This is a genomic window from Qipengyuania nanhaisediminis, assembly GCF_900115585.1.
Taxonomy (GTDB): Bacteria; Pseudomonadota; Alphaproteobacteria; order Sphingomonadales; family Sphingomonadaceae; genus Qipengyuania; species Qipengyuania nanhaisediminis.
On record NZ_FOWZ01000003.1, the window covers coordinates 395,750 to 490,377 of the forward strand.

At 61.5% G+C, this 94,628-nt stretch carries 95 protein-coding genes, 3 tRNA genes, 1 other RNA gene and 2 pseudogenes (1 of these 101 cut by a window edge); 68 read left to right on the forward strand and 33 right to left on the reverse strand.

Features of this window, described 5'->3' with window-relative positions; genetic code table 11:
* The 3 genes from BM173_RS10770 to BM173_RS10780 form a co-directional block, all read left to right on the forward strand.
* A protein-coding gene (locus BM173_RS10770; RefSeq protein WP_090481313.1) for a PepSY domain-containing protein crosses the window boundary here: on the forward strand, positions 1-212 show its 3' portion. It extends 94 nt beyond the left edge of the window; only the last 212 of its 306 coding nucleotides appear in the window; the start codon falls outside the window, past its left edge; the stop codon is at positions 210-212.
* A gap of 94 nt (positions 213-306) precedes the next feature.
* A complete protein-coding gene (locus tag BM173_RS10775) occupies positions 307-984 on the forward strand; it encodes a response regulator transcription factor (protein ID WP_090481318.1) in 678 nt (225 codons plus the stop codon).
* Complete coding sequence (locus BM173_RS10780) at positions 935-2,422, forward strand: sensor histidine kinase (protein WP_177201875.1); 1,488 nt, start codon at positions 935-937, stop codon at positions 2,420-2,422. The genes BM173_RS10775 and BM173_RS10780 overlap by 50 nt, the downstream gene beginning before the upstream one ends.
* Here the strand turns inward: BM173_RS10780 and BM173_RS10785 are convergent.
* Positions 2,419-2,745, reverse strand: coding sequence for a chorismate mutase (locus BM173_RS10785; RefSeq protein ID WP_245755859.1), 327 nt, complete (start codon positions 2,743-2,745; stop codon positions 2,419-2,421). The genes BM173_RS10780 and BM173_RS10785 overlap by 4 nt on opposite strands.
* A gap of 49 nt (positions 2,746-2,794) precedes the next feature.
* On the opposite strand from BM173_RS10785, the gene BM173_RS10790 reads away from it, so the two are divergent.
* The 8 genes from BM173_RS10790 to BM173_RS10825 all read left to right on the forward strand — a co-directional run bounded on the left by BM173_RS10790 (position 2,795) and on the right by BM173_RS10825 (position 11,952).
* Entirely contained in the window at positions 2,795-3,811 is a 1,017-nt protein-coding gene (locus BM173_RS10790; protein WP_090481325.1) for a polyprenyl synthetase family protein, read from the forward strand.
* Between the two features lie 11 nt (positions 3,812-3,822).
* On the forward strand, positions 3,823-6,249 hold the full coding sequence (gene hrpB, locus BM173_RS10795; protein ID WP_090481329.1) for an ATP-dependent helicase HrpB: 2,427 nt from the start codon (positions 3,823-3,825) through the stop codon (positions 6,247-6,249).
* Positions 6,250-6,266: 17 nt separating this feature from the next.
* Complete coding sequence (locus tag BM173_RS10800) at positions 6,267-6,545, forward strand: ETC complex I subunit (protein WP_090481332.1); 279 nt, start codon at positions 6,267-6,269, stop codon at positions 6,543-6,545.
* Between the two features lie 56 nt (positions 6,546-6,601).
* Positions 6,602-6,696, forward strand: an RNA gene (ffs, locus tag BM173_RS10805) — signal recognition particle sRNA small type.
* Positions 6,697-6,746: 50 nt separating this feature from the next.
* Positions 6,747-8,570, forward strand: coding sequence for a DNA polymerase III subunit gamma/tau (locus tag BM173_RS10810; RefSeq protein WP_090481335.1), 1,824 nt, complete (start codon positions 6,747-6,749; stop codon positions 8,568-8,570).
* Positions 8,567-8,905: a YbaB/EbfC family nucleoid-associated protein gene (locus tag BM173_RS10815; RefSeq protein ID WP_090481338.1), complete on the forward strand. Its 339-nt coding sequence runs from the start codon at positions 8,567-8,569 to the stop codon at positions 8,903-8,905. Before BM173_RS10810 ends, BM173_RS10815 begins: the two co-directional genes overlap by 4 nt.
* A 132-nt stretch (positions 8,906-9,037) precedes the next feature.
* Positions 9,038-11,434, forward strand: a complete 2,397-nt coding sequence (gene lon / locus BM173_RS10820; protein ID WP_090481629.1) for an endopeptidase La — start codon at positions 9,038-9,040, stop codon at positions 11,432-11,434.
* Positions 11,435-11,679: 245 nt separating this feature from the next.
* Positions 11,680-11,952 (forward strand): HU family DNA-binding protein, encoded by a 273-nt coding sequence (locus BM173_RS10825; protein WP_090481341.1) that lies wholly within the window; start codon positions 11,680-11,682, stop codon positions 11,950-11,952.
* 115 nt (positions 11,953-12,067) lie between these two features.
* Here the strand turns inward: BM173_RS10825 and BM173_RS10830 are convergent, their stop codons facing one another.
* Both BM173_RS10830 and rlmB read right to left on the reverse strand, forming a co-directional pair.
* Positions 12,068-12,928: a hypothetical protein gene (locus BM173_RS10830; protein WP_090481344.1), complete on the reverse strand. Its 861-nt coding sequence runs from the start codon at positions 12,926-12,928 to the stop codon at positions 12,068-12,070.
* Between the two features lie 30 nt (positions 12,929-12,958).
* Complete coding sequence (rlmB, locus tag BM173_RS10835) at positions 12,959-13,750, reverse strand: 23S rRNA (guanosine(2251)-2'-O)-methyltransferase RlmB (protein WP_090481632.1); 792 nt, start codon at positions 13,748-13,750, stop codon at positions 12,959-12,961.
* 152 nt (positions 13,751-13,902) lie between these two features.
* Between rlmB and BM173_RS10840 the strand changes: the two genes are divergently transcribed.
* Positions 13,903-13,988 (forward strand) — tRNA-Tyr (locus tag BM173_RS10840).
* 213 nt (positions 13,989-14,201) lie between these two features.
* Positions 14,202-15,377 (forward strand): tyrosine-type recombinase/integrase, encoded by a 1,176-nt coding sequence (locus BM173_RS10845; protein ID WP_245755860.1) that lies wholly within the window; start codon positions 14,202-14,204, stop codon positions 15,375-15,377.
* A 343-nt stretch (positions 15,378-15,720) separates the two neighbouring features.
* Here the strand turns inward: BM173_RS10845 and BM173_RS10850 are convergent, their stop codons facing one another.
* The 3 genes from BM173_RS10850 to traA form a co-directional block, all read right to left on the reverse strand.
* On the reverse strand, positions 15,721-16,599 hold the full coding sequence (locus tag BM173_RS10850; RefSeq protein WP_143089627.1) for a hypothetical protein: 879 nt from the start codon (positions 16,597-16,599) through the stop codon (positions 15,721-15,723).
* Between the two features lie 313 nt (positions 16,600-16,912).
* On the reverse strand, positions 16,913-17,671 hold the full coding sequence (locus tag BM173_RS10855) for a DUF6118 family protein (RefSeq protein ID WP_090481352.1): 759 nt from the start codon (positions 17,669-17,671) through the stop codon (positions 16,913-16,915).
* 10 nt (positions 17,672-17,681) lie between these two features.
* The gene (gene traA / locus BM173_RS10860; RefSeq protein WP_090481354.1) at positions 17,682-20,615 is read right to left on the reverse strand and encodes a Ti-type conjugative transfer relaxase TraA; all 2,934 of its coding nucleotides are present in this window, start codon (positions 20,613-20,615) and stop codon (positions 17,682-17,684) included.
* Positions 20,616-20,788: 173 nt separating this feature from the next.
* Between traA and BM173_RS10865 the strand changes: the two genes are divergently transcribed.
* Both BM173_RS10865 and BM173_RS10870 read left to right on the forward strand, forming a co-directional pair.
* On the forward strand, positions 20,789-21,094 hold the full coding sequence (locus tag BM173_RS10865; RefSeq protein WP_090481357.1) for a conjugal transfer protein TraD: 306 nt from the start codon (positions 20,789-20,791) through the stop codon (positions 21,092-21,094).
* 22 nt (positions 21,095-21,116) lie between these two features.
* Entirely contained in the window at positions 21,117-21,362 is a 246-nt protein-coding gene (locus BM173_RS10870; RefSeq protein WP_090481635.1) for a conjugal transfer protein TraD, read from the forward strand.
* A 34-nt stretch (positions 21,363-21,396) separates the two neighbouring features.
* Here BM173_RS10870 and BM173_RS10875 read toward each other — a convergent pair whose 3' ends face one another.
* Genes BM173_RS10875 through BM173_RS10890 form a run of 4 tightly spaced genes read right to left on the reverse strand, consistent with a single transcriptional unit; the run spans position 21,397 to position 25,562 of the window.
* On the reverse strand, positions 21,397-22,971 hold the full coding sequence (locus BM173_RS10875; RefSeq protein WP_090481359.1) for a PepSY-associated TM helix domain-containing protein: 1,575 nt from the start codon (positions 22,969-22,971) through the stop codon (positions 21,397-21,399).
* A 7-nt stretch (positions 22,972-22,978) separates the two neighbouring features.
* Complete coding sequence (locus tag BM173_RS10880; RefSeq protein WP_090481361.1) at positions 22,979-23,275, reverse strand: hypothetical protein; 297 nt, start codon at positions 23,273-23,275, stop codon at positions 22,979-22,981.
* On the reverse strand, positions 23,272-23,553 hold the full coding sequence (locus BM173_RS10885; protein ID WP_090481364.1) for a hypothetical protein: 282 nt from the start codon (positions 23,551-23,553) through the stop codon (positions 23,272-23,274). The genes BM173_RS10880 and BM173_RS10885 overlap by 4 nt, the downstream gene beginning before the upstream one ends.
* A gap of 20 nt (positions 23,554-23,573) precedes the next feature.
* On the reverse strand, positions 23,574-25,562 hold the full coding sequence (locus tag BM173_RS10890) for a TonB-dependent receptor domain-containing protein (protein WP_090481367.1): 1,989 nt from the start codon (positions 25,560-25,562) through the stop codon (positions 23,574-23,576).
* Between the two features lie 97 nt (positions 25,563-25,659).
* On the opposite strand from BM173_RS10890, the gene BM173_RS14455 reads away from it, so the two are divergent.
* The 6 genes from BM173_RS14455 to BM173_RS10915 all read left to right on the forward strand — a co-directional run bounded on the left by BM173_RS14455 (position 25,660) and on the right by BM173_RS10915 (position 29,930).
* Entirely contained in the window at positions 25,660-26,091 is a 432-nt protein-coding gene (locus BM173_RS14455) for a hypothetical protein (RefSeq protein ID WP_143089628.1), read from the forward strand.
* A 366-nt stretch (positions 26,092-26,457) separates the two neighbouring features.
* On the forward strand, positions 26,458-26,664 hold the full coding sequence (locus tag BM173_RS10895; RefSeq protein ID WP_090481370.1) for a helix-turn-helix transcriptional regulator: 207 nt from the start codon (positions 26,458-26,460) through the stop codon (positions 26,662-26,664).
* Positions 26,661-26,855 carry a helix-turn-helix domain-containing protein gene (locus BM173_RS10900; protein ID WP_090481372.1) on the forward strand — a complete coding sequence of 65 codons (195 nt, stop codon included), beginning with the start codon at positions 26,661-26,663 and terminating at the stop codon, positions 26,853-26,855. Before BM173_RS10895 ends, BM173_RS10900 begins: the two co-directional genes overlap by 4 nt.
* A 302-nt stretch (positions 26,856-27,157) precedes the next feature.
* Positions 27,158-28,300: a beta-ketoacyl-ACP synthase III gene (locus BM173_RS10905; protein ID WP_218152642.1), complete on the forward strand. Its 1,143-nt coding sequence runs from the start codon at positions 27,158-27,160 to the stop codon at positions 28,298-28,300.
* Between the two features lie 41 nt (positions 28,301-28,341).
* The gene (locus BM173_RS10910; protein WP_090481375.1) at positions 28,342-29,091 is read left to right on the forward strand and encodes a phosphatidylserine decarboxylase; all 750 of its coding nucleotides are present in this window, start codon (positions 28,342-28,344) and stop codon (positions 29,089-29,091) included.
* Positions 29,092-29,177: 86 nt separating this feature from the next.
* Positions 29,178-29,930: a CDP-alcohol phosphatidyltransferase family protein gene (locus BM173_RS10915; RefSeq protein WP_090481641.1), complete on the forward strand. Its 753-nt coding sequence runs from the start codon at positions 29,178-29,180 to the stop codon at positions 29,928-29,930.
* Here the strand turns inward: BM173_RS10915 and BM173_RS10920 are convergent.
* On the reverse strand, positions 29,899-30,138 hold the full coding sequence (locus BM173_RS10920; protein WP_090481377.1) for a hypothetical protein: 240 nt from the start codon (positions 30,136-30,138) through the stop codon (positions 29,899-29,901). The two genes, BM173_RS10915 and BM173_RS10920, sit on opposite strands and share 32 nt — an antisense overlap.
* 353 nt (positions 30,139-30,491) lie before the next feature.
* Here BM173_RS10920 and rpsB point away from each other — a divergent pair, with 353 nt between their 5' ends.
* Both rpsB and tsf read left to right on the forward strand, forming a co-directional pair.
* Positions 30,492-31,241 (forward strand): 30S ribosomal protein S2, encoded by a 750-nt coding sequence (rpsB, locus tag BM173_RS10925; protein ID WP_090481644.1) that lies wholly within the window; start codon positions 30,492-30,494, stop codon positions 31,239-31,241.
* Positions 31,242-31,357: 116 nt separating this feature from the next.
* Positions 31,358-32,284: a translation elongation factor Ts gene (gene tsf / locus BM173_RS10930; RefSeq protein WP_090481380.1), complete on the forward strand. Its 927-nt coding sequence runs from the start codon at positions 31,358-31,360 to the stop codon at positions 32,282-32,284.
* A 76-nt stretch (positions 32,285-32,360) separates the two neighbouring features.
* On the opposite strand, the gene BM173_RS10935 is transcribed toward tsf, so the two are convergent.
* Complete coding sequence (locus BM173_RS10935; protein ID WP_245755861.1) at positions 32,361-33,095, reverse strand: hypothetical protein; 735 nt, start codon at positions 33,093-33,095, stop codon at positions 32,361-32,363.
* 186 nt (positions 33,096-33,281) lie between these two features.
* Between BM173_RS10935 and pyrH the strand changes: the two genes are divergently transcribed.
* The 10 genes from pyrH to rpmE all read left to right on the forward strand — a co-directional run bounded on the left by pyrH (position 33,282) and on the right by rpmE (position 42,624).
* Positions 33,282-34,007 (forward strand): UMP kinase, encoded by a 726-nt coding sequence (gene pyrH, locus BM173_RS10940; protein WP_090481386.1) that lies wholly within the window; start codon positions 33,282-33,284, stop codon positions 34,005-34,007.
* Between the two features lie 29 nt (positions 34,008-34,036).
* Positions 34,037-34,594 (forward strand): ribosome recycling factor, encoded by a 558-nt coding sequence (frr, locus tag BM173_RS10945; protein WP_090481389.1) that lies wholly within the window; start codon positions 34,037-34,039, stop codon positions 34,592-34,594.
* A 36-nt stretch (positions 34,595-34,630) separates the two neighbouring features.
* Positions 34,631-35,317: a polyprenyl diphosphate synthase gene (uppS, locus tag BM173_RS10950; RefSeq protein ID WP_090481392.1), complete on the forward strand. Its 687-nt coding sequence runs from the start codon at positions 34,631-34,633 to the stop codon at positions 35,315-35,317.
* Positions 35,307-36,005, forward strand: a complete 699-nt coding sequence (locus tag BM173_RS10955) for a phosphatidate cytidylyltransferase (protein ID WP_245755862.1) — start codon at positions 35,307-35,309, stop codon at positions 36,003-36,005. The genes uppS and BM173_RS10955 overlap by 11 nt, the downstream gene beginning before the upstream one ends.
* Positions 36,002-37,159, forward strand: coding sequence for a 1-deoxy-D-xylulose-5-phosphate reductoisomerase (gene dxr / locus BM173_RS10960; protein WP_090481397.1), 1,158 nt, complete (start codon positions 36,002-36,004; stop codon positions 37,157-37,159). Before BM173_RS10955 ends, dxr begins: the two co-directional genes overlap by 4 nt.
* Before the next feature lie 25 nt (positions 37,160-37,184).
* On the forward strand, positions 37,185-38,300 hold the full coding sequence (rseP, locus tag BM173_RS10965; protein WP_090481647.1) for an RIP metalloprotease RseP: 1,116 nt from the start codon (positions 37,185-37,187) through the stop codon (positions 38,298-38,300).
* Between the two features lie 133 nt (positions 38,301-38,433).
* Entirely contained in the window at positions 38,434-41,148 is a 2,715-nt protein-coding gene (gene bamA / locus BM173_RS10970; RefSeq protein ID WP_090481400.1) for an outer membrane protein assembly factor BamA, read from the forward strand.
* Complete coding sequence (locus BM173_RS10975; RefSeq protein WP_090481403.1) at positions 41,148-41,831, forward strand: OmpH family outer membrane protein; 684 nt, start codon at positions 41,148-41,150, stop codon at positions 41,829-41,831. The genes bamA and BM173_RS10975 overlap by 1 nt, the downstream gene beginning before the upstream one ends.
* Before the next feature lie 21 nt (positions 41,832-41,852).
* Positions 41,853-42,305 (forward strand): 3-hydroxyacyl-ACP dehydratase FabZ, encoded by a 453-nt coding sequence (gene fabZ, locus BM173_RS10980; protein ID WP_090481405.1) that lies wholly within the window; start codon positions 41,853-41,855, stop codon positions 42,303-42,305.
* A gap of 94 nt (positions 42,306-42,399) precedes the next feature.
* Positions 42,400-42,624: a 50S ribosomal protein L31 gene (gene rpmE, locus BM173_RS10985; protein ID WP_090481408.1), complete on the forward strand. Its 225-nt coding sequence runs from the start codon at positions 42,400-42,402 to the stop codon at positions 42,622-42,624.
* A gap of 60 nt (positions 42,625-42,684) precedes the next feature.
* Here the strand turns inward: rpmE and BM173_RS10990 are convergent, their stop codons facing one another.
* The 3 genes from BM173_RS10990 to BM173_RS11000 form a co-directional block, all read right to left on the reverse strand.
* Positions 42,685-43,002 (reverse strand): TraR/DksA family transcriptional regulator, encoded by a 318-nt coding sequence (locus BM173_RS10990; protein WP_090481412.1) that lies wholly within the window; start codon positions 43,000-43,002, stop codon positions 42,685-42,687.
* 64 nt (positions 43,003-43,066) lie between these two features.
* Complete coding sequence (locus tag BM173_RS10995) at positions 43,067-43,489, reverse strand: GFA family protein (protein ID WP_090481414.1); 423 nt, start codon at positions 43,487-43,489, stop codon at positions 43,067-43,069.
* Position 43,490: 1 nt separating this feature from the next.
* Positions 43,491-44,126 carry a prolyl hydroxylase family protein gene (locus tag BM173_RS11000; protein WP_090481417.1) on the reverse strand — a complete coding sequence of 212 codons (636 nt, stop codon included), beginning with the start codon at positions 44,124-44,126 and terminating at the stop codon, positions 43,491-43,493.
* Between the two features lie 196 nt (positions 44,127-44,322).
* Between BM173_RS11000 and BM173_RS11005 the strand changes: the two genes are divergently transcribed.
* From BM173_RS11005 to BM173_RS11045, 10 genes are all read left to right on the forward strand, one after another.
* Positions 44,323-44,399: transfer RNA gene (locus BM173_RS11005), tRNA-His, on the forward strand.
* 49 nt (positions 44,400-44,448) lie between these two features.
* Positions 44,449-45,516, forward strand: coding sequence for a Glu/Leu/Phe/Val family dehydrogenase (locus BM173_RS11010; RefSeq protein ID WP_090481419.1), 1,068 nt, complete (start codon positions 44,449-44,451; stop codon positions 45,514-45,516).
* Positions 45,517-45,578: 62 nt separating this feature from the next.
* On the forward strand, positions 45,579-46,310 hold the full coding sequence (ccmC, locus tag BM173_RS11015) for a heme ABC transporter permease CcmC (RefSeq protein WP_090481422.1): 732 nt from the start codon (positions 45,579-45,581) through the stop codon (positions 46,308-46,310).
* The gene (locus tag BM173_RS14605) at positions 46,303-46,458 is read left to right on the forward strand and encodes a hypothetical protein (protein WP_177201876.1); all 156 of its coding nucleotides are present in this window, start codon (positions 46,303-46,305) and stop codon (positions 46,456-46,458) included. Before ccmC ends, BM173_RS14605 begins: the two co-directional genes overlap by 8 nt.
* Positions 46,455-46,916, forward strand: a complete 462-nt coding sequence (gene ccmE / locus BM173_RS11020) for a cytochrome c maturation protein CcmE (protein WP_090481424.1) — start codon at positions 46,455-46,457, stop codon at positions 46,914-46,916. Before BM173_RS14605 ends, ccmE begins: the two co-directional genes overlap by 4 nt.
* Positions 46,913-48,868: a heme lyase CcmF/NrfE family subunit gene (locus BM173_RS11025; protein ID WP_090481427.1), complete on the forward strand. Its 1,956-nt coding sequence runs from the start codon at positions 46,913-46,915 to the stop codon at positions 48,866-48,868. The genes ccmE and BM173_RS11025 overlap by 4 nt, the downstream gene beginning before the upstream one ends.
* Complete coding sequence (locus BM173_RS11030) at positions 48,865-49,392, forward strand: DsbE family thiol:disulfide interchange protein (protein WP_090481430.1); 528 nt, start codon at positions 48,865-48,867, stop codon at positions 49,390-49,392. The genes BM173_RS11025 and BM173_RS11030 overlap by 4 nt, the downstream gene beginning before the upstream one ends.
* Positions 49,389-49,796 carry a cytochrome c-type biogenesis protein gene (locus BM173_RS11035; RefSeq protein WP_090481432.1) on the forward strand — a complete coding sequence of 136 codons (408 nt, stop codon included), beginning with the start codon at positions 49,389-49,391 and terminating at the stop codon, positions 49,794-49,796. The genes BM173_RS11030 and BM173_RS11035 overlap by 4 nt, the downstream gene beginning before the upstream one ends.
* Entirely contained in the window at positions 49,793-50,440 is a 648-nt protein-coding gene (locus BM173_RS11040) for a tetratricopeptide repeat protein (protein WP_090481435.1), read from the forward strand. Before BM173_RS11035 ends, BM173_RS11040 begins: the two co-directional genes overlap by 4 nt.
* Positions 50,441-50,556: 116 nt before the next feature.
* Complete coding sequence (locus BM173_RS11045; RefSeq protein ID WP_090481438.1) at positions 50,557-52,515, forward strand: potassium transporter Kup; 1,959 nt, start codon at positions 50,557-50,559, stop codon at positions 52,513-52,515.
* A gap of 196 nt (positions 52,516-52,711) precedes the next feature.
* On the opposite strand, the gene BM173_RS11050 is transcribed toward BM173_RS11045, so the two are convergent.
* The 5 genes from BM173_RS11050 to BM173_RS11070 are packed head-to-tail and all read right to left on the reverse strand — an operon-like array spanning position 52,712 to position 58,008.
* Positions 52,712-53,356 (reverse strand): inner membrane-spanning protein YciB, encoded by a 645-nt coding sequence (locus tag BM173_RS11050; RefSeq protein ID WP_090481441.1) that lies wholly within the window; start codon positions 53,354-53,356, stop codon positions 52,712-52,714.
* Positions 53,356-54,279 (reverse strand): signal recognition particle-docking protein FtsY, encoded by a 924-nt coding sequence (ftsY, locus tag BM173_RS11055; RefSeq protein ID WP_090481444.1) that lies wholly within the window; start codon positions 54,277-54,279, stop codon positions 53,356-53,358. The genes BM173_RS11050 and ftsY overlap by 1 nt, the downstream gene beginning before the upstream one ends.
* Positions 54,276-55,463 carry a MiaB/RimO family radical SAM methylthiotransferase gene (locus BM173_RS11060; RefSeq protein ID WP_090481448.1) on the reverse strand — a complete coding sequence of 396 codons (1,188 nt, stop codon included), beginning with the start codon at positions 55,461-55,463 and terminating at the stop codon, positions 54,276-54,278. Before BM173_RS11060 ends, ftsY begins: the two co-directional genes overlap by 4 nt.
* On the reverse strand, positions 55,460-56,269 hold the full coding sequence (dapF, locus tag BM173_RS11065) for a diaminopimelate epimerase (protein ID WP_090481650.1): 810 nt from the start codon (positions 56,267-56,269) through the stop codon (positions 55,460-55,462). Before dapF ends, BM173_RS11060 begins: the two co-directional genes overlap by 4 nt.
* A 41-nt stretch (positions 56,270-56,310) precedes the next feature.
* Positions 56,311-58,008, reverse strand: a complete 1,698-nt coding sequence (locus tag BM173_RS11070; RefSeq protein WP_245755863.1) for a putative bifunctional diguanylate cyclase/phosphodiesterase — start codon at positions 58,006-58,008, stop codon at positions 56,311-56,313.
* A 160-nt stretch (positions 58,009-58,168) separates the two neighbouring features.
* Between BM173_RS11070 and BM173_RS11075 the strand changes: the two genes are divergently transcribed.
* On the forward strand, positions 58,169-58,579 hold the full coding sequence (locus tag BM173_RS11075) for an EVE domain-containing protein (protein WP_090481453.1): 411 nt from the start codon (positions 58,169-58,171) through the stop codon (positions 58,577-58,579).
* A gap of 9 nt (positions 58,580-58,588) precedes the next feature.
* Here BM173_RS11075 and BM173_RS11080 read toward each other — a convergent pair whose 3' ends face one another.
* Positions 58,589-60,259, reverse strand: coding sequence for a thiamine pyrophosphate-binding protein (locus tag BM173_RS11080; RefSeq protein WP_090481457.1), 1,671 nt, complete (start codon positions 60,257-60,259; stop codon positions 58,589-58,591).
* A gap of 150 nt (positions 60,260-60,409) precedes the next feature.
* On the opposite strand from BM173_RS11080, the gene BM173_RS14460 reads away from it, so the two are divergent.
* The gene (locus BM173_RS14460) at positions 60,410-60,604 is read left to right on the forward strand and encodes a hypothetical protein (protein WP_143089629.1); all 195 of its coding nucleotides are present in this window, start codon (positions 60,410-60,412) and stop codon (positions 60,602-60,604) included.
* 3 nt (positions 60,605-60,607) lie between these two features.
* On the opposite strand, the gene BM173_RS11085 is transcribed toward BM173_RS14460, so the two are convergent.
* Entirely contained in the window at positions 60,608-61,951 is a 1,344-nt protein-coding gene (locus tag BM173_RS11085) for an MFS transporter (protein WP_090481460.1), read from the reverse strand.
* A gap of 112 nt (positions 61,952-62,063) precedes the next feature.
* On the opposite strand from BM173_RS11085, the gene pgsA reads away from it, so the two are divergent.
* Positions 62,064-62,657: a CDP-diacylglycerol--glycerol-3-phosphate 3-phosphatidyltransferase gene (gene pgsA / locus BM173_RS11090; protein WP_090481463.1), complete on the forward strand. Its 594-nt coding sequence runs from the start codon at positions 62,064-62,066 to the stop codon at positions 62,655-62,657.
* Here pgsA and BM173_RS11095 read toward each other — a convergent pair.
* The gene (locus tag BM173_RS11095; RefSeq protein WP_090481466.1) at positions 62,654-64,120 is read right to left on the reverse strand and encodes an oligosaccharide flippase family protein; all 1,467 of its coding nucleotides are present in this window, start codon (positions 64,118-64,120) and stop codon (positions 62,654-62,656) included. The two genes, pgsA and BM173_RS11095, sit on opposite strands and share 4 nt — an antisense overlap.
* A 195-nt stretch (positions 64,121-64,315) precedes the next feature.
* Between BM173_RS11095 and BM173_RS11100 the strand changes: the two genes are divergently transcribed.
* Entirely contained in the window at positions 64,316-64,585 is a 270-nt protein-coding gene (locus BM173_RS11100) for a hypothetical protein (protein WP_090481469.1), read from the forward strand.
* Here BM173_RS11100 and BM173_RS11105 read toward each other — a convergent pair.
* Both BM173_RS11105 and rnd read right to left on the reverse strand, forming a co-directional pair.
* Entirely contained in the window at positions 64,582-65,478 is an 897-nt protein-coding gene (locus tag BM173_RS11105; RefSeq protein ID WP_090481474.1) for a hydrogen peroxide-inducible genes activator, read from the reverse strand. The two genes, BM173_RS11100 and BM173_RS11105, sit on opposite strands and share 4 nt — an antisense overlap.
* Positions 65,475-66,677, reverse strand: a complete 1,203-nt coding sequence (gene rnd / locus BM173_RS11110) for a ribonuclease D (RefSeq protein ID WP_090481477.1) — start codon at positions 66,675-66,677, stop codon at positions 65,475-65,477. Before rnd ends, BM173_RS11105 begins: the two co-directional genes overlap by 4 nt.
* 169 nt (positions 66,678-66,846) lie before the next feature.
* On the opposite strand from rnd, the gene aspS reads away from it, so the two are divergent.
* A complete protein-coding gene (gene aspS / locus BM173_RS11115) occupies positions 66,847-68,664 on the forward strand; it encodes an aspartate--tRNA ligase (protein WP_090481480.1) in 1,818 nt (605 codons plus the stop codon).
* A gap of 57 nt (positions 68,665-68,721) precedes the next feature.
* Here the strand turns inward: aspS and BM173_RS11120 are convergent, their stop codons facing one another.
* Positions 68,722-69,153 carry a ferritin-like domain-containing protein gene (locus BM173_RS11120; protein ID WP_090481484.1) on the reverse strand — a complete coding sequence of 144 codons (432 nt, stop codon included), beginning with the start codon at positions 69,151-69,153 and terminating at the stop codon, positions 68,722-68,724.
* A 155-nt stretch (positions 69,154-69,308) separates the two neighbouring features.
* Between BM173_RS11120 and BM173_RS11125 the strand changes: the two genes are divergently transcribed.
* The 6 genes from BM173_RS11125 to BM173_RS11150 all read left to right on the forward strand — a co-directional run bounded on the left by BM173_RS11125 (position 69,309) and on the right by BM173_RS11150 (position 73,975).
* Entirely contained in the window at positions 69,309-69,545 is a 237-nt protein-coding gene (locus BM173_RS11125; protein WP_090481488.1) for an acyl carrier protein, read from the forward strand.
* Positions 69,546-69,639: 94 nt separating this feature from the next.
* Positions 69,640-70,899, forward strand: coding sequence for a beta-ketoacyl-ACP synthase II (fabF, locus tag BM173_RS11130; protein ID WP_090481491.1), 1,260 nt, complete (start codon positions 69,640-69,642; stop codon positions 70,897-70,899).
* Between the two features lie 22 nt (positions 70,900-70,921).
* A complete protein-coding gene (gene mltG / locus BM173_RS11135; protein WP_090481658.1) occupies positions 70,922-71,875 on the forward strand; it encodes an endolytic transglycosylase MltG in 954 nt (317 codons plus the stop codon).
* The gene (locus BM173_RS11140) at positions 71,872-72,390 is read left to right on the forward strand and encodes a 2'-5' RNA ligase family protein (RefSeq protein ID WP_090481494.1); all 519 of its coding nucleotides are present in this window, start codon (positions 71,872-71,874) and stop codon (positions 72,388-72,390) included. Before mltG ends, BM173_RS11140 begins: the two co-directional genes overlap by 4 nt.
* A 76-nt stretch (positions 72,391-72,466) precedes the next feature.
* A tRNA-Met gene (locus BM173_RS11145) sits at positions 72,467-72,543 on the forward strand.
* A gap of 178 nt (positions 72,544-72,721) precedes the next feature.
* Entirely contained in the window at positions 72,722-73,975 is a 1,254-nt protein-coding gene (locus tag BM173_RS11150; protein ID WP_011413769.1) for a tyrosine-type recombinase/integrase, read from the forward strand.
* Positions 73,976-73,982: 7 nt separating this feature from the next.
* On the opposite strand, the gene BM173_RS14800 is transcribed toward BM173_RS11150, so the two are convergent.
* The gene (locus tag BM173_RS14800; protein ID WP_192895895.1) at positions 73,983-74,207 is read right to left on the reverse strand and encodes a DUF5818 domain-containing protein; all 225 of its coding nucleotides are present in this window, start codon (positions 74,205-74,207) and stop codon (positions 73,983-73,985) included.
* On the reverse strand, positions 74,183-74,779 hold the full coding sequence (locus BM173_RS11160; RefSeq protein WP_011413770.1) for a lytic transglycosylase domain-containing protein: 597 nt from the start codon (positions 74,777-74,779) through the stop codon (positions 74,183-74,185). Before BM173_RS11160 ends, BM173_RS14800 begins: the two co-directional genes overlap by 25 nt.
* Before the next feature lie 144 nt (positions 74,780-74,923).
* Between BM173_RS11160 and BM173_RS11165 the strand changes: the two genes are divergently transcribed.
* From BM173_RS11165 to BM173_RS11175, 3 genes and pseudogenes are all read left to right on the forward strand, one after another.
* A complete protein-coding gene (locus tag BM173_RS11165) occupies positions 74,924-75,832 on the forward strand; it encodes a DUF7146 domain-containing protein (RefSeq protein ID WP_011413771.1) in 909 nt (302 codons plus the stop codon).
* A gap of 75 nt (positions 75,833-75,907) precedes the next feature.
* Positions 75,908-80,154: pseudogene (locus tag BM173_RS11170) on the forward strand (strawberry notch-like NTP hydrolase domain-containing protein).
* A 104-nt stretch (positions 80,155-80,258) separates the two neighbouring features.
* Positions 80,259-82,232: a ParB/RepB/Spo0J family partition protein gene (locus tag BM173_RS11175; RefSeq protein ID WP_011413774.1), complete on the forward strand. Its 1,974-nt coding sequence runs from the start codon at positions 80,259-80,261 to the stop codon at positions 82,230-82,232.
* 229 nt (positions 82,233-82,461) lie between these two features.
* Here BM173_RS11175 and BM173_RS11180 read toward each other — a convergent pair whose 3' ends face one another.
* From BM173_RS11180 to BM173_RS11195, 4 genes are read right to left on the reverse strand one after another with little or no spacing between them, the layout of a single operon-like run.
* Entirely contained in the window at positions 82,462-82,854 is a 393-nt protein-coding gene (locus BM173_RS11180; RefSeq protein ID WP_011414916.1) for a hypothetical protein, read from the reverse strand.
* A complete protein-coding gene (locus tag BM173_RS11185; RefSeq protein WP_011414915.1) occupies positions 82,851-84,182 on the reverse strand; it encodes a dihydrolipoyl dehydrogenase family protein in 1,332 nt (443 codons plus the stop codon). The genes BM173_RS11180 and BM173_RS11185 overlap by 4 nt, the downstream gene beginning before the upstream one ends.
* On the reverse strand, positions 84,175-84,387 hold the full coding sequence (locus BM173_RS14875; protein ID WP_090481496.1) for a GDCCVxC domain-containing (seleno)protein: 213 nt from the start codon (positions 84,385-84,387) through the stop codon (positions 84,175-84,177). The genes BM173_RS11185 and BM173_RS14875 overlap by 8 nt, the downstream gene beginning before the upstream one ends.
* Complete coding sequence (locus BM173_RS11195; protein WP_007163747.1) at positions 84,380-84,727, reverse strand: mercuric transporter MerT family protein; 348 nt, start codon at positions 84,725-84,727, stop codon at positions 84,380-84,382. Before BM173_RS11195 ends, BM173_RS14875 begins: the two co-directional genes overlap by 8 nt.
* Before the next feature lie 90 nt (positions 84,728-84,817).
* Between BM173_RS11195 and BM173_RS11200 the strand changes: the two genes are divergently transcribed.
* The 6 genes from BM173_RS11200 (at position 84,818) to BM173_RS11225 (ending at position 88,960) form a co-directional block, all read left to right on the forward strand.
* Positions 84,818-85,192, forward strand: coding sequence for a MerR family transcriptional regulator (locus BM173_RS11200; protein WP_245755870.1), 375 nt, complete (start codon positions 84,818-84,820; stop codon positions 85,190-85,192).
* 221 nt (positions 85,193-85,413) lie between these two features.
* Positions 85,414-86,343, forward strand: coding sequence for an ArdC family protein (locus BM173_RS11205; RefSeq protein ID WP_090481500.1), 930 nt, complete (start codon positions 85,414-85,416; stop codon positions 86,341-86,343).
* Positions 86,344-86,354: 11 nt separating this feature from the next.
* The gene (locus BM173_RS11210) at positions 86,355-86,795 is read left to right on the forward strand and encodes a hypothetical protein (RefSeq protein WP_090481503.1); all 441 of its coding nucleotides are present in this window, start codon (positions 86,355-86,357) and stop codon (positions 86,793-86,795) included.
* Between the two features lie 219 nt (positions 86,796-87,014).
* Positions 87,015-87,950: a DUF2493 domain-containing protein gene (locus tag BM173_RS11215; RefSeq protein ID WP_090481505.1), complete on the forward strand. Its 936-nt coding sequence runs from the start codon at positions 87,015-87,017 to the stop codon at positions 87,948-87,950.
* Between the two features lie 71 nt (positions 87,951-88,021).
* Positions 88,022-88,291, forward strand: coding sequence for a hypothetical protein (locus tag BM173_RS11220; RefSeq protein ID WP_090481660.1), 270 nt, complete (start codon positions 88,022-88,024; stop codon positions 88,289-88,291).
* 270 nt (positions 88,292-88,561) lie between these two features.
* Positions 88,562-88,960, forward strand: a complete 399-nt coding sequence (locus BM173_RS11225; RefSeq protein WP_090481508.1) for a single-stranded DNA-binding protein — start codon at positions 88,562-88,564, stop codon at positions 88,958-88,960.
* 66 nt (positions 88,961-89,026) lie between these two features.
* Here BM173_RS11225 and BM173_RS11230 read toward each other — a convergent pair whose 3' ends face one another.
* Positions 89,027-89,293, reverse strand: a complete 267-nt coding sequence (locus tag BM173_RS11230; RefSeq protein WP_083825588.1) for a DUF6437 family protein — start codon at positions 89,291-89,293, stop codon at positions 89,027-89,029.
* Between the two features lie 343 nt (positions 89,294-89,636).
* On the opposite strand from BM173_RS11230, the gene BM173_RS11235 reads away from it, so the two are divergent.
* From BM173_RS11235 to BM173_RS11255, 5 genes and pseudogenes are all read left to right on the forward strand, one after another.
* Positions 89,637-89,858 (forward strand): hypothetical protein, encoded by a 222-nt coding sequence (locus BM173_RS11235; RefSeq protein WP_029140018.1) that lies wholly within the window; start codon positions 89,637-89,639, stop codon positions 89,856-89,858.
* Positions 89,859-90,563: 705 nt separating this feature from the next.
* The gene (locus BM173_RS11240; RefSeq protein ID WP_090481511.1) at positions 90,564-91,556 is read left to right on the forward strand and encodes a tyrosine-type recombinase/integrase; all 993 of its coding nucleotides are present in this window, start codon (positions 90,564-90,566) and stop codon (positions 91,554-91,556) included.
* Positions 91,553-92,716: a site-specific integrase gene (locus BM173_RS11245; RefSeq protein WP_090481513.1), complete on the forward strand. Its 1,164-nt coding sequence runs from the start codon at positions 91,553-91,555 to the stop codon at positions 92,714-92,716. The genes BM173_RS11240 and BM173_RS11245 overlap by 4 nt, the downstream gene beginning before the upstream one ends.
* A gap of 353 nt (positions 92,717-93,069) precedes the next feature.
* Entirely contained in the window at positions 93,070-94,308 is a 1,239-nt protein-coding gene (locus BM173_RS11250) for a hypothetical protein (RefSeq protein ID WP_245755864.1), read from the forward strand.
* A gap of 48 nt (positions 94,309-94,356) precedes the next feature.
* Positions 94,357-94,617 (forward strand): annotated as a pseudogene (locus BM173_RS11255) (transposase); the annotation flags it as partial.
* Between the last annotated feature and the right edge of the window lie 11 nt (positions 94,618-94,628).

Below are 94,628 nucleotides of genomic sequence, written 5' to 3' on the forward strand. Positions count from 1 at the left end.
GCGAAGCGCGCAAGGAAATGCGGGCAGGCAACATCATGCGCGCCCGTGAAATCGAAAATCGCATCGTTCCCTCGATGGGCGACGCGGAATACCTCGGTTTCGACTACGACTCGACCGCGATGGCCTACCGCCTGAAGTTCATCAAGAACGGCAAGGTGAAGTTCGTCGACGTCGATGCACGCACTGGCCGCGTCCTGCGCCGCAGCCGCTGAGCGGTCCGGCACCGGGCACAAGAAACTCCGTTCATCTTGACGCGTTCATCTACATGAACGACACGCATTACGCAGATAACAAGGACGGAAATTCATGCGGATCCTGATTGTCGAGGACGAACCCACGCTCGGCCAGCAGCTCAAGAGCACTCTCGAGCAGAACGGCTATGCGGTCGATTTGTCGACCGATGGCGAAGACGGGCATTTCCTCGGTTCGACCGAAGATTATGACGCTGTCATCCTCGATCTCGGCTTGCCTGAGATCGACGGGCTGACCGTGCTCGGAATGTGGCGCAAGGAAGGGCGCAAGTTCCCTGTCCTCGTCCTCACCGCACGCGACAGCTGGTCGGACAAGGTGGCGGGCCTCGATGCCGGTGCCGACGATTACCTCGCCAAGCCGTTCCAGACCGAAGAGCTGATCGCCCGCCTTCGCGCGCTCATCCGCCGTGCGTCCGGCAATACCTCCAGCGAACTGACTGCAGGGCAAGTCCGCCTGGACACCCGTTCGGGCCGTGTCACCCTGGCTGGCGAGCCGGTCAAGCTGACCGCGCAGGAATATAAGCTGCTGAGCTACCTCATGCACCACAAGGGCAAGGTAGTCAGCCGCACCGAACTGATCGAGCACATCTACGATCAGGATTTCGACCGCGATTCCAACACGATCGAGGTCTTCGTTACGCGCATCCGCAAGAAGCTGGGTGCAGAGGTAATCACGACTATCCGTGGACTTGGGTACAGCCTCGACGACCCCGCTGACGCGCCCCGAGCCTGAGGATACTCCGGCTGGCGAGGCGCGTCGCGCGGCGGACATTCCGCCCGGTGACGCGTCTGCGCCGCCCGCCGAACCCGTGACACTGCCCGAAGGCAAGCCGCCGCAGCGCAGCCTTGCCAAGCGCATGATGGTCATCGCGGCCGTCTGGATCGGCCTGTTGCTGGTGGGCGGGGGCTTCGCGCTGGACCGCACGCTGACGCGGCTGGTGCAGAACAATTTCGACAACCAGCTGGAATACGTGCTGACCGCGCTGATCTCCTCCGCAGAGATCGACAATAATGGCGAGGTCTGGACCTATCGCTCGCTCGGCGACCAGCGCTTTCTCGAACCTTACAGCGGCGTCTATTGGCAAATCAGTGGGGATGGGCGCGAGACCTTCCCCAGCCGCAGTCTTTGGGACCGCACCCTGACGGTCGATGGTTCGCATCGCGATAACGACCCGCATTTTTACGATTCATATCAATTCGATGGCGAGCCGCTGCGGGTGGTGGAGCGCAATGTCGAACTGCCCGACAGCGATGTGGTGTGGACCTTCACCGTCGCCTCGGCGCGCGAGGAACTCGATTTCCAGATCGCCCGGATCCGTTCGATCCTGATCTGGAGCTTTGCCGCGCTTGGCCTGGGCCTGCTGATCATGGCGATCCTGCAGAGCTATTACGGCCTGTCGCCGCTTCGACGCGTGCGCGCCGCGATCCAGTCCATGCGCTCGGAAGGGGCAAACCGCATTACCGAGCCGCTGCCGCTGGAGGTCGAGCCGCTGGTGGAAGAGATCAACGGCTTGCTCGCCCATAGCGAAAAGCAGGCGGAAGAGGCGCGCATGCACGCGGGCAATCTCGCCCATGCGCTCAAGACCCCGCTGACCGTCCTCACCAATGCCGCCACCGCGCACGATCCCAAGCTGTCCGACCTCGTGTGCCGCGAAACCAAGACCATGCAGCGCCATGTCGAACACCATCTCGCGCGGGCGAGGGCTGTCGGGCGGCGGGCGAGCGGTCATGCGCGCGCCGATGTCTGGCCCAGTGCCGAAAGCGTGCTCCGCGCCGTCACACGGATCTACGAAAACACCCGCTTCGACCTCGACGGAAACAAGCTGGCCGCCGTCTCGATCGAGCGGCAGGATCTCGACGAAATCCTCGGCAACCTCATCGAGAACGCGGCCAAGTATGGCGGCGGCAGCGTCTTCGTGACCATCGATGCCGCACGCGATGAAGAGCTGTGCACCATCTGGGTCGAGGATGACGGCACCGGCATTCCCGAAAGCGAACGTGCCCGCATTTTCGACCGCGGCGCGCGCCTGGACACGGGCAAGCCCGGCACCGGTCTTGGCCTGGCAATCGTGCGGGACGTTGCGGAGATATACGGCGGCTCGGTCGAACTCGACGAAAGCGAGGACCTTGGCGGCCTGCTGGTAAGGCTCAGCCTGCCTCGGGCGGGTTAACTACCACGCGCCCTTTCATGGTGGCGAATGACCTCGTCGATGATGAAGCGCAGGAATTTCTCGCTGAATTCAGGATCGAGCTCGCTTTCCTCTGCCAGGCGGCGCAGGCGTGCGATCTGCTCTTTCTCGCGGTTCGGATCGGCCGGCGGCAGCGTCACCTTCGCCTTGTATTCCCCGACCGCCTGCGTGATGCGAAAGCGTTCCGCGAGCATGTGAACGATAGCGGCATCGATGTTGTCGATGCTCTTGCGATAGCCGGCCAGGACCTTGTCGTCCCCCGGTTGAGGTTGCACCGTTTGCGTCATCGCTTGCCAAGCTATCATCAATTGCTCTCTTGCCAAGAAAGCAAGTGCAGCGCATGGCCAAGCTGCAATGACAGCCGACGTCGTACCCCTCCCGCGCAAGGGCCCGCAGCCCTCGATCGATCCCATGCTCGCGCTCACCGCTTCGGGCATGAACCAGGTCAATCAGGTCATTCTCGACCGGATGCAGAGCGAAGTGCCGCTGATCCCTGCGCTGGCCGGACACCTTATTTCCGGCGGCGGCAAGCGGCTGCGGCCCATGCTGACGCTCGCCGGGGCGGAGCTGGTCGGGTATAGCGGGACCCGCCATTACAAGCTCGCCGCGGCAGTCGAGTTCATTCACACTGCCACGCTGCTGCATGACGATGTCGTCGATGGCAGCGATCTGAGGCGCGGCAAGGCGGCGGCCAATATCATCTATGGCAATCCCGCGACCGTGCTGGTTGGCGATTTCCTTTTCAGCCGTTCGTTCGAACTGATGACCGAGGACGGCAGCCTGAAGGTGCTGAAGATCCTGTCCGGTGCCAGTGCGATCATCGCGGAGGGGGAGGTCGACCAGCTCACCGCCCAGCGCAAGATCGACACGAGCGAGGAGCGCTACCTCCATATCATCCGCGCCAAGACCGCAGCCCTGTTTGCCGCGGCAAGCCGAATTGCCGCCGTCGTCGCCGAGTGCGGCGAGGAAGAGGAGCGGGCGCTCGACGAATACGGACGCAACCTCGGGGTTGCCTTTCAACTGGTCGACGATGCGCTCGATTACGACGCCGATGCGGCGCAAATGGGTAAGGACCAGGGCGACGATTTCCGCGAAGGCAAGATGACCCTGCCGGTCATTCTCGCCTATGCACGCGGCAACGAGGAAGAGCGCGCTTTCTGGAAATCGGCGATCGCCGGGTTCCGTTCAGGCGATGAGGACCTAGCCGAAGCGATCCGCCTGATCGGCAAGTACAACGCCGTTGCCGACACGAAGGCACGTGCACGCCACTTCGCCCAGCGCGCAATCGATGCGCTATCGATTTTCCCCGATGGCAAGGCCCGGCAGGCCATGGCGCAGGCGGCACTGTTCGCGGTCGCGCGCGGACACTAAGTGCTGGCCGGGTGCCGGATGCGCTACCAATCAATGCGGTCCTACCAGACCTGCTTGAGAGTCTGCGAGTAGGCACGGGCGCCGTCCTCATTGCTCCTCCGGGGGCAGGTAAGACGACCGCCGTCGCGCCTGCGCTGATTACCGAGGACTGGTGCACGGGCACCATCATCCTGACATCGCCGCGCCGTGTTGCCGCTCGCGCTGCTGCCGAGCGCATGGCAGAGATGCTGGACGAAAAGCCGGGCGAGACGATCGGCTACCTGACCCGCCTCGACAGCAAGCGTGGGCCGAAGACACGGGTGCTGGTCGTTACCGAAGCGATCTTCGTAAACATGCTGGTGCAGGATCCCGAACTGCAGGGCGTCTCGGCAGTCCTGTTCGACGAGGCGCATGAGCGTCATCTCGACAGTGACCTTGGCCTGGCTCTGGCTCTGGAAAGTCGCGCTGTGCTGCGCGACGACCTGCGGGTCCTTGTCATGTCGGCGACCATCGACGGCACGCGGTTCGCGGATTTGCTGGGCGTGGACACGCCGGTCATCGAAAGCGAAGGCCGCGCCCACCCATTGCACATCGAATGGCTCGGGTCTTCGCCGCAAATGCGGGTGGAGGACTCCATGACGTCGGCCATCGCCCAGGCATGTCGTGACGAAGAGGGCGATATCCTGGCGTTCCTACCCGGCGTGGGCGAGATCGAGCGCACGCGCGAGCGGGTTGAAGCGCGACTGCCCGAAGCCGTGGTCCTTCCGCTTCACGGACAGGTGCAAGGCGCGGACCAGCGCGCTGCGATTCGCCGCGATCCGCAAGGACGTCGCCGCATCGTGCTCGCCACCGCGATTGCCGAAACCTCGCTGACACTCGATGGGGTTTCGATAGTCGTCGATGCCGGGCTATCGCGCCGCGCCGAATTCGACCGTGCGGCTGGCACCACGCATCTGGTGACCCACCGCGCGAGCCAAGCGGCTGCGGCCCAGCGGGCAGGGCGCGCGGCAAGGCAAGGTCCGGGAGTTGCCTATCGTCTGTGGGAGGAGGGCGGCCATGCCGGACGCCTCGCATTCGATCCTCCCGAGATGGAGACCGCCGACCTCGCGCCGCTGGTCCTGACACTTGCGAAATGGGGCACGAACGAGCCGGCCGAGCTGCAGTGGCTCGACAGGCCCTCCGCCCCTTCGGTTGCTGCAGCGCGCACCACCTTGCAGGCGCTCGGCGCGCTTGATGGTGAAGGGCGCATTACGCCAGCCGGTGAGAAGCTGGCGCGATTGCCGATGGATCCGGCTTCTGCCGCAATGGTGCTGTTCGGGGCGGCGCATGGCGCGGCGGAACGTGCGGCCAAGCTTGTGCTATTGCTCCAAGAGAGGGCGCTGGGCGGTCGCGGAGAGGATCTGGAGGCGCGCCTGCAACGTTGGGACGGCGATCGCGGCAAGCGGGCAGAAGCGAGCCGGAAACTGGCAAAGCGTTGGGCAGCCCAAGCGAAGGATCTCGTCGATCAGGTAAGGGGTGAAGCACCATCTGGCGCCATCATGCTCGCAGCAGGGAGGCCCGAATTCATCGCCAAACGACGCGATGCAAGTGGCGAGAGCTGGGTATCCGCAGGGGGCAGGGGCTTTTCCCTGGATTCAACGTCGTCGCTGGTCCGATCGTCCTATCTCGTAATCGGCGATGCGCAGGGGCAAGCGAAGGCAGCCCGGATCACCTCGGCAATCGCGCTCGAGGAAAGCGATCTCGAGCGCTGGCTGGATGATCGGATCGAAGGAAGGTCGGTCTTGCGGTGGAGTGGGAATCGTATCGAAGCGCGGCTCGAACGGCGGCTCGGCGCGATCACGCTGGCGAGCGGTCCCGACCCTTCCCCTGACGAGCAGGCTATTGTGGACAGGTTTGTGGAAAAGGCGTTGGAGAACCCGGCAAAGCTGGTTCCGCAGGCGCTTGCTGCCCGGGCTGCCTTTGTCGGCGTCGACGCGTTTGAGCCCGAAAATTTGCGCGATACCATGGACTTATGGCTTGTGCCCTTGCTGGCCGGCCGGCGCGATCTGGACCTGCCCAAAGGCCGACTGGTCGATGGGCTTCTCAATCTCCTCGACTGGGGCGCACGCCAAAGGCTGGATAGCGAGGCGCCGCGGGAATTTACCTCGCCTGCCGGGACCACCCATCCGATCGACTACACAGGCGACGATGCGCCGAGCGTGGAAGTCCGCGTGCAGGCCCTGTTCGGCCTGGAGCGGCATCCCATGATCGGCAAGACGCCGCTTCTCCTGAAGCTCACCAGCCCTGCCGGACGCCCGATCCAGTCGACCCGCGACCTGCCGGGATTCTGGCGCGGTAGCTGGGACGATGTGCGCAAGGACATGAAGGGTCGCTATCCCAAGCATCGCTGGCCCGAGGAACCGTGGACCGAAAAGCCGAGTTTGAAGACCAAGAACGCCTTCCATAAATCGGGAGGTTGAATTATGGGGCGCCCACTATGGCTGCACGAATCTACCAACGTCCGCAAAGCGCGATGCAATCCGGTAAGGCCCGCACCGATGAGTGGGTGCTGGAATTCGAACAGTCCGAAGCGCGCAAGGCAGACCCCCTGATGGGCTGGACGGGCAGCGGCGACACGCAGGTCCAGGTGCAGCTCAAGTTCCCGAGCAAGGACGAGGCCAAGGCCTACGCCGAAAAGTACGGCATTCCCGCCCGCGTCCACGCTACGCCGCCGCACAATCTGAAGCTGCAGGCCTACGCCGATAATTTCAGGTAATCGCTCCGCCTGAAATGCGGAGTTGAATTCTGGGCAATCCGCCGCCATATGGCGCGCCGGGAGTCGGGTGGACGTTTGCGTTCGCTCACCGGGTCAGGTCCGGAAGGAAGCAGCCCAGGTGAATTGCGACGGGTCGCTCGGCTCCTTTATTTTCCCACACCCTTCATGACATTCGGCGCGTCTGCGCCTACCTAATCCTGCATGGGTGATTCACCGGACAACACTGACGGTCTTCCGTGGGAAGCCGAGGCTGAAGAAGCGGACGCGCCGAGCGCAGCCGAGCTCGAGGCTGCTGGCCAGAACTCGATGTTCGGGGACGCTCCCGAACCCGCCCCGGCTCCTGCCGAGCAGCCCCCGGTTGCCCAGGCCGAAGCAGCACCGGCTCCTGCGGTCGCTGCGCCGCAAGCTTCGCAGCCTTATCGTGTGCTCGCACGCAAGTACCGTCCGCAGACTTTTGCCGAATTGATCGGCCAGGATGCGATGGTTAGGACGCTGGCCAACGCCATAGCCCGCGACCGGCTGGCCCACGCCTTCCTGATGACCGGCGTGCGCGGGGTGGGGAAGACCTCGACTGCGCGCCTGATCGCCAAGGCCCTCAATTGCGTCGGCCCGGATGGCGAGGGTGGTCCGACGATAAGCCCCTGCGGTGTCTGCGAACCCTGCACCGCGATCGCCGAAGGTCGGCATATCGACGTGATCGAGATGGACGCCGCCAGCCATACCGGGGTGGACGACGTTCGCGAGATCATCGAGGCGGTTCGCTATGCGGCCGTATCTGCGCGCTACAAGATCTACATCATCGACGAAGTTCACATGCTGTCTCGCAATGCGTTTAACGCCTTGCTCAAGACGCTTGAAGAACCGCCGGCGCATGTGAAATTCCTCTTTGCCACGACCGAGGTGGACAAACTTCCGGTCACAGTCCTCAGCCGCACGCAGCGTTTCGACTTGCGCCGGATCCCGGTCGAATTGCTCGAATCCCACTTTGCGGAAATCTGTCGCAAGGAAGGCGTCGAGGCCGAGGACGAGGCGCTGCACATCATCGCCAACGCTGCCGAAGGCTCGGTGCGTGACGGCCTGTCCATCCTCGACCAGGCGATTGCCCATGCCGACATGGAAACCGGCGGGAAGGTTTCTGCAGAGCGCGTTCGCGACATGCTTGGCCTTGCCGATCGCGGAGCGCAGCGACGCTTGTTCGCGCACCTCCTCGAAGGCGATTCCAAGGCCGCCTTGAAGGCCGTTGACGACCAGTATGCACTGGGTGTCGAGCCTTTGTCGCTGATGCGTGCGCTTATGGATCTTACCCACCGCATCGCGCTGGCACAGGTGGCCGGGGAGGCCGACGCCCCGACCGCCGAAGAGCGCGAGCAACTGGATGACTGGGCGAAGCGGCTCGAAGTCGGTCAGGTCCATCGCCTCTGGCAATTGTTGCTCAAGGGTCATGACGAGGTGCGGCAGGCACCCGATCCACTAGTATCCGCCCGAATGGCTCTGTTGCGCGTGCTCCACGCGTCGAACCTGCCCGATCCCGGGAAGCTGGCGAAGAAGCTGGAGGAACTGGCCGAACGCGGACCGGCGCCTGCGACAACGACCGAAAATTCCTCCGCTGGGGAGGCGCCTTCCGCTTCGCTCGACTGGGAAACGCTCGTCGACAAGGTCGACAACGCCGGTCATTTGCAGGCCGCCAGCATCATGCGCCTGCAGGTACGCCCGATCCTCGTGGAGCAGGGCAGGTTGGTTTATCATCGCTCCGACAAGTTCAGCGATGCGATCGAACCGGTGCTGAAGGATGCGCTATATGCGATCAGCGGTGAACGCTGGACGCTTGAGAGCGGTGATCCGGCGAAGGCTCGCCCATCGCTGGTTGAAGTCGAGAAAGCAGAGCGCGAGGAGGCCAAGGCCAAGCTACGCGAACATCCGCTGGTGAAAGCCACATTCGCGGCATTTCCCGATGCCGAACTTATCGAAGACGGCGCCGAGCTCCCCCCGCAACGGCGCGAAATACCCTGGAGTCGAAACGCATGAAATCGATGGAAGAAATGATCGCCGCAGCCCAGAAGGCCGCCGAGACGATCCAGACGCAGATGGGCGAGGCGCAGGCCAAGCTCGACACGATCGAAGTCGAAGGTACCGCCGGTGGCGGCCTCGTGAAGGTCCGCGCCTCCGCGCGTGGCCGCATCATCGGTGTCGAGATCGACGACAGCCTGATGAAGCCGGAAGAAAAGCAGATGGTCGAAGACCTCGTGGCCGCCGCCTTCAACGACGCGCGCGACAAGGCAGATCGCAAGTCCGCTGAAGAAATGCAGAAGATCCAGGGCGGTATGGGACTTCCGCCGGGCTTCAATCTTCCCGGAATGTAAGCCGGGCGCGGCGAGCGCCGCCCAATCCCCAAGATGTTGCGCCCTCCACGTTGCGAAGCGTGGGGGGCGCACCCATATTCAGGGTCAAGGACGGTCCCACCAACCTCGCGGACCGCAAACGGACGCATGAATATGACTGAGAGTTTCCCCCTTCTTCCCCTGCGCGACATCGTCGTCTTTCCCGGCATGGTGGTTCCGCTGTTCGTGGGCCGCGACAAGTCGGTCGCGGCGCTTGAAGTGGCGATGGAAGGATCGAAGGACATCTTCCTCCTTTCGCAGCTCGATCCGGGCTGTGACGACCCCGAGGGCAGCGACCTTTACGACCTCGGTGTCGTGGCGCAGGTCCTCCAGCTGCTGAAACTGCCCGACGGCACCGTGCGCGTGCTGGTTGAAGGCCAGGAACGCGCCAAGCTGGAGGCGCTTCGTCCCGAGGGCGAGCATGTGGTGGCCGATGTTTCGATCATCGAAGAGCCGACCGCTGCGGGCAGCGAAGTCACGGCCATGATGCGCCAGGTCGTCGACCAGTTCGGCGAATACGCCAAGCTTAACAAGAAGGTCGGCGAAGACGCCGCCGAACAGCTGCGCGAAATCGACGATGCTGGCGAACTCGCCGACACGATTTCCGCCGCCATCAATGCCAAGGTGTCCGACAAGCAATCGCTGCTGATCGAACCCGATCCGCTCAAGCGGCTGGAAATGGTCATGTCCTTCATGGAAGGCGAACTGTCCGTCCTTCAGGTGGAACGCCGCATTCGTGGTCGCGTGAAGCGCCAGATGGAGAAGACCCAGCGCGAATATTACCTCAACGAACAGCTCAAGGCGATCCAGAACGAGTTGGGCGGTGACGACGAAGACGGCGGCAACGAGATTGCCGAACTGACCGAAAAGATCGGCAAGACCAAGCTGTCGAAGGAAGCCAAGGCGAAGGCCGAGGCCGAGCTAAAGAAGCTCAAGGCCATGCAGCCTATGAGCGCCGAGGCGACCGTCATTCGCAATTATCTCGACGTCCTGCTCGGCCTCCCGTGGGGCAAGAAGAGCAAGGTCAAGAAGGACATCGGCAAGGCGCAGGAGATCCTCGATGCGGATCATTATGGCCTGGAAAAGGTCAAGGACCGGATCATCGAATATCTTGCCGTTCAGGCACGCACCAACAAGCTGAAAGGCCCAATCCTGTGCCTCGTCGGCCCTCCCGGAGTCGGCAAGACCAGCCTCGGCAAGTCGATCGCGAAAGCGACCGGCCGCGAATTCGTGCGCCAGTCACTTGGCGGCGTGCGCGACGAGGCGGAAATCCGCGGTCACCGCCGGACGTACATCGGCTCCTTGCCAGGCAAGATCGTCACCAACCTCAAGAAGGCTGGCAAGAGCAATCCGCTCTTCCTGCTCGACGAGATCGACAAGCTCGGACAGGATTTCCGCGGCGATCCCGCCTCGGCCCTGCTCGAAGTGCTGGACCCCGAACAGAACAACAAGTTCCAGGACCATTACCTCGAGCTCGATCTCGACCTGTCGGACATCATGTTCGTGACCACCGCGAACAGCCTCAACCTGCCACAGCCGCTGCTCGATCGTATGGAGATCATCCGGCTGGAAGGTTACACCGAGGACGAGAAGGTCGAAATCGCATCGCGTCACCTCCTACCCAAGCAGGTTAAGGACCATGGCCTGAAGCCCGAAGAGTTCGAGCTGACCGAAGAGGCGCTCCGCGATCTCATTCGCTACTATACCCGCGAAGCTGGCGTGCGTACGCTGGAGCGGGAGCTGGCAAGGCTGGCACGCAAGAGCTTGCGCAAGATCCTCGAGGGCAAGGCGACCGAAGTCACGATCACGCCGGAAAACCTCAGCGAGTTCGCCGGCGTGCGCAAGTTCAAGCACGGCATGAGCGAAGACGAGCCCCAGGTGGGTGCCGTCACCGGTCTCGCATGGACCGAGGTGGGCGGCGAATTGCTGACCATTGAAAGCGTGACGACGCCGGGCAAGGGCGAGATCAAGACCACCGGCAAGCTGGGCGAGGTGATGAACGAAAGCGTCGCCGCGGCCTTCAGCTTCGTGAAGGCGCGGGCGCCTGCCTATGGCATCAAGCCGAGCATCTTCCAGCGCAAGAACATCCACATCCACCTTCCCGAAGGCGCCGTGCCCAAGGACGGGCCGAGTGCGGGTGTCGGCATGGTGACCTCGATCGTATCGACCCTGTCGGGCGTTCCGGTGCGTGCAGACGTGGCGATGACCGGGGAGGTGACCCTGCGCGGCCGCGTTCTGGCGATCGGTGGCCTGAAGGAAAAACTGCTCGCTGCATTGCGCGGCGGCATCAAAAAGGTGCTGATCCCGGAAGAGAACGTAAAGGATCTCGCCGAGATTCCCGGCAACGTGAAAGAGGGACTGGAGATCGTGGCGGTTAGCCACGTCGACGAGGTGCTCGAACACGCTCTCACTGCGATCCCGGCGCCGATCGAATGGACCGAGGCTGACGACCTTGCCAGCCAGCCTGTCCATCCGGGCGCCGGAGGCCCCGCGGCCCCTACGGCACACTAACAAAAGATACGTTGCACTGCAGCGAATCGTGAAGGCGCCCGGACCTCGGTTCGGGTGTCTTTCCCGTTGTGGGACACCTCCAGTCAACGGTTCGTCGCAGAAATCGAATTCGTAGCGCGAAATCGACGCTTTTTCGCGGATTTTGCCTTTGACAGCGCGCCCAAAAGCCTCTCAATTCGCTCGCCTTCGGTGACGTGATTCACCGGCATTATTTCAAAACACCAATTGAGGGGGTTTCCATCAAAATGAACAAGAACGACCTGATCAGCGCGGTTGCCGATTCGAGCGGCCTTTCGAAGAGCGACGCAGCAGGCGCCGTCGAAGGCGTTTTCGACGCGATCACCAAATCGCTCTCGAACGGTGACGAAGTCCGCCTGGTCGGCTTCGGCACGTTCTCGGTCGCCAAGCGCAAGGCATCGACCGGTCGCAACCCCCGCACCGGCGAACCGATGACGATCAAGGCTTCCAACCAGCCGAAGTTCAAGGCCGGCAAGGGTCTCAAGGACGCGGTCAACTAAGACCGCTCCGTCACTGCGCCGTACTCGTGCGGCTGGCAGTCATGGAAAAGAAAACGCCGCAGCCCGCTTGATGCGTGGCTGCGGCGTTTTTCTTTGGCCTTAAGGCCTCGCGGGCTCAGTCGAAAGCGATGAGCGCGGTCGGCGCCTGTTCGGTGCGCTGGTCGATTTCCCAGACCAGCGTCTGGCCGCGAGCGGTCTCGACGGGACCTTCGTCGGTATTGTTGGCAAGGATGCGTCCATCGGTGACAATGGTGAAGGTGCCGTTCGGCATGAGGATGTTCGGCATTTCGCCTTCTTCGCCATTCTCCTTCGCCTTGCCGAGCGTGGCTAGTCCCATCATCCCCGTCATCATGCCTTGCATGGGGTTGCCGCCGCCCTGCGACGCAAAGCCCGGCGCATCGACCCGCACCTGGTTGCCGTCACGCAGCATCATGGTGACGAACATGTTCGCCATGGGCATCTTCTCAACCATCGGGAAGGCGAAGTCGTGGGTCATGCGGCCGGATACGCTGAAGTCGACGTCGAAAATGCCATCGCCCTTGTATTCGACCGTTTCCCAACCGCGCTGCCGTGACAGCTGGTCCGCAAGCTTCTGAGCTGCTTCAGGGTCGGAAGGGTCGAACCCGCCGAGCATCTGCTTCGCCTGCTCTGCCTCGCGTTCAGCCTTGGCACGCCGTTCGCTCGCCCCTGCCTGCCATTCGGCGCGTTGCTCGTTCACTTCCGCAAGCGAGCACTCGCGCTCTTCCCAGGTTTCCTCGTCGACGCATTCCGCCTCGAACTTCTCTTCGGACTTGGCGCCCATCTCAGCGAGCTTGCTCAGAGCCAGCATCTGGATTTCGCCGTCGTAGCTGTATGCGAATGTGCCGTCCTTCATCAGCTGCATTTCGCTGGTGAAGGTACCTGGCGATAGCAGGCAGCCGCTCAATGCAAGCGAGCTGGCCGCCAGAAGAGCGGCTGTGCGAATCGGTTTAGTCATGAATTCCCCCCGGTCGAGTTCGTCGGTCCGTCAGTTGCGCGTTGCTACGGCATACAATGCCACAGCAGCTGCATTGGAAACGTTAAGGCTTTCGATTTCCGAAGAGATCGGCAGTTTGGCGAGAGCATCGCAGTGGCCTTCTATATTCTGCCGCATCCCTTCGCCTTCGGCCCCAAGCACGATCGCAACCGGCCCGGCGGGCAAGGCCTCTGCCAGGGTGGCCTCCGCATGGCCGGTCAGGCCGATGCGCCAATATCCGGCCTCGGCGATCTCATCGAGCGCACGGGCCAGGTTTACGACCCGGATCCACGGCAGTGTTTCCAGCGCGCCGGATGCGGTCTTGCCGATGACGCCGCCTTCGGGCGGGGCATGCCGATCCTGGGTTACGATCGCCGATGCGCCGAATGCCTTGGCGGAGCGCATGATGGCGCCCACGTTATGCGGATCGGTTACCTGGTCGAGCAGGACGATCGGCCGAGCGGGATCGCCGTCGAGCACTTCGTCGAGGAATTTGTCTTCCAGAGCCGCACATTCGAGAACCAGCCCCTGGTGCGGAGCATCCTTTGCGACAAGCCGGGCCAGATCCTGCCCATCGGCGAATTCCACCGGAAAGTCCGGCGGCAGTTCCCCGTCGAGCGATTCGATCCCCTCGCGGGTCGCCCACAGCTTGCGGTGCACCCGGTCCGGGTTCTTCAATGCGGCCTCGACCGCGTGGCGGCCCCACAGGCGGACGTGACCGGCACTGGCCCTGCCACTTCCTCGACCACCCTTCATGCGGCCGGCACGACCTCTCAATGCGCGTTTGCGTTCGCCCTTTGCCATCTTTTCCATCCTGTATTTCGGCTTGGGCTGCGCTCCTGCCAGTGAGGGCATTGACAGGCAAGCGTCGCTTCGCCAAAGGGGCGCCTCTCGGCAGGGGACCCCAAGGGGTTTCCGACGTTATATCTCTGAGAAGAGAACAGGCGAGCCCGTGTGGACAGGTGGCCGAGTGGTTAAAGGCAGCAGACTGTAAATCTGCCCGCGCAAGCGTACGCTGGTTCGAATCCAGCCCTGTCCACCACCGCCCTTTCTCAGAACATCCCCGAAAAGCCCTAGAAATCGCAGAAAACCAAGGTATTCTGCCTTCCGATGGCCGCCCCTGTTCGCTGTTAATTGCCTGCAACCGGCAGTGAGTGTGGGGAAGGTGTGGGGAAGGGTGTAGGCTTCCCCACACTGCGGCTCTCTCAATTGGCCTCCAGAAATGTGGGGAACGAGAATGGGCAAACTTACAGCAGTGGCGGTCAAGGCCGCTTTGGCGAATCCGGGCACCTATCAGGACGGCGACGGTCTTTTCCTGAAAGTTGGAAAAACTGGTGCGGCTTCCTGGCTCCTGCGACTCCAGCGCGATGGAAAAAGACAAGACATTGGTCTGGGCAGTGCAAAGCTGGTGACGCTGGCCGAAGCGCGTGCGAAGGGTGCTGAACTCCGCAAGGCTGTAAAGGTCGAGAAGCGCGACGTGCTGACGGAGCGGAAGGACGAGGAAGCCGCCAAGGTCACTTTCCGCGAAGCCGCTACCCAATATCATTCCGAGAACGAAGCTGGCTGGAAGAGCGATGTCTATGGTCGGCAATGGCTGGCTAGTCTGGAAAATTATGCCTTCCCAAGGCTTGGTGACATGACGACTGGCGGAATCACCGCTGCCGACATCATCTCGGTGCTCACGCCGATTTGGCAGGAAATTCCCGAAACGGCCCGTCAGGTTCGCAACCGGATTTGCGCGGTGCTGGATTACTCTCACGCCAAAGGCTGGCGTTCTACGGAGGCTCCATCGGGCAACAGTAGCCTTAAAGCGGGGCGAGGACTCCCGCGACAGGTCAAGAAACCGGCAAACCGTAAGGCTATGCCATACGTGGCGGTTCCTTCATTCTTGACCGCACTACGGCGCAAGCCATCCTATTCGCGTCTCGCGCTCGACCTCCTCATTCTGACTGGCGTGCGCTCGCAGGAAGTGCGGCTCACGAAATGGGACGAATTCGATCTGGACCAGCGACTGTGGACGATACCCGCAGAGCACATGAAGCGTAGCAGGGCGCACATCGTGCCGCTGTCAGAAGCGGCTCTGGCGGTGCTCGTGAAGGCCGATGCAATGCGGCTCGAGGGTGCCGAAGTGGTCTTCCCCGGCATGACCGGCAAGGCGATGTCCAACATGACGCTGCTGAAGGTTATGCGCGATATGCAGGAGCCTTTCCACGTCCACGGCTTTCGCTCCAGCTTTACCGATTGGGCTGCGAACGAGGGCTTCCCCAATGCGGTTGTCGAAGCTGCACTGGCGCACAAAACGCCAGATGCTGTGCAGGCCGCTTATCGCCGCACTACCTATCTCGGCACGCCTGAGAATCCGGGGGCGCGGGTGAGGCTGATGGAAGCGTGGGGCTGTTATTGTACTGGGAGGAGTTCCACGAAGACGTAGTATCGCCAGCCAATCGCGCGCCCACAAGAAGCTCGGATGACCGCTTTTGGTGAGGTCGGTTGCCGATCTCTACGACCGGGATTGGGTGGAAAGCGGCCGTTGCGAAATCATGGATTTGCTTCCGCTTCGGGGGCGTTGGCGGAATGGCTGCCTTTAGACTCACTTTTCCAATTTCGGACGAACCATTCCCTGAGTTCGTGCTTTTCGTCCTACAAGGTCAGAAACTCCGGGGATTGCCCCGATATTGAACGCGCACAATTCAACGGTCGTCGTGCTTTCGCGAAAGGGACGAACATGTGATGGCAAACGGGAGCCGCCGTGACGTGAAAGTGGGTTTTGTCGCTCAAAAACCCTCGCCTACCATCGCTTCAACCTCGGCTACTGCCGATTCCGCTTCGTCGGCCAGCTGATCAGCCAACAGCTTTTTTTCGCTGTCGGTCATTTCAGGCATTTTTACCTCTGCACCAGAGAATGCGATTGCCTGCGTGCCGGTCGCCCTCTTTTCCTCGACCATCTCGTCATCCACGAAGAGCTGTCCTACCAGTACCGTCGGTGCGCCTCCGTAGCTCTGTGCGTAGAATGTGAACGGCCCCTTTAGGCGGAAGGTCTCTGATGTCTTCATTGGCCAGCCCCTCAGCTCCATCTCGCTGTAATGCCGCTCTTGGCCCTTGGCAACGTACCCCATTCTTCCGCCCGTCCGTCCGGAGAAGCAGGACGCCATCGGCATCCCTCTGCCGTGAATATCCATGCAAGAGAGCTTCACTTCGTAGATGCCGAAGAAAGATGTTGTGCCGCGCTTCGAGGACGCGCCGTTCGTCGAGCTCCCGACATTAGGATAATCTGAGATTTCTCCTCGATCGGTCTGGCCGTCTGCTGCGCTCCCGCAGCGCACCAACTTGATCGGTTCCATGTTGGGGAAGGTCACCACTATCAAATTCTGATCGAGGGGCTTGATCACGTCATACGTTTGGCCACCATCAATAGGGTTGAAATAGTGGATCTCATCTCCTCGGATTTCATACGGTTCGCGATCCCCGTCGATTACCACCTCACCTTCCGCTGAATATTCAGCAGACGCGTATAAGCCCGCGCACCCCTCTTCGCTTTCAGCCCATCGCCCAGTCAGATAGTCCTTCGTCAACCGCGCGCCTTGCGCTTCCGCCTGAGAGCAGGCGGATGCCAGAAGAGATATAATGACAGCGCAGGAAACGTATTTCGTCATGATTCCCCCCAAAAGCCTGATTTGATTGGCGTAGTCTAGATTCCTTCGATCATAAAATAGGTAGAAGGACACGAAAGTGCCCAAACCAATCTATAGACGCCGCTGAATGACCAGCTGAGTTTGACAGCCGTGGCAGATAAACAGTTTACCAAGGCGCCATTGGGTCTTCTTGAACGGCACTGGTTTGCGACACGTAAGACATGGCGGCGATAAAGGGTTCATGCCTTCGACTTTATCGAGCGGCTTAAACGTCCGCAATCGAGTCGTTTACGGAATGTCCGGTTCTGAATTGGGAAAGGGGGAAGCGGACGTGCTAGCGCGCAATCTTGATGGTACAATTCACGGGCCGTTCCGACTCCTGCGCTTGCTCATGGCAGCGCGCAAAGACCTCACGGTTTTCGGCAAGTGTGCTCTGCGCAGCAGCCAATTCGTCCCAAGCCTCGGGGTTCTGCGACCGGATCAATTGTATTCCGGCGTCCACGATGGTCGGTTCTCCAACAGCCTTGCGGGCCATCCGTTCGGGCCAATGCCAGCTTTCCGGCATGGCCCGGGCGATGGTGCCGGGAAGGATGGACCATAGAAGGATACCGGCAACCAACCCCATGCCTGCAAAGCACCAGGTCTGACGCTTCTGCTCGTCCTCGGCTCGGACACGCCCGACAATTGCGGCGAGCCGACCGGTAGCAAGATCGAGGTCCTTGCGTCCGTGCCGGAACAGGTCGCTGGCATCGCGCAGCATGTCGAGCGAAGCGCGCGTGATCTGAACTGCAATGTCTTCCGGCGTCAGCTCGATAGCAGGCTTGCTGCCGATCATGCTCAACGTTTTCGAGACCTGTGCCAGTTGATCGGCCATCTGGCCGAGCGTTGCGGTGTAGTCCGGGATCACGATGTCGGCGCGCTCCCTGGCCATGTTCTGGACCGTATGGCGTACCATTGCCATTTCACCTTCGAGGCGGGCAAAGGCTTCCGTTGCCGGATCGGTTTCTGCAACCGTCGGCGGCGCTGCCTGCGGCGCGGGCGGTTCCTCGACTTCGAGGTCCAGTTGCACTTCTTCGATGTGTTCGTCTTCCATCTCGGTTCTCCTAAATGCCCATGTCGAAAGCGCGGGTGCGCTCGCGGGAGAGGGTTGCGGTGAGTTTGTTCGCGATGCTGCGCTCGGGCTTCGGATCGATGCCGAGTTCGCGAGTCTTGCCGCGCAGCAGGCCTTCGACCTGCAGATCGTGCTCCAGCCCCTTCGCCAGTTCGTTCTGCTTCGCGGACACGCGGGCCGCACCTGCGCGGTCACCTTGCTGTTCAAGCTGCTTGCGTGCGGCGCTCAGCCCCTGCCAGTCGCTGACAAAGCGTTCGGTTCGCAACGCCGGATCGGTGCGCACGGCAGCCTCGTGCTGCATCGCCCGCAAGGCCTCCTGGCTTCGCCCGCCAGCGGCCTCTGCGATCAGCTTAGGGTTCCGCTCCATCGCCTTGGCAAGGTCGGTGGCTGCATGGGGCCTGATCGCTTCGAGCGCCTTTCCTGCCTTCTCCAGAGCGGCCTTCTGGTGCGGGAGGACGGGCAAACCCTGGTCGTGCATCGTGCCGATATCGCCAAGCGCGCGGGCATAGCTTTCGACCGCGCGGCGCTGGTCGTTCTGCGTGTTCGTTTGTGTCGGGAACGGCTCAAGCTGGCGGGCCTGCGGACGGAAGTTGGAGAAGGCTCCCTTGAGCAAAGTCGAAGGGATGGATTTTGCCTTCTCTGGAATCTGCCTAACTATCTTCATGACCCGCTCATGGAAGCTGATCCCTCGCAGTTCGGCGAAGGCCTGTTCGGGCTTGTAGTCACCCGCCATGTCTTTTCCGCGCTCGCGGCTGAGCGTGCGAACAAGCCCTTCGACAGCGCTCAGGACAGGCTTTGACTGATCGGCAAAGTCATCGCGGCCATAATGCAGCGCCAGCCCGTCGCGATGGCGCGACATGGCGACATAGGCGGAATGGCCGTCCATCCCCGGCGTGGCGAGGACATGCACACTATCTACGGTCATGCCCTGCGCCTTGTGGATCGTGGCGGCGTAGCCATGATCGATATGGGCATAGTCTTTGGTGTCGAACGCGATGTCACGGCCATCGTCGGTGCGCACGGCCATGCTCTGCGCGCTGGCCATTGCGACCGTGCCAAGTGTCCCGTTCTTGACCCCAAGCCCACGCTCGTTGTGCAGGAAAATGATGCGGTCGCCCGATGCAAACTGGCGTTCGCCGCGTGCCGCCTTGATCGTGGCATCGGCACCTAGCGCGCCAGCCTCACGCATTTTGCCACGCGCCATCTGGTTCAGCTCGCGCACCTCGTCATTGGTGTGGGTGAGAATAATCCGGCTATCGCCAGGGCTGCCTTGCCGTTCCCGATCCCAATGCTCGATCAGCGCCGTCCGTGCATCCTCGCGCGTGTCGGCGGCATGGACCATGCCGCGTTCTTCATAGGTGCGGATTGCTTCGCCGGTTCGGCCCGTGGCGAGCTGCCTGGTCGCATCCTGCTGCCATGCGGTAAGCTGACGGCGAACCTCGCTGATCTCGACCCCGCCGTGGCGCTCGTGGATTGCCCGGAATGCCGCGCCCGCCTCGATAGCCTGAAGCTGCTGCTGGTCGCCAACTAGGACAACTTTTGCACCAGCCTGCGCGGCAGCGACAAGCACGCGCTCCATCTGGCGCGTGCCAACCATGCCCGCTTCATCGATAATAAGCACATCGCGGGCGGTGAGCTGCTCACGCCCTTTGCCCCACTGATGCTCAAGGCTGGCGATAGTGCGCGATGCGATACCGGAGCCGTTCTCCAGTCCTTCGGCGGCAATGCCCGACAGGGCCGCACCGCGCACGGTGTAGCCCGCACTTTCCCAAGCCTCGCGCGCCACACCCAGCATCGCGCTCTTGCCGGTCCCGGCATAGCCTACGACAACCGCAAGGCCCTTGTCTTTGGTGACGTGTTCGAAGGCGGTTTTCTGCTCGCCGGACAGGACCAGACCGCGCTTCGCAGCGTTGGCGAACGCGGCGTTTCGCTGGCTATCATTGACGCTGTGTTTCGTGCGCGCGGCCATCGAATCTGCGGCGCGGTGCAGGCGCTGTTCGGTCTCGATCATCACCCGCGACGTGAAGCGATCCTGCCCGCGCCCATCCTTGCCAAGGGCAATCAAATCGGGCGATGCGCGCACGGCATTGTAGGCAGCGTCAAATTGCTCCTTGCCGTCGCTGTGCCGGTGGATGAACGCAGCAAGATCACGTCGCGTAAAGGTGGCTTGCTGGTGCGTGATTGCATCCAATGCCAGCGCCGGATTGGCAATGATCCTTGTCCCATTACGCTGGGCAATCGCGCGGTGCTCCTCGATCCGCTCGGCTTCCAGCCCGCGTCCGCCAATGCGCGATGCGGCGGGGCCGATCTTGTCCTGCGGCTCCAGCGCAATACCCTGCGCCTCCAAGCTACGGTGATCGATCCGGGCATCGATGTCGCGTTCGGCCAGCGCACGGTTCACATGATCGGCCCAGCGCTCGCGCCATTGTTTGATCAGCGCGGTCTTGTTCCAGTCGCGAACCTTTGCGCCAAAGCCGTCTTTCGTGACCTCGCGCATCGTTAGCATGACATGCGCGTGCGGCTTGGCCTTGCCGTCTTCGCCGATATCCCAATGGACATTGAGGTCGGCGATCATGCCTTTCTCGACGAACTCGGCTTTCACGAACTCGCGCGCCAGCTTGATGTTGTCCTTCTTCGACAGCTCGCGTGGCAGCGCGAACTCGACTTCGCGGGCAAGCTGAGCATCCTTGCGCTTCTCGGCTGCCTCGACCGCGTTCCAAAGCGTGGCGCGGTCGGCGAAGGCTTCAGGCGCGCCCTTGGGCAGCATCACTTCGGAGTGAAGGACGCCTGCCTTGTTGGTGAAATCGTGGTCACGGTCGATCCGCTCATCGTGCAATCGCTCGCCCGCACGATAGGCAGCTGCCGCAACGGCACTGCGTCCGCTCGACCTTCCGATGACCTTTGCGCTGAAGTGAAAGATTGCCATGTCGGCAATCCAGTTACACCGCAAAGCCTGCGTCGGCACGACGTATAAGCGCGCCCTCTCATGATAAAATCCTGATCGGGACTAGGCGGTATCACACTGTCCCGGCGACCTTACTGCATTGGATTACAACCACGATTATCATGGCTCCATCACACCAACGATGGAGACAACAGATGCGCAAACCCCGCGATTTTGATTCGGAACTCAAGGCCCTCGCCGACAAGGCCAAGCAGTTGAAGGAACGCCGCGTGCGCGACCTCGGCGTGCTGGTCACGGCAACCGGAGCCGACGCGCTCGATGCCGATGTCCTGGCAGGCGCGCTGCTCGACGCTGCCGCCACCACCGACAAGGCCACCGGGGAGGGCTGGCGCAAGCGCGGCGCGGCCTTCTTTCAGGGCAAGTCACGCGACACTTCGAGCGGACCTGGCCAGCAGCCGGAAGGCACTCTCCCGCTCAATGGCGGCACGGCATCGGCTTGAGGCAGCAAAGGCGCGAACCGACATGCGCGAATGGCAGGTCAAACGCCGCGAACGAACCCGCCAACTGATCGAGCTGGGCGGCCTGGTCGCCAAGGCCGATCTGGTTGATTTGACAGACGATGATCGCGCCGCGCTCTACGGCGCGTTCCTCACCGTTGCCGCCAAGCTGCGCGGGCCGGATGGTGCGCAGGCGCTGGTGCTGTTCCGGCGCAAAGGGAAGCGGGCGTTTGAGGCTGAACAGTCCGAAGACAAACCATCCATGAGATAGAGTCGAACCAATCGCTATCGCAGCACACTTGCAGCTAGCCCGCATACCAAATGCTGTCTTCCGGTGCATTTTTGCCCCGTTGCCGGGTTCTATGCATCATTGCGATCAGTGCCAGACCTCCCATCACTGCAACCAAATCCACCAGCCATGTCACATCTCCATGGTTCCAGCCGTACCATAATGGTGTGACTACACTGGCAATCGGAATCATGAAGCAGGCAAGCGCCGCTATGCCTGAAAGAACCACGGCTCCACGTGCTGCCCCGAGCAGAAACGCTAGCACAACGGCCACAAGAAATGCCGCATAGTAGATGAGCATATGGGCTGATTGCGCCTGTGCTTCGAACGCTGGAAGAACCTTCGCCGCTGCGATTGTCAGGGAAATTCCGCTTACGCAGCCGAGCGATACGCCCACCGTCAAAGCTCCAAGAATGCGGGTGTCGCGGCGTTGTTGCACGGTTGCCCCGCCACGCTGCTTTTTGCGGCGGCTTTCGATCCACAGGATATTACCGGAGTAGAAGAGAAATGCCCCGCCTAGTCCGAGCGCAAAATACGCCCAGCGAATAGGATTGCCACCAAAATTGCCGAAATGCAGCGCAAAGAAGCTGGTAACGGTGGCGAGATAACCCTGCTGTCGTCCGGGCATATAGTCGTAGGCCATTACATCGCCGGTGTATGGGTGCATCATGGCGAAACCGAATGTGGGACCGCGCAAGCCGTAGCCATCGCGTTTCCCAAAGGCTTGAAGCTGTGCCTGGCCATCCGGCGTGGTGCTGTATGTAAGCCATCGCACAGTGAAGCCCGGATCGCTTCGCTCTAACGTGTTCACGACATCGGCGGGTGAGACGAAGGGAACATCCTCCCGCAACGGCGCGTCATGCGGCGTCTCGTTGGCTTCGAACATTGCTTCGATCTGACCGTTGTAAGCCAGCTTGTCCTGCGATCCGTAGATCGGATCGTGAAAGGCGAAAATCAGGGCTGTAAGTGCCATAATCAGATGAAATGGCAGACTGAATATGCCGAGCACATTGTGCACATCAAGCCACATCCGCTTGAGGTTCTTGCCAAGCCTCAATGCAAAAAGGTCTTTCACGAGGCTGGGTAACAATATGATCAGGCCGGAAACCAGCGCAATGGCATACAGCAGCGCGACCACGCCCATGAAGTACAGCGAGAATGGCAACCCTACATGCTGATGCAGCGTGTCGATAAACTGCGCCACCGGAGCAGGATCTTGTCGGAAAGTTTGGAGGCTGCCGTGATCTGCCATTGCAGCCGCGTAGACATGTTGCGGTGCGCCGCGACTGCGACCTTCTGGCCATACGACCCATTCCAGTCTCGCAGGGCGCTCTGGCCCTGTCTCCACATTTACCGTGTAACCCTTGGCAATATCGGGATGCGCGGCAATGGCCGTGGCGATCAGCTCTGGCGTATCTTCGAGTGAAACTGGCGCAGGCAGCTCAGACGGCGGTGTAGCCCAACGCTGTAGCGGCTCCTCGAACATGGTGATTGCGCCTGCGTAAAAGGCGATAAACAGGAACAACCCGCTGACGATGCCAACCCAGGTGTGAACACCCTTGTACATCTTGACGATATCGCTGCGTACCATCGTGCGGCTACCCGACTGACTTTGCGATTGCGAGCAATGCGAACACAACGATATTGGCCCCGCCAAGCCAGAGCCAGGCCCTGATCCCACTGCGAAACAGGAAGCAAAAGCTGGCAATGCCGCACCAGATCGGCGCAACAAGCCACATGGCAAATTGCGTCTTGCCGCTGCCCGCCATCAGTCCGTCAGGCGTCAACCATACGAACAAGCCTGTGAAGCCAAGTGCGAGGGTGAAACCCAGAATTACCCCGGCGCTAGCTTTGCCAAGCCACCCCTTCGCGGAGTAGGTGAATGCAGCACTCATTCGACATTGTCCCTGCGGTTCTGCACCCACGCAATCGCGAGCGGGGGGATGGACCATGCAAGCATTAGCAAAGTCATGGCGATGAACACCGTCGATGCCCAACCGGCGAATTGCCAAAGCAGAAGTAGCGAAGTGACGATCAGGGCAATGCCTGCCGGAATCGGCCAGCGTCCGACGAGATGGCTTTTGCGCCATTGCTGATTGGGGGAAGCAAGATAGAGCAGGCCCGCGCCGCAAAGCGCACAACTTGCTGCCAACAGGGCCAGGCCTGGGATCATTTCCCGCTTCCCCGATCAGGTCAGAATTGGACGCGAAGCGATGCTACAACTTCCCTGCCCATCGCCGGATAGCCAACATAGTCGTTCGTTGATCCGGCAATATAGGTGTAGGTGGCATGATCGTAGTAGAACTCATCGAACAGGTTGTTGACTACAAGCGAAACAGTGATCGGGTCCGCGATACGATAGCTCGTATAAGCCTTCACCGTAGTATATGCTTCCTTGTCGGGCGCGGTCGGATCGATGGAATTCGATTCCGAGGAGACGTGACGCACCTGTGTTCCCAGGCTCAGACGATCTGACAGGCCAGTATATTCTGCCTTGCCAAGCCAGGTCGTCCCGATCCGTGTCCCCAGCCCCAAATTCGCATCCGTCAGTGGCTGACCATTCAGCGTGTTGTTCGCATCCCACATGCCTACACTCAGGAACAGGTCTTGAGTGGCATAGCCTGCTTCAATTTCGTAGCCTTCGACCTTGGCGTCCCCGATATTCCGCCAGTAGCCCCAAACAGGCGTGCCGACGTATTCGATATCGACGAAGTTCTCGATATTCTGCTTGTACCATGTGCCCCGAGCGAAGAATCCGTCGCGCTCAAAGGAAACACCAAATTCCAGATTGTCGGCCTTTTCCGATTCCAGTGTGCCATCATGAACGTAGAGCGCACTGAAAAAAGCTTCGCGGATTTGCACCCCTCTGAAGGCCTGCGCGTAGGTGGCATGTAGTTCCAGACCGTCGACAATCTCGAAAGTCGCGCCGACATTGGGGCTGAAGCCTGAATCAGCAATCCTGATGCCACTGCTCACGCCGCCACTACTCTTGAAATTATAGTCGTCGTAGCGAATGCCAGCGGTCAGCTTCAGCGGTTCGATTGGCTGAAAATTCGCCTGAAGATAGGCTCCGAAGATATCGACCGACTGGCGTGTGTCGCCCCAGGCAAATGGCGGCGTGGCATTTTGCGCTGAATTCAAATCATCAACCCGGTAGTCCACGCCGTAGGTCAGGGAGAGATCGCCAAAGCTGCTTGTGTTGCGCAGGTCGAGCCCCATGCTGGAGAAATCGCCTTCGCCGTATATGATGTCCGAGGTCTGGCGTTGCACGCGAAAATCGGTGTTGTTGTAAAACGCGGTCAGACGCGTGTCGATTGCTTCGCTGGCCGGATTGTAGCGATAGTTGCCGGTCAATGTCGTGCGGCTCATCTCCTGGTCCGAGAGGATATACCGGCCAGCGAAATTGGTCAGATTGGGCCGTTCGTACGAAGTTGCTGAATCGTCGAGTTTCTCGAAGGTGAGGCTGGCCGCATGATCTCCGTCCAGCACGTTGAGCTTCGAAAAATACCGCGTGTGCTCGTAGGGTGTAGGTGAAACCCTGTCGCCATTGCCATCGTCGTAGTCATTCCGGTCGGTGTACGAAATACCGGCAATCAGACCGACATTGTCGCTCAATCGGCCATAGACCGCTCCACTTGCGCCATAGCCGTCACCGCCATTTAAGTAGCCGGTGCTTTTAGCATAGATGCCCACGTCCTGCCCCGCACTTAGCATGTCGAACGCATCCTTCAGTGTGACTGCCAAGGCACCTGTGAGGGCGCCCGGGCCATTTGTCGCCGCACCTGCGCCTGCATCCAGTTGAATCGTCTTGATGAAATCTGGCTCCACCTGAACGCGAGCCTGATGATGATATAGCTCGCCGGGGCTTTGTGCGCCGTCAATTGTCACATTCAGCATCACGTCTTCGAAGCCGCGCACGTAGATTTTCTGCGCGGTGGCCGAACCACCGCCGACCGCAACCGACGATTCGTTGGCAAAGATATCTTCCAGCGTGTTGGCCGATGTGCGCTCCAGATCCTCGGACGAAACAATGAAGTCACCCGGCTCCTTCTCTCCTGTCACGATGATCGTGTCGGCTGCATCTTCGCCGTCGATGGTCTGCGCGGCGACGGGCGCAGACAAGCCGCCTAGGGCAGCAAGGCCAAGCGCAATTGTTGAAGACTGGGTTGCAAAACGAATCATGAGAGATGGCCCCTGAAGAGTTACTGTTCCGGCGGCGCACTGACAGCATTGCAATTGCGAGTCAATCGCAATAAGGCTTGGCTAAGTGGAGGTGCTGATGATGCAGATGGATTGCGACGAATTGGCCGATGCCATTTTTGTCAAACTGTTTCGTGTGTGGAGCGCAGCCCGGGAAACCGAAACCAACCCTCTTTCGGCCACTTTCAACGTCGCAAAAACCTATGGCCTTCCTGACCATGCGGCACCGGCATGCTCCAGCCTGTTTGAGCTTGTCGAAAGCGAACTGGAGCGCCCACTTGTCCCAGAATGCTGTTGCAGTCGGAATTTTTCAAGCGATGAGAATGCGTTGCTGGGTGTGCTTGCAGCCGCGAATGCTGTGGGATCGATCCGGGCAAGCAGACAAATTCCACATGGATTATCAGGTGCCATTTGTTGGGCGGCCTTGGCGGTGAGGGATAGTTTGGGCATTCGCCCGGTCACGTTCCACGTTGGCGAAGCATGTCCATTCGCTATGGCTGAACAAGCCTGAGAATGCTTGCGAAGCTATGGATTGAGTCTCGATTTTCTGAAGGGTTGCATTCTTGGCCGACAATTACCGTTAGGGGCACTTGGCGTGATTCGCGCGAAACCCGGCAACGCTGGCAGGGAAATCCGTCGCTGCCGTCGCAAATTCGCGCGCGACAGTCACAAAATCGCATCGATCAGGAAGATTCTCAGAACCAGGGCCAACCGAGCGGTTTGTCCGTAGAGGTTTCGGACCGTCCATAGACGTCTCAAATCGTGCAAATCGTTGAAGAATTGCTCGAATTCCAACTAAACCAGGCCCTTGCGCCTTTCAGAAAAGTTCTCACTATGTTCCGTAGAGGGGCTGCCAATGTCAAAATGAGAAGGCTCAATGTCCAATACAGAACGCATCATCCGCTTGAAGACAGTGCTCGACCGCACCGGTCTTTCCCGCTCCACCATCTACCGCAAGATCGCCGAGGGCACATTCCCGTCTCAGGTAAAGATCAGCGTACATGGCGCAGGATGGCGTGAATCAGCCATCAATCGCTGGATCGCCGATCCCGCTCACTATCGTGAAGAGGAACCGGCGGAATGAGCGGCCCTCAACCTGTCGAGCCGATCTGCGTCCGGGTTAATGATGCCGCCCGCATGATTGGGGTCGGGCGCACGAAACTCTATGAGTTGATCTCCAGTGGAGAACTCGAATCCATCAAGATTGGCAAGGCAACGCGCATCACGACAGCCAGTCTGCATAGGCTGGTGAAGCGGCATCGAGCATTGAACTGACCTGGCCGCGAACTCGCAATTGGACAGTGTCAGAACGTGCCATTATGTTGCGATCAGGCGCTTTGCGAACCGCAGATTTATTCAGCTTTTTGGGCGAAACGCTGAACCGAACCACCGTTAAATGAACGAAAATGTGGGGGAGAGTGTGGGGGAGGCCTCGCGCTCAATCCAAGAACAGGATTGATATCAAAGGGTTATTTTTCCGGTTCGATTCAAGCCCTGCCACCACCGGCTCGCACCCCCCAGCAATTCATTGCGCAACTCTCTTGCGAGGCAGCTTGGCCGGGCCTAGGCACGCGGGCATGACTCAGCATATCCAGATGACCGGTCGACCCGTCATTTCCTCGACCGGATTGTTCACCCCCGCCGAAAGCATCACCAACGAAGAGCTGGTCGCCAGCTTCAACGAGTATGTGCGCCGCCACAACGAAGCAAACGCCGACGCGATCGCTTCTGGTGACATGGAGCCGTTGACCGAAAGTTCGGTCGAATTCATCGAAAAGGCCAGCGGCATCAAGGCGCGCCATGTGATGGCGAAAGAGCCGGTTCTCGATCCCGATGTGATGGCACCGCGCTGGCCTCAGCGTTCCAACGACGAATTGTCCATCCTCGCTGAAATCGGCGTCAAGGCGGCTCGCGACGCGCTCGAGCGGGCAGGGCGCAAGCCCGAGGACGTCGACGCGGTTCTTTGCGCAGCCTCGAATATGGAGCGCCCCTATCCGGCAATGGCGATCGAGATCCAGCAGGCGCTGGGCATCGACGGGTTCGGCTTCGACATGAATGTGGCTTGTTCTTCGGCGACCTTCGGCATCCAGACCGCCGCCGATTACATTCGCGCCGGGAACGCCAAGAGCGTGCTCGTGGTCAGCCCGGAAATCACCAGCGGCCACCTCAACTGGCGCGATCGCGACAGCCATTTCATCTTTGGCGACGTCGCCACGGCTGTGCTGGTCGAAGATGCCGCCATCGCTCCTGCGCAGCATTGGGATATCCTGGGCACCAAGTTGAAAACGGTGTTTTCGAACAATATTCGCAACAACTTCGGCTTCCTCAACCGCGCCTACCCCGAAGATGCGGGCGGGCCGGACAAATTGTTCGTCCAGGAAGGCCGCAAGGTCTTCAAGGAAGTCGTGCCGATGGTTGCGCAGATGATCGTCGACGAAGCAGGGCGGCTTGATATCGATCCGACAGCGCTGCGCCGCCTTTGGTTGCACCAGGCGAATACGGGAATGAATCGCCTTATTGCGCATCGGGTCCTCGGCCATGAAGCGAACGAAGACGAAAGCCCCACCGTGCTCGACACCTATGGCAATACCTCAAGTGCCGGCTCGATCATCGCCTTCCACCTTCACAGCGAAGACCTGAAAGAAGGCGACACGGGCCTGATCTGCAGCTTCGGCGCAGGCTACTCTGCCGGCACCGTTTTCGTGCGCAAGGCGGGCTAGGCGGGTTGTGAGCGGCGCGATCAGCGCCTAGGCCCACGCACATGGCAGGTGATCTACTCGACAGCCAGGGCCGCGGCGAAGCCCAATGGGGGCTGCCCGCGATCCATCCGGAGGGCCGTAAATTCGGCATCGCAGCGCTCGGCATCTCCTTGCTGTTCGCCCTCTTCGCGTGGGAGACGTTGGCATGGCCGATGGCTTTCCTGTCGCTGGGTGTATTCGCGTTTTTCCGCGATCCCGAAAGGGTCGTCCCGCAGGACCAGAATGCGATTGTCTCACCAGCGGACGGTCGCATCGTGCAGATCACCGGGGTCAACCCGCCGCGCGAACTGGTCGTCGATGACGGTCACGGCCTTCCCTGCCTAAGCGACGAGCCGACAATCCGCGTGTCCATCTTCATGTCGGTTTTCGACGTTCATATTAACCGGACGCCCATTGCAGGCATGGTCCAGCGGCTGGTCTATGTCCCCGGCCAGTTCCTGAATGCAGAGCTCGACAAGGCGAGCGACGAGAACGAGCGGCAGCACATACTGGTAGAGCGGAGCGACGGTGTCTGCGTGGGGTTCACGCAGATTGCCGGTTTGGTCGCGCGCCGCATCGTGCCCTTCGTGAAACCGGGGGACACACTGGGCGTTGGTCAAAGAGTAGGGCTCATACGGTTCGGCAGCCGCGTCGATGTTTACCTTCCCAAGGGAACGTCGTCGCGCGTCATGCTCGGGCAAAGGGTCGTCGCCGGGGAAACCGTCCTCGCCGAGATCGGTTCGCAGCGCCTGCTTGAAGGAGTGTCGCATTGAGCCTGCCCGAAGAAGCTGATCCCCATCGCCAGTATGAAGAACGCGCTCGACTGGGTCCGAAGGCCGCCGAGGACGAAAAGCCCGTAATGGGGAAGTCACGCGGACTCTCGCTGAGGGCTATGGCCCCCAACGCTATCACGGCAGCTGCGCTCTGTTCGGGGCTGACCGGGATCCGGTTCGCAATTTCCGAGCAGTGGGCGGCTGCAGCAATCGCGATCATCGTGGCAGGCCTGCTGGATGGCATGGACGGGCGTATAGCACGCGCTCTCAATGCCCAGTCACGGTTCGGCGCAGAGCTCGACAGCCTCGCGGATTCGCTCAGCTTCGGCACCGCACCGGCGATCATCATCTATCTATGGTCCTTGTCGGCAGAGCCGCGCCTGGGCTGGTTCGCAGCCCTCGCGCTCGCAATCTGTTGCGCCTTGCGGCTGGCGCGATTCAATGCCCAGATCGACATGCAGGAGCAACCACATAAATCGCTCGGTTTCCTGACAGGGGTTCCGGCCCCGATGGGGGCAGGCCTCGCCTTCCTGCCGTTTTTCATCTGGTCTGCGACCGACCTCGACATATTTCGGGCGCCGATCGTGGTCGGCCCGTGGCTCCTGGCAGTGGCGGTGCTGATGATTTCGAGCATGGCGACCCCGAGCTGGACCTCGTTGAGGCCGCGCCGGGGAATCAGATTGTGGGTCTTGGCCTTTGTCGGCCTGCTCTTCGCGGCCCTGCTCGTGGAGCCGTGGTGGACGCTCAGTGCTATTGGTGTCGGCTATCTCTTGCTGCTGCCATACACGTTGATGCGGTATTCTCGGATCAGGCGGCGCAGCGCACCGACTGGCGCGTAGCAGGGCGGGCGCGACCCGGGCGGGTAAATCCGCCGTGGGTGATTGCCGGACGCATTCCACTTTCGCAAAACTCGACTTCGGTCGGCAGCTTTAGGCGGCGCCGCAGCTGACCGAAAGCGGACCACCAGCGCAGTCCGCTATCGGCGAGCACTGCCAGCGCGGCGATTGCAGCGATGGCGAAGACGGCAGTGAGGAACAGTGCGAACATCCGATTATCTCCTCCCCGTGCCCTGTCGATAAACCTGTTGACAGACCGGGTAATTCTACGGGAAAACCCCTAATGCCCGCCGGGAGTTCCGGCGATGAGAACAATGTTCCTGTTTTGTTCTCGCCTGTCAAGCGCTTTTCGCGCCAGGATTCCCGTTTTTTGCGATGAATCGAGTCTGGCTTTCGCCGGAAAACCCCGCTAAAGGCGCGCCGTTCGCTTGAGATTCGGCCAATTCGGGCCGCTTGAAAGGGCGGGCAAATCCACATGGAAGGCGCTCATACCGGTGCCCGGCGCGGGACATACCGCACCACGGGTTCCAGCCTTCCAGAGGTACAACCGGAAAGGAAATGACCATGGCGGCTCCTACCGTCACCATGCAGCAACTGATCGAGGCCGGCGCACACTTCGGCCACCAGACCCACCGTTGGAACCCGCGCATGAAGCCGTACATCTTCGGCGCGCGCAACGGCATCCACATCATCGACCTGTCGCAGTCCGTGCCGCTTTTCGCGCGCGCTCTCGACTTCATCAACCAGACCGCACGTTCGGGCGGCAAGGTCCTGTTCGTCGGCACGAAGCGCCAGGCCCAGGACCCGATCCGCGAAGCCGCGCTTGCCGCAGGCCAGCACTACGTCAACCACCGTTGGCTGGGCGGCATGCTCACCAACTGGAAGACCATCAGCGAGCGTATCAAGTACCTCAAGACCCTCGACGAGCGTCTTGCAGGTGACAACGCCGGTTTGACCAAGAAGGAAGTCCTCGACCTGACGCGCAAGCGCGACAAGCTCGAACTTTCGCTCGGCGGCATCCGCAACATGGGCGGCATTCCGGACGTGATGTTCGTGATCGACGCCAACATGGAAGACCTGGCCATCAAGGAAGCCAACGTGCTTGGTATTCCGGTCGTCGCCGTGCTCGACACCAACGTCGATCCGAGCGGTATCGCATTCCCGATCCCGGGCAATGACGACGCTGCCCGCGCCATCAAGCTCTATTGCGATGCCGTTGGCGACGCAGCCCGTTCGGGCAAGGGCGAAGGCGTAACCGATTCTGGTGCCGATGTCGGTGCCATGGAAAATCCGCCGGAAGAAGCTGCGGCTTAACCGGTTTCGTGCGGCGGGAGCGCCATGCTTCCGTCACACAAGCGAACTATGCGCCGGGCCGCTGACCACAGCAGGCCCGGTGCCTACGCATTAAAGACACCAAGAAGGAAAATCTCATGGCTGCATTCACTGCCGCTGACGTGAAAGCCCTGCGCGAGAAGACCGGCGCGGGCATGATGGACGCCAAGAAGGCGCTCGAAGCTGCAAACGGCGACATCGAAGCCGCTGTCGACGCTCTGCGCGCCAAGGGCCTCGCCACTGCACAGAAGAAGTCGAGCCGTACGGCGGCCGAAGGCCTCGTCGGCATCGCCGTCGAAGGCACGAAGGGCGTTGCTGTCGAAGTGAACTCGGAAACGGACTTCGTTGCCAAGAACGACCAGTTCCAGGACTTCGTGCGCAAGACCACCGAAGTTGCCCTCGGCACCGACGGCGACGATGTCGAAGCGCTCAAGAACGCTGCCTACCCGACCGGCGGAACGGTTGCCGAAAAGCTGACCAACAACGTCGCGACCATCGGTGAAAACCAGCAGATCCGCCGCATGAAGACCGTTTCGGTCACCAACGGCGTAATCGTGCCCTACATGCATAACGCTGTCGCTCCCGACCTCGGCAAGATCGGCGTTCTGGTTGCTCTTGAAAGCGAAGGCGACAAGGCCAAGCTCGAAGAACTCGGCAAGAAGCTCGGCATGCACATCGCCGCCGCTTTCCCGCAGGCGCTGACCGCCGACGGCCTCGACGCAGAAGTGATCGAGCGCGAGCGTGCCATCGCCAAGGAAAAGGCTGCCGAAAGCGGCAAGCCCGAGAACGTCCAGGAAAAGATGGTCGAAGGCGCGGTCAACAAGTACGCCAAGGAAAACGCGCTCCTCAGCCAGATCTACGTGATCGACAACAAGACGCCGATCGCACAGGTCGTCGAACAGGCTGGCAAGGACGTCGGCGCCAAGGTCGAACTGGTGGACTACGTCCGCTTCCAGCTCGGCGAAGGCATCGAAAAGGAAGAAACCGACTTCGCGGCCGAAGTGGCTGCTGCTGTCGGCGGCTAAGCGCTTCCTTCCCACGGGCTAACAAGCGGCCGCCGGACCTCTCGGTTCGGCGGCCGTTTTGTTTTTGCAGAGCGGATCAGCCGAACCAGCGCCGCCTGTTTTCCGAAAGTCGCAATTTGTAGGCGGTGGCAAGGATCACCAGCAGGCCAGCTGCGATCGTCGCGTAGGCTATCGACGGTGAGGCTTGTCCCCCGGCCGAGTAAATTGCAAAGAGAGCCCACAGGAACACCAGCGCGTAGACCGGGTTTCCGCGACCTCGCCAGATCGCAAGGGAGGCGATGATCCCCCCGATCGCCACGATTGCCGCCCCGACTGCTGCTTCGGGCCAGGATGCACCCACGCCGTAAGTTTGTAGGGCGGCTGATACATTCACGATGGTGGCTGCGGTCAGCCAGGCGGCAAGAGCGCTGAGCGGAAGCATCACTATCCAGCGTTCCCCGACCGTGAATTCCCGGTCCAGCCGCACAAAGGTCCGGTAAATGACCAGCAGGCAGGAAAGCACACTTGCGATAATCAGGACGGACACAGCGTCCAGCCTGTTCAATTGGGTGTAGAGAGCCCACAGGCCGTTGCCGAAAAAGGCTGCTGCCGCATACCAACCGATTTTTCCAAGCAAGGCATTCGTCTTCTGGGACGGTAATGCCTGGTAGGCGGCGAACACGACCGAACCGAAGTACAGCGGACCCCAAATGGCGAATGCCCAGCCAGCGGGCGTGATCAAGGTGCGCTCTGCATCGGAACGGCTTCCTATCGGCTCTCCCACGCCAAGGCTGGGCAGGAACGTAGAGCCGATCTGAAGGGCAACGGCCACGATGATCGCAATTCGTTGCCAGGCGCTACGTTGCGACACGAAATTCGGTGATCGAATGGTCATCAACCGGTAACGGCAGGTCGGCGGGAGCGTTCCTTGCCAGTCTTCCGAGGCTCGCCTTTCCCTTTGCGAGTCCGGCGCTTCATGGCTAAGGACCCCCAAACCCCATAATCGAGAATATCCCGCATGACCCTCCCCAAGATGAACCGCGTCCTTCTGAAGCTTTCGGGCGAGGTGTTGATGGGGGACCAGCAGTTCGGGATCGATCCGGCCTTCGTGCTGGAGCTTGCCAAGGAAGTGAAGGCAGCCAAGGATACCGGCCTTGAGATCTGCCTCGTCATCGGCGGTGGCAATATCTTCCGCGGCATGGCAGGTGCTGCGCAGGGTATGGACCGGGCGCAGGCCGACTACATGGGCATGCTGGCGACGGTGATGAATGCACTCGCGATGCAGAGCGCGCTTGAACAGCTGGGCGTACAGACCCGCGTGCAGAGCGCGGTGCAGATGGATCAGGTCTGTGAACCGGTCATCCGGCGCCGCGCAGAGCGTCACCTCGAGAAAGGTCGTATCGTGATCTTCGCCGCCGGCGTGGGCGCACCCTATTTCACGACGGATAGTGGTGCGGCACTGCGCGCTGCAGAGATGAATTGCGACGCATTGCTCAAGGGTACGAGCGTCGATGGCATTTACGACAGCGATCCCAAGAAGAACCCCGACGCGACGCGTTACGAAACCGTGAGTTACGGCAAGGTTCTGGCAGATGATCTGAAGGTCATGGATGCCAGCGCAGTAGCGCTCTGTCGTGACAACGATATCCCGATCGTGGTCTTCTCGATCCGCGAGAAGGGCAATGTCGCCAAGGTCCTTTCGGGCAACGGCGTACAGACCGTCGTCACCGATCATACCGCATAAAAGAAACGAAGAGAGACGAGGAAGCCATCATGGCCAAATACGACAAAGCCGATATCGAACGCCGCATGCAGGGCGCTATCGACAGCCTGAAGGGCGATCTTTCGGGCCTGCGGACCGGCCGCGCGAACACGAGCCTTCTCGATCCTGTCGTGGTCGAAGTCTATGGCTCGATGATGCCGCTGAACCAGGTCGCGACCGTGTCCGCCCCCGAACCGCGCATGCTGAGCGTGCAGGTGTGGGACAAGGCGAACGTCACCGCAGTCGAGAAGGGCATTGCCAAGGCCAACCTCGGCCTCAATCCGATGATCGACGGGCAGAACGTTCGCCTGCCGATGCCCGATCTTACCGAAGAACGCCGCAAGGACCTCGCCAAGCTCGCGGGCCAGTATGCAGAACAGTCCAAGATCGCTATCCGCAACGTGCGCCGCGATGGCATGGAGGCGCTCAAGGAAGACGAGAAGAAGAAGGAAATCTCCGAGGATGAGCGCAAGCGCTCCGAGGATGAGGTCCAGAAACTGACCGACAAGTACGTCGGCGAAGCCGACCAGGCGGCCCAGGCCAAGGAAAAGGAAATCATGACGCAGTGAGGGCCGCAAGGTCCGCTGCCTCTCGGATGAGAACCTATGGCTGACAGCCACGACAAGATCGCGCGCCATGTCGCCATCATCATGGATGGCAACGGGCGTTGGGCGAAGCGCAAGCACCTACCGCGGGTCATGGGCCACCGCAAAGGCGTCGAGGCCGTGCGCGAGCTCGTGCGCAGCCTCAAGGACACCGAAATCGAGTGCCTGACGCTCTACGCCTTCAGCAGCGAGAACTGGAAGCGGCCCGAGGAAGAGGTCGACGACCTCATGAACTTGATGCGCAAGTTCATAAAGTCGGACTTGCCTGAGTTCATCGCGAATGACGTGAGGCTGAAGATTGTCGGCGACTGGCAGGCACTTGCACCCGACATCGTAGAAATGCTCGAGGATGCGCTCGACAAGACTGCGCACGGATCACGGACCTTGGCGGTCGCATTGAATTACGGGGCCCACGCGGAAATTGCCCGGGCCGCACGCAAGGCTGCCGACGCAGGCGAAATCGATGAAGAGAGCATCGCTGCCAACCTGTTCACGGCAGACTTGCCGCCTCTCGACCTGCTGATCCGCACCAGCGGAGAGGTGCGTCTCTCCAATTTTCTCTTGTGGCAGGCGGCCTATGCGGAAATGCTGTTCACGGATGTGTTATGGCCCGACTTCACTCCTGCGCACCTGATGGATGCGCTGGACCAGTTTGCGGGACGGGAGAGACGATTTGGTGGACGGTGATCCAAAGCCGAAGAAGAACGCGGACCTGCCAAAACGCCTGATTTCGGCTGCCGTGATGGTTGCCATTGCTATTGCAGCGCTGGTGGCCGGGGACCCATGGCTCGACTGGTTCATCGCTGCAGTGGTGCTCGCTACCTTCGTCGAATTCGTTCTGCTCGTCGTGAAGGCCACCACCAATGTGCCTTACCGGCTGGCTGCCATACTGGCGGGCGCGCTTTACATCGGGCTGGCCGGCTTTGTCCTTATGCGGATGCCGCCCGGCCTCGTGGTCGGCATTGTCGGGACGGTGATCGCAATCGATACCTTCGCCTACTTCTTCGGCCGCACGATCGGCGGGCCGAAGATCGCGCCTTCGATCAGCCCTTCAAAGACGTGGGCCGGGCTGCTCGGCGGCGTCGTTGGAGCAAGCCTCTGGCTGGCCCTGTTCATCTATTTCTCGGCGCGCCAGATTAGCGGGCCGACCACGATGGGCTTCGACATGAACGAGCTAGGCATGATCGCCTTGATGGGGCTTGCACTCGCGGTCGCTGCCCAGGCAGGTGATTTCCTTGAAAGCTGGCTCAAGCGCAAAGCCGGGGTGAAGGACAGCTCGCGCCTCATTCCGGGCCACGGCGGGGTTTTCGACCGGACAGACGGCATCATTCCCGTGGTGCTCATCGCCGGTTTCGTCCTCGGTTCCGCAGCATGACCAGGTCGATTTCTGTTCTCGGCGCTACCGGTTCGGTCGGCGCGTCCACCCTCGATCTCATCCGTCGCAACCGCGACGATTGGCGCGTCGTCGCTCTCACAGCTCATTCCAATGTCGAAGATCTGGCGAAGCTGGCCCGGGAATTTGGTGCGGACATCGCGGTGATTGCGCAGGATAACCTTCTCGGCGCGCTGAGAGACGCACTGGCCGGTTCGGGGATCGAGGCTGCAGCGGGAAGGGCGGCCCTGTGCGAAGCTTCGGCGCGCCCGGCGGATATCGTGATGGCGGCAATCGTCGGCTGCGCGGGATTGGGTCCCGTGATGGCGGCGATCGAGCAGGGCACCACGGTCGCCTTGGCCAATAAGGAAGCGCTCGTTTCGGCAGGCGAGGTGATGACGGCCGCGGTCGAGAAACACGGCGCTACGCTGCTTCCTGTCGACAGCGAACACAATGCCATTTTCCAGTGCCTCCAGGGCGGGAAGCTGGCGGAAGTTCGCACTATCACCCTGACGGCCAGCGGCGGTCCGCTTCGTACATGGACCAAGGCCCAGCTGGATGAAGCCACGCCCGCTCAGGCAATCGCTCACCCCAACTGGGACATGGGCGCCAAGATCAGTGTCGATAGCGCCACGATGTTCAACAAGGGCCTCGAACTGATCGAGGCGCATCACATGTTCCCCGTCGGCCTCGACAAGATCAGGATCGTCGTCCACCCGCAGAGCGTCATCCATTCTATGGTAGAATACCGCGACGGGTCGACGCTTGCGCAGCTCGGCCCGTCCGACATGCGCGTGCCGATTGCCTCGTGTCTCGCATACCCTGCGCGCATGGACACGCCGATGGATCCGCTCGACCTCGCAGCAATTGGCGAACTTACCTTCCATGCGCCCGATGAAGAGCGCTTCCCCGCGACGCGCTTGGCCAGAGAAGCTTCCCAGGCGGGCGGCGCGGCGCCTGGCACGCTTAATGCTGCAAACGAAGTTGCGGTCGCTGCATTCCTCGCAGGTAACATCCCGTTCAGCCGTATTGCGCTAATGGTGGAGCGCGTTCTTTCGGAAACAGAGCTTCCGCCTGCGCCGCAGACCCTCGAAGAGGTGCTGCGCGTCGACGAGGACGCGAGACGGCGCGCAAGCGCAATGCTGGAGACTTGCTGAGTTGGACGGTTCGATCCCTTTCTGGATGTATATCATCGGCTTCCCGCTGCTGCTGGGGCCGTTGGTGACGCTGCACGAACTCGGACACTATCTCGTGGGCCGCTGGTTCGGCGTCCACGCAGAGGCTTTTGCCGTGGGTTTCGGCAAGGAAATCGCTGGCTTTACCGACAAGCGCGGCACTCGCTGGAAACTATGCGCGCTGCCGCTTGGTGGATACGTCCAGTTCAAGGGCGACATGAACCCAGCCAGCGTGCCGGACAAGGAAGCAATCGCTAACGCTTCCGCCGAAGAACGCGAGGGCAGTTTCCATCATGCCAGCCTGTGGAAGCGCTCTCTGATCGTCTTTGCCGGGCCGGCCATGAATATCATCGTGACCTTGGCGATTTTCACGAGCTTTTTCATGATCTTCGGCAAACCGGTCTCGCCGGATCCGGCGATGGAAACGACGATCACCGCCTTCGCCGAAGACTCCGCTGCTGAGGAAGCCGGACTGGAGATCGGCGATCGTATCGTGAGGGTGGATGGCAAAGAGGTCGCCAGCTTCTTCGACTTGCGCGAAGCGATCATCATGTATCCGGGGCGTACGCTGGATATCGAGGTCATCCGTGACGGAGATGTGCGGAATTTCGACGTCGTCCCGCGCACGATCAAGGCGGAGGACCGGTTCGGCAACGTCTCGACCATCGGACAGATCGGTATCCCACCTGCCGTCACCGAACGCCAGTTCGAAGGTGTGGGGCCCGGCGAGGCGGTCAATCTGAGCTTTGTCCAGACCGGCAAGCTGGTCGACATGATGGTGACCGGGATCAAGCAGATCGTGGTCGGCGAACGTTCGGTAAAAGAGCTCGGAGGGCCGGTGACGATCGGCAAGTTTGCAGGTGAACAGCTGAGCCTCGGCGCGCTGGCATTTTTCAACCTGGCAGCGCTGATCTCGCTTAACTTGGCATTCATCAACCTCCTGCCAATCCCGGCTCTCGACGGCGGGCACCTGGCTTTTTACGCGGCGGAAGCGATCCGTCGGAAACCGCTGGGCCCCCGTAGTACGGAGGTGGCCTACCGGGCCGGTGTGGCACTTGTGCTCGCGCTGATGATTTTCGTCACCTTCATAGATATCGCCAAACTCCCGTTCTTCGGGAATTAGGCGGGGAAAGGGCCGGGTGAAGGCGCGTCTGCGGCGTCACACGGCTTGATCGCGCGGCGCGCATGGGGCAGGGGGCCTTCAGGCGCTCCGCAAGGCGTCTTTTGTACTTTTGAGGACGGGAACTCCCTTGTCGATGACTGATTTTGCGAACGCCGCGAGCGAGACGAAACCATTTGGCGCGCGGCTCGTCGCCGGACTGATGGCCGGTTCGGTGCTGGCGGGCATGCCCGCAGTAGCTCTCGCGCAGGATGCCGAAGAGGCCCAGGCAGCACAGACGGTAGAGCCGGTAGTCCAGCAGGATATCGTGCGTTCGATCGCCGTGGCCGGTGCCCAGCGCCTCGAGCCGCAGACGATTCTCTCCTACATCCGCTTGCGTCCGGGTGAGGAATACACCCAGGCAGTGGGCGACCAGGTCCTCAAGGACCTCTACGCGACCGAACTGTTCTCGAATGTCAGCGTGACCAACAATGCCGGTAACGTCGTCATCACGGTGACGGAAAACCCGGTTATCAACCGCATCATCCTGGAAGGGAACGCGCGGATCAAGAATGACAAGATCATTCCGGAAATCCGCCTCGCGCCGCGCCAGATCTTCACGCGTTCCAAGGTGCGTGCCGACGTTGCCCGCATCATCGAGCTTTACAAGCGGCAGGGCCGCTTTGCCGCCACGGTAGAGCCGCAGCTCGTCCAGCTGAGCCAGAACCGCGTGGATATCGTCTTCGAGATCGAAGAAGGTCCCAAGTCGAAGATCCGCCAAATCAACATCATCGGCAACGAGGCCTTCTCGGACAGCGATCTGCGCGGCGAGATGGTGACCAAGCAATCGCGCCTCTGGACCTTCTTCAGCTCGAACACGAGCTACGATCCGGATCGCCTGGCGTTCGACCAGCAGCAGCTGCGCACCTTCTACCTCACCCAGGGCTACGCCGACTTCCGCGTCGTTTCCGCGGTCGCAGAGCTGACACCCGACAAGGAAGATTTCATCATCACCTTCGTCGTCGAAGAAGGTGAGCGCTACAAATTCGGGGACGTCAGCGTCGAAAGCGAACTGCGCGACTTCGACAGCGAAGCCATGACGGCTCGCCTGCCCATGCAGTCCGGCGACTGGTACGATGCCGAACGGGTCGAGGACACGGTCGAGCAGATGACCGAACTGGCCGGCACCTTTGGCTATGCCTTTGCCGAAGTGGCGCCCCAGTTCACCAGGAACCCCGAAACCTTGACGATGGACGTCAACTTCGTCCTCCGCGAAGCTGACCGCACCTATGTCGAGCGTATCGACGTCAACGGCAACACGCTCACCCAGGACAAGGTGGTGCGCCGCGAGTTCCGTGTCGCAGAAGGTGACGCGTTCAACTCGCTCGCCATCCGTCGCTCCGAAGCCCGCATCAAGTCGCTCGGCTACTTCCAGGAAAACTTCGAGATCACGCAGGTCGAAGGCAGCGCGCCCGACCGTATCGTGCTTGAAGCCAACATCGAAGAACAGCCCACTGGCGAACTGCAGCTTTCCGCCGGTTTCTCGTCCATCCAGAGCTTCATTCTTTCCGGCTCGATCCGCCAGCGCAACTTCCGCGGTCGCGGCCAGACGGTCGGCCTGAGCGTCAATTACTCCCGCTTCTCGAAGTCGGCCCAGATCAGCTTCTCCGAACCTTACGTGTTCGACCGCAATATCTCGATGGGCGCGGACATCTATCACCGCGAATACGACAACGACTTCTTCGCCACCGATTTCAATCGCTACAAGCAGGCGCAGACCGGTTTCACCATGCGCGCCGGTGTTCCCCTTTCGGAATACATGTCGCTGATCGGCAGCTACACTTTCCAGTACGAAGACGTGTCGATCGGTGATGGCTTCTTCGAAGACACAGATGGCGATGGCGTCGCTGAATGTCTCCAGTCGCGCTTCATCTGTGAGGCCGTCGGCGAGCGTACGGTTTCGATTCTCGGCGCGACGCTGAATTACAACTCCCTCGATAGCCGGGTGCGCCCGACGCGAGGCGAGACGATCAGCGTGACCGGCGAATTTGCCGGCCTCGGCGGCAACGTCAAATACCTGCGGATGCGTTCGCAGATGGGCAAGTGGTTCAACCTCGGCAGCGGCCTGATCTTCTCGGTGAACGCCGAAGGTGGCTGGATTCGCGCCCTGAGCGAGAACGACACGCCGGGCTTCGACGACGTGCGCCTGACGGACCGTTTCTTCCTCGGCGAACCGCAGTTCCGCGGCTTCGATATCCGCGGTGTGGGACCTCGCGTGGTGCGTTTGCGCTACCTCGATGACGATGGCGATCCGACCACGGATCGTGTCCTCGAGACCATCGACCAGTTCCGCGAAACCAAGAATCGCGCTTTCGACGATGCTCTGGGCGGCAGGGCCTATTACCTTGCTCGTGCGGAACTCGAGATCCCGTTGGGCTCCGGTGCACGTGAAATGGGCATCCGCCCCTCGCTCTGGCTCGACGTGGGCTCGCTCTTCGCGATCGACCGTCCGCAGCTCGATGATTTCCCGAACAGCTTCCAGTCGCGCTCGGGCGGCATGCCGGTCTACTTCGGCCCGCTTTACGATGCCGACGGCAATCCGCAGCTCGACACTGACGGCAATCCTGTCTCCGGCAGCACATTCGATGCCGTGGACGCGGATGGAAACGCCAACACCCCGGTCCTCGACCCTAACGGCTTCTATCGCGAGGTCCTGTTCGGCGACAGCATCAGCCCGCGTATTACGGCGGGCATCGGTATCAACTGGAACTCGCCCTTCGGCCCGTTCAGGATCGATCTATCCCAGACGATTAAGAAGCAAGAGGGTGACGATACCAAGACCATTTCCTTCAATGTAGGAACGCAATTCTAATGAAACTGATTACCAAGTCTCTCGCAGCTGCGAGCCTCGCAACCGCTGCCATGGCGGCCACTCCGGCTGCCGCGCAGGTGAACGGCAACATCGGGATCGTCAGCGTCCCCGCTGCCGTGGCCCAGGCTACCGCACGCACGACTGCCTACCAGCAGATCTCGACGACCTATGCCTCGCAGATTACGCAGATCCAGCAGAAGCAGCAGCAGATGCAGACGCTCCTGCAGCAGTTGGACACCAACAGCGACGGCCAGCTCGACCAGGCCGAGCAGCAGGCGGCGCAGAGCGCTCCGCAGGCTCAGCAGCTCCAGACGCTGGAGAACGAAACTGCACAGCTTTCGAACCAGATCGACGGTGCGCGCATCTACGCCATCGAACAGATCCTGCTCCAGTATAACGCCGCGCTTCAGACCGTGGTTCAGCAGGATAACCTCCAGCTGATCCTTTCGCCCGATGCGGTTCAGTATTCCGCCCCGGCAGCGAATGTGACCCAGAAGGTCGTCGCAGCGCTCAACACGCGCGTGCCGTCGGTCCAGATCACCCCTCCGCAGGGTTGGCAGCCGGCGCAGCAATCGGTCGCGATTTACCAGCAGATCCAGCAGATCCTGATGGTAGCCGCAGCCCGCCAGCAGCAGGCAGCCGCTCAGCAGCAGACGCAGCAGCCGGCTGCAACCGGCCGCTAAGAACAGCATAGGGAGCGGGGAATGAGCGATACCGGTTTCGACGTCGTCGAGGTGCTGAAGCGCCTGCCGCACCGCTATCCCCTGCTGCTTGTCGACCGGGTGAAAGAACTCGTCATCGACGAGCGTATTCACGCGGTGAAAGCGGTCAGTTTCAACGAAGACTTCTTTCAGGGACACTTCCCGGGCTCGCCGATCATGCCGGGCGTCCTCCAGATCGAGGCCCTGGCCCAGGCGGCTGGCGTGCTCGCTGTCGAAAGCCTTGGGCTCGCAGGTTCGGGTAAGCTGGTATATTTCATGGCGATCGAGAATGCGAAGTTCCGCGCGCCTGTGACACCTGGCGTCCTGCTCGATCTCGAGGCCGAATTCGTGCAGAAACGCGCCCGGGTCTGCAAATTTTCAGGCAAAGCCAGTGTCGAAGGCAAGGTCACCTGCGAAGTCAGCTTCACCGCAATGATTGCCGACGCACCCGAATAGGCTTGCAAATCTCTGCGCGCGGCGCTAACCGCGCGCCTTCTCCAAACACAGCTGGACCGGTCGGAACCGCTCCGAAGCTAGAAGGACGTTTATCATGAAGGCCGAAGGTCACCCCGATTACCACATGATCACGGTCAAGATGACCGATGGCACCGAATTCCAGACGCGCTCCACCTGGGGGAGCGAAGGCGAAACGCTGACGCTGGAAATCGACCCGACGAGCCACCCGGCATGGACCGGCGGCAAGCAGCAGCTTCAGGAAGGCGGCCGCGTCGCAGCCTTCAACAAGCGCTTCGGCGGCATCAGCCTCAAGAAGTAAGCTTTCGGGTATAACCGAATTCAAAGGGCGGTCCTGCGGGGCCGCCCTTTTTCGTTTCGGTCAGGCAGCACATTCGATGCAGCGCGTGGCGATCGGGCGCGCTTGCAGGCGGGCTTCGGCGATCGGCTTGCCGCAATTGGCGCAGGTGCCATAGGTGCCGTTTTCTATCCTCAGCAGTGCATTGCGCACCTGTCCGATCTCCGCGCGCAATACGTCGTCGACCCCTTCCAGAGCCTCGTCGTCGGCAAGGTCGATCGCCTGTTCGCCGAAATCGGCATCCAGGGGGTGCCGCAGATCATCCTCGATCACCTCTGCACGGTCGAGCAGATCGGCAAGGCGCTGTTCAAGCTGTTGTTTGAGGCCGCTGTAGTCGGTCATCGCGATTTCTCCCTTCGTCTCAAGGAGAATTAGCAATGGGCGGCTTGCCCGTATTTGATACGGATCAATCTTCGTAGCGTTCGAAGCGCATCACGCCGATGTAATTGTAGTCACCACCATCGGCCGGGTGGTTCTGTCCGTCGAAGACCTCGATCTCCGGCAGATCGTAGATTGTCATGCCGTCGATGCAGGCAAGATTCAGACCGTAGTGATCGGGTTCCGATCGCAACTGGTGGAAGGGGTGGATGCCGCATTGCGAGCAAAAGCGATGCTGCGCTTGCCCGCTTCCGAAAGTGTACAGGGTGAGGGCGTCCTCGCCGGCCGTGATCGTGCAATCGGCCATCGGCACGTCGACCATGACGACGCCCTTCATCGCGCAGATCGTACAATTGCAGCGCCTGATTACCGGCGCGTTGGGCATGGTGAAGCGAAACCTCACCGTGCCGCAGTGGCAGCCGCCTTCGTGGATCTTCCCGCCTTCGATCATCCTACCAACCCCACGGCCTTTCGCGATACCATTTCGTTATGACGTATTTGACGCCGCGGCGCACTTTCATGCCGTGATGGATCGTATTCGGGTTTTCCGAGCCATCGGGACGCATATTGTTCCAGCACACCAGCTTGCCGGTTTCTGGCTGAAAATTCTTCTTGATGGCCTTGAACCGCGTTGCGCCACCGGCTTCGACATCGTTGAGGTAGACCATGAAGGTCCAGGTACGCTGGCCTGCGACGGAACAATATTTGTCCCAATCCTGTCCGTCGCGGTTGAAGTAGTCGCAGTGCGGCTTGAACTCCTGGCCCACATCATAGCGCTGGCCCTGCAGGGGTTCGCCATGGGTTGGATCGATTCCGTTCAGAGCACTGAACAACGCTTCCATCTCGCGAACGGCGGGTTCTTCCGGCTCGAGGTCGCAGGTCTCGCTGGTACGAAAGTACCGATCATCCCCCGCATCTGCGAGAGTGGAAGGACGGCGGTCCTTCTCGATAAGATCGATCAGCGTTTCGCACAGGGAAGGGCTGACGAAATTTCTCAGCTGGAACAGCTCCAGCTTGTCCGAGGGGACACGCTGCACGCCCGGCCGGGCCAACAGTGTTTCGGCAGAAGATTCGCCCGGTCCGGTCATCGGCTGGCACGATAGTCGAGGGTGCAGCGGCTGCAAGGGGTCGTAAGATAGTTGCGTGCCAGACCCTGCACACGCTTTTTTCCTTTCCCATCGGGCGCACATTGTGCAACAGGCACGCGCCGTTGCGGAAGGCGGGTTGACGCCCGCTCGCCCGCGATTATGTGCCGCCTACCCGGCTGCGTTCCGGGGGCGTGTGGCGATCGTAGCTCAGTTGGTTAGAGCGCCGGTTTGTGGTACCGGAGGTCGCGGGTTCGAACCCCGTCGATCGCCCCATTTTCTCCCCTTCGCGCAGCATGTTGAACTCCTTGCAAGGGGCATAGCGATGACAGCTTTCTGGACCGAAACGGACTTTGACGATCACGAGCTCGTGCAGCTCGTTCGCGACCGGAAGAGCGGCCTGACTGCGATTATCGCGCTTCATTCCACGCATCTGGGCCCCGGCGCCGGTGGTACGCGCTTCTGGCACTATGCAGAGCCGGAAGCGGCCATGCGCGATGCCCTGCGCCTATCACGCGGGATGAGCTACAAGAACGCCATGGCCGGCCTGCCGATGGGTGGCGGCAAGGCCGTCATCCTGGCGGATAGCGACAAGACCAAAACCCCGGAAATGCTTGCTGCCTTTGCAGACGCGGTCGACGCGCTCGGCGGCCAATATGTGACTGCCGAAGACGTGGGTATCTCCGAAGCCGACATGGCAGCGGTAGCCCAGCGCACGCAGTATGTGTCCGGCCTGCCGGTCGAGGGCGAAGACGCTGCCGGCGGCGACCCCGGCCCGTTCACCGCGCTCGGCATCTTCCTCGGCATCAAGGCTGCCGTGAAGCACAAGCTTGGCAAGGACAACATGGACGGTGTGCATGTCGCCCTTCAGGGCGTCGGCAGTGTCGGTGGAGGCGTTGCAAGGCTGCTGGCCAAGGAAGGCGCGAAGCTCACGCTTTCGGACATCAGCGAAGATCGCTGTCGAGCGCTGGCGACCGAACTCGATGCCGAATGTGTGGCAAGCGACGCGATCATGTCGGTCCCGTGCGACGTATTCAGCCCGAACGCGCTTGGCGCGATCCTCGATGACGACGGCATCGGCCGGCTCGATTGCAAGATCGTGGCGGGCGGCGCGAACAACCAGTTGAAGCGGCCGGAGCATGGTCCGCTGCTGGCGAAGCGTGGCATCCTCTATGCACCCGATTATGTCATCAACGCGGGCGGGATCATCTCCGTCACTCTCGAATACCTGTGCCGCCAGGACGAAGCGCCGTGCGACATCAACGAGGTGCGCAAGCGTATTGCCCTCATTCCCGGGCGGCTGGAAGAAATCTGGCAGGAAAGCGACAAGACCGGCGAATCGCCCGATCAGGTCGCCGACCGCTTGGCGCAGGCCCTCATCGGGCGCGGATAAGCGCGATCTTCACTTGCGGGTCAGGCCTGCGCCTGTAAAAGCGCGGGCGACGGCTTTCGATCATGCACGGCTTCGCCAATCCCAAACGGTTCCTTTCCCTTGCGCAGTGGCTGACGCCGCTGTTGCTCGTGAGTGGCCTCATCGTGACGGCAGTCGCGTTGTTCTGGGGTGTCACCTCGGTTCCTCCGGACCGGCTGATGGGAGAGACCGTCCGCATTCTCTTCATCCATGTGCCCACGGCCTGGCTTGGCATGGGCGGGTGGAGCGCGATTGCGATTTCCAGCCTCGTCTTCCTGGTATGGCGCCATCCGCTGGCCGCCATAGCAGCGCGAGCGGCAGCGGTGCCGGGTCTCGTGTTCACCATCATCTGTCTCGCGACCGGCTCTATCTGGGGGCGGCCGACCTGGGGCACGTGGTGGGTGTGGGACGGACGGTTAACCAGCATGCTTGTGCTGGCGTTCCTGTATCTCGCTTACATCGCGTTGGCCCAAGCTTCCGACCGCGAGGGCGTATCCGCGCGCATTCCGGCGATTTTCGGCCTGCTTGGCGCGGTCAACATCCCGATCATCAATCGCAGCGTCGTGTGGTGGAATTCGCTCCACCAGCCGCCCAGCATCACCATGGGCAAAAGCGCGATCGACGCTGTTTTCCTGCAGCCGCTGCTTCTGGCGGTACTCGGTTTCTCGCTGATTTTCGGCGGGGTGGTGCTTGCACGGATGCGTGCTCTCCTCGCCGATATCCAAGCCGAAGCCCGCTTGCGGCGGCGCGCGCTGGAGGCGGACTGTAATGCGTGAGGCCCTCGACCAGTGGGATTTCGTGCTCGCGGCCTATGTCGTGGCGGTCATCGGGACGCTGAGCATGATTGCCTGGAGCTGGATTGCGATGAAGCGCGCGGAAAAACGCCGCGAGAACGTGCGTTCCGCCACGAGGAAAGCGCGATGAAGGCGAAACACCAAAGGCTGATCCTCATCGTCCTCGCTCTGATCGCTCTGATCGGCGCCGGACTGTTGGCAAGCTATGCTCTGCGCAACCAGGCCAGCTACTTCTACCTGCCCGAGCAAATGGCGGCAAATCCTCCCGAGCCCGGACAGGCCGTGCGACTTGGCGGGATGGTCGAGCCCGGTTCACTCGAGAAGCAGGCCGACGGCATCACCGTCACCTTTGCCGTCACCGGTCGTGAAAATTCCCGCATTCCCGTGCGGTTTGCCGGCATCCTTCCCGACCTCTTCGTCGAAGGATCGGGCGTAGTGGCCGAAGGCCGCCTCGATGCAAGCGGTACCTTCGTCGCGGATAATCTGCTCGCCAAGCACGATGAGAATTACGTGCCGCGCGAACTGGAAGGCATGAGCGAACACCAGGCAGCCGAGATGGCCGAAGAGACCACGGTGGGCCTCGAATGATCGCAGAGCTCGGTCATGCTGCGCTATGGATGGCGGCGGCTTTGGCCGTCCTGCAACTGGTGGCAGGCGCACTCGGTATCCGTGATGGAGAACGTGAGGGCATCGCAATTCTCTCGCGCCCCGCGGCGATCCTCCAGGGGGCACTTGCGGCATTCGCCTTCGCGGCTTTGCTCTGGGTGTTTGCGATAACGGATCTTTCGGTCAAACTGGTGGCCGCAAATTCCCACTCGATGAAGCCGATGATCTTCAAGCTCTCGGGCGCATGGGGCAATCACGAAGGCTCGATGCTCCTGTGGGTGACGGTCATGGCGCTGGCTGGCGCATTGATTGCCGCGGTCGAACGACGCCTTCCGGAACGCACCATGCAGGCAACATTGGCGGCACAAGGTTTTGTCGCGCTGGGTTTCTATGCTTTCCTGTTGCTCAGCTCGAACCCGTTCGAGCGTCTGCCGATCCCTGCGGCTGAAGGGCAGGGGCTTAATCCGCTGCTCCAGGACATCGGCCTCGCCTTCCATCCGCCGACGCTCTATTTCGGCTATGTCGGGCTGTCGGTAGCTTTCAGCTTTGCCGTCGGCGCCATGCTGACCCGAGCCGTCACGCCCGATTTCGCCCGCGCCATGCGTCCCTGGGTACTCGGCGCTTGGGTGCTCCTTACGCTCGGCATTACGGCGGGTAGCTATTGGGCCTATTACGAGCTCGGCTGGGGCGGCTGGTGGTTCTGGGACCCGGTCGAGAATGCGTCCCTGATGCCCTGGCTGGCAGCGACTGCGCTCCTCCATTCCGTCAGTGTCCTTGCGAGCCGCGATGCCTTGCGGGTCTGGACCATCATGCTGGGCGTGATCGCCTTCTCCATGAGCATGCTCGGGACTTTCCTTGTGCGATCGGGCGTCCTGACCAGTGTGCACGCCTTCGCCGTCGATCCCGAACGTGGCAGCTTCATCCTCGCTCTGCTCGCCATCTATATCGGCGGAGCGCTCCTCCTCTTCGCGCTGCGTGCCAACTCTATCAGCGAGGGGGAACGCTTTAGCGTGGCCAGCCGCGAGGGGGCGCTGGTGTTCAACAATGTCATGCTGAGCGCCATTCTGGCCGTGGTCCTTCTGGGTACGCTCTATCCGTTGCTGACCGAGGCCTTCGATGTGCGCGTGTCTGTCGGCCCGCCATATTTCAATCCGGTATCGGCGATCTTCGCCCTGCCGATGCTGGCGGTGATGGCGGTGGGTCCACTGCTGCGGTGGCGGCGCGATAGCTTCGGGCGCATCTCCAAGGAGTTGGCTCTTATCGCCGCGATCATCGTCGCCGGACTGATTTTCTTCGCCCTGTTCGAAGGCGTTGCGATCCTCCCGCTCTTGGGACTGGCGCTGGCAATAGCGCTGGGCGTGGCGAGCTTCCTTCCGCTCAGGGGACGCAATCTTCGACGCCTCCCGGTCTCGGTCTGGGGGATGGTGATGGCCCACTTCGGCATAGCCGTCGCCCTCTTCGGAATGGCCAGCGAAAGTGCGTTTTCGAACGAGAAACTGGCCGCCCTGGAAGTCGGGCAGTCTACCCAGGTCGGACCTTGGGAAGTGACGCTGGATGGTATCGAACCGGTTGCCGGACCAAACTGGACCGCGATCGAAGGCCGTATGCTTGCCAGTTACAAAGGCGGTGAACCCAGCGAGATTGCGCCCCAGTCCCGCAATTTCTGGGCTCCGCCGCAACAGACCACGGAAAGCGTCCTCCTCACTCGTTGGAATGGCCAGCTTTACGCCGTGATGGGTAGCGAGGCCGATGACGGGAGGTGGCAATTGCGCCTGTGGTGGAAGCCGTTCGTGACGCTGATCTGGTACGGCGGAGTGCTGATGGCGCTGGGCGGGGTGCTCGCGATCATCGGCCGCGTCCGCCGCGATCTGAAGCGCCGCTCGATCCGCCGGAAGATCGAGGTGCGCCGCGCCGATATGGAGGAATTGCGATGAACTGGCGTGTCTGGCTTCCTCTGATGCTCTTCGCGCTATTCCTCGGCGTCGCGGCCTACCAACTGACGCAGCCGAAGGACGACGTCGTCACCAGCGGCATGATCGGGCAGGAACTGCCGTATTTCGAGCTGCCGCCTGCGCATTCCGAAAACCCCGGCGTCACCACGGCAGACCTCAGGGATGGTAAGCCGCGTCTTCTCAATATCTGGGCGAGCTGGTGCCTGCCCTGCATCGCCGAGGCCCCGCAGCTCGAAGCCTTGAAGGAACAGGGCGCCGAGATTGTCGGCATCGCGATCCGCGATGATCCCGAAGACGTGGCGCAGTTCCTTGCACGGCACGGCAATCCTTACACCCGCATCGGACGTGACGACCTTTCGGAAGTGCAGCTGGGTATCGGCTCTTCCGGCGTGCCCGAAACCTTCGTCATCGATGGCAACGGCGTAATTACCTACCAGCATATCGGCGACATTCGCGCGGACGATGTGCCCGTCCTGCTCGAGAAGCTGAGGGAAGCCGGCGCGTGAGACTGCTTGCGGCTTTCCTCTTGGCGGTAATCGCCGCTCCGGCGCTGGCGCAGGGCAGCGCGCCGCCTGCCCCATACGCCTATCGCCAACTGGACGATCCCGCGCAGGAAGCTGCGGCGCAGGAGTTGATGGAAACACTGCGCTGCCTCAAGTGCCAGAGCCAATCGATCGCGGACAGCGATGCGCCGATGGCCGGCGACATGCGTCACCAGGTCCGAATTCGCATCGCGGCAGGCGAGCAGCCGGAAGATGTCCGCGCGTGGCTCATGCAACGCTATGGCGATTACGTCAGCTATGCCCCCGTCGTGAGTGCGCGGACATGGCCGCTATTCGTTCTGCCGATAGTCTTCCTCCTGACCATTGCCGCAGTCCTTTGGCGCCGATTCGGTAAGGGCAAGGTATGACCTGGTTGCCGATCATCTTCCTCGCGCTTGTTGCTTTCGTGGCCGCCATCGCTTTCCTGCGCCTGCCGCGCAGCTTGTGGACATTGCTCGGGGCGACGCTGATTTTCGGCCTGGCGGGATATGCCATGCAGGGCTCGCCCGGTCAGGGAAGCGCGCCCAAGGCTGCCGCCGGTTCAGAGGCACAGAGTGGCGAACTCCTGGTCTCTGCCCGCCGCGAATTTTTCGGCGAGGGCCAATTGCCCAGCAGGTGGATCATGACCGGCGACGGCTTCGCGCGCCGCGGAGACTATGCGCAGGCCACCGGTCTCTATGCGAATGCGATCAGTGAAAACCCTTCCGATACAGAGGCTTGGCTGGCAACGGGCATTGCGCTGGTTGAGCACGCCGAAGGCAATCTGACGCCTGCGGCGATCAACGCATTCGAACGCGCCGCAGAGCTGCAACCGGAGAACGGCGGAGCGCGCTATTTCCTCGGCCTTTCCTGGCTTCGCGGCGGCGAACCTGCCCGGACACGCGAACTTTGGGTGGAGGCGCTGGAAGCAGCGCCCGAGGATGCCGAGTGGCGCGAAGACCTTGAGATGAGGCTCGCTCGCCTCGATGCGCTGCTCGAAATGGCAGCAAGGCCTGCCGATCCCGATCGGTAACACCTTTGTCTGAGCCATTGCGAGCATGGCGGGGCGGTGCTAAGCGCCGCGACCTTGCGAAGGACACAGACACTTCGCGGATAGGCGAATGACATTATGCGGCCGGAAACCCACCTTTGAGCACCGATAACACAGCTCCAGTCGATACGGCTGCGGTCGATGGTGCGCGTCGTGAAGGCCCCGGCCAGGCGCATGGCCACGGCCACGGTGCATCGAAGACCGCGTTGGCGGTCGGCGCTATCGGTATCGTCTTCGGCGATATCGGCACGAGCCCGCTTTACGCATTCCGCGAAACCTTCACCGGTGCCGCCAATATCGCCATCGACCGGATGCACGTCCTGGGCGTCGTCAGCCTGATTTTCTGGTCCATGCTGATCGTCGTCGCGATCCAGTATGTCACCATTCTCATGCGGGCGGACAACAAGGGGCAGGGCGGCAGCCTCGCCCTCGTTGCGCTGCTCAGCCGCCATATCGGCAAGTCGCGATGGGGCTGGCTGGTAGTCCTGCTGGGGGTATTCGCGACGTCGCTCTTCTACGGCGACTCCATGATTACCCCGGCGATTTCCGTCCTTTCCGCGGTCGAGGGCCTGACGGTGGTCGATCACCGCCTGGACCCGCTGGTCATACCGATCGCCCTTGTCCTCTTGGTCTGCCTGTTCCTGTTGCAAAGCCGCGGGACTGCGAAGGTTGGCGCACTCTTTGCGCCGGTCATGATCGTCTATTTCGTGACAATTGCCGGGCTGGGTCTCAACCAGATCTGGCAGAATCCCGACATCCTGTGGGCCTTGAACCCCTATTACGCCTTCATGTTCTTCGTCACCGACGGTGTGGTGGCATTCCTCGCGCTTGGCGCGGTCGTGCTCGCGGTGACCGGTTCCGAAGCGCTTTATTCGGACATGGGCCACTTCGGCCGCGGACCGATGCGCCTGAGCTGGTTCGGCTTCGTGATGCCGTGCCTCCTGCTGAACTATTTCGGACAGGGCGCGATGATTGCGGGGCTCCCGCCGGAGCAGGCGGCGATTGCTGCCGCAAACCCCTTCTTCCTGCTGGCGAGCGAGGAATACCGCCTTCCGCTCGTGATCCTGGCCACGATGGCGACATTCATTGCCAGCCAGGCGGTGATCTCCGGTGCGTTCTCGATTACCCACCAGGCCATGCAGCTGGGCTTCATGCCGCGCATGTCGATCCGCCACACCAGCGAGACCGAGGCAGGCCAGATCTATATCCCGGTCATCAACTGGGCGCTGATGGTGGCGGTCATCATCCTCGTCCTTACCTTCCAGAACTCGTCCAACCTCGCCAGCGCCTACGGGATTGCGGTGACGGGTGCCGTGACCATCGATACGCTGCTGATGGGCGTGCTGTTCGTCGGCGTGTGGAAATGGAAGTGGTGGTACGCTCTGCCCGTGGTGACCTTCTTCTTGATCGTCGACGGCGCCTACTTCGCGGCCAATCTCGTCAAGATCCCGGATGGCGGCTGGTTCCCGCTGGTCGTCGGTCTCGTCGCCTTCACGCTGCTCACCACCTGGTCGCGCGGACGCAAGCTGATGCGGGAGCGGATGAGCGAGACGGCCCTGCCCATCGAAATCTTTGCCAAGAGCGCCAAGAACAGTGCTACCCGCGTGCCCGGCACTGCGATCTTCATGGCCAGCCAGACGGCTGGCGTTCCTTCCGCGCTGCTGCACAACATCAAGCACAACAAGGTGCTGCACGAGCGGGTGGTGATCCTGACGGTGCTGATCGACGACACGCCCTATGTCGACGCCAGCGAACGTTGCGAGATGGTCGATCTCGGCGACGGTTTCTACCGTGCCGTCCTGCATTATGGATTCATGCAGGAAACCGACGTGCCCCAGGGCCTAAAGGAAATGGGCCGGTGCGGCGGCGAGTTCGACATGATGCACACAAGCTTCTTCCTGTCGCGCCAGACGCTCTTGCCCAGCGAGAAACCGGGCATGCCGATCTGGCGCGAGAAGATCTTCGCCTGGATGCTGAGGAATGCGGCGACCGCGATGGACTTCTTCAGGCTGCCGACCAACCGCGTGGTCGAGCTTGGCAGCCAGGTCGAGATTTGATCCAGGTGTAAGGGATCGGGGTGACAAAAGCGACACCCTGTCAACTTCCGGATTTGGCGTTACCGCATTGAATTGGAAGGGAAATTCTCGCGCCCGACTGGGTGACAGGTCGCTGCGTCGCTACTTCTGGATGGGTCGGTGATGCCATTGGGCATCCCTGCCGCAGGGCGCCCGCAGTAGGAAAGCGTTTCCCCGATCACCCGGTGGGCGGTTCGTCCTGCATGACGTCGTCGGTATCCTCGAACGAGAGACCGTGGCGCAGCAGCATGGGAATCTGCGTGAAGGTGAACAGGAAGGTCAGCGGCAGGAACACCCACAGCTTCGCCCAGAGCCAGCCCTCGAAGCTCATCGTGCGCACCAGCACCTCGTTGAGGCCCGCCAGCGCGAAGAAGAAGAAGCCCCAATTGCGCGACAGCTTGAGCCAGCCTTCGTGGGTGACGCCCTCGAAAGCGGCTTCGAGCAGGACCTGGAGCCACGCCCGGTTACGCAGCCAGCCGATGATCAGGACCACACCGAACAGCAGGTAGATCGCCGTCGGCTTGAACTGGATGAAGCGCTCGTCCTGCAGCCAGATTGTCAATGCGCCGAAACCGACGATCAGCGTCGTCGACAGGATCAGCATCGGGCTGACCTTCCCGAACTTCCACTTGCTGAAGGCGAGGGCGACGACAGCGGCGACCATGAAGGCGATCGTGCCGTATATCACTGCTGCAATCTCGCCGAAGGTCGACGTTTCGGGCGGTTCGTAGAGCTTGTAGACACCGAGGAAGACCAGCAGCGGGCCGTAATCGACTAGCGTATGCAGCCAGCCGGTCCTTTGTTTGGGTTTCGCTTCGCTCATCAGGCAATCCCCGCAATCACACGCGCCACGAGGTCGGGGTCGAAAGGGCGCAAATCGTCGATCTTCTCGCCGACCCCGATCGCGTGGATCGGCAGGCCGTATTGCTCCGCTGCCTGCACCAGCACGCCGCCTCGCGCCGTTCCGTCGAGCTTCGTCATGACAAGGCCGGTGACGCCAGCGACCTCCTTGAACACGTCGATCTGGGACAGGGCATTTTGGCCATTGGTCGCATCGAGCACCAGCACCACGTCATGCGGCGCTTCGGGATTGAGGCGGCCGAGGACTTTGCGGATCTTGGCCAATTCGTCCATCAGCTCGCGCTTGTTCTGCAGGCGACCGGCTGTGTCGACGATCAGCACGTCGGTCCCGATCTCGGTGCCTTTCTTGACCGCGTCAAACACGATCGAGGCGGGATCGCCGCCTTCCGGGCCGCGCACGATAGGGACGCCCACGCGGTCCGCCCAGGTCTGGAGCTGGCCGATGGCGGCCGCCCGGAAGGTGTCTCCGGCGGCGAGCATGACGTTGTAATCGTCCTCGACGAAAAGGTGCGCGAGCTTGGCGATGGTGGTCGTCTTGCCGCTGCCGTTCACCCCGATCACGAGCAGGACCTGCGGACGCGGGAAGGCCGTGATTTCGAGCGGCTTTGCGACCGGACGCAAGATTGCGGCGATTTCCTCGGCGACCGCTTCCTTCAGTTCCTGCGCGCTGATTTCCAGCCCGAAACGCTTGTCCCGCAGCTTCTCGCGAATGCGCGCAGCAGCGCTCGGGCCGAGGTCGGACATGATGAGCGCATCCTCGACATCGTCGAGTGTCGCATCGTCCAGCTTCGCCTTGCTGACGACTTCGGTCAGGTTTTCGGACAGGCGTTCCGACGTCTTCTTGAAGCCGCCGAACAGGCGCTCGGTCCAGCTGGGTTTGCTCATGCCAGGAGGTCGTCCTCGAATTTGGTGGGGGTGATCGTGACGATCTGCCCCGGCTCGGTACCGGCGGGCATGTCCACCCGCGCGAAGTTTTCCGCATAGCCAGTGCCGTCGCGTTCCGCGAGGACATTGAGCGGCTTATCGACGAGCGTTGCCAGCCATTCTGCACGGGTCTTCGCCACCGCCTCGCGCAATTCGGCAGCGCGCTGCTTGATCGTCGCGCGGTCCAGTTGGGGCATGCGCGCGGCAGGGGTGCCGGGGCGGGGAGAGTAGGGGAAGATGTGGCCATGCACGATGCCAAGCTGGCGAATGATCGAGAGGTTGGCCTCGTGGTGCTCCACGGTCTCGGTCGGGAAACCGGCGATGAGGTCGGCGCCCACGGCGAGCTCGGGCCGTTGTTCTCTTAGTCGGCGCACCAGGTCGACTGCGTCGGCGCGGCTGTGGCGGCGCTTCATCCGTTTCAGGATGAGATCGTGCCCATGCTGCATGGACAGGTGGAGATGCGGCATCAGGCGCTGCTCACCGGCGAACAGCTCGAACAAGTCTTCGTCGATCTCGATCCCGTCGAGCGACGACATCCTGAGGCGCGGCAGGGTGGGGAATGCGTCGAGCACGGCGCGCACCATCGCGCCCAACTGCGGCTTGCCTGGAAGGTCGTGACCCCAAGACGTGACGTCGACGCCGGTCAGCACTACCTCGGCGGCGCCCTGGTCGACGTGGAGGCCAACCTCGCGGATCACCTCGTCCACGGACATCGAACGGCTGGCACCCCGGCCCTGCGGGATGACGCAAAATGTGCAGGCGTGGTCGCAGCCGTTCTGCACGGCCACGAAGGCGCGCGTGCGCCGCTTGAGAACAGGCGGAGCTTGCGACGGGACGTTCCATGCGCGCGGGTCTAGCTTGGCGTCATTGGCGATGAGGCCATCGACCTCGGGCATGGCGGCCAGCTCGTCGCGCTCGATCTCGGCGGCGCATCCGGTGACCAGCAGGCGAGCATCGGGATTGGCGCGGCGCGCGCGGCGGATGGCCTGCCGCGTCTGTCGCACTGCCTCGCTGGTGACCGCGCAGCTGTTGACCACGACGAGGTTCTCCTCGCCCGCCAGCATGGTGCGCATCCGCTCGCTTTCGGAAATGTTGAGGCGGCAGCCGAGCGAGACGATCTGAGGCAGTTTGGTGGGCGCATTCATGCGTAGTCGTCCCATTCGAAAGAACCGCGGAAGCTTTCGCTGGCAGGGCCGGTCATGCGAATGGTTTCGCCCTCGCTCCAGGCGATCTGCAGGTCGCCTCCGGGCAGGGCAACGGTCACTTCGCTGTCGACGAGCCTTCGGCGCATGGCATGGACAGCCGTCGCGCAGGCACCCGTACCGCACGCCTTGGTCAGGCCCGCGCCGCGTTCCCATACGCGCAGCCTGATCCGGCTGCGGTCTTCGATGGTCGCGACGTTCACGTTCACTCTTTCGGGGAACAGCGGGTCATTTTCGATCTCCGGTCCCAGCCGGTCGAGCGGGACCGCATCGCAATCGTCCACGAAGAAGATCACATGCGGATTGCCGACATTCACCGCCCCGGGATTTTCCAGCATTTCCCAGCCGACGGGCATGGACAGCGTGTCCATGGGATAGGCCAGCGGGATCGCATCCCAGTCGAAGCGCGGCGCGCCCATGTCGACGCTGGCGCCGCCGTCGCGCGGCGAGGCTGACAGCATGCCGCCAGCCGTCTCGATCGTGGCGTCACTGCCATGCAGCATGGCGACAGCGCGTGTTGCGTTGCCGCACGCGCCCACTTCGCTCCCGTCATGATTGTAAATCCGCATGCGGAAATCTGCATTTTCGCTGGGCTGCAACAGGATCAGCTGGTCGCAACCGATACCGGTATGCCGGTCGGCGATACCGCGAGCGATATTCTCTTCCAGATCGGGCACGGCGTTTTCGCGTGCATCGAGCACGACGAAATCATTGCCTAGTCCATGCATCTTGATGAAGGGAATGCGCATCTTGGCGCGCATCTATGCCTTCGGGGGGCTATCGTAAAGTATCAGCCCGCGCGCTTGCCACTCTCAGCCTTGTCGTCGCGTTTCTTGCGCTCGGCCTCGAGGTCGAGGACCTCATCGCTTTCGGAGGCCAGGAGTTCCTGTGCCGACAGCCGCTCAAGCACCTTCGCTGCGGGTTCGGGGCGACCGTAGTGGTAGCCCTGGCCCTTCATGCGCCCCATGGTCTTGAGAACCTCGTGGATCGCCTCGTTCTCGATGCCTTCGGCCGTAATCGGCAGTTTCAGGCCGTCGCTCATTGCCACGATCGCATCGACCAGGGCCGTGTTGTTCTCGTCGGCGCGCAACTCGCTGATGAAGGTCCGGTCGATCTTGAGGCGGTCGAAGGGGAGGCTGCGCAGCTGCGAAAGGCTGGAATAGCCGGTCCCGAAATCGTCGAGGCTGACGTGGACGCCCTGGTTGCGCAGGGACGTGATCATCGAACGCACCATGCCGATGTTTTCATGGAGGCAGGTCTCGGTAATCTCGATATCCAGGCGGTGCGGCGGGAAGCGGTGCTTGACGAGTAGCTTCAGCACCTTCTGGGCGAACCACGGATCGCGCATCTGCACGGGCGAGATGTTGACCGACAGGGTCAGTTGGTGATCCCACTGCTTCGCGTCTTCGAAAGCCTGCGCGATCAGTTTTTCGGACAGTTCGCCGATGACGCCGATCTCTTCCGCGATCGGAATGAAAATGTCCGGTCCCACCACGCCCAGTTCCGGCGATTCCCAGCGCGCGAGCATTTCGAAACCGACCAGCTTGTCGGTCTCTAAGTCGATTTGCTGTTCGTAGTAGGGGACGAATTCGCCGTTCGCGATGCCGGCGCGAATGCCCGATTCCAGCTTATTGCGGAACCGCAGCTCGTTTTCCATCGGCGCTTCGAACCAGTAGAAGCGGTTCTTGCCCTGCTTCTTGGCGTGATACATGGCGATATCCGCCTTGTGCATCAGGTCCTGCGCGCCGCTCGATCCTTCGTCGAGCGAATCGAGGTGGATAGAGCTGGCGATGCCTATCGAAACTGTGACATCCAGAGCGATATCGTCGTGGCTTACCGAGGTAGCTACACGGTCGACCATCCGCGTCGCCAGATGCTCGATCCGGTCAGGCGCAGACGCGTGATAAGGCACCACGCACAGGAACTCGTCGCCGCCGATCCGGGCCAGCACACCGCCTGCGGGAAGGACCCGTTGGAGCCTTTCCGCGGTCGTCCGCAGGACTGCGTCGCCTGCCGCATGGCCGTTGAGATCGTTGACCTGCTTGAAATTGTCGAGGTCGACCGCAATCGCGGCCAGTGCCCGCTCGGAATTGCATTCCTGTTCGAGGAGGATCGCGAGCCGTGCCGCGAAACTGCGACGGTTGAGGCATCCGGTAAGATCGTCGATCTCGGCGAGGCGGCGGGCTTCTTCTTCGGACTGGCGACGCTCTGCCAGCTCGGCATTCAGCGCCTTGTAACGCCGCCATCCAAGCAGGATGAGCGCAATGTTGAGAATGAGGGCATTGGTAAGGACCGCATCGGGACCACCGACCGATCCGCTCCACGTCTTGATGATGTTGGGCAGGGCGACGCCGGCGGTGCCGACGAATAGGATCATCGCGGCGAAGGCGATCCCCTGCGTGACCAGGTCGTGGCGTGTCGATCCCGCGAGGTCATGCGACGCACGTTCCGGCTGATCCTGCCGCAATCCTGAGATGTTCTTGCCCAAAAGGTCCCCCGGACACACTCGTGTTTCATGCGTGCCTAAGGGACGATGTCTAAAAAGCCGTTAACCGGAACCCGCTGTCGCGGCGCGCTTTCTGGCCAAATGACGTCCTGCGCGCTAGTCCGCCGGAAAATTATCGAAGCTGACCAGGAGAAATTTGCGAATGGCCCGTTACTGGCTGATGAAATCGGAACCCTTCAAATATAGCTGGGACGACCTTGTCGCCGAGAAGGAAGGCACCTGGGACGGCGTTCGCAATCACCGCGCCAAGAACAATCTCGCTGCGATGGAAGTGGGCGACCAGGCGTTCTTCTACCACTCGCGCGAAGGGCTGGAGATCGTCGGCATTTGCGAAGTCAGCGTGGCCGGCATCACCGATCCGACCGACCCGGAAGGCAAGTGGGCCGCCGTGAAAATCGTTCCGAAGACCAAGCTGCCGAGCCCGGTTACGCTGAAGCAGATCAAGGCCGAACCCAAGCTCGAGGATTGCGAACTGGTACGCCTCTCGCGCCTGTCGGTCGCGGAAATCAAGCCCGACGAATGGTCCGTGATCTGCTCGATGGCAGGGATCTGACCCACGGGATCAGCTGCGGGCGCGCAATCCGCTGACGGTTGCGCCGCTCGCTGCCAACTGTTCGACATCGATCACGCAGTGAATGAGCCGCAGGCCTGTGCGGCCTTCCGCTGCAACCAGCGCATCCTTGAACTGCTCGGTCGTCTCTGCGCGCGCGGACCAGCCGCCATAGGCCTGCGCCAGTGCTGCAAAATCGGGATTGGCGAGGCGAGTGCCGCTGATGCGCTCTTCGCCCGGGAACTCGCGCTCCTGGTGCATGCGGATCGTGCCATAAGCCCCGTTGTCGACGATGACGACGATCAGATTGCCGCCGTGCTGGACGAGCGTGGCCATTTCCTGCCCGTTCATCATGAAATCGCCGTCGCCCGCTACGGCAACGACCGTGCGTTCGGGGAAGCGTAGCGAAGCGGCAACTGAGGCGGGCACACCATAGCCCATGGCGCCGCAGGTCGGTGCGAGCTGCGTCGGATAACCTTCATAGCGCCAGTAACGATGCCACCAGCCGGCGAAATTACCCGCGCCGTTGCAGATAATCGTGTCGGCGGGGAGCGTGTCGCGCATGAACTGGACGCACGCGCCCATATCGAGCGGGTAGTCGTTCGGCGTTGCCGTCGCCCAGGCTTCCCATTCGGCATTCGCCTGCGCCCCGGCATCGAAATCGATCGTGTCGCCATCGTCCCACAAGGCGGCGCTTTCCGCGAACTCGTCTATCTCGGCACAGATGGCGAGATCGGTGGGATAGACGCGGTGCAATTCCTCCGGGTCGGGATGGACATGGATCAGTGTGCGATCGGCATCCTCCAGCGGCGGAACGGTGTAGCCGTCGGTGGTTGCCTCGCCGAGCCGTGCGCCGACCGCGAGCACCAGGTCGGCGTTCTTCACGCGCTCGACCAGCTTGGGATTGGGGCCGTAGCCCAGCGCTCCGGCATAGACGCGGCTCGACGGGCTGATCGCGTCCTGGCGGCGGAAGGCAGTGGCGACGGGAATGCCGAGGCGTTCGGCGAAGAGCTGGAAGTGCTCGCGCGCCTTTGCGTTCCACCCGGCGCCGCCGACTATGGCGACCGGCGAAGCAGCATCGGCGATAAGCGCCATCATCGCCTGCATTGCATCGGGGCAGGGGGCCTGCGCAGGCCGCTCCACCCGTTTGCGGGGCTTCGCCGCAGTGTCGTGGCTCAGCATGTCTTCGGGAAGGGCCAGCACGACCGGCCCGGGGCGCCCGGAAATGGCCGTGGCATAGGCGCGGGCGACGTACTCCGGGATGCGGTCCGCGCTGTCGATACGGGCGGCCCATTTCGCGACCGGTCCGAAGAAGGCCGCGAAGTCGACTTCCTGGAAGCCTTCACGGTCGCGCATGCCGGAATCGACGTCGCCGACGAACATGATCATCGGCTGGGAATCCTGCTGGGCGACGTGGATGCCGATGCTGGCATTGGTCGCGCCCGGGCCGCGCGTGACGAAGGCGATCCCCGGCCTTCCGGTCATGGCACCGTCCGCGCACGCCATCATCGCAACCCCGCCTTCCTGACGACAGGTGACAAGCTCGATCGTCTCCTGCTGGCCGAGCGCGTCGAGCACCTGCAGGAAGCTTTCTCCCGGCACGGTGAAGATTCGGTCGCAGCCCTGTTCGATCAGGCAATCGACGAGCAGTTTCGCGGCGGCGGGAGTGGGGCGCTTGGTCATGGATCAGGCGGTTAGCCTTGCCGGCTGCTTCGCGCAATCGCGGTGGCAAATCTTGCCACTTATCCTCAGCAAACACGCTGAATGTCCCGAATTGCTACAGCGTTGATTGTGCGGGACGCGAAGAGTTAAAAATGCGTTAAGACCTGCATCATGAGACGCGCATTAGTCCTTAACACCGAAGCCGCCCGCCACTGGTTGCGGGCAAGTCTGCCCCAGCGCCGTGCGATGTTCGCCGACGTGCCGCAGGACCAGCCGATCGACTGGCGGCTGACCGCTTCGGATGTACGCGGCGCGGCGACGGTCTATTTCGCGACCTTCGCAGCGGTTCTCGCCTTTATCGCCTGATTGTCAGGCCCGATTGAGGGCTGCGGCACTACGCTCTGCTTTCAAAAGTTTGCGACCCAACCACGCTGAGATCAGGCACATCAGTGCGCTGATGAGTACCTGTTCCACGATCGGGACCCCGGCCGCGCTCATCCCCATCGCGAGGAGCGAGCCGCAGACCATCGCCCCTGAATTGACGATATTGTTGGCCGCAATCGTGCGGGAGGCTTTTTCGGGAGCCACGCGCGTCGTCAGGAAGGCGTAGAGCGGCACGACGAACATCCCGCCTGCAATCGCGATGCCGAGCAGGCACAGCAGCAGCACGGTCGCCATGGGCCAGGCGAGGAAGCCTGCCACATCGAGCAGTTCGGTCGGCTGGTCAGCCTCCCATAATTTCGCGACGCTGTAGAAAGCGATCACGAAGAGGCCCATCACGATCACCGATTGCGAGGCATAGCGGGCCGAGACCTCGCCTTTGAGCAGGGCGTTGATAGCGACCGATCCGATGGCGATCCCGACCGAGAAGATGACGAGGAACAGGCTCGCCACTTCCTTGCTGGCCATGATCACGTTCTTGGCGAGCGGGGGGAACTGGATGAACAGCACCGCGCCGATGGTCCAGAAGAAGCTGATCGCGATGATGGCGTAATAGACTTCGCGCGCGTGCATGGTTTCGCGCACAAGCTGCACCGATGCGCGAAGGATGTGCCAGTCGAGCTTTTCCGGCGCACCCTGCGGCGGGGCGTCGGGCACCTGGCGGCTGACGAAATAGGCGACGACCGAGGTGAGGATGATACCCACCGCTGCGACTTCGACGGGGATCCAGCCGGCCAGGATCGTACCGGCCAGGATGGCGATATAGGTCCCGGCCTCGACCAGCCCCGTGCCAGCGAGCACCTCGTCCTTCTTGAGGTGCTGCGGCAGGATTGCGTATTTGATCGGTCCGAGGAAGGTGGACTGTACGCCGGTCAGGAACAGCGCAAACAGCATCAGGACGATCGGCAAGGTAGTCTCGATGCCGAACAGGCTGACCGGCAGGTCATAGCCTTTCCAGGCGAGGTACAACCCGCTCGCCCCGATAAGCATCAGGATTATTTCGCAGAATTTGACCTTGCGGATGATCGCCGCCTTGTCGCGCATGTCGGCAAGCTGCCCCGCCAGCGCGGACAGGATGAAGAAGGGCAGGATGAACAATCCCGACGCGATGGCGCTGAACTGGCCCTCCGCCTCTTCGGAATTGTAGATCTGGTAGACCACGAAGAGCACCATCGCGGTCTTGTAGAGGTTGTCGTTGAACGCGTTGAACAGCTGCGTCACGAATAGCGGCAGGAAACGCCTGCTGCGCAGCAAATGTGTAGATGTAAGCATGACCCCCCGGGCACAACCTCGGCTCCGCAGCCCTTGTGCGGACTAACGCAGGCGCGGACAAGGCAAATGTGCCGCTTTTGCGCCGGACAGTTTGTCGTTAGAGCGATTCGTCATGTTGAGCCTGCCCAACATCCTCACGCTTTCGCGCATCGTCGCGATCCCGCTGCTGGCCTTCCTATTGTGGCGGCCGGGCTGGGAAACCGGCTATCTTGCGGCCTTCGTGCTCTACTGCGCGATGGGCATCACCGATTATTTCGACGGCATGCTCGCCCGTTCCAGCGGGGCAGTTTCGAAGCTGGGCATTTTCCTCGACCCGATTGCCGACAAGATCATGGTCGCATCTGTGATCCTCGTGCTGGCGGCGCAAGGTGTGCTGACGGGGCCCTATGTCGGGGACATGCATGTTATTGCCGGACTGATCATTCTCGTGCGCGAGATCGCGGTGTCGGGCCTGCGCGAATTCCTCGGTGGACTGCAGGTGTCGGTTCCGGTGAGCAAGCTCGCCAAGTGGAAGACAACCTTCCAGCTGATGTCGCTTGGTTCGCTGATCCTCGGGCAGGGGCTGCCGCGCTGGACGGTGATGATCGGCGATATCGCGGCGAATGTCCCGCACACGGTCGGTCTCGTGACCTTGTGGGCGGCCGCGATCCTGACGCTGATTACCGGCTGGGACTATCTGCGCGTCGGCCTCAAGCACATGGACTAGCGCCGCCGCAGGTTGCGGCCTGCGACGCGAAGGAACTCGGCCTCGCTGGAATCGGGGCGGCCTGAGATAAACCACAGCAGCCAGAGCATCGCGGCATAGCTCGCCGCGCCCACGCCTGCGCGCCAGATCAGCTCGACCAGCAGAGAGGTCGACAGCTCCGGCAGGCTGATTACCAGCCCATACATGGCCGCAGCGGCAAGGAAGGGGCGGGCCACGGCCACGATTGCGCCGAAGACGCTCCCTCGCGACAGGTGCGAGATTATGGCAAGGCCGAGCAGCAATTGCGCTGCGCTTACGGCAAGGCCGGTCTGGGCAATGGCCAGCGGCGACCCACCGTTTGCGGCGACCGTGACGACCGCGATCACCATCGCGGCCAGTGCGCCAAGGCACAGCAGTCCGGACACCCGTTCGTGTCCGCCTGCCTGGAGCGAGGAGGCAATCAGGCGGAACACGGCGATGAGAGCCGTGCCGACGGCGATAGGCGCGACCAGCACGGCGGCGGCACCCCATTGCTCGCCCAAGAACACGCGGATGAACTGTTCCGACACCGCCGCTAGGCCCAACCCCATCGGTGCGGCCATCATGGCATAGCCGCCCAGCGAGCGGGCGATGCGGCGCCCCTGTTCGGTAAATGCACCGTTGCGTGCCGTCGTCACGTATGTCACGCGGTTGAGGGCCATCGCGATTTCCTGCGTTAGGATATTGGCCACGTCCTTGCTGACGGAAAATGCACCAACCGTGCCGGTGTCGGCCACGCGGCCCACGGTCAGGCGCTCCACCTGGCTATAGAAGACCTGCGCGGCAGCCCCGGCAAAGATCCACAAGGAGACGCCGAGCAGCTCTGCCCGGCGCGCCAGCGACAGTCGCGGGCGATAGGGCTGCATCGTGTAGGAGAGCACCATGAGGATCAGGGATTGCACGATCATCCCTGCGACCAGCGCCCAATAGGACCGAAGCCACAGGGCCAACCCGACGGTCACGAAGAACGATACGATCCGTGCCGTGCCCTTCATCTTCAAGTCGCGGCCAAAGGCGAAATCGCGCTCGAACTCGACGATACCGATATTCATCGCCCCGAGCATGAGGAAGCGGAGCGACAGCGCGTAGATGACCGGCTCTACCCGCGGCTCTGCAAAGAAAGCCGCAGCCGGGCCGGCGATGACGAACAGGACCGCGGCGAGCAGGACGAACATCACGATCTGGATGGTCCAGGCCGTGTCGTAATAGTCCCGCTCCAGCTTCTCCATCCGCAGCAGGGCCTGTTTCATGCCGAGGTAGGAGAATGTCTCGACAAGCGCGACAGCCGTCATCGCCAGGCCGACCACGCCGAAATCGGCCGGGGTGAGCAGGCGCGCGAGGACGAATACCGATACGAGGCCGATTGCGCGCAAGACCCACGTCATCGCGACGGCCACCGCAGCGCCGCGATAGACGCCGACCTGTGCGCTCTCCCCCTTGCTCACCGGTAGTGTGCCCCGGTCAATTGCATGACGATCTCGACCCCCCTGATGCGGCTCGCGTGATCCCGTGTCGGTGCCGCACAGCCACCTTTAGGGGCGTGTACGAGACATGACCAGTCGCACCGCGTTCACGACGGGGCGGGGATACGGGCCGGGTGGTCAACGGTTTCTTTACCAACAAGAATTACTACGGTTCGCATGACTGCCACGCTACACATGCTCCTCGCGGCGCTGCTCAAGGTCGGCGCTGTTGCGATCATCTTCAACGAGATCCGCGGCCTCGTGCTCGCGGCGCCCGTGCTTTACGGACTGTACCTGTCCGGCGGTACGGCGATGGCAATCTGGATCGCCTTCTGCTCGCTTGCAGGCATCGCGCTCAGCGTGATCGTCCCGATGTTCGTCGTGAAGAAGGCCGACCGCTATCTTAAGTCCAAGGTCAAGCAGGACGAAGAAGCACTCGCCGCCTAACCGGCGCGCAATTCTTCCGCCAACAATTCGAAATCGTCCCGGCGCGGGGAATTCTTGCGCCAGATGAGCGCGATCTCGCGGCTTGCCGCCTTGCTCTTGAGCGGGCGCGCGACGACGTCCGTGCCGTTCAAAATCCCTGCATCGACCGCCATCTGCGGCAACATGGTCAGGCCAAGGCCGTTGTCGACCATCTGTACCAGCGTGTGCAGGCTGGTGCCGATCATCGTCGCACTTCCGCGCAATTCGGGCCGGTTGCAGGCCGCCAGCGCGTGTTCCTTCAGGCAATGGCCGTCTTCCAGCAGTAGCAGCCGTCCCTCGTCGATCATGTCGGCGGAAATGGTTGCCGGCGGATCGCGCGGGTCGTCTTTCGGGAATGCGACATAAAGCGGATCGTCGGCAATATGGGCCTGTTCCACTTCACCCGTGGCGAAGGGCAGGGCGAGGAGGACGCAATCGACCCTTCCGTGCTGGAGCGATTCGACGGCATCCTGGCTGGTCTCTTCGCGCAGGAACAGCTCGAGCTCGGGCCTTTCCTTGCGCAGCCGGGGCAGGAAACGCGGCAGCATAAAGGGCGCGATCGTGGGGATCACGCTCATGCGCAATTGCCCCGCCAGCGGCTTCCCGGCAGCCTGGACGAGATCGGCCAGTTCCTCCGCCTCGCGCAGGATGCGATGCGCTTTCTCGACCACCTGGTTGCCCAGCGCCGTAAAGCGCACCACGCGGCGGCTCCGCTCGACTAGGGTGACGCCAAGCAGCGATTCCAGCTCGCGAATGCCCGCCGACAAGGTCGATTGCGAAACGAAGCTGGCCTCTGCCGCACGGCCGAAATGGCCATGTTCGTGCAGGGCTACGAGATATTGCAGCTGCTTGAGGGTGGGGAGGTAGGTACTCACTCTGCCGCCTGCGCTTCGCTCAATTCGCTTCCCATGTCGTCGATGTGAGTCATCAGCAGCTTGCCGTCCTTCACCGCGAAGGCGAGCCTGCCTTCGACCAGCTCGAGCGCATCCTTGCCGAAGACCTCGTAGCGCCAGCCTTCGAGGATCGGGAGCTTGCGAACGCCTGCGGCCAGCGCTTCCATTTCGTCCGCCCGGGTCAGCAGGCGAGCGGCGATGTCGATTTCGCGCGCGCGGATCTTGAGCAACAGCTTGAGGAGATCGGCGACCAGTGCGCCTTCCTTGCCGAGCGGCGCGCCGCGCTTCGGCTTGTCGGGCATTTCGCTCTTCGGCATCGGCTCCGCCTTGTCGAGCACCTTCATCAGCCGCTTGCCGATATCGTTGTCGCGCCAGGCGTTTGACAGGCCGCGGACCTTGGTGAGGTCGGCCTGCTTCTTGGGCGGATGGCTGGCAATGTCGGCCAGCGTTTCATCGCGCATGATCCGGCCGCGCGGGATATTCTTGTGCTGCGCTTCGCCTTCGCGCCATGCGGCCAGCGCCTTGAGGCGGCCGAGAACCGAAGGATTGCGTCCGGGCGAGCGTATGCGCTTCCAGGCAAGATCGGCATCGTTAGCGTAATTCGCCGGATCGGCCAGCTTGTCCATTTCGGCGTTTAGCCATGCGCCGCGGCCCGTCTGCACCAGCTTGTCGAGGATCTTGGGGAAGATCTTGGACAGATGGGTCACATCGCCGATCGCATATTCGATCTGCCTTTCGGTCAGGGGGCGGCGGCTCCAGTCGGTAAAGCGGGCGCCCTTGTCCACCGTGAAGCCGAGCCAGCTTTCGACAAGGTTGGCATAGCCGATCTGTTCGGACTGGCTGATCGCCATCATTGCGATCTGCGTGTCGAAGATGGGGTGCGGCGTCTTGCCGGTGAAGTTGTAGACGATCTCGACATCCTGCCCTCCGGCGTGGAAGACCTTGAGCACGTCTTCATTGTCGCACATCAAATCCCACAGCGGGGCAAGGTCGATGCCGTCTGCCAGCGGATCGATTGCCGCGGCTTCTTCCTCGTTCGCGATCTGCACCAGGCACAGTTCCGGCCAGTAGGTGTTCTCGCGCATGAACTCGGTGTCGACGGTGACGAATTCGCTTTTTGCCAGGCGCTCGCACAAGTCGGCGAGGGCATCGGTGGTCGTTATCAGGTCGTGTATTTTCATCGTGTCTTTTCATGTTGCGAGCGGAGTACCGCTCCCGCACCGCCACAAGCATTTGCCAAAGTCTTGACAAAAACCCGCCGGTGCCCTGTTAGCGCGCGCGATTCCTGTTAAAGGAGCGCGCACGCTCGCGCCCTTAGCGCCATACATCCCAAATTGGAAAGACTTCCAGATGCACGCCTATCGTACCCACAACTGCGCTCAGCTGACAAAAGAGAATGTCGGCGACACCGTTCGCCTGTCCGGCTGGGTGCACAACAAGCGCGACCATGGCGGCGTGCTGTTCGTCGACCTGCGCGACCATTACGGCATCACGCAGATCGTTGCCGACAGCGACAGCAAGGCGCTTCCGGTGCTCGAAAAGCTCAAGCTGGAATCGGTCGTCACTATCGATGGGACGGTGAAGGCGCGCGACGAAGTGGCGGTCAACAAGAACCTGCCCACCGGCGAGATCGAGGTCTTCGCCCGCGAAATCGAAATCCAGAGCCGCGCGGAAGACCTGCCGCTGATCGTCAACCAAGCCGAAGACTATCCGGAAGAAACACGCCTCAAGTACCGTTTCGTCGACCTGCGCCGCGAGCGCGTTCACAAGAACATCATGCTGCGCAACCAGGTCATCACCAGCCTGCGCCGCCACATGACCGATCAGGGTTTCAGCGAATTCCAGACGCCGATCCTTGGCGCATCCAGCCCCGAAGGCGCGCGCGACTACCTCGTGCCCAGCCGTCTGCATCCCGGCCGCTTCTACGCGCTTCCGCAGGCGCCGCAGATGTTCAAGCAGCTGCTGATGGTCGCCGGTTTTGACCGCTACTTCCAGATCGCGCCCTGCTTCCGCGACGAAGACCTTCGCGCAGACCGCTCTCCTGAGTTCTACCAGCTCGACTTCGAAATGAGCTTCGTGACGCAGGAAGACGTCTTCCAGGCGATCGAACCCGTCCTTGCCGGCGTGTTCGAGGAGTTTTCGGGCGGTAAGACCGTGACGCCAGCCGGTGAATTCCCGCGCATCCCCTATGCCGAAGCGATGCTGAAGTACGGCACCGATAAGCCCGACCTGCGCAACCCGCTGATCATCTCGGACGTCACCCACCACTTCGAAAAGAGCGGTTTCGGCCTGTTCGAGAAGATCGTCGGCACCGGCGGTCGCGTCCGCGTGGTCCCGGCTCCCAACACCCACGAGAAAAGCCGTAAGTTCTTCGACGAAATGAACGACTGGGCCCGCAAGGAAGGCTTTGCCGGCCTCGGCTATGTCACCCGCAAGGGTGGCGAGTTCGGCGGCCCGATCGCCAAGAACCACGGCACGGAAGGCATGGAAAAGCTTTATGCCGAACTCGGCCTTGGTGAAAACGACGGCCTGTTCTTTGCGGCCGGCAAGGAAAAGGACGCAGCGAAGCTCGCAGGTGCAGCCCGTACGCGCGTCGGCAAAGTGCTCGAACTGATCGAGGAAAATTGCTTCAAGTTCTGCTGGATCGTCGACTTCCCGATGTTCGAGTATGACGAAGAGCTCAAGAAGGTCGATTTCAGCCACAACCCGTTCTCGATGCCGCAGGGCGAGATGGAAGCGCTGGAAACCAAGGACCCGCTCGATATCCTGGCGTGGCAGTACGACATCGTCTGCAACGGCTACGAATTGTCCTCGGGCGCGATCCGGAACCACAAGCCGGAAATCATGTACAAGGCGTTCGAGATCGCCGGTTACACGCAGGCCGATGTCGACGAGAACTTCTCCGGCATGATCGAAGCCTTCAAGCTCGGCGCACCGCCGCACGGTGGCTCGGCGCCCGGGATCGACCGCATCGTGATGCTGCTCGCCGACGAGCCGAACATCCGTGAAGTGATTGCCTTCCCGCTCAACCAGAAGGCGCAGGACCTTATGATGGGCGCGCCCAACCTCGTTAGTCCGCGCCAGCTGCGCGATGTGCATATCCGCACGGTCGATGCGCCCAAGCCGCAGGGCGCCGAGGCAACCCGCGTGGACCGCGCCGGAGACTGATAGAAAAAGGGGCGCGGAGACCGATCTCCGCGCCCCTATTTTCGATAGCAGGCAAACTTAGTCGTACTGCTTCGCGATCATGTCGCCGAAGCGTTCGCCTTCGCATATCTCCGCGTAAGCCTGCTGGACGATGGCGCGTTCCTGCGCTTCGAGCTGGTCGCTTTCCAGCGCCTGTTCGAATTTGCCCTTGATGTAGTCTTCGCCTTCCTCGACGCGCTCTGCGGCGGCTTCGTCGTCGTTCTCGAACGCGCTCGTGATGCTCTGCCACATCTGGTGCGCTTCGCCGGTCATCGTGCCCTTGGTGACAAGCTCGTCACCCTGGCGCTGCAGTTCGGCATTCATCTGCTGTAGGGTTTGCTCCCGGCTCTGGCAGCGCTGCTGGAGTGCCTGCTTCAACTGCGGGCTATCGGCCTTCTCACCGGCCTGGCGGTAACCTTCGACCGAATCATAGGTGGTGTCGGTGAGGCTCTTGAATACGGTGCTGGACATGTTTTCGTTACCTTTTCAAAGTGATAGATGACCAGCAAACGGTCCAGATGCACTTTTGGCTCGACCAACCGGACGAGTTGCCCTTGCGCTGCGCCGCGCCGTTGATTAGGGCGAAAGCCAACTTGCTAACCCCCATGAATTCGAGAGGGAATAAAATGAGCGAAACTGCCGACCGCGTGCAGAAAATTGTTGTCGAGCACCTCGGCGTCGAAGCCGACAAGGTGACGCAGGAAGCCAGCTTCATCGACGATCTCGGTGCAGACAGCCTCGACATCGTGGAATTGGTCATGGCGTTCGAAGAAGAGTTCGGCGTCGAAATCCCCGACGATGCGGCTGAGAAGATCACCACCGTCGGCGATGCGACCAAGTACATCGAAGAGCACAAGGGCTAATTCCCTCAAAGGCTCAATTTCCCGCGTAAGGCGGGACCGGACAGGCCCGACCCGATAGCGGGCCGGGCCTGTTGTTTTTTACGCGGAGAATTACATGCGTCGTGTGGTCGTTACCGGACTTGGCCTCGTCACCCCCCTGGGCGGCGATGTAGAGACTACCTGGTCCAATCTCATCGCTGGCAAGAGCGGGGCGGGCAAGATCACCCGCTTCGATGCGTCGAACCAGAAGGCGCAGATCGCCTGCGAGGTTAAGGACAAGGACCACGAGTACGGCTTCGATCCGAACAAGCGCCTCGACCACAAGGTCCAGCGCCAGGTCGATCCGTTCATCATCTACGGCATCGACGCCGCCGGACAGGCCATCGAAGACGCTGGCCTCGAAGACATGGACGAAGCGACCAAGTTGCGCACCGGCGTGTCGATCGGTTCGGGCATCGGAGGCCTTCCGGGGATCGAGAGCGAATCCATCGTCCTCCACGAACGCGGACCGGGTCGCGTATCGCCGCACTTCGTACACGGGCGACTGATCAACCTCATCAGCGGCCAGGTATCGATCAAATACGGCCTGATGGGCCCCAATCACGCAGTCGTGACCGCCTGTTCGACCGGCGCGCACTCGATCGGCGATGCCGCGCGCATGATCGCGCTCGACGATGCCGACATCATGCTGGCAGGCGGCGCGGAAAGCACTGTGAACCCGCTCGGCGTGGCAGGTTTTGCGCAGGCGCGCGCGCTCAACATGAGCATGAACGACACACCCGAGAAGGCGAGCCGCCCCTACGACAAGAACCGTGACGGCTTCGTCATGGGCGAGGGTGCGGGCGTAGTTGTTCTTGAGGAATACGAGCACGCCAAGGCTCGCGGCGCGAAGATCTATGCCGAAGTCGTCGGCTATGGCCTGTCGGGCGATGCCTATCACGTCACCGCCCCGCACCCGGAAGGCAAGGGCGCGGAACTGGCGATGCGCATGGCGCTGAAGAAGTCGGGCCTCGAGGCTTGCGACATCGATTACGTTAATGCGCACGGAACCTCGACCATGGCGGACACGATCGAACTCGCCGCGGTAAAGCGCGTGCTGGGCGACGATCTGTGCGGCGCATCCATGAGCAGCACGAAGTCGGCCATCGGCCACCTCCTCGGCGGCGCGGGTGCGGTTGAAGCGATCTTCTGCATTCTCGCAATCCGCGACCAGATCGTCCCGCCCACGCTCAATCTCGAAGATCCGGACGAGGGCACGGAAGGCGTCGATCTCGTTCCGCTCACGGCCAAGAAGCGCGAAGTGAAAGCGGCGCTCAACAACAGCTTCGGCTTTGGCGGAACTAACGCTTCGCTGATCGTCAAGAAGGTCGACTAAGGTGACAAAACGCTCCGCGCTGATGCTCGGCGCGGTTGCCGCGCTGGTTATCGCTGCTGCAGCCGTATGGTTCGCCAGCGGCTGGTTCGGCTCCGCCCAGATCGAGGAAGACACGACCTTCATCGTGCCCTCGGGATCGACGCTGACCTCGGTGGCGAACCGCATGGAGGACGAGGGCGTTGTTGCGTCCGCCGATGCTTTCCTGCTGCGTGCGAAGATCTTCGGCGGCGGCGATCCGATCCAGGCGGGGGAATTCCTGCTGCCCGCTAACGCCAGCCAGTCGCAGATCCTGGACATGTTCCAGTCGGGCGACGTCATCCGCCGCTTCGTCACCATTCCCGAAGGCATGCCATCGATCCTGGTGTGGGAACGCCTGATGGCGCAGAAGCACCTCACCGGCGAAATCCCGGTGCCGCAGGAAGGTAGCGTCCTGCCCGACACCTATGATTTCGAACGTGGCGAGGAACGGGCGGCCGTGCTCGCCCGAATGCAGGCCGCGATGCAGAATTACCTCGCCGAGGCCTGGCCGCGCCGCAAGGAAGGGATCGCGGTCGACAATGTGAAGGACGCGCTGATCCTCGCATCGATCGTCGAGAAGGAAACCGGGGTGCCGGAAGAGCGGCGCATGGTCGCAGGGCTTTATTCGAACCGTCTCAAGGACGGCATGCTGCTGCAGGCGGACCCGACGATCATCTACCCGATCACCAAGGGCAAGCCGCTTGGCCGCCGCATCCGGCAATCGGAAATCGCCGCGGTGAACGACTACAATACCTATTCGATGGTCGGCCTGCCCAAGGGACCGATTACCAATCCGGGCCGCGAATCCATCGCCGCCGTCCTCGATCCGGAGGCCACCGAAGCGCGCTACATGGTAGCCGACGGGACCGGCGGGCACGCCTTTGCCGAGACGCTGGCGGAGCATAATGCTAACGTCGAGAAGTGGTTCGCCCTGCGCCGCGAACGCGGTGAGATGTGAGCGGGGGCGACGCGCCCCTGATCCTGACGGCCGAGCTGCCCGTAGACCTCCACGGTCGCTTCACCGACCTGCGCACCGAGCATTTCCCGCCCGAGCGCAATTACCTTGAAGCGCATGTGACGCTGTTCCACGCCCTGCCGGCGCAGTGCGAAGACGAGGTCCGCCGCTACCTTGCGCGCCTCGTCGGCGAAACGGCGCCGGTCGAGGGGAGGGTAGAGGGCCTGATGTCGCTCGGCGGAGGCACCGCCATAAAGCTTGTCAGCCCCGACATGCTCGATTTGCGCCACAGGATAGCCGATCATTTTCAGGGCATGCTGACCAACCAGGATCAGCACCGACCCCGCCTGCACGTGACGATCCAGAACAAGGTCACTTCCAAGGAAGCAAAGGCGCTTCAGGCACAATTGAGCGGTGTGATCCAGCCCCGCGACTTCGCCTTTCGCGGCCTTGCGCTTTACGCCTACCGGGGCGGACCATGGGAGTTTCTGCGCCGCTTCGCATTTCGCGGGAAATGAGTGTTGACCGATAGGCGCGCGCGCCCTAAATGCGCCGCCTGCCGAGCGGGTATTTGCCCGCCGCATGGCCTTTCGGGGCGGAGTAGCTCAGGTGGTTAGAGCAGCGGAATCATAATCCGCGTGTCGGGGGTTCGAGTCCCTCCTCCGCTACCATTCTCGAATCCGCATGGGTTCGCTTGGGGCCGCATGCATCCGCAAAATTCAATTAAAACAGAATGATGTGAGCGATTCGCGTCCGCTTGCGTGCGCTTGCATTCGCTTGAAGCCGGATTTGGTGTGGGGGTATTTTGGGGGTATTTTCCGGGGGTAGCGAAAAGGAGCGATACCCCCAATGGCCTTGAGTGAGATTCAGATCAAAAAAGCGAAGGCGGCAGAGCGCCCATACAAGCTTGCGGATGGGGAGGGTCTATTCCTCCTTGTTCAAAAGAACGGCTCGAAGCTCTGGCGGCTGAAATACCGTTACCACGGTAAGGAGAAGCTGCTTTCTTTCGGCGCCTATCCCGAAGTAGGAATAGCGGCAGCAAGAGAACTCAAGAAAGTTGCCAAAGGTGTGCTGGCTGAGGGCAGGGACCCGATGGTCCACAAACCGGGTCGGGACTTCGAAGAGGCCAAGACCTTCAGGGCGATCGCCACCATGTGGCATCAGAACAGAGCAAGTAGTCTCGATCCCGCGCATGCGAAGCGTGTCTGGTCACGCATGGACCAGGATGTGTTTCCTGACTTGGGCGAGCTCATGATGCATGAGATCACTCCACCAGAAGTGCTAAAGGTCATTCGGAAAATCGAAGAGCGCGGCGCGCTCGACATCAGTCGGCGGGCAAAGCAATGTATTGGACAGGTGTTCCAGTTCGCTATTGCCAGCGGCCTTTGTGATTCCGACCCTACTGCGCATCTTCGCGGGGCACTGAAGCCACGGCCTCGGGTCAAGCATATGGCGAAGCTACCTCTCGCGCAGCTACCCGAGCTGATGATTAAGATCGGGCAATATCAAGAAGAGGGTGAGAGACGCTCCGAGATTACCCGGGCAGCATTGAATTTCGCTCTTCTTACATGGGTGCGGACGAAGGAGCTTCGATTCGCCAAGAAGCACGAGTTCGAAGATATGGGTGGACCTTCACCAGTATGGCGCATTGGCGCTGACCGGATGAAAATGGGCCGCGAGCATATCGTGCCACTGTCGCGACAAGCCGCTTCTCTTGCTCAGGATTTGATCAGCAAGTCCGAAGGTAAATACGTCTTTCCAGGCCAGAAGCCCAAGATGCCGCTCTCAGAGAATACGATGATCTATGGCCTCTATCGGCTCGGTTACCACGGGCGGCAAACTGTTCACGGCTTCAGGGGTCTGGCGAGCACCTGGGCGAATGAGCAGCTTGTCGAGGTCGGCGATCCCCCGATGTGGATCCGTCGATATCATGAAGACTGGGTCGAACTGCAATTGGCACACAGCGAAGAAAACGAAGTTCGCGGAGCATACAATGCTGCCGAATATCTCGCTCCTCGGCGTGCAATGTTGCAGGATTGGGCAGACTTCCTCGACTCCATCGGCGGCAAGCCGCAAAACATTGCGGTCTTGAGGGCCGCTTGACCTGCTCCTAAGCGGACACCTGACCAAGCCATTCGACGCGAAGCCGGTCGAACCCGACGACAATACCCTCTGCGGTAACTTCAAATCCGAAGTCATCGTTTGAGGGTTCATAGTCTTCAAGAACCCAGTGATCACCGGCATCGGTTACAATTGCAGCTCCCCGAGGAAGATGCTCGAGCCGTCCGCTGATCCTTTTCCGATTCGTAGTCATATCGAGCTGTATGCCATCCATCGGTCGATAACGCTCTTCACATATCCAGGCGTTTCCCGATTTTTCGGTATCCCGCCGGCTCGCGACACGGCGCCGGGTCCAGCGTTGTAGGCGGCCAGCGCGAGATGGATCGCACCAAAGCGCTCTAGCATCTGCTTCAGATACCGCGCGCCACCGTCGATGTTCTGAGCCGGATCGTGGCGATTGCTGACACCGAGTTCTCTTGCCGTTCCCGGCATCAGTTGAGCGAGACCAGCGGCGCCAGCCGGACTGATCGCCATCGGGTTGAACCGCGATTCCTGCCAAATCAGGGCCTGAAGCAGTCGAGGCGGTAATTGGTATCGCGCTTCAGCTTGCCGGATGAGTGGCTCGTACAAAGCTTCCTTGAAGCTTCTATCGATATAAGCCTTGCCGCCTTCTGGTTTGGCCAAGTCGATTGCAGTCGGGTTAAAGCCAAGACCTTTGTCGGTTGTAACCTCAACTTTGCTGAGGTCATGGTCGAAGACTTGAAACTCCCGCGCCCGCGCAGACCCGGAAATCGCTATCGCTATCGCAATCGCTAGCGCACCGCAACCGCAGGCCACCAGATACATTCGCATCGCATAACCTTTCACCTTGCCTCGATCTGCAAGAGAACATAAATAGAACAAATAGGTGTAGGAAAACGCTTTTTTGCGTGCTTATCCGAGAGGAGAGAGGGTCGGTTGGAGGGGCAATTGTGAGGCGATGGAGCCGGTATGCCCGTTTCGAATTCAACCCTGTCACGTACCTCGCTTGAGGACACCGCCCGCAAGATCTGCGAAAGCCGGGGCGGCAAGTGGTCCGGCACCAAGGGCATGGCCTGCTGCCCTGCGCATGATGATCGCACGCCGTCACTCGGTGTGTCGCTCGGCCGACAGGCCATCCTCTTCCATTGCTTTGCGGGATGCGATCAGCAGAGCGTGTTGTCTGCATTGGCGCGTGAAGGATTCGAGGCACCGGCGCTTTTTTCAGCTTCTGCGACCACCAACGGCCCCGAACCGACCAGCACCCGCAAACCCTCGGCGGCAGCGCTGAGGATCTGGCGCGATGCACAGCCACTGCGTGCCAGTCCGGCAAAGGAATATCTTGAGAGCCGCGGCATCCTCGCCGCATCTCCAGCGCTCCGCTTCCATCCACGAACGCCGCTTGGTCCAAAAGGACGGACCCGCTTTTTGCCCGCCCTGATCGCGGCAGTCAGCCTCGACGAGGGGCCGGTCGCCGTCCATCGCACGTTCCTTTCGGGCAATACCAAGGCCGCTTTCGACAAGCCGAAACGCGCGCTTGGCGCGCTCGGTGAATCTGCTGTCCGCCTCTTCGCTCCGGCCTCTGGCAAGCTCGGCCTTGCTGAAGGCATTGAAAGCGCAATGTCGGCTTATGCTCTCACCGGTGTCCCCGTCTGGGCGACCCTCGGGAATGAGCGCTTCGGCCTCGTCAGTGTGCCCGAGAGCGTGACCGAGCTTCATCTCTTCGTCGATCACGACGCTGGCGGCGAGCTGGCTGCGTCGCGTGGCCTGTCCGCCTATGCTTGCGATGGACGCACGGTACATGTCCGCAAACCGTCATCACGCGACACCGATTGGAACGACGAACTCACGGCATGGCTGCGCCGCAAGGCGGCGCCGTAGAGGAGAGAGGGCTTCTCGAATTCCTGATCCGGCAGAGGGCGTGTCCCGATGCCTTCATCAGGAGGACGAATTGCCATGTTTCAATCAGACCTGTTTCCCACCGGCGAGCAGTTGCCGTCAATGCCTTTGGCCTACGCTATCGGCACCCGAGTTGCCGAACTACTCGCTTCGGGACGGCATCTTACCCGTGCCGACATTTCCGGGCTGTTCGCCGAAGAGACCGGCACCCCGGACTGGGGAAGCGCCTGGACCATCGATGACTACAACAACGCGGTCGAGATCGGCGCACTGCTCTGGCTTAGGGAGTCCTCATGCATCGATCTGGCAACAAGCGTGCACGAAGCCGACGCGCGGCTCGACTGGCTCGAAGCAGCCTTGCCGCCGCGGCATGTGCGCAGCGAAACACAGGTCGAGCTCCAGCAGTTCTCGACCCTGCCGATGCTGGCTTGGCTGATGGCGAAGGCTGCAGCTTTATGCGCGCAAGACACACTCCTCGAACCATCCGCCGGCAATGGCGCCCTCGCTCTCTGGAGCTCCCTCCAGAATGCTTCGCTGCTCCTCAACGAGATCGATCCGGCAAGACGAGATGGTCTGGCCCACATCTTCCCTTCGGCCACGATCACTGCGCATGACGGGGAACTGATCGCCGACCTGCATCGCGGCCCCATTCCGTCGGTCGTCCTGATGAATCCGCCGTTCGCGCGTAGCCAAGAACGCGGCAAGGATGGCGAGACGGCGCAGCGCCACCTTCGTAGTGCAATCCGGGCCGCGGCCAGTGGCGCAAGGATAGTCGCCATCATGCCCGAAGGCTTCGATGCTTCCACTTTCGCCAAGTCACAGCAAGAAGCGTCGCTGCTCCTCCATGTTCGCTTGCAGCAGATGTTTCGCCGGACAGGGACGGGGATTGCCGTTCGCCTGGTCGTCATCGACAAGACGCCGACTGCGTCTTCGCCCGCAATCAACGGGGATACCTGCGACCTGATCGCGCTCCACGCGCTTGTCACGAAGCTTTCGCCAAGGGCGAATATATCCGCCAACCTCCATCGCCTGCCAGTCGGAAAACCATTGCGCCTCGTTGGCAAGACTTCGAACCAACGCACGCCGGTCCGGCCGTTAGCGCCTTTCGCAGCGACATCAAAAGCCGCAGCGAATGCGATCGACCTCACCTATTCGGTCCTCGCCGAACCCGCGCCGGTGCCCGAACAGACAGGCATCTACCTACCTTACCGGCCAAGCCGAATCGCTTTCGAAGGCGCGCCGGTTCATCCCACCCCACTCGTGGAATCGGTCGCCATGGGGTCGGTTGCGGCTCCGCAGCCGAACGTTAGCCCGCGTCTCCCCGCAAATTGGCAGGCCAATGGCCTCTTGTCCGAAGCGCAATGCGAGACACTGGTCTATGCTGCCCAGGCATTCGCACGCGATCTCCCGGGGCGCTTCAAGGTCAGCCAGGAAGGCACTTCGCTCGAATTGTCGGGGAATGGGCACGCCTACCGACAGGGCTTCTTCCTCGGCGACGGAACCGGAGCGGGCAAGGGACGACAGATCGCCGCAGTCATCATGGATCGCTGGCTCGCAGGCGAGCGCCGCCATGTCTGGATCACCAAGAACGAGGCGCTGCTCGAAGATGCACGCCGCGACTGGGAAGCGCTTGGCGGGCTGCGCTCGATCTCCAGCCGCTCTCGCGCTGGAAACTCGGCCAGCCCGTCACGATGTCCGAAGGCATTCTCTTCGTCACCTACCCGACGCTGCGCTCGGGGCGCGCCGACGATACGCGGCTCGACCAGATCCTTGCCTGGGCGGGCGAGGATTTCGATGGCGTGATCGCTTTCGACGAAGCCCACGCCATGGCCAATGCGCTCGGGGGCTCTTCAATCCGCGGCAAGGCCAAGGGCTCCGAACAAGGGATGGCGGGCCTCAGGCTGCAGAACCATCTCCCGCGCGCCCGCGTGCTCTATGCTTCTGCCACTGGCGCTTCGGATATTGCCAACCTCGGTTACACTTCCCGCCTCGGCCTTTGGGGACCCGAGACCGCTTTTCCGACCCACGAGGCATTCATGACCGAGATCCGCGCTGGCGGCGTCGCGGCGATGGAGCTCGTCGCCCGTGATCTCAAGGCCCAGGGCCTCTATCTTGCCCGTGCGCTGTCCTTCGCCGGGGTCGAGTACGACATCCTCGAACATAGCCTGACCGAAGCACAGGTACGGATCTACGATGCCTATGCTGATGCCTGGGCGATCATCCACCGCAACCTCGAAGCGGCGCTCGAAGCAACCCGCGTGGTCGACGAGGACAGCGGCGACACGCTCAACCGCAATGCCAAGACTGCGGCGCTATCGATCTTCGAAGGCACCAAGCAGCGCTTCTTTGCCCAGCTCCTGCTTTCGATGAAATTGCCGAGCCTGATCCCCGCGATGGAAGTAGCGCTTGGCGAAGAGCATTCGGTTGTCGTGCAGCTGGTCTCGACCGCCGAGGCCATGCTCGACCGGCGCCTTGCCGACCTTACCGTGGAAGAACGCGAAGCTCTCGATATCGATCTGTCCCCGCGTGAATACGTCATCGACTACCTTACGAAGAGCTTCCCGATACGATTGATGCAGGTCTTCGCCGACGAGGACGGCAATCTTCGCTCCGAGGCGATGAGCGACGGAGAGGGCAATCCCGTTTTCTGCCCGCGCGCAATTGCTGCGCGCGATGCGCTGATCGAACAGCTTTGCGCACTGCCGCCCATCGCCACTGCGCTCGATGCGATTATCGAACATTTCGGAACCGACGCCGTGGCCGAAGTCACGGGCCGGACCCGCAGGCTTGTCCTGGGCCGCGATGGTGAGCAGCGCCTCGAACGGCGTAGCCCCAGCGCCAATGTCGCCGAAGCCCAAAGCTTCATGGAAGGGACCAAGCGCATCCTGGTCTTCTCGGATGCGGGCGGTACGGGGCGTTCCTACCATGCCGACCTCGGCTGCCGGAACCAGCAACGCCGGGTCCATTTCCTGCTCGAGCCGGGCTGGCGCGCCGACAACGCTATCCAGGGTCTCGGTCGTACCAACCGCACCAACCAGGCCTCGGCTCCGCTGTTCCGGCCGGTAACCACCGACGTGAAGGGCGAGCGCCGGTTCATATCGACCATTGCGCGAAGGCTCGACGCATTAGGCGCGCTGACGCGCGGCCAGCGCCAGACCGGCGGACAAAACCTGTTCGACCCGGCAGACAATCTCGAAAGCGACTATGCGCGCGACGCGCTCACCCGATGGTTCCAGCTGCTTTATGACGGCAGGCTCGAAGCCACCACATTCGGCAACTTCGTCGAGCGAACGGGCCTCCGGCTCGAAAGTCCAGATGGTGGACTGACCGACAATCTCCCCACGATCAAACGCTGGCTCAACCGCATTCTTGCGCTGCCGATCGCGCTCCAGAACGCGATCTTCGAGGAGTATCTCGGACTTGTCGAAGCGCGGATCGAAGCTGCGCGCGAGGCCGGAACGCTCGACCAGGGACTGGAAACCGTGAGGGTCGATCATTTTACGGTCCTGGCAGATGAACTCCTGCGCACCGATCCCGTGACCCGAGCCGAGACCCGCCTCGTCTCGCTCGAAGTGACGAGGCACCTTCGGCCTCTGCAATTGCAGCGCCTGGTGCGGATGCACGAGATCGGCAGTCGGCACGCGATCCCGATGCGCAATATGCGGTCAGGCAAGGTCGCGCTGTCGGTTCCAGCCCGTCGCCTCATCGCCGACGACGGGGCCGTGATTGAACGCAGGCGCCTGCTGCGCCCGCTCAAGTCCGCGAACTGGACCCTTGAGGCACTCGCTGAGAGCCACTGGGAGGAAATTGGCGTCTCTGCGTTCACCAGCGCCTGGCGGGCCGAGGAAGAAGAGGCGGCCAAATCACCGGTCACTGAGCGAGTCCATTTCGCTACCGGACTTCTGCTTCCGGTCTGGAAGCGCCTCCCAGGCGATCATGTTCGGGTCACCCGGCTCGTTGCCGAAGATGGTCAGTCGATCATCGGTCGCGAAGTGCTCGATATCGATCTCGCTGCGATCGCCGATACCTTTGGTCTATCCGGGGTTACCGGACCATCGGCAGAACAGATCGGCGCGCTTGTGATTGCCAGCGGCAAACCGCTGGGCCTTGCTAGCCATGATCCACTCACCGTGAAACGCTCGCTGGTCGGCGGCGAACAGCGCCTTGAACTGATCGGCTTCTCCCCCGATCGGCTCGACTGGTACAAGAACAAGGGCTGCTTCACCGAGATCATCCGCTACCGCACGCGGCTGTTCGTCCCGGTGTCGAGAGCCTCGTCGGTCCTCCCCGCGCTTGCCGCCTGATCCTTAGGGCAGACCCCAATCTCAGAATGAGAGTGGAGGGAGCCCTTTGGGCTTGTGGGCCTCGTGATCCTCACCTGCGCCTTCATTCCATCAGGAGAACACCCATGATCCATTCGATTCCCTTGAAGAAGCTCGTCCCGAGCCCGCGCAACGTTCGCAAGTCGAGCGACGTGCTGGCCGACCTCCAGCTGCGGGCAGACATTGCTGCGCGCGGCCTGCTGCAGAACCTCGTCGTGCGCAAAGGAAAGCGCGGCAAATTCGAAGTCGAGGCCGGCGGTCGCCGTCTCGCCGCGCTGCAGGCGCTGGCCGAAGAGGGCACCTTGCCTGACACGCACGAAGTCACCTGCCTCGTGATCGAAGGCGAGGAAAGCGAAGTGCGCGAAGCCAGCCTCGCCGAGAACTTCCAGCGACTCGCGATGAACCCGGCCGACGAGGCGCAGGCCTTCGCCTCCATCATCGAAGCAGGAGCTACGACGGAAGACGTAGCGCGACGCTTCGGCCTCACCGTCCGGTTCGTCGAAGGGCGCCTGCGTTTGGCAAGTCTGGCACCCTGCGTCTTCGAAGCGCTCGCCGAAGGCACGATCACGCTCGACATGGCCAAGGCCTACGGCGCGATCTCCGACGTCGAGCGCCAGGCGCATGTCTATGCCGAGCTGCAGGATGCCTGGTACCAGATCACGCCTGACACGATCCGCCGCATGGTGCTTGATGCCACGGTGCGTGGTTCCGATCCGCGGGCCGTGCTTGTCGGACGCGATGCCTATCTCGCCGCAGGCGGCCGGATTGAGCGCGAACTGTTCGACGATGACGCCAGCGAGAGCTGGATCGATGTCGCGCTGCTCGAAGACCTCGCGCACAAGGCCATGGACGAAGCCGCAGAAAAGACCGCGCTCGAATTTGGCCTTGCCTGGGTCCGGCCGACGCTTGGCAACTACGTCAGCCACGACCTTGTTGAAGGTCTCGGTCGCTTGCCCTGCGAGCCTGCGCCAATGACCGAGCAGGAAGCGCAGGAGCTCGGTGAGCTCGAGGCCGACTACGACCGCGTCGCCGCCGTGCTCGAAGACGAAGACAGCGACGAGGACGAGGTCGCCAAGGCCGAACAGGAACTCGTCGTCATCGACCGCGCCATGCGCGCGCTCAATGACCGGCCGCCGGTCCTCGCTGACGAACTGAAATCCGAGGCTGGTGCCTTCCTAGTCCTCTCGCGCAATGGCGAGCCGACCTTGGTCCCGCAGTTCTACACCGAGACCGAAGTCATCGCTGACGAAGGCGTGATCGAGGCCATTGAAGAGAGCGGTGCGGCGAAGCCCAAGGGCAGCTCGCTGTCCCAGCGCCTGCTCGACGAACTGGCCATGCAGCGCCGCGACATCCTTGCGATCCATCTCGCCAACGATCCGGCACTGGCGCTCGACTTCATGGTCTTCACGCTTGCCGATGTCGATGGACATGACTGGCGCGCCAAGAAAGCGTCGACGCTGGTCGGCTCTGTCGCTTCCGGCCCGGTCACCGGGTTTGAGGCCAAGGATGCGCCGGCGAGCGCTGCCCTGGCCGAGTTTGCCGGGTCGCTCGATGAAAGCTGGCGTGCTGGTGAATGCGACGTGAAGCGGTTTGCGAGGTTCCGGGCGCTTTCCGATGAGGCGCGTTCGGCCTGGCTCGGCCATGTCGTCTCGCGCACTCTAGTTGCAAGCCTTGCGTGCGAAGGCGAACGTTCGGTGCCGCTGCACGAGGCGCTTGGCTCGTTACTTGAAATCGAGACCGCGCATTGGTGGCGTCCCACGGCGGCCAACTACTTCGACCGCGTGGCCAAGGCTCGCACGCTCGAAGCGCTCGATGGCGCCGGCGGTCCCGAACTCGTCAGTCGCTATGCCGCATCGAAGAAGGCCGAACTGGCGAGCGCTGCCGAGCGCATCTTCTCCGGCAACTTCATTGGCGAGCCCGAGGTCAAGGAACGGGCGCAGGCCTGGGTTCCACCTATAATGCGTTTCGCCGGTTCTGAAGAAGCCGAACTGGCGGACCACGGAGGCGACGAGGCGGCCAACGTGGAAGCAACTGACGAAATTGCCGAGCAGGCTGCCTGACCCCTCCTGACAGGTCCAGGTCACTCGGCGGGCGGTCCGTCCCAATCGGGACGGGCCGCCTTTTCCATGTCAAATTTTGGGCCGGTTGCTAACAGTCCGCTCCCAGGCGACTGCGCAGCAGAAGCAGACGGCAGTCTGCTTGATCGAGACCACCCGCTCGTGTTCGCTTTGAAAAGGTTCTTGGTGGAGAGGGTCTCGTTTCTATTTCGCTGTGAACAGAAACCTGAGCTTACGCCGGTCTTCGCCAATACTTCCCTGCTATCCGTTCGGCGATAAAGCTGCCAGCAACTACCCCAAACGTGACCCAGATGATGACGCTTGGACCGTGTTTCCCGAAATCAGCCAAGCCGAATGCCACCATGGCAAAAAGCGCAGCACCAATCAGAAATGCTGGCCCTGCGATCATGCAGTGAAGCCGACGGCAACGCAAAGCGTTTAACGAGCACGCCGCCCCCATCCATAGGAACAGCACCGCCGCGATTTCCACCCTCTCGTTCGGTTGCAGAAGTTCTGCGGTAAAGTTTAGGCCGATTAGCGCCGCAAACGGCACGCCCCAGATTAGGATACGGTGCAGACGGTTGGCGGCCAAGTCACGCTTGTTGGTGGCTTCCGCGTTGCTCATCCCAACATATACCCTGCATCGGAGGCCGCCGTCGGATAAGCGAACATGGTAGATTTGATGTCGTCCGCGTTTAGCCCATGGCGCATGGCCAAGCCGAAGATATTGACGAGCTCGTCGGCGTCAGGGCCGACCAAGTGGGCTCCAAGGATGCGTCCCGTTCCGTTCTCGACCAGCAGCTTGTGGCCGTAGATCTCTTCGTTCAGCCGCCTCGCCGAGAACCAACCAGGGTGCGAGCCAGCATGCACCGTGAAATCCAGCCCTGCCTCACGCGCCTCGCTTTCCAGCATTCCGACCCTGGCCGCCGGCGGCTCCGTGAAAAGTGCACTTGGCACCCCTCGATAGTTCGGAGTTCGACCGGTATCATCGAGTATGTTTTCTACCACGACCTTGGCATCGTTACTGGAGACTGGAGTCAGTGGCGGGCCATTTGCAGCAGCGTCACCTGCCGCGAAGACCTTGGGGTTACTTTGGCTCCGTAGCTGGGCGGTAAGTGCCAAGCGACCCGCGTCACAGGCGACGTCTCCCGCCTCCAGATCGAGCGAGCCGATCGCAGGGATTCTTCCGGCAGCGTGCACCACCAGGCTCCCTTCGATCCTGCGGTCGCCAGCATGGACGGTCAGCACGCTGCCTTTCTTCGTTACGCGGTCCACTTCAGCGTCCACAATTTCGATGCCGAGATCATCGAAACTTGGCATGAGCCAATCGACCGTGTCAGGGTCGAAGGCTTTCAGAATGCGGCCTCGTTGGAAGATTGTGACCTTTGCACCGGCGCGCGCGGCGAGGTGGGCAAATTCTGCGGCAATGTATCCGCCGCCGACGAATACGATCCGATCTGGAAGGGTTTTGAGTTCTAGGAATGCATCGCTGTGAATCAGCAATTCCTCACCTTCGATCCCAAGCGGTCGAGGCTCTGCTCCCGTTGCGATAAGAGCGTGCGAGAAACTCAGTTCCCGGTCGCCTATCACGATCCTGTCGGGGCCAGCAAAGCGTGCCGCGCCGTGAAAAGTCGCGACGCCCTTACGCTCGTAGCGAGCTTCCTGCTTTTCAGGGACGGGGTCGGTAAAGCTGCGCTTGAATGCCTGGAGGTCGGCCCAATCAATTGAAACCGAGCCCTTGATGCCCTTCCCCTTCATTCGCCTGTATGCCGCGAGCGCTTCCTCTCCGCTCACCATCATCTTTTTCGGGTCGCACCCTCGAAGCGCACATGTGCCACCGTAAGGCCGATAATCGATAACCGCGCAGCGCTTCCCGGCGTTGGCCATCTGGTGGACCGCGACCTGCGCAGCAGTTCCCGATCCGATGGCGACGAAATCGAAAGCCTCAGCCATGGCAGCAATCCCCTTCCTGTATTGGGGGGCAGGGAACGGTGCCGTACGAGCAAAACACGCAGCAATCGCCTTGGAGCGGCTGAAGGCGAACGCCGCAACCCGCGCAGTTATGGAAGAACAGGCAAGCGTTGGTCGGCATTTCCATGTCCTCCTCATGATCGCATTCGGGACAGCGCAAGCGCGAGATCAGGATCGGATCAGCCATAGAGGAAGGCACCTGTCAGCAGCGCCGCACCGATGGCAATTCCTATGGCGGTCAGCGCTCGATAAGTCGATGATCCGCATGCACTGTCCGCCGGGCATGTTCGTGCCTGCCGAAACTGCCAGAGCAAACGGAGGGTCGCAGCGAGAAGAAGAGCCGACGCCAGGGTCAGCAACGGGACGCGATAGGGGGCCAGGACCGGCGAGATGCTGCCAAGCCACGCCGAGCCCACACCCACCGACGCGAGCATCAAGGGCAGTGCACAGCATGCAGCTGCCCCGAAGGCTGCAAAGATACCTCCGCCCGTCGCCAATCCGTTCCACCATGTGCTGATGCCGCGCATCGATCGTCCTTTTGCAAACCTCGATTCGCACACCTATTTACAGTCTGTAGCAACTACAGACTCAAGAGGTTGGCTTTGAAAATTGGCGAAGTGGCGAAGCGGACCGGGTGTAACATCGAGACAATCCGGTATTACGAACGGATAGGCGTTATCGATGCTCCGCCGAGAAGGGGCGCCTACCGCGACTATGGTCCTCACGACACGGAGCGCCTCCGCTTCATTCGGCGCGCGCGCGAACTCGGATTTTCCCTCGAAGAGGTGCGGGCATTGCTTGACTTAACGCCAGGTCAGGAAGTGCGTTGCGATGAGGTGCAATCGATCGCCGAACAGCACCTCGCAAACATCCGTGCGAAGCGGGCCGACCTTGAGCGTATGGAGAACGCTCTCGCTAAACTGATCGAGCAATGTGGCACCACGAGCAATGATCGGTGCCCGGTATTGGAAAGCCTCGCGGGCGAAGGCTAGCCCAGCGAATTCAAGCTACAGACCAACGGGTTTCCACCCAGCACTCAAAATTGGCGCAGCCTGCCGGATCAGAAAAGCAAGCGGTCCGCTTTCGGGCACCTTGCAATGTGCGGCCTACGACCAGAATTGGGGCGCATAACGGTCATCATTGAAGGAGAGAGGAGGCAGCTTTGCTCATCCTGAGCCGGGATATGTCCGTCCCGGCCATCAGGAGAACTCCCATGACCAAGTATCGCCGCAGTGCTTCGACTTCGCCAGCCCAGCGCATTACCGCTGCCATCATCGAAAAGCTCGAGCAAGGCACAAAGCCCTGGGTCAAGCCGTGGCGTGGCGTACCGGTTTCGCGGCCCTTACGCTCCTGCGGGACCCCCTATCGCGGGATGAACACCTTCTGGTTGTGGACGGTGGCCGATGGCTGTGGCTACGCCTCGCCCTACTGGATGACCTACCGCCAGTGCCAGCAGCTCGGCGGACAGGTCCGCAAGGGCGAAAAGTCGACCATCGCAATCTTTTACAAGAGCTACACCAAGGAGGTCGAGAGCGCCGAAGGCGAAGCTGACACCGAGAACCGGCGCGTGCTCAAGGCCTATGCCGTGTTCAATGCCGACCAGTGCGACGGCCTCCCCGACTTCTACCATCCAGAGCCACTGGTTGCCGCGCTGGAGCCCTATGGACGAGAAGATCGCCTTGATACCTTCTTTGCTCATGTCGGCGCACACCTGCGCCACCATGGCGCGCAGGCTTACTATGAGCCGTTGCGCGACCGGGTCACCATGCCGCCAGCCGAACTCTTCGAAGCCTACGACCAATACTATGCGACGCTCGCACACGAGCTTTCGCACTGGACGGGTCACTCTTCGCGGCTCGACCGCGATCTCAAGAACCGCTTCGGCAGCGACGCCTATGCCGCCGAGGAACTGATCGCCGAACTTTCCTCGGCCATTCTCGGGGCAGAACTGGGTCTTCCTGTTACCCATCTCGACCATCACGCCAGCTACATCGCGTCTTGGCTCAAGATCCTCAAATCGGACGAGCGCGCGATCTTGACCGCTGCGGCCAAGGCCGAGGAAGCGGCAAGCCTGTTGCTCGAGCTTGGGGGTCACCAATCCTGCGATAGCGAGGCCGACATCGATCTCTCTGATGCAGCCTGAGGAGCAGTGAGATGGGACGTTCCGTCAGCTATCCAACTGGCTCCGTGGTGGCCTTTCGCCTGCTTGATGAGGGCGAAGGCGGCGATGTCGACTGGGTCTACGAGTGCCTGGTCGACGAGGTCATCGATATCACGAAGGCGACCTTTCCTTCCTTTGAACGCTTCGATGGATGGCGCGGCCGCGAGGACCGCATCCTCCTGCGAAACGCCTTCGCCGATTGCGGCATATCGACCTATTGCGGGCTCGCCGCGATCTGGCTCGCCGAACGCGATGATGCCCGGTACTGGGAGGCGGATTTCTACATCCCAAGAACGGCAAGGGCACGGCACTGGCTCGCCCAGGTGTCAGGAAAGTTCATCGACCTGTTTGGTGAGCTGCGCCTGGTTGGGCGGTTCTCGAATGGTGAAGCGATCTTCGAGCGCTCCCGATCCACCTGCGACAGCGGGTCCTGATCCTGCCTCATCCCAGTCCGCCGGGAGAGGCCCTTGGGCCGGTCGTGGCGAGCCGCAACCTGCGGCCCGTCGGCCCGTGTTGCCCGCGCCAGCCTAGGGCCGCAGGTTTCCCGCTGCGCGGTGCGTCTCGCCCCTTCTCCCGGCTCTGATCGGGCTCCGGCGGACAGGGCCGAGGCAATGGTGCCTCCTCTCCTTGTCCCCGCGATCAGGAGACACCCCATGTACGACAGCTTCATCGACCAGTTGAGCGGCCTTGACCTTTCAAGCCTCAGCATCAGGCCCGCCCCATTCAATGCAACCGACTTTCCCTGCGAGGACGCGATCGACCAGACACTTGGCGCCGTATGGTCCGACCTTTTCGCGATGTTTTCCGACACTGCTTTGGAGGCTGATGCCGAGGATATTGCCTGGGGCATGGTCAATCTCTTTCACCGCGCAGCCAGCCGTAAGTCGGCTCAATTGGATCGGGCCAGCGACGAGATCCGGACTCTGCTGGCATCCGCTGATGGATCCGAAGTGCATTCGAGCAATCTGGAAGAGCAGGTCGAGCGCGCGCAGGCTGCCGAAGCCAGCATGCTGGCCTTCGAGCAAATGCGCGAGGCGACGGCAGCACTTTATCGCGACGAGACCGGTTCCTCGTGGAAGCCCGTTTCCGGCTCGCGCACGAACCATTCGCGAAATCTCACATCGGCCGTGATCGATGCCCGCGATTTCCTCCGCGCACGCGCGGAGAACCGGCGTCATGCCCTGATTCCGGAGGGCACTCCGGTAGTCTTTGCCGGTGGTCGCCAAAGCTTCGAGAGCGCCGAGGATGCGAAGCGTTATGCCGAAAATGTTTGGGCGACGCTGGACAAGGTTCGCGATGTGGTTCCTGATCTCTTCCTGGTTCATGGTGGCGACGGCAAGGGTGCCGATCGCCTGGCCGCGAGCTGGGCCGAGCGCCGCGAAGTACAGCAACTGACCTACTCACTTGATCGTCGGCTTGGTGCCCGCGCCGGATTCAAGCGCAACGAGCAGATGCTCTCGCTCAATCCGCGCTACGTTGTCGCCTTTCCGGGCAATGGCGTGACCGAACGGCTCGTCATCGATGCCAAGGCGCGCCGGATCACCGTGGTCGATCGTCGTGGCCACTTGGGCACCTCTCCCGGGTCCTGAGGGGCCCTTCATCATCTGCATGAGAATTGCCTGGATGTGCATTCGGCGCCGACCCGACTATGCATGAGGTCATGCAACTTGACGATCTGCTGCAGCGCTACTTTGCTACCACCGACCTCTCCGCGGTTGCTCCCGACACATTTGCAGCCGGCATCGAGCATTGCCGGGTCGATTTCGGCCTTGAGGAGGACCGGGGCAAGCGCTTTGCACTGTGGTCGTTCCTGCACATGTTCGGGTCCGCCCCCGACCTCGATGTGGCGTTCGAGAACGAGGAAGACCGGGAAGCTGCGCGCAACTTTATGGATCTCCTAGCGGCATCGGAAGACGATGGGGCAAGCTGATTGCATCGGGAACACGCGAGCCTTCAGACCCGCACCCGATACCCATCCGGCTTTTGTCGCGAACAGTCCTGAACCAGGCCAGCTGAGGACAGCAACCCGTTCCTTTGACGGCCGTGTTGTCGCGCTTCGCGCGCCTGCCCGCACCACCCGTCATGAACAGGTTTCCCTTGGAGCTTCGCTCCTGCGGTGCAGTCCTCCCATGCCCTGCTTCTTCTGGATGTTCGCAAGCCGGAGATGGTCTCCGGTTTGAGGAACTGAAGGACTTACACCATGACCAATATCGCAATCCTCACCGGTCGCATCGCCCGCGAGCCCGACACCCGCGAGACCAAGGGCGGCACCAACGTCACCGGGATCACCGTCGTCACCGATCGCCCAGCACGGGACAAGGACGGCAAGACATACAAGGACGAGAACGGCTACACCGCCAAGGAAAGCGAGTTCCACCGAGTGGCCTGCTTCAACGGCCTTGCCAAGACCGTCGGCCAGTACTGCTCCAAGGGCCAGCTGGTCAGCGTCCAGGGCCGCATCCACTACACCCAGTGGGAGGACAAGGACGGGGTCACCCGCTACGGCACCGAAATCCTCGCCGACAAGGTCGACTTCCTCTCCCGCGGCAACGGCTCCGGCGAGAACGACGACAACAAAGATGCTCCCGAGATCGACTGAACTCTCCCGTCGATCTCCCTCCCGAAGGGGTCCTGTCCAACCGGACAGGGCCCCTTCTTGCTGTTCCTACTCTCCGGATGGCTGTTCGGTGCGAGGAGACGAGCGAGCCGGTGGAAGCAGCTTCTGCAGAGACGCCTCTTCACCGAGCTTTCCGAGCTCTCCGGCAACTCTTGCGAGCGCCTTCTTCGAGAAGGTCTCAAGCCCCGTTCCCAGGATGATGCGTCCCAGTTCTAGGGCGGCTTGAGCTTCAAGTAGCTTCTGGCGCTCGGCAAGTGCCAGCCGGTCGGCCTCGAGTTTCCGGAGTGCTGCGACAGCGCTTCGTTTGGTTGGCATCGGGGTTCCTTTCCTGCACCCCTCGGTGGTTCCTCCCTTCGATCAACATGCACCCGGGCACAGCCTGTAGGAAAGTCCAATCGCGCTGGTCGTCCCTTGCACTACGTAACGGAGCGGGGGAGGGGGCTGGCTCACCGAATTCCAAGGGTGATGGGCATGGGGCCGGCGCGTCAAGGACGGCGGGGCCCCACCATTTTGCCTCCCCTGCGCTTTGCTCCGGTCCGACAAAATCGTTGCCCCCACCGCCGCTTCGCGGTCGCCCTCGGAGCGATCCCTGACCCGCCGGCCCCATGCCCCTCCGCCTGTTTCCTGTCGTCTCAGCGACAGGTTTCAGGAGGATATCATGACTACACTCAGCACCTTGGACATGAACGCGCACAGCTATTTCGAAGCGCTTGCAGTTGCCGAAAGGCGCGCCCAGCACAGTTTCTTCGACCAGCACGTGGTGGAAGATGAAGACCTGGGCTACTTCGCCCTGGACGAGGGTGACTACAACGCACTGCCTGCGCATCTCGCCAGCCGCGTGGTGCACACGGTCCATGGAGCCATGCTGGACGAATACTGACGACCATACGAGGGCAGGAGCCGGTGACGGTTCCTGCCTTTTTTCGTGTTCGCTGGCACTGGAGCGGGACGAAAAGCGGAGCGGGGCTGGGGTCGCGCTCGGTCCCGCCCCGCCTTCGGCGGTGCTCCTGCGGGCGCGGCCTTCTTGTTCTGGGCCCCGCACGCACGCCCGAACGACAGCGGGTCGGACCGGCGCGGTGCCGCGGGAACCGACAGGCCCCGGTCCCGGGCACCGCACGCGCTCCTTTGCCGCCGCCTTTGCGGGGTGTGCGGTCCTTGTGCGTGGTATTCATTCAAACGCAGATCAGGCTCAATTACGGTCGCGAACTGGATGCTCGCGCCTCCGAGGGCTCAGTTGGAAAATGCCTTAGAGAAAGGAGCGACCATGATCACTGGATTTCGCCGCACAATGGGGAACAGAATTGGCACACCATACGCAGCCTATGCTGCATGAATGGAAGAAAAATACAATAAAACAGAGGGTTGTCGCTCACAATCGAGCGAACAATCGAGTGGTAGCCAAGGCTCAGTCATAGCCCCTCGCAGGCCATCGTTCAGGTTGAAACTGACTGGCTATATCGCTCGTCGCAAGTCGCTTCCGATCGGTATCACATGGGACACTGAACTTCCCGGCTTTGGACTTCGTAAAAGGAATTCGGGACACCTTACATGGATAGTCAAGCATAGCCCGCGAGGTGTGCAGCGCATGGTGACGCTTGGATGCGCGGGTGTGGCGGCAGGTGCGCTGAGCGCGCCCGCCGCGCGCGCTGCCGCGCGCAGTTTGCTCATCAAGGCTACGCTTGCCGACCTCCCGACCGCGCCCGAAAAGAGGCGGGTGCCGCTGTTCGCTGATTATGCCGAAGAGTTCTGGCAGGACTATTCGCCGCATTGGAAGCCAGCGACTCAGCGATCGTCGCGTTCGCGCATTGATCAACTGCTCGTGCCAAGGTTCGGTGACCTGCCGGTCGACATGATCGAACGCGGGGACATCAACCGCTGGCGAGACAGCATGGCTGAGCGGGGAGGGACCTTCAACCGCGCCATCCCCATCATGTCGGTGATGATGCAGTATGCCGAAAAGCTCGGCTACCGGGTGAAGAATACCAACCCCTGCCGCGGCGTCTCGCGTTTCAAACGCGAGCTCCCAGAACGCTACCTCTCTGCCTCTGAATATCGCAGGCTGGGGCGCGTTCTGGCGGAACACGATGGGGTCAATCCATTCGTCATTCCGGCGCTGCTCATGCTCATTTACACTGGTGCGCGGGTCTCCGAGATCGCAACATTGCGCTGGCGTTATGTACAGCCGCCTCGGCTGCAACTGCCGGACAGCAAGACCGGCCCGAAGGCGATCTATCTCAATCCGCAAGCCATCGCAGTGCTTGATGGACTGGAACGCCGTGGCGACGAACTTCTGGTGTTTCCTGCTATGCGTCGCGAAGCTCCAATCAATCTCGGCCAATACTGGGATCGCATCAGGCGCCAGGCTGCGCTGCCCGACGTGCGGCTCCACGATCTGCGCCACAGCTTTGCCTCGGTTGCCATCGCGCAGCACATTCCGCTGGCGACTATCGGCAAGCTTCTTGGCCATGCGCTACCTGAGACGACAGCGCGATATGCGCACCTGGCGGACGAAGTGATCGCAGAAAGCGCCGATCGCATCTGTTCCAATCTCGCCAATGCTATGGGGATCGCAGCATGACCCAGTATGACCTCAGGCAGATCATTGCAGAGGAACTTGCGCGGGTCATACCGGGCGAGGCAGGCAAGCGCCGCTCGAGATTCGACTATGTGCTTCCCGGCTTTGGTGAGCGCATCCATCCATCCGGCCGCAAGAGCTACGTCTTGCAGCGTACTATGGGCGGCAAGCAACGGCTCATCACCATAGGCGATACCGCCATCCTGACGGAGCGCATTGCCAAGGATGTCGCACGACGCCTTATCCTGCGCATCGAGCTTGGCGAGAACCCTGCCGACAAGAAGCAGCGAGGGCGCAAGACGCCGACCTATGCAGCATTTCTCCAAACATACTGGGAAGTCGCCGCGCCGACCTGGAAGGCATCGACCCGCGAAATTCAGGATATCTACCGGCGGACGCATCTGGAGCATGCATTTCCGGGCAAGTTCATCGACGAAATCACCCACGCTGATGCGGTGCGGTGGCATGCCGAACTTACGCGATCAGCAGGTCCAGGTGCAGCCAATCGCGCCATGGAAATCCTTAAAGCCATGTTCGGCAAGGCCGAGGCGTGGGGCTACCTGCCTGAGCATTCAAATCCGTTTCGCGGTGTGAAACGCAACCGGGGACGCAAGATCGAGCGCTTTTTGAGTTACGACGAGATGGCACGGCTTGGTCGCGCATTGGCGGAAAATCGTGCCGAAAACCCCGTCGAGGTCGCGGTGATCTCGCTTCTCGCGCTGACAGGCTGCCGGCGAGGCGAGATCCTCAATCTCACTTGGGGCGAGGTGCAGGGCCGGAAGTTGAAACTCAATGACTCGAAGACCGGTCCGCGCATTGTCTGGCTTGGTCAGGAGGCGAGGGCGGTGCTCGACGCATTCGCGCGCGGAAAGAGGGACGAACGCGTTTTCACATTCGACGTTCTGCCGAGATCGGCTTTGGATTGGTTTTGGCGGAGATTGCGGACCGAAGCAGGTTTGGATGATGTCCGCTTGCACGACCTGAGGCACAACTACGCCAGCCTGGCGGCGCGTTCTTCCGAAACGCTGCCCATGATCGGCAATCTCTTGGGGCACCGGCACGTCACTACTACTGCTCGTTACGCTCACTTGGACGACGGCGTTTTACTCGAGGCTGCAGCTTTGATCGGCGAGAGCATTTCGCTTCACCTGCCAATTAGCTGACAAGACAAGTCGAACCGTCCGGAAGGACAGATTCGGCTAGTTCTTCCTCGATCGCGCCATTGGGTCTTAGGGCTGCTAGGCGCCCTCGTTTCGGTCATTCCAGTTGCCACAGCGGGGTTCCAAAAGCTGTTGTTCCTCGCTTTCGACTCCGAGAGTTGCAGACGCTATGCATTCGGAGATAGCGCTCCACGGGGATCCGACACGCTTTTAGCGGTATGCTCGCCTGAGCGCAGAGGAGCTAGAGTTCCTCTGGCTAAGTTGTGCTGCCCTTTCGATCCTTCTGAATCGCGCCGGGTTTGCCAGTGGTCATTTGGTTTGATTTATGCCGCCATGCCCCGGCAAAGGATAGAGAGATGGCAGCCAGAAAAACCCTCGTGAACCCGGTGCTCTTCTCAAAGCACTTCGGCGTGAGCACCGTGGCGCTCGCCAAAGCGAAGTTGCTTGATCCCGTGCTCAATAGCGACACGAAGCTCTTCATCGATCCTCTGCTCGTCCCGAAGAGTCAGAATACGAAAATGAAGAAGCAGGGACGGGAGGATCTTGAGAGCGGCTTTCAGAACGTGGTCGGCTTGCTATCCATTTCAGAGAATGAGGGCGATGTCGCTTGGCGTGGCGCGTTCAATGCGCTCGACCTGTCAGAACGGTCAGAAACCGGGCTGGGCTATGGCGGCGCAGGAACAAGCGGCAGCTCGCGGCCGCCAACGCTCAGAAACGGAATCCTTCGAACGGCCAAAGAGATCATTGCGCTTGGGGTAAAAGACCCAAGCATGATCCCGCTGATGCCTCTCTTTGAAGAGGGGGTTGGCCCAGACACGCTCAGCGATATGACAACGAATTTCCTTTTGCCCGTCCTGTGTCAGGTGACTGAGGAATTCTGCGCAACTAACAAAGTCCCTGTTCGCGCTTTTGGCGACAAATACGGCAACCGCAATCTGCCCGAAAATCCGTTCCAGACCGACAAGCCCGTTATCATGGTGCCGCGCGATATTCTTCGTGACTTACCTCTCGCTGCTGACTGGTCGGATGTCAGCCGCGTAGTCATGGAAATTCAGGAAATCCGGGACGCAGTGAACAGCATGTTCGGGAACCTCGCCAAGGCTACCCTGGCACAGAAGAAGGCAGCGCTGCGGAGAGCCGTGCTTTCGTCGGAATCGCTACTTCGCGAACTGATCGAAGCCGTGGGAGCCGCCGCTGAAAGCTATGATGAGAAAGCCGACCTAGACGGATACTTTCAGTTCCGGCGAATCCTCAGCGAAGACCCTACGCCCTATGTCGGAGCACTAAGCAATCCCGCTACGAAGGATGCTTCTACGCTCCTCGAAACGGTCATGACCATCATGGAAACGTTCCAGGGCCTGGTCGAAAACAACAACATGTGGGAGCTGCTCTGGCACGGCAATACGCATAGGCACGAACGGGCTAGTCAGCTGCTCTTCTTCGCAATCGCCAACGTCATGTGCGCGGTGAACAACGTTGACATCTCGCCAGAGACTAACTCAGGCGGCGGACCGGTAGACTTCAAATTCTCCACCGGCTTTCGTGGGCGCGTCCTTGTCGAGATGAAGCTTTCCAAGGGTGACGTGCTCCCCTGAAATGTGACCGGTTTTTGGTAGAGTCCGACGCAAAGGAGTCGGACGAGAATGAAACGAAGCAGGTTCAGCGAAGAGCAGATCATCGCGGTTTTGAAGGAGCAGGAGGCTGGGATGCCGACAGCGGAAGTGTGCCGCCGTCACGGGATCAGTTCCGCCACGTTCTACAAGTGGAAGTCGAAGTTCGGCGGTCTGGAGGTGTCCGATGCCCGGCGGTTGCGGACACTCGAGCAGGAGAACAGTCGGCTGAAGAAGCTGCTGGCCGAGGCGATGCTCGACAACGTGGTGCTGAAGGATCTGGCATCAAAAAAATGGTAACGCCC

Bases quoted from the DNA above. Each gene is read 5' to 3' on its own strand.
- BM173_RS14455 (WP_143089628.1), top strand. From the start codon at position 25,660: ATGATGCAGATGGATTGCGACGAATTGGCCGATGCCATTTTTGTCAAA.
- BM173_RS11185 (WP_011414915.1), bottom strand. From the start codon at position 84,182: ATGGCTGAGGCTTTCGATTTCGTCGCCATCGGATCGGGAACTGCTGCG.
- uppS (WP_090481392.1), top strand. From the start codon at position 34,631: ATGGCTGACAGCCACGACAAGATCGCGCGCCATGTCGCCATCATCATG.
- BM173_RS11210 (WP_090481503.1), top strand. From the start codon at position 86,355: ATGGGACGTTCCGTCAGCTATCCAACTGGCTCCGTGGTGGCCTTTCGC.
- BM173_RS11250 (WP_245755864.1), top strand. From the start codon at position 93,070: ATGGCAGCCAGAAAAACCCTCGTGAACCCGGTGCTCTTCTCAAAGCAC.
- BM173_RS11180 (WP_011414916.1), bottom strand. From the start codon at position 82,854: ATGAGCAACGCGGAAGCCACCAACAAGCGTGACTTGGCCGCCAACCGT.
- BM173_RS14605 (WP_177201876.1), top strand. From the start codon at position 46,303: ATGCGTGAGGCCCTCGACCAGTGGGATTTCGTGCTCGCGGCCTATGTC.
- BM173_RS14460 (WP_143089629.1), top strand. From the start codon at position 60,410: ATGAGACGCGCATTAGTCCTTAACACCGAAGCCGCCCGCCACTGGTTG.
- rnd (WP_090481477.1), bottom strand. From the start codon at position 66,677: ATGAAAATACACGACCTGATAACGACCACCGATGCCCTCGCCGACTTG.
- BM173_RS10915 (WP_090481641.1), top strand. From the start codon at position 29,178: ATGGGGAAGTCACGCGGACTCTCGCTGAGGGCTATGGCCCCCAACGCT.
- pyrH (WP_090481386.1), top strand. From the start codon at position 33,282: ATGACCCTCCCCAAGATGAACCGCGTCCTTCTGAAGCTTTCGGGCGAG.
- BM173_RS10870 (WP_090481635.1), top strand. From the start codon at position 21,117: ATGCGCGAATGGCAGGTCAAACGCCGCGAACGAACCCGCCAACTGATC.
- BM173_RS11050 (WP_090481441.1), bottom strand. From the start codon at position 53,356: ATGAGCGAAGCGAAACCCAAACAAAGGACCGGCTGGCTGCATACGCTA.
- dxr (WP_090481397.1), top strand. From the start codon at position 36,002: ATGACCAGGTCGATTTCTGTTCTCGGCGCTACCGGTTCGGTCGGCGCG.
- rpmE (WP_090481408.1), top strand. From the start codon at position 42,400: ATGAAGGCCGAAGGTCACCCCGATTACCACATGATCACGGTCAAGATG.
- BM173_RS10855 (WP_090481352.1), bottom strand. From the start codon at position 17,671: ATGGAAGACGAACACATCGAAGAAGTGCAACTGGACCTCGAAGTCGAG.
- BM173_RS14875 (WP_090481496.1), bottom strand. From the start codon at position 84,387: ATGGCTGATCCGATCCTGATCTCGCGCTTGCGCTGTCCCGAATGCGAT.
- BM173_RS10875 (WP_090481359.1), bottom strand. From the start codon at position 22,971: ATGGTACGCAGCGATATCGTCAAGATGTACAAGGGTGTTCACACCTGG.
- BM173_RS10885 (WP_090481364.1), bottom strand. From the start codon at position 23,553: ATGATCCCAGGCCTGGCCCTGTTGGCAGCAAGTTGTGCGCTTTGCGGC.
- BM173_RS10910 (WP_090481375.1), top strand. From the start codon at position 28,342: ATGGCAGGTGATCTACTCGACAGCCAGGGCCGCGGCGAAGCCCAATGG.
- BM173_RS10775 (WP_090481318.1), top strand. From the start codon at position 307: ATGCGGATCCTGATTGTCGAGGACGAACCCACGCTCGGCCAGCAGCTC.
- BM173_RS10800 (WP_090481332.1), top strand. From the start codon at position 6,267: ATGGCTGCACGAATCTACCAACGTCCGCAAAGCGCGATGCAATCCGGT.
- BM173_RS11235 (WP_029140018.1), top strand. From the start codon at position 89,637: ATGACTACACTCAGCACCTTGGACATGAACGCGCACAGCTATTTCGAA.
- BM173_RS11125 (WP_090481488.1), top strand. From the start codon at position 69,309: ATGAGCGAAACTGCCGACCGCGTGCAGAAAATTGTTGTCGAGCACCTC.
- BM173_RS11025 (WP_090481427.1), top strand. From the start codon at position 46,913: ATGATCGCAGAGCTCGGTCATGCTGCGCTATGGATGGCGGCGGCTTTG.
- BM173_RS11220 (WP_090481660.1), top strand. From the start codon at position 88,022: ATGCAACTTGACGATCTGCTGCAGCGCTACTTTGCTACCACCGACCTC.
- BM173_RS10825 (WP_090481341.1), top strand. From the start codon at position 11,680: ATGAACAAGAACGACCTGATCAGCGCGGTTGCCGATTCGAGCGGCCTT.
- frr (WP_090481389.1), top strand. From the start codon at position 34,037: ATGGCCAAATACGACAAAGCCGATATCGAACGCCGCATGCAGGGCGCT.
- BM173_RS11100 (WP_090481469.1), top strand. From the start codon at position 64,316: ATGACTGCCACGCTACACATGCTCCTCGCGGCGCTGCTCAAGGTCGGC.
- BM173_RS10830 (WP_090481344.1), bottom strand. From the start codon at position 12,928: ATGACTAAACCGATTCGCACAGCCGCTCTTCTGGCGGCCAGCTCGCTT.
- BM173_RS10995 (WP_090481414.1), bottom strand. From the start codon at position 43,489: ATGATCGAAGGCGGGAAGATCCACGAAGGCGGCTGCCACTGCGGCACG.
- BM173_RS10905 (WP_218152642.1), top strand. From the start codon at position 27,158: ATGACTCAGCATATCCAGATGACCGGTCGACCCGTCATTTCCTCGACC.
- BM173_RS11160 (WP_011413770.1), bottom strand. From the start codon at position 74,779: ATGTATCTGGTGGCCTGCGGTTGCGGTGCGCTAGCGATTGCGATAGCG.
- ftsY (WP_090481444.1), bottom strand. From the start codon at position 54,279: ATGAGCAAACCCAGCTGGACCGAGCGCCTGTTCGGCGGCTTCAAGAAG.
- tsf (WP_090481380.1), top strand. From the start codon at position 31,358: ATGGCTGCATTCACTGCCGCTGACGTGAAAGCCCTGCGCGAGAAGACC.
- BM173_RS11030 (WP_090481430.1), top strand. From the start codon at position 48,865: ATGAACTGGCGTGTCTGGCTTCCTCTGATGCTCTTCGCGCTATTCCTC.
- rseP (WP_090481647.1), top strand. From the start codon at position 37,185: ATGTATATCATCGGCTTCCCGCTGCTGCTGGGGCCGTTGGTGACGCTG.
- BM173_RS10810 (WP_090481335.1), top strand. From the start codon at position 6,747: ATGGGTGATTCACCGGACAACACTGACGGTCTTCCGTGGGAAGCCGAG.
- BM173_RS10865 (WP_090481357.1), top strand. From the start codon at position 20,789: ATGCGCAAACCCCGCGATTTTGATTCGGAACTCAAGGCCCTCGCCGAC.
- rpsB (WP_090481644.1), top strand. From the start codon at position 30,492: ATGGCGGCTCCTACCGTCACCATGCAGCAACTGATCGAGGCCGGCGCA.
- BM173_RS11165 (WP_011413771.1), top strand. From the start codon at position 74,924: ATGCCCGTTTCGAATTCAACCCTGTCACGTACCTCGCTTGAGGACACC.
- fabZ (WP_090481405.1), top strand. From the start codon at position 41,853: ATGAGCGATACCGGTTTCGACGTCGTCGAGGTGCTGAAGCGCCTGCCG.
- BM173_RS10790 (WP_090481325.1), top strand. From the start codon at position 2,795: ATGACAGCCGACGTCGTACCCCTCCCGCGCAAGGGCCCGCAGCCCTCG.
- BM173_RS11230 (WP_083825588.1), bottom strand. From the start codon at position 89,293: ATGCCAACCAAACGAAGCGCTGTCGCAGCACTCCGGAAACTCGAGGCC.
- bamA (WP_090481400.1), top strand. From the start codon at position 38,434: ATGACTGATTTTGCGAACGCCGCGAGCGAGACGAAACCATTTGGCGCG.
- aspS (WP_090481480.1), top strand. From the start codon at position 66,847: ATGCACGCCTATCGTACCCACAACTGCGCTCAGCTGACAAAAGAGAAT.
- BM173_RS11215 (WP_090481505.1), top strand. From the start codon at position 87,015: ATGTACGACAGCTTCATCGACCAGTTGAGCGGCCTTGACCTTTCAAGC.
- BM173_RS10990 (WP_090481412.1), bottom strand. From the start codon at position 43,002: ATGACCGACTACAGCGGCCTCAAACAACAGCTTGAACAGCGCCTTGCC.
- BM173_RS10880 (WP_090481361.1), bottom strand. From the start codon at position 23,275: ATGAGTGCTGCATTCACCTACTCCGCGAAGGGGTGGCTTGGCAAAGCT.
- BM173_RS14800 (WP_192895895.1), bottom strand. From the start codon at position 74,207: ATGGATGGCATACAGCTCGATATGACTACGAATCGGAAAAGGATCAGC.
- BM173_RS11040 (WP_090481435.1), top strand. From the start codon at position 49,793: ATGACCTGGTTGCCGATCATCTTCCTCGCGCTTGTTGCTTTCGTGGCC.
- ccmE (WP_090481424.1), top strand. From the start codon at position 46,455: ATGAAGGCGAAACACCAAAGGCTGATCCTCATCGTCCTCGCTCTGATC.
- BM173_RS10815 (WP_090481338.1), top strand. From the start codon at position 8,567: ATGAAATCGATGGAAGAAATGATCGCCGCAGCCCAGAAGGCCGCCGAG.
- mltG (WP_090481658.1), top strand. From the start codon at position 70,922: ATGCTCGGCGCGGTTGCCGCGCTGGTTATCGCTGCTGCAGCCGTATGG.
- rlmB (WP_090481632.1), bottom strand. From the start codon at position 13,750: ATGGCAAAGGGCGAACGCAAACGCGCATTGAGAGGTCGTGCCGGCCGC.
- BM173_RS11240 (WP_090481511.1), top strand. From the start codon at position 90,564: ATGGTGACGCTTGGATGCGCGGGTGTGGCGGCAGGTGCGCTGAGCGCG.
- BM173_RS10890 (WP_090481367.1), bottom strand. From the start codon at position 25,562: ATGATTCGTTTTGCAACCCAGTCTTCAACAATTGCGCTTGGCCTTGCT.
- fabF (WP_090481491.1), top strand. From the start codon at position 69,640: ATGCGTCGTGTGGTCGTTACCGGACTTGGCCTCGTCACCCCCCTGGGC.
- BM173_RS11225 (WP_090481508.1), top strand. From the start codon at position 88,562: ATGACCAATATCGCAATCCTCACCGGTCGCATCGCCCGCGAGCCCGAC.
- BM173_RS11000 (WP_090481417.1), bottom strand. From the start codon at position 44,126: ATGACCGGACCGGGCGAATCTTCTGCCGAAACACTGTTGGCCCGGCCG.
- BM173_RS11075 (WP_090481453.1), top strand. From the start codon at position 58,169: ATGGCCCGTTACTGGCTGATGAAATCGGAACCCTTCAAATATAGCTGG.
- BM173_RS11195 (WP_007163747.1), bottom strand. From the start codon at position 84,727: ATGCGCGGCATCAGCACATGGTGGAACGGATTGGCGACGGGCGGAGGT.
- BM173_RS11245 (WP_090481513.1), top strand. From the start codon at position 91,553: ATGACCCAGTATGACCTCAGGCAGATCATTGCAGAGGAACTTGCGCGG.
- BM173_RS10785 (WP_245755859.1), bottom strand. From the start codon at position 2,745: ATGATAGCTTGGCAAGCGATGACGCAAACGGTGCAACCTCAACCGGGG.
- traA (WP_090481354.1), bottom strand. From the start codon at position 20,615: ATGGCAATCTTTCACTTCAGCGCAAAGGTCATCGGAAGGTCGAGCGGA.
- dapF (WP_090481650.1), bottom strand. From the start codon at position 56,269: ATGCGCATTCCCTTCATCAAGATGCATGGACTAGGCAATGATTTCGTC.
- BM173_RS11150 (WP_011413769.1), top strand. From the start codon at position 72,722: ATGGCCTTGAGTGAGATTCAGATCAAAAAAGCGAAGGCGGCAGAGCGC.
- BM173_RS11120 (WP_090481484.1), bottom strand. From the start codon at position 69,153: ATGTCCAGCACCGTATTCAAGAGCCTCACCGACACCACCTATGATTCG.
- lon (WP_090481629.1), top strand. From the start codon at position 9,038: ATGACTGAGAGTTTCCCCCTTCTTCCCCTGCGCGACATCGTCGTCTTT.
- ccmC (WP_090481422.1), top strand. From the start codon at position 45,579: ATGCACGGCTTCGCCAATCCCAAACGGTTCCTTTCCCTTGCGCAGTGG.
- BM173_RS10975 (WP_090481403.1), top strand. From the start codon at position 41,148: ATGAAACTGATTACCAAGTCTCTCGCAGCTGCGAGCCTCGCAACCGCT.
- BM173_RS10900 (WP_090481372.1), top strand. From the start codon at position 26,661: ATGAGCGGCCCTCAACCTGTCGAGCCGATCTGCGTCCGGGTTAATGAT.
- BM173_RS11175 (WP_011413774.1), top strand. From the start codon at position 80,259: ATGATCCATTCGATTCCCTTGAAGAAGCTCGTCCCGAGCCCGCGCAAC.
- BM173_RS11205 (WP_090481500.1), top strand. From the start codon at position 85,414: ATGACCAAGTATCGCCGCAGTGCTTCGACTTCGCCAGCCCAGCGCATT.
- BM173_RS10850 (WP_143089627.1), bottom strand. From the start codon at position 16,599: ATGACGAAATACGTTTCCTGCGCTGTCATTATATCTCTTCTGGCATCC.
- pgsA (WP_090481463.1), top strand. From the start codon at position 62,064: ATGTTGAGCCTGCCCAACATCCTCACGCTTTCGCGCATCGTCGCGATC.
- BM173_RS11060 (WP_090481448.1), bottom strand. From the start codon at position 55,463: ATGAATGCGCCCACCAAACTGCCTCAGATCGTCTCGCTCGGCTGCCGC.
- BM173_RS11010 (WP_090481419.1), top strand. From the start codon at position 44,449: ATGACAGCTTTCTGGACCGAAACGGACTTTGACGATCACGAGCTCGTG.
- BM173_RS10920 (WP_090481377.1), bottom strand. From the start codon at position 30,138: ATGTTCGCACTGTTCCTCACTGCCGTCTTCGCCATCGCTGCAATCGCC.
- BM173_RS11085 (WP_090481460.1), bottom strand. From the start codon at position 61,951: ATGCTTACATCTACACATTTGCTGCGCAGCAGGCGTTTCCTGCCGCTA.
- BM173_RS10895 (WP_090481370.1), top strand. From the start codon at position 26,458: ATGTCCAATACAGAACGCATCATCCGCTTGAAGACAGTGCTCGACCGC.
- BM173_RS11080 (WP_090481457.1), bottom strand. From the start codon at position 60,259: ATGACCAAGCGCCCCACTCCCGCCGCCGCGAAACTGCTCGTCGATTGC.